Below are 115343 nucleotides of genomic sequence, written 5' to 3' on the forward strand. Positions count from 1 at the left end.
TTGAATCAATCTTCCAAAAACATTGATAAATACGATGTTTTTGGAAGATTTACTTTTTATAAAGTGGCAAAGTCGGGTTATAGCATATTAAAAATCAAATAAAGAATTCTCTTTATCTTTTTAAAATACTTTCATAAAATATTGTCTAGCGTAAACAGAGTTAGGTAGTCATATACTATATGCTAATATTTAAATCATATGTGATCTATATTACATTTCTCTATCTATACAAATCACTCTGTTCAATACTATGAAACCGTTTAAATCGTTCGTTTGATTTTGATCCGTGTTCCCACGTAGGGAACAACACAGATCGTAAAACGATAACAACATGTCATTCATATTTCAATCCACGTTCCCGCGTGGGGAACGACACTTTATCACTATACGGCAAACGATGGGGATACCGATATTTCAATCCACGTTCCCGCGTGGGGAACGACGTGTCATACCACCAGTAATAAACCCCTGACCTATGATTTCAATCCACGTTCCCGCGTGGGGAACGACTATGGTCGCATTTGGCGCATCCGCGGTGTTTATCATTTCAATCCACGTTCCCGCGTGGGGAACGACCCGAATTGTTTACAATTTCAAATTCGAGAAGTAAATTTCAATCCACGTTCCCGCGTGGGGAACGACTGGATACGACCTTGATTTATGCAAAGACGTGCAAAATTTCAATCCACGTTCCCGCGTGGGGAACGACGGCGTATGTTAACGGCCAGTGGCTGCCGTGGGTAACATTTCAATCCACGTTCCCGCGTGGGGAACGACCAGTTCCGAACAGACGAGAAGAATTACAAAGTGTTAATTTCAATCCACGTTCCCGCGTGGGGAACGACCTGTTGTAATTGATGCAGCCGCCATTTTCGTTTGATTTCAATCCACGTTCCCGCGTGGGGAACGACGTAGCAGGCGATGTAACCCTGGAATATGAAACGAAATTTCAATCCACGTTCCCGCGTGGGGAACGACATATAGATCTAAGGCTCTTTCCAGCTCTGGTGGATTTCAATCCACGTTCCCGCGTGGGGAACGACGGTTACGACTTTTTCCAGTTCGTCAATAGACGTGTAATTTCAATCCACGTTCCCGCGTGGGGAACGACTTTATGTGCTTGTGTGCCGTTGTGGGAGGATACATTTCAATCCACGTTCCCGCGTGGGGAACGACAGCACGGACTTGATCCTGAAATGATCTGTTCCATATTTCAATCCACGTTCCCGCGTGGGGAACGACGAAAGAGGGGATTGAATTAGCAAATATAAATACTGAATTTCAATCCACGTTCCCGCGTGGGGAACGACGATAATCCTAAGTGATAAGCAAAATGAATACATCAATTTCAATCCACGTTCCCGCGTGGGGAACGACAGACACGTACCTTAAAGATTACGGATTAACATACGAGATTTCAATCCACGTTCCCGCGTGGGGAACGACCTACGCATTGGCTTAAAGCGTTTATTGATGACGATATTTCAATCCACGTTCCCGCGTGGGGAACGACTACACCCTATTGATTAAAGGGTCATATTCCATCTATTTCAATCCACGTTCCCGCGTGGGGAACGACTGCATCAGATTTTCCGTTGATTTTCCGGTAGTATTTATTTCAATCCACGTTCCCGCGTGGGGAACGACCTAACTGTGGTGTCTGTCCGGTACTGTAACCCTATTTCAATCCACGTTCCCGCGTGGGGAACGACGGCAATGTCAAGATCAAGGTTTCCTTTCCAACCAATTTCAATCCACGTTCCCGCGTGGGGAACGACCCCGTCACGCCGATAGGTCAGCTGATAATTAAAAATTTCAATCCACGTTCCCGCGTGGGGAACGACTTGATTTCTTCTACAGTAGGCAAATATAACTTTATTTCAATCCACGTTCCCGCGTGGGGAACGACGCAGGAATGGGATCCGGGGCTAAACAGGCCTTTATTATTTCAATCCACGTTCCCGCGTGGGGAACGACGCAGGAATGGGATCCGGGGCTAAACAGGCCTTTATTATTTCAATCCACGTTCCCGCGTGGGGAACGACGGCGAATTTAATGCACTGCCGGTCTGCGGCATTTGATTTCAATCCACGTTCCCGCGTGGGGAACGACGCTACGGAGAGAAAAAAGAGATCCAGCTCAACATTTCAATCCACGTTCCCGCGTGGGGAACGACGCAGGCGTGGCGGATGACCTGAGCCAGCTGGTAGAATTTCAATCCACGTTCCCGCGTGGGGAACGACGGACGTGAGAGAGGAGGCGAGAAAAAACTTTAAAAATTTCAATCCACGTTCCCGCGTGGGGAACGACGACCAATAAATCTGATCGTAGATACATCGTGAGATTTCAATCCACGTTCCCGCGTGGGGAACGACATAAAGGATCCGCTTTTAAAGACGGAGAGTACAGAATTTCAATCCACGTTCCCGCGTGGGGAACGACACCACGAGGTAGAGCAGAGGGGGAAACTGTCGAATTTCAATCCACGTTCCCGCGTGGGGAACGACGATTGTTGAGCAGAAATTGGACAGGCAGATTGAGAATTTCAATCCACGTTCCCGCGTGGGGAACGACAAAATATCCTCCAGATCTTAAATGACATTCAATCAATTTCAATCCACGTTCCCGCGTGGGGAACGACCTCTTCAAGCCTTGCCTTTTCCTGCATTGCTGAGATTTCAATCCACGTTCCCGCGTGGGGAACGACTTCATTCTTCCCGAAAGCCATGCTTTTTCATTCGGATTTCAATCCACGTTCCCGCGTGGGGAACGACTCTGTCAATTTTGCAAAATACATCACGGACACCATATTTCAATCCACGTTCCCGCGTGGGGAACGACTGAGATGTACTACAACGACAGTGAGGGTAACATAGATTTCAATCCACGTTCCCGCGTGGGGAACGACTAATGTGCACAGCCACATCCATATGCTTAACCGATTTCAATCCACGTTCCCGCGTGGGGAACGACTTTTATAGGACATCAAATCCTTTATGCTACTCTAAATTTCAATCCACGTTCCCGCGTGGGGAACGACGTAATGGTTCATCCCTCGCTTTGCCTGCTCTCGATTTCAATCCACGTTCCCGCGTGGGGAACGACCGATTTTTAGAGAAAGGAAGTGAAATAGTGTACAATTTCAATCCACGTTCCCGCGTGGGGAACGACGCTGTGGTCTTTTGACGGAAAGAACAGCATCCGGATTTCAATCCACGTTCCCGCGTGGGGAACGACAGTAAAAATGGCGCCAATGACTTAAAGCCTTGGATTTCAATCCACGTTCCCGCGTGGGGAACGACTGGAACAGGATATTATTATCCTGGTGGAGGACCGATTTCAATCCACGTTCCCGCGTGGGGAACGACGGAGACTATACCTAACAGCCCTGGAGTAAAAAAATTTCAATCCACGTTCCCGCGTGGGGAACGACAGTTACGACAGGACAGCCTGACAATTCAGATCCAATTTCAATCCACGTTCCCGCGTGGGGAACGACCAGTTGTTCTTGGCGCCGGACTTGCGATAACAGCAGATTTCAATCCACGTTCCCGCGTGGGGAACGACCATATTCTCTTCCATCCTCACTCAAATAGGATCATTTCAATCCACGTTCCCGCGTGGGGAACGACGTTTCCAATCAGCAATCCGTTTGTTGCATCGTAAATTTCAATCCACGTTCCCGCGTGGGGAACGACAAAAATTCTAAAAAAAATGCACCTGTTGACACAGATTTCAATCCACGTTCCCGCGTGGGGAACGACTGGAAGTTGCATTGCTTGCGGTCAATTCGTCCATATTTCAATCCACGTTCCCGCGTGGGGAACGACTCAAATCTTGCACTATCACTACCACAATTTACTCATTTCAATCCACGTTCCCGCGTGGGGAACGACTTAAAAGAGGTTACGTCTGACACACTGGACGGTATTTCAATCCACGTTCCCGCGTGGGGAACGACAAAAATTCTAAAAAAAATGCACCTGTTGACACAGATTTCAATCCACGTTCCCGCGTGGGGAACGACCTAAGCCGATTCCGGTCAGCGTTAAAGCCACCATATTTCAATCCACGTTCCCGCGTGGGGAACGACGTAAGCGATACTTCTACATATCCGTCAGCCGGAATTTCAATCCACGTTCCCGCGTGGGGAACGACCCTAAAGTCGCATGGGAAGATTTCAAACTCATGCTCATTTCAATCCACGTTCCCGCGTGGGGAACGACGATAGATAAAGGGATATGGCGTATTTTTGGGTGATTTCAATCCACGTTCCCGCGTGGGGAACGACACGGCTGCTACTGTAGGGATCGCTGCTTTCGGTATTGATTTCAATCCACGTTCCCGCGTGGGGAACGACAAAAAATCCTTCATCTAACAGATAAGACGCGAGAATTTCAATCCACGTTCCCGCGTGGGGAACGACTCGATGACAGCGGGGACAGTCTGGGTCAGGAAATTATTTCAATCCACGTTCCCGCGTGGGGAACGACGTATTATCGGATTTCTTAATACTCATAGAAAAAATTTCAATCCACGTTCCCGCGTGGGGAACGACCACCGGATAATATTTTTCCATCCATCATTCTCAAATTTCAATCCACGTTCCCGCGTGGGGAACGACCGGCTGTACACGATCATGAGTATAGAGGGTGACGATATTTCAATCCACGTTCCCGCGTGGGGAACGACAGCAATTATTTCCAAAATATTCTCTTATATTTTAGGAATAATCACTAAAAACATTACATAGTAATTATCTTTTGTCTTTCTTTTTCTAAATTTCCTTTTAGCCCTTCTTTCATATTTGTGCACATTTTCAGGTGCGAACCTCCCAGTTAATTTATGTATGCTTGTTATTCGCACTTCAATTACAAGATCAAAGTTTGATCTACCGCCATCCCTTTATCTACGCCTAGATGTTCAACTTTCGTCTGATATTTGTTTCCTAAATAATAGAATCTCAGACTATCAACTTCTTCGTCTATGATTTCTGATAAACTTGCTTTTAACTTGATGCACTGTGCATTATCCAATATACATTCAAACACAGAATTCTGCACTCTTCTTCCATAATTAGTACATTGCTTAGCCACTTTTCTAAGTCTTTTTTGTCCTGCTGCAGTTTCTGTATTGACATCATAAGTTATTAAAACAAGCATCCTTCCACCTCACTTCCACAAGAAAACCGGATACCCATCTAAATCTCCTCTTAAATATCTTGCCAAAAGCATGGCCTGTACATAAGGAACCATTCCCCATTCAATTTTTTCTTTCAAATATGGATGTGTAATGATTTCTTTCTTCTTATTCTGCCATTCTGTTATTACCTTTTTCCTAAGATCATCATTCATCAGAACAGCGCCATTTTCCTTTTTTGAAAACCCTTTGCTGTTAACAATCTTCCTGTTGATTAAAGTAAGAACAAATCGATCTGCCAAAATTGCCCGAAGCTCTTCTATCAGATCTAACGATAAAGAAGCTCTTCCTGGGCGTTCCGTATGCAGATATCCGACATACGGGTCTAATCCCACGCTTTCCAAAGCCGAAGTGATACTATTTGTTAATAATGTATATATAAAGGACAACAGCGCATTTGTATTATCCAGTGGCGGCCTTTTATTTCTTCCATGAAAATAGAAGTCCTTTTTTTGTTGCAGGATAAGCTGATCAAATACACTAAAATAAATACTTGCCGCCTCTCCTTCATAACCTCTTAATTGTTCTTTTGATTGACAGTTCTGGACATTTTTTAATGACTCTTTTAAAAGTGCGGATGCTTTTTTTACATGATCTGTATCAATCTGTAGAGCATGATCTCTTACTGCTCTTTCTAATACCCATCTGGCATTATATATCTTTCCAAGGATACAATTTTTTGCAATTTCAAGACTGATTTGTTCGTTTTTTGCGCTGGCATATTGTTGCTCTCGCAAGATCACATTCCCTTTTACACGTCCAGAAACTCGTGCCAAAAATTTACCCTGCGGAGTGAGGTAACACAGGGAGATATTTTTCTCTGCACATGCTCCCATTAAAGCGGGACTTGTCCCACGGTATCCGAAAGAAATGATTCCTTCCAGGTTGTGAAGCGGTACTCTGCCTTTTTCTTCTTTATCCTCCAGAACAACTACGTTTTCTCCATCCAGAGACAGATAACTGTTTTCAGAAGTAACGTACAATGTATTCAGCAACTTTTTCATTGATCTTCCTCCTTCAAACTCTTTTCTATATACGCTTTTACAGAAACTGTTTTACCCAGTTTCGGAAGACAGATTTCTTTGAGAGAGCAGGCATTGCATGCTTTGCTGTATCGGACTTTTGGTGTGTATTGTCTCCTATAGTAATCGTGCATCTCCTGAAACATGCGAACCACTTCATCTCGCAAATCTTCTGTAATTGCCACTGTTTCACGCCTTCTCGTCTCCCCGTAAAAGATAGCTCCTTCTGGAATTTCCGTACAAAACATTTCTTCCAGACACATGGTTTGCGCCGCAAGCTGCAGTTTGTCTTCTTCTGATAATTTTGGTTTTCCTTTTTTGTACTCCACAGGATATACCGTATACACTCCTCGATGTCCATGCAGTCGTATCCCTTCTTCACTTTTGTGGAACTCTACCAAATCACATTCTCCACTGATTCCCAGCTTTCTCGATGCAACTGGAAGCGCTCTTGCAATGATCATATCCTTTCGTTTCTCTTTCAGGGAAGGATCATGCACTTTTTTATGCATCAATTCCCCTGTAACTGTATGTGCATTTTCCTCCCACTGCTGTTCAATATGAATTAAGGCCCATTGTCTTCTGCAAAACTTAAAATGCTGAATACCTGAAATCATCAGATAGTCATCTTCTGCATATTCCATCAAATCATCCTTTTCACTTCTACTGATTCCGGAATTGTATCATAATGTATATCTACAATGTAATCGTTGTATTTTCTCGGATACTCCACATCTTCTTTTTTCTTTACTTCTACTGCATCAAAAAGCTTATATGCCGGACAATCACCCAGTTCCTTACTATGTTTAAAAACAATCAGCTCACGTACAGACATTTTGCCTCTTGCAGCAGAATGATCAAGTTCAAACATATTTATAATAGCTTCCCACAACAGTTCCAGATCTTCTTCTGAAAATCCAGTTACTCTGCGGGCAAGATTGGCCGACACATATCCTTCTACCCGGTACAAACCATAAGGGACAATACTTTTTCTTCCCATTTCTGTACTTTTATTTTCTGCATCCTTCTCTGTCGTGATTGCAACTCTTGTAATCGTTACTTCCTGGCTGATAACCGGATCGATGCTTCTCGCAAATCCAAGCTGTACCGGTCCTCTTACCTGTCCACAATTTAATGAAGCCTTCACAAAAGTCGTCATGACAGCTCCAAAGGTACGGATATCATAGAAATTCTGGCACATATAATCTCTTAATTTTACATCTGCATCCGGATCACTTCTTTTTAATTTTTTCAAAGCTTCCGTTACCTTCTTTTCATCTGTCTCTTCAATTCCAAGGCTTTCGCATGCTTTTCGGTCACTTCTGTTTAAAGGTACATCTTCTTTGATATAAATCTGATATCCCGGCGCATCTTCTTTTACAGTCTCGACATAATTTCTGATCTTGCGCTTCAGGCATACATCAGTTACAAGGCCAAGACCGCTCTCCGGATCGATTCTTGGCATATTCCCTGCATCTGGGTCTCCATTTGGATTGCCATTTTCCACATCAAACAATACTACAAATTCATATCTGTTTTTGATTGTCTCTCCCATTTACTTATCCTCTCTTTTCTCGTATTTTTTTTGTACCTGATGGTAATATCCTAAAATAAATTTTCCCTGTTCTTCCAGTGAAAGCCTCCTTGGGAATTCTGTCATATTTCCCATAATTTCTGTCAGCAATTTCTCGTAATAGATTTTCGCGCTGCTTTTCTCACGTTCCAGTTTTTTCATATGGCTGTTTTTCAGTTTAATCAGAACCGGAAATACTGATGCCGGTGTGGCACATGCCGAATTAAAATATCTGTCCCGGATTGTGGACTTAATTCCCTGATTGGTATCCATCTGAATGGATTCCAGTACAGAAAACAAACGTCCAAGCTGATATGCCACTTCCTGGCTTTCTGCATTTAATCCCATATACTTCTCTCCTTCCTTCCAACAATAATTTAGTATTAAATATGCCTTAATAATTCCTGCTCTTCCCCATGTCACATTGCCCTGTTCGGCACGGATCCGAATCAGAACATCCGTATAAAGACTCGCCGGATACTTTGTCCCTGCTAAAATAGCCTGCAGCGTCATTGCTGCCATATTCGGCACCGGGGACTTGTCCTTTGATTTTTGATTCACTGTTTCAGCAAGCATATCCCGAATTCCCATATATCCATGAGTTACCCAGGATGGCTTTACCACATTCATTCTCTCATAATGCACGGCAAGATGACTTAAAATCGTTCCGAACGTATTCTCATAGAAAAATCTTACAGACAAACGCGCCGCATTAGGTGCCAGGGCCAAAATATAAAACTTCTGCTCCGGATTCAGCCGAATACCTCCCACATCTACCTGCTTGTTTTCTTTTAGATTTTTAAAAATGTCTCTGATTTCATTCTGATTCTCTGGCTTTTGATCCAGAAGATAGGCAAATGCATCCTGATACTGTTTTTTCCCGCTTTCTGCCCAGTACACAATCATAGAATCTCCAAGCTGAAAGCGACCTTCCCTCTGGCTCAGAAGATAATTCAATGCCGTCGTGTATGCGAACTCAGCATATCTCCCAACCGGGGCATTATAACTTTGTTCCTTACCATAAGATTCAAAAGCCGGCGCATTAAAGGAAACCAGCGCTGCTCCGCTGGACTGAGCTCCCGGCACTCCTTTGATCGTCTTGTGAATTCTGGAAATTCCTGATCTTTTTCCCGTCACAAGGCAGACACCTGTTTCGACATCCTTTGACAATTTCTCTCTTGACTGTTCCCAGGCCTCTGCAATCGCTGGATCATCCTGCGCATGCCGTATTGCTTCCATGCAGAAAATCAGATTCCCTCCATCTGTAATATCTTCCCATCTTTCCTGAACTTCGTTACAGTTTTTGGCTTCTTTGGGATCCCACGTTTCAAAAAATCTCCGTACTGCCTCAGCCATCTCTCCTTCTACGCCTTGAAGCAGGGACAGATGACGTTCTTTAGCTGCTTCGAAACAATCCTCTATTCTTTGATTCGTTCCTTCGGCGTCAATTCCCAAAAGATACTTGGAATTATCGCATAAAAAATTTGCTGAAATGCCGGATGACCGTGTGACCATCTCCGGTACTTTGATCATAATTGGTGCTAAAACGGTCTTTTTACCTCTCGGTTCCTCTTTCTTCAAAGTAAGGATTCCCGTAATTTTCCCTTCTTTCGACAAATTTATTGCATAGGAAACCTTTGCTTTGCACCATCCCTCCTGGTCTACCTTGCCCTGTTCCAGAAGGTCTTCGTAATAATTTACCAGTGCCTGCAAAATCATCGTACCACCTCGCAGTCTGTTAAGTCCAAAATACCACGTTTCATAACAGCTCTGAAAAACATAGGCTCAATATGATTAAGATCTGAATAATCCATATCGTAAAGCATAAAGCCCAGATCCTTCTCTTCTACAGTATCATAGGCAGTCCTGATTTCTTCGTCCCCGCACAGGCAGAAATGCGCCGGGAATTCCCTGCATCCAAAATATGGCATATGAAAGCACTCTCCTCTTTTCAAGCGTCTCATAATTATATCTTTGAATTTACCTGGATTATCGGATGCATTCGCCCGATCTGTCATTTCAAAATGGGCTTCAATCACATACTCTACATCCCGGAGAATCAGCGATGCTCTTTGAACTATATCTGCTTTACTGCTGATATACAGAGGCTTATCCGATCCATTATACGCCTGAAGAACACTGCTGGCTAAAATTTTACTCTTTACTTCATTACGACGTACGCTGGTAAATTGAATAGGATTAACCACATGGATCTTATCAATTACCCACCGCATTCCAGGATGCCAGTAGATTGCTTCCAGAATTCCTCTTGCTGCAGACGGTGTCATAACATCATAAGAGCAACGTTCTACTTTCATTTCGGGTCTCGAAAAAAGGGCATAGTCTCCCCAGACCTTCACTTTTACGCCTACCCCCATAGTCGGTCCTCCTTTCGTTTCATCTACAAAACCACTCCTTCCTCATAGCATGCCGCTATATAATCTCTTGGTTGATAATAAAAATCAGTATTATAATCTGAAATTTGTGCATCGATCCATGAATGATAGACTTCCCATAGTCCTTTCATCAGCTCTGAATCTTCATAGGCATCTTCAATCAATCTTTCGTACACTTCCCCGATATCCCAATAATCGGGGACAGTGTAATGACACATTTTCACGTTATCAAAATCGCCTCCTGTAATCCCTGCTTCCTCTATAAATTCATCCGCTGTTTTCTCGATCGGCTCACAGTGAAATACATCCGCATACTCGTAAATTCTTTTGATTCGCTCTTTTCCCAGATAATCTGTTACTTCTTCCCTTTTCCTCTTTACTGTCCTTCCGATAAATTCAATCAAACTGCATGTATAAAAAAGAGCATTATTATTTTTGCTTCCCATATACAACCTCACTTCCAATGAAATCTGTATCTTTATAGTCACTATAGCACTTCTAATCCAAAAAATCAACCGCAATTTATTTTATGTTGCGTAAATTTTATTGAAATCAATTTTAATTCTCCAACTTTTTTATAATGAAATTCTCACATATATTTGGTATACTATTTTCGTCAGGGAATTCCTGTGGATTGAAATAATAATATTTGCCGCAAGAAGCAAAGTAGCGGTGTAAAAGTCTGGAAATCTTCGGATTCCACTTTTACACCGCTGCCTCTTTTTCTCCATCATTTACATCCAGACTGCTGTCCCGGATTCTATCCCCAGATCCAGTCCCATGTCTTCCGTATATTGTTCCTCTGATACAAGCTCCACGAAATCATTAATATCTCCCGAAATTTCTCGAAGCATTCCTGCTCCTCGAAGTTTCTCTATATCATTGGCATACAACTGAACACAATATTGCCCTGCTCTTCGCATGGTTCTCTTTGTATATCCCTGGTTTTTGATCTGTTGAAGAATTTCTTTTGCTTCCGGCTCTCTACTGATAAAAATTGTCGTTGTATCTTCTTCGATCAGTTTAAATTTTTTAGCTGCTGTTGCGAACTGATAATTTTTATTTTGAAAGAGCCCAAGAATGTTCTTTTTATCAAGGTTCGTCCCCTCAAGATGATAAAGGGAATGAAAATACTGCTGAATTCCATCCAGGGACGAAATATCTTTTCCATCTGCAATCAGCACTTTTGATATATCTATCTGCCGCTGTTGTCCCGGAACATTTTCTTTTTGATCGAATTGAAAAATAGAGACAATGCTGTCTTCCACATCTCGTTTTCCTTCTCGATTGCATCGTCCTGCTGCCTGTATCATAGAGTCAACTCCTGACAGCTGCCTGTATACAGAGCGAAAATCAAGATCCACCCCTGCTTCCACAAGACTGGTAGAAATCAAAATACAGCGTTTCCCTTCTTTCAAACATTTTCTGATTGTTTCCAGTATCTGCCTCCTGTGCTTTGGATACATAGTTGTGGACAAATGGAAGACCCCATCTCCTTCCATTTTCTTATATAAACTCTGCGCCCTCTTTTTTGTATTTACAATGCATAGAGCCTGATATTCTCCCTTTAATTTTTCTATCAGCTCTTCTTCTCTTATCTTTCCAAGATTCTCAAAAGATGCTCTTTTAAAAAAGCGAAATTGCTCCTGTACTCTCGGACAGAGTTCTGTCATTTTTATATTCGTCCGAAGCAGGGATTGCAGAGCCGGCTGCGTGGCCGTACAGAGTACGATGCTTGATCGAAATTGATTTACCAGTTCTTCCATCACTGCAAGACAAGGCTTTAAGTAGTCTGTTGGCAGCATCTGCGCTTCATCAAAAATGATGACACTATTAGCGATGTTATGCAATTTCCGACACTTCGAAGATCTATTCGAAAATAAAGATTCAAAAAACTGTACATTAGTCGTAACAACAACCGGCTTGTCCCAGTTTTCTGCCGCAAGCTGCATCATCTTTAATTCCTCTGTACTCTCATAATCGACATTGTAGTGATTTTCCAATACATTCTGTTCCCCAAGAATTTTCCGAAACACTTCTGCATTTTGTTCGATAATGCTTGTATAAGGAATAACATAGATCACTCGATCCATCTTATTTTTCACAGCATGCTTTAATGCAAAAGCCAACGATGCAATCGTCTTTCCACCCCCTGTAGGTACAGTGAGTTGAAACACCCCTCTTTCCTTTTTTCCACAAGAAAGGCAATGTTTCAAAATCTCCGTTCTTCTGCCATTTACAGACTCTAATTCCTTATTCCCCATCCAGTCTGTAATATATGTTTCCAGCCTTTCTAAAAGGATCTCCATCTTTTCTCCAGAATCTCTCTGTACCTCGCCATTCGACATGAAACTTTCGGTATCAAGAAAATCTGCATCTACAAGGCAGGAATAAATCATTCGAAGCAGCATACTAATAGAAAAATCTGGATCTGACGTCTTTTGCGGATCAAAAGGAAGTTCACTCAATTCCGGAATTTCAATTTCACTTTTGTATGCATCGTAGATTTCGATTTTTTTCTTCTTTCTCCCCTCTAATGTAGGTGCCGATCCAGTGTCGGATGAACCCCCGCAGTCCGGCATTCCGGCATGATGTCCTGCAATGCAGTATCCCAGGAACGGATACCATCGACCTTCTTCAAAACAAGTTTTCATCCCAGCTGTAGAATGATCTACTTGTTTTCCAGTATTGTTTTTAATTTTGTCCTGGAACGCATCCGAATATTTTCCAATATCATGAAGCAAACCACAGGCATACCCCCACTCTCTCTTCCCGAAATGGTCTGCATAATCACCTGCAATTGTTGCGGTCTGCTCTAAATGTTCTTTGACAGTTTGCTTTCTTTCTCCATCAACATGTGCCAAATATTCCATAGGCCTCTCCTTACTCTGTCTTTGTATCAGCCAGATCATTTATGATCTCCCGATACCCCGGATATCCATACGCGCTTTCAGCGCTCTTCGCAGCATTAATGATTGCTTCGCTCATGACTTCCGCCGCGAGTGTTCCGACCAGATCCTGATCTGCCAGGATTTCCCCTGTGGATACCGCATAGATACTGTCTCCATCTGCTGTCGTATGAACCGGACGGATGGATCTTGCGTAACCGTCATGAGCCATTCCGGCAATCTTGCAGAGCGCAGACTTCTCAAACTTTGCGTTGGTGATAATTACTCCGATTGTAGTATTTCCTGTGAATTTATTCTCCACCACTTCTGTGCTGGCATACATTAACTCTTCTGTCACACGGAACGACCGATGATCTTCCGAGAGAAGCCCTGCCAGTTTCATTCCGGTTTTCCAGTCATAGATATCTCCAAGGGCATTCACTGCAACAATGGCACCGACCTGTAATGCTCCGATCTGGACAGCATAGCTTCCGATTCCGGACTTCATGCAGCAATCCATTCCTGCAAATTTGCCAACGGTTGCACCGCATCCTGCTCCGAAATTTCCATCCTGATAATTTCCCCGTTCTGCATTCAGGCACGCTTTATATCCCATCTCTGCATCCGGACGGACCAATGCGTCTCCCACGGTCAGATCAAACAGATCCGCCTGACAGACCAACGGTACTTTCGTAACACCGACATCAAATCCAATATCATGTTCTTCCAGATAGCGCATCACTCCATCAGCCGCGCCAAGGCCAAAAGCGCTGCCGCCTGCAAGGACGATACCGTGAATCGCGTTTGCTGACGCAAGCGGTTTCAGAAGCTCCGATTCTCTTGATGCCGGTCCTCCTCCCCGCACATCCAGTCCTGCACACATTCCCTGCCCGGACTCTGACAGAATGACCGTACATCCGGTTCCTGCTTCTTTGTTTTCCGTCTGTCCAATCCGGATTCCTTTGATATCTGTAATTGTTATTTCCTTTTTCATCATCTTCTCCTTTTACTGCGATTCCTGCTCCAGACCTGCCATAAACAGCTCGTAAAAATCGTCTTCACCCGCCAGCATCGGGGAATTTTCCCCTCCGCCGTTGGTACTTCGCTTCATTGCCGCATGGAATTCTTCTCCCGCACATATCAGATCCATCTCATAAATTTCATATCCCAGTTCCCGGCAGGTTCTACAGAACGCGCCAAAGGGATCTTTCTCCTGTCTCGTTGCGAGAAGCTGCCTCCGGACTTTAGGATCATGAAATGCCCGGTGCTGGAGTGCATCCAACAATTCAACACAACTTGCCATTTTATCTTTTCTCCGCCTTTATTTAGTACTGTCCCATCCAGCTTTCCAGATCAGACTGGTTTAAACGACCGTTCAGCAGTCTACCGTCTTCTACCTCGGCATCTGGAACTGCTTTTCGTATCGCTTCTGCTGCTTTTTTAATTCCGCTTCCGCCGGATGTTGCAAATGGAACGATCATTTTCCCTCCGAAATCATAGGTCTCCAGAAACGTATTGATAATGGTCGGTGCCGTATACCACCAGATCGGAAATCCGATAAAAATCACGTCATAATCAGAAACTTTCGCCTCCTTGTCCGCCAAAGCCGGACGGAAAGAAGAATCCTGCATTTCAATCGTGCTTCTGCTGTTCTTGTCTGTCCAGTCCAAATCTGCTCTTGTATACGGAACTTCCGGTCTGATTTCATAGAGATCGGCATTTCCTGCTTCTGCCAGTTTTCTCGCTACTGCTTCTGTGACTCCGCTTGCGCTGAAATAAGTTACTAACTTTTTACTCATACTGATTTCCTCCTTAATATATATCCTGTCATTCACTGGACACCGGCCCTTTGCTACAGAAAAGCTCCGGTCCGGCTGTCCGGATTGGTCTTTACATTTTCCGGTGTTCCGGCCGCTACAACCGTACCGCCGTCTTTGCCGCCTCCCGGTCCCATATCAATGATATAATCCGCACATCGGATCACATCCAGATCATGTTCAATAACTACGACAGTCGCCCCATGATCGATCAGGGTCTGAAATACATCCATCAAAGTATTTACATCCAGCGGGTGAAGCCCGATCGTCGGCTCATCGAAAATAAAAACCGAATCCGACTGGACTCTTCCCATCTCACTTGCCAGTTTCAGGCGCTGCGCCTCCCCTCCGGAAAGTCCGGGTGTTTCCTCTCCAAGCGTCAGATATCCAAGGCCCAGATCTTCCAGTATCTGAAGGCGCTGATGGACCAGCTTCAAATCTTTGCAGGCTGTGAGAGCAGTATGAACGTCCATCGCCATCAGTTCCGGCAACGAATAGGATTCTCTGCTCTTTGTCTGATAGTGGATGGTTTCCGCCTCTTTTGCATATCGTGTTCCCCGGCAGTCCGGACATGGGATATCTACATCCGGAAGGAACTGTACATCCAGGCTGATGACTCCGGTTCCATCGCAGACAGGGCAGCGCAGCTTTCCTGTATTGTAGGAAAAATCTCCCGCCTTATACCCTTTCTCCTTCGCGTCCAGAGTTTTTGCAAAAATCTTCCTGAGTTCGTCATGCACATTGGCATACGTTGCAACAGTGGAACGTACATTGATTCCGATCGGAGCCGCATCAATCAGCTTGACATGACTAATCCCTTCTGCCCGGATTTTCTTCACATGTTCCGGCAGCTTTCTCCCCTGAATATTGGCCGAAAGTGCGGGAACAAGACTTTCCAGTATCAATGTTGTTTTTCCGGATCCGGATACTCCGGTGACTACCGAGAGTTTTCCTTTTGGAATATCCACTTCCAATGGCTTGACTGTATGAATAGCATCCGTTGAAAGATGAATGAGTCCCTGATCAAACAGTTCTGTTTCCGAACATTTTTTGGATCTACGGATTCCAGAACGGCCGGATAAAAACGGACCAATCTGAGATTTTGGATGATTCATCAGTGTGTCCGGTGTTCCCTGCGCCAGAATTTCTCCGCCTTTTGCTCCCGCCTCCGGACCCATCTCGATCAACCAGTCAGCCTGCTTCAAAATCTGAGTATCGTGATCTACAAAAACTACGGAGTTACCGTCCTCAATCAAATCGTGCATGACACCAGTCAGCCCGGCAATATTTACCGGATGCAGACCGATGGATGGCTCATCCAGTACATACAGAACACCTGTCGTCCGGTTTCGAACCGCTCTTGCAAGCTGCATTCTCTGCCGTTCTCCTGTCGATAAAGTGGAAGAAGCCCGGTCCAGAGACAGGTACCCAAGCCCCAGATCCAGAAGACGTCTTGCGGAAGTCTGGAATGATTCACAGATGCTCACCGCCATCGGACGCATGGATTCAGGCAGCGAATCCGGCACCTGCTCTACCCATTTCACTGCTTCATTCAGTGTCATGGTACAGACTTCATCGAGAGAATATCCATTCAGTTTTGGCATTCTTGCCCTTTCCGAAAGTCTGGTTCCATGGCAGTCGGGACAGATATCTCTTTTTAGAAATTTTTCCACCCGCTTCATACCTTTTTCATCTTTTACCTTCGCGAGGGCATTTTCTACCGTATAAACAGCATTAAAATAAGTGAAATCCAGTTCACCGCCCTGATCGGAGCTCTTGGGCTTATAAAAAATATGCTTCTTCACTGCCGGGCCATGATAAACGATCTCCTTTTCTTCTTCGGTCAGCTCCCGAAACGGGAGATCTGTCCGGACGCCCATAGCACGGCAGACGTCTGTCATCAGTGACCACATCAGAGATTTCCAGGGCGCCACAGCACCTTCATCTATCGAAAGAGATTCATCCGGAATCAGCGTAGATTCATCTACTGTCCAGACCACACCTGTTCCGTCACATTTCGTGCATGCTCCCTGGCTGTTGAAAGCCAGTTCCTCCGCAGAAGGAGCATAAAACCTTGTATTGCAGACCGGACAGGTCAGTTCATGTCCTGCTGCGACTTCCAGCGTTGGCTCCAGATAATGCCCGTTGGGACAACAGTGTCTGGCCAGCCTGGAAAACATCAAACGCAGACTGTTCAGAAGCTCTGTTCCGGTTCCAAACGTGCTTCTGATTCCCGGGACTGACGGTCTTTGATGCAGCGCAAGAGCTGCAGGCACATACAGTACTTCATCCACCTGAGCCCTGGATGCCTGAGTCATCCTCCGTCTTGTATAGGTGGATAGTGCTTCCAGATATCTTCGGGAACCTTCCGCATAGAGAACCCCCAGCGCAAGGGAGGATTTCCCGGATCCGGAGACACCAGCAATTCCTACAATCTGATTCAACGGAACATTTACATCAATATTCTTTAAATTGTGCACTCTGGCCCCACGTATTTCTATATTCTGAATCATATACCGCTCCTTTCTGACATTTACGTTATCACCATTTTACTTTACCGTCAAGCGCATCAAAAAGGCTTTCTTTTCTTTCATCATCAAAAAAATTTCTGCCGGAACTGCTCTTGACAAATCCGGACATAGGATACTATTATAAAGAAACTCATGATACCAAGGAGGAAAAGAGCATGACAGAAAAAGAACTGATGCTGTCAGAACATTTATACATTGCAAAGGATATAGAACTGGCAAAGGACAATAAAAAAGCCCGGAAACTGACCAGGCTCATCAATGCATCAACAGAAGAAGATACTGATGAACGGCTGACGCTCTTCCGGGAGCTTTTTGGGAGTGTCGGCGATCATTTCTGGGTGGAGCCACCGTTTCACACGGATTATGGCTGCCATACCTACATTGGAGAAAACTTTTATGCAAATTATGACTGCATCATTATTGATGTGGCCGAGGTCCATATCGGGGACAATGTATTCTTCGGTCCAAGAGTCGGCATTTACACAGCCGGTCATCCGATTGATCCAGTCATCCGCAATAAGCAGCTGGAATACGGAAAAGAGATTCATATCGGAGACAATGTCTGGGTCGGCGGCAACACGGTGATCAATCCAGGCGTCACCATTGGAAACAACGTGGTAATCGGTTCCGGTTCCGTTGTAACAAAAGACATTCCTGACAATGTCGTCGCCGCAGGCGTTCCATGCCGGGTAATTCGGGAAATCACCGAGAAAGATACTGCCTATTGGAAGGAACAGGAAGCTTTTTACTACGAACATATTGACAAGAAGCAGAAAGAAAGGGACTGACAAACAGTCCCTTTCTCTTAGCAGTCCAATATGGCCTTGGCTATGGATCCATGGCCGTTTGCACTGGTATCAAGCATGCACACACCAGACCGGCTGATCGGTTATTTCAGTGCAGAATGATGCGGCAGATTACGGCCTGCATCTTCCGCAGGGATCGTATCCCATTTGGATCACATCTTCCCTGCTTCCGCTGTACTCCCTCGTATTAGAGGCTTTCATATCCCCGACACTTGCACAGTCCGGATCATGAAACTTCATTGTATTTGTATTGAGTATATAAGTTTCCTCTGCTGCCTGACCGTTTTCTGTCCCTGCCTCTGTCTGTGTATCCTCCGCTTCACGGCTTTCTCCCGTGACATAGTCTATCTCAATTCCCGGCTGTACATTATACACATAGACGTAGAAAGAAATGCCTGCCCCGTCATCCTCCACAGACTCTGCTTCCATCAGAACACCGGACGCCACCAGATTGTCATCTTCAAAAACCGGTGTCACTTCGTACAGAACATGGTTATCCGTCTCTTTGATATAATCTGCTACCATATTTTCAAACGGAAGCATTCCTTCCGTATTCATATATCTGGTACCGGTAATCAGATTCTCTTCGTTTGCATTCTCCGCGGTCAGCTGAAAACCAATCAGATGGCAGCGGTTATAAAGATACCCTCCGTCCACATCATCGTATTCCTTATTGATCCATCCCGACGGTTTGATCTCCGAAATACTTTCCCGGTCTTCTGTCGGCATCAATTCCTCTCCGATATTGGCCTTTGCTGTCCCGCACCGGCCAAGCTCATCCAGTTCACTGTATTCTTCGTAAGCTTCCGTCTGAAGTTCCGAATCTGAAAAATCCGGTTCATTGTCTGCCACAACAGTATAGGGCTCGCCGCTGTATTCCGGCAATTCTTCAACAAGCGCTTCCGCTTCTTCCCGGACGGCAGTATCGATCTGCTCTGTTTTGTTTTCCAGACCGCCGGCAGATTCCCCGTGGGAATTTTCTGAAATACTTCCACAGGATGAAACCGTCAAAAGAAATATCAGCCAGAAGACCGGAAGAAAAATCTGTTTTAGTCGCTTCATGACTTCTGCTCCGGACAGGAAAGAACTGCAATCTGTTTTTCCATATCAGGACAGACGATCAGCGTATTGGTATCGTATGTTACCACCGGGTCTTCCGCTTTTAAAAATCCATCCAGTGTCCCAATTACATCGTAACCGAATGTCTCACTTCTGTAGTGCATCGGAATGATGACTTTCGGATCCAACTCTTTTAAAAGTTCTCTGATTTCATCCGGCTCCATCGTATAAAAGCCTCCCACAGGTACCATTACTGCATCCAGACCTGTAAGTACTTCCATCTGCTCCGGGGATGGCATACATCCGATATCTCCCAGATGAGCGATCCGGATTCCTTCCGATTCCAGAACAGTCATGATGTTGAACCCTCTTTTCTCTCCGCGGCAGTCGTCATGGAAACTTTCCAGACGGATCATCTGAAACGGGCTGTCTTTCTTCTCTCTCCGGAGCTCCACCTTTTTCCTTGCATTGTGGTCACCATGTTCATGGCTTGCGATGACTTCATCTGCCTGCAATGTTTCCAGTGTCAGACCCGGTACATTGTTATCCTCGTATGGATCAAAAACAATTGCATATCCATCCTTTGTAATTCTGAAGCAGGAATGTCCAAACCACTCTACTTTTATTTCACGCATGCTTCTTTTCTCCCTTCTGTCATCTCCCGGAACATCTGATCCAGTTCCGGAAAGCTTTTCTTCATCCGGATCGGTCTGCCGTCATGATCCAGGAAACAGTGTCCGGAATGTCCGACAGCAACCTGCTCTCCCCGGCAGCTCATCTCGTAGGCGATCTTCATTTTCACACCATTATACTCTTCAATGTGTACCATAATTTCGACTACATCCTGAAATGTCGTTGTTTTCTTGAAATCACAGTCCACGTGAATAACAGGAGATACAATGCCTTCTTCCTCCATCCGGTCAAATCCCCATCCCGCCTGGTCAAGAAAATCCACTCTGGCTTCCTCCATCCAGCGGATATAATTGGAATGGTGCGTGATCCCCATCCGGTCAGTTTCATAATAATGAACTTTGTGTACATATGCATTCATAATAATCCCTCCTGTTTCTAAACAATTCCAGTCTTTTTATGCTTGTAATAATAATACCCGATAAAAAACACAGCGGTCAGGATCCAGGTCACCGGATAGCTGAAAATAATTGCCGAAATCGTCGGACTGATTTTCAGTGCAACCGCAAGCCAGACGATACGAAGCACACAGATTCCTCCCAGCGTAATGATAACCGGAACAATCACATCTCCGATTCCCCTGAGTGCTCCTGCAAGAATCTCAATAAAAACATAGACAATATACCATGGCGCAATCAAAACAAGCATGTCGCTTCCAATCTGAATGACATTGGCATCTGATGTAAACATACGGAACAGAAATCCTCTTGTAGCAATCAAAAACACGACCATCACGAAAGCTGTTACAAGTTCCATTCCAAGGCAGACTTTTACACTTTTTTTAATGCGGTCTGTCTTTCCTGCTCCATAGTTCTGACCGACAAATGTTGTAATGGAAATTCCAAACGCTGTATTAATCATCCAGAAAATAGCATCCAGCTTTCCATATGCCGACCACGCCGCCGTTGTATCTGTCCCGAAGGAATTCAGAGACGCCTGAATCGCGATATTGGTAATCGCAAACAGAATCGATTCTATTCCGGTCGGAATACCAAGTTTAATCTGTCCGATAAACGCGGTACGGTAAAAACGGATTTTGGAAAGCTTCAGCTGTAACATTCCCTCTGAGCGCATCAGCTTCAGTGTTACAAGCACAGCGCTGAATGCCTGTGCCAGCAAAGTTGCAAGGGCAACGCCAAATACACCTTCATGAAAAACGATCACAAAGACGAGGTCCAGAACAATATTTACAATACAGCAGGCAATCAGAATATAAAGCGGTGTTCTGGAATCCCCCACTGCCCGCAGAATACTGGAACCAATATTGTAAACAAAAGTAAAAACAAGTCCTGAAAAATAAACCCGGAGGTAGACAGTCGAGTCATGTACAATCTCGGACGGTGTATTCATCATGCTGAGCATGGACGGCGCCAGCACAATTCCCAGAATACTGAGTCCGATTCCCCCGACTATAGCGATAGCGTAGGCGTTATGGATTCCCTGCCGTACAAATTTTGCATCTCTGGCCCCATAATACTGGGCAATAATGACCGATGCTCCGGAAGAAAGCCCTGTAAAGAAACCGACGACAAGGTTAATCATCTGGGCTGAGGATCCTCCTACACTTGCAAGTGCCCTGGTCCCTACAAACTGTCCGACTACCACCGTATCGATGGTATTGTAAAGCTGCTGAAAAAAGGTTCCGATCATAATCGGAAAAAAGAATACTAAAAGCTGTTTCCAGATCACTCCCTCTGTGATCTGATTTTTCATCTGAACTGTGTTTTCCATTTCAATCCTCTCTTCCTTCCACACCATTTCATTCCACTAAAAAGGTCCGTACCCGATCTGATTGGCAATCACTACCAGAAGAAACGCTGCTGCCATCATAGACACGTAAATTTTCCAACAGAACTTCATCCAGGCGCCATATCCTACTTTACAAAGTGAAAGCTGCACAAGACTTCCTCCCGGCCAGAAGCTGTTGGTAATCCCGTCACCGTACTGGTAGGTCAATACAAGCACCTGTTGATTAATATGAAGAATCTTTCCAAGCGGCTGAAGAATCGGCATAACCATAACTGCTTTACCGCTTCCGGATACCACAAAAAAATTAAATAGCGTAACAAATACAAAGATGGTAAGCAGTGCAAAAAACGGGCCTTTGTTTTCCAGAAAAACAGACATCCCATGGACAATCGTATCCATAATGCATGCCTGATTCATCAGTACCATAACTGCCTGTGCAAGTCCTACCGCAAATGCAGCGCCAAACACACGGACAGCTCCCTGACAGAACAGGTCACATGCCTTACTTGGATTCATTCGGAAGATAATCACGAGCGCAACACCAAGTATAAGATAAACTGCCGCGACCTGAGGGAATGACCACCCAAACCGGGTACATCCGATCCCCTGAACAACAATGACAATTCCAAACGCAAGAAGTCCAAGAACTCTCGGAACAGTCATTTTCTCTTTGATTTCCTCTCTGTCTTTTCCGGACCGGCTAAGGTATTCTTCTTTTAAAATACTGGTGTTCGGATTCTTCTTGATCTTTCTGCAGTACCGGTAAAGACCGGTCAGACCGATCAGATAAAACACAAGAAGTCCCGCACACCGGTAGGCCATTCCGGAAAAAATCGGCAGCCCTACGATCTGCTGTGCGACTCCGGTCGTAAACATATTCATCAGACCGGCCGTAAATCCTACTGTACTTCCGACAATCGCAAGACCGGCTCCTACCATCCGGTCATATCCCAGAGCAAATCCGATTGTGATGGCAAGCGGATAAAACGGATATGCCGCCTCTCCATAACCCAGAACCCCGAAGATTACAAAAATTGTATAAAAAATGAAAACGACAGAAAACTCTTTTCCTTTAGTCTTTTGCAGAATCTTTTCGATGCCGGCCGCAAATGCGCCGCTCACTTCAAGAAAGTAAATCACCCCGGAACAGATAAAAAGTGTTCCCATAATCGACGCACCGTTTACAAATCCATTATAGACAGCCTCGAAATAGTTCATAAACGTAATCGGATTCTCATTTTCCACATATCGGAAAGTATCCGGATCAATGATGTTCATGCCGGAGAGTGTATCCTCAACTCTCTCGTAGCTTCCGCTTGGGATCATATAAGAAAGCGCTGTAATCATCAGCATAATAAAAAGTAAAATAATAAAGACATGAGGCATATGAAAGCCTCTTGATCCTTTTCTGGTCTGATTCATGTTTTACTCCTCGTTCCTTTTTTTCTTCAGCCATGACACGGCCGCATCCGCGTAGATGGCTGCCCCGATCGGTAAAACCTCCTCGTCAAGTACCATGTGTGCATTGTGAAGCGGGGCATTCCCCTCTTTTCCCGCCCCGATAAACACAAACATTCCCGGTACTTCTCTTGTGACATATCCAAAATCTTCTGTCCCGCTCATCGGCGGAATTTCCTCTACATTTTCTCTGCCTGCAGTCTCTTCTAGAAAAGGCAGCATTTCTTTTACAAATTTTCTGTCGCTGTATGTACACGGCGTCTGAAATACTGTCATTTCATAATCCCCGTTCCAGGCCCGTACATAATGGTCAATGACCTCCGGAATCCGTCTGCGTAGATGCTCCGATGCTCCTAAATCCAGAGTACGGACTCCAATATGGAGTTCTGCTGTATCAGGAATGATATTGACAGCTGTTCCTCCCTTTACGACTCCGCAGGTCAGAGTTGCCATGGCAGCCGGATCCACCTCTCTTGTCACAAGCAGGTTGACCGCCTGATATACCTGATTCAAAATCATCAACGGGTCCACGCAGATCTGAGGCTGGGAACTGTGTCCGCCTTTTCCTTTGATTTTTACAATAAAGGTATCAAGCGATGCAGAATTTACCCCTCTGCAGTAACCGACCCGCCCTGTTTCCTGAAGCGGCTGCACATGCAGTCCGAAAGCCGCATCAACATCCGGATTTCTCAAGGCGCCTCCCGCGACCATCATCTTTGCCCCCGCGCCTGTCTCTTCTCCCGGCTGAAATAAAAGCTTGACCGATCCGCAAAGTTCACTCTCCATTTCTTTCAAAATTCCTGCGGCCCCAAGAAGCATGGCTGCATGACTGTCATGTCCGCACATGTGTCCGTATCCATTCGTAGAACAATACGGAAGGCCCGTCTCCTCACGGATCGGAAGTGCGTCCATATCCGCCCTTAAAAGAATACACGGACTTCCCTGTCCGATCACTGCCGTAATTCCTACTGCTTTTTTCATCTCCGGAAATCCTGCTTCCATATAATCTGCAGTCATTTTTTCCGAAAGTTCTCCTCCACAGAAGTTCCATTTAATTCCCATCTCTGAGAGACGTTCACCGATATAGGAAACCGTCCCTGGAAGATCCATTCCGATTTCCGGATTCTGATGCAGGTATCTTCTGTCCCTGCAGATCTCTTCCCTCTTCTCTTGCGCACGCTTTCTAATCTGATTCATTCTTTCACTACTCCTTTTTTCTGGCGTTTCCCATCTCTCCCATACATCCATCTTTTATTCTACACGATCCGGGCAAAATGTAAAATGTTTTTTTCTTCCGAAGACCATACTCAGAACAGAAGATCTCATATTGTACTTTTCTTTGGTCCATGTTATAGTAAAACAAAAAAGGAGCATATACGGTATGAAAGTCATTATTTATGGTTCTGATATTTGCGGAGACTGCCTTGATACAAAAGCATACTTAAAAGAGCATGCAGATGACAGTATCCAGTACAATTATTTTGATATTACAAAGTCAACAGCAAATCTGAAACGGTTTCTGAAGCTTCGCGACACAATGGATCTTTTTGAAGAAGTCCGGAACGGACATACGATCGGGATTCCTCTCTTTCAGTTCGAAGATGGAACCTACACATTGGATCCTGAAGAGGCTTATAAGAAAATGGAGATCTGATTTTCTTTCGCTGCGATTGTAAAGACAAACAAAACAGACTGCCCCGCAGTCTGTTTTTTATCGTTACGAACAGGAAACGGAATCCTGCTCCCGTGTATATGCTTTTGCCCTCACATCCTGAATCACAAGGAGCACTGCCCCTGCCAGAAGAGGAATGCTCCCGAACCAGACACTGTGAATTCCATACTGCAGCCATATCAGATAACAAAACCCGACACCAATATGAAAACTAAGAAGCGTACCTCCAAAAACAAGAGCCTTTTCCGCTTTCTCTTTACGGACTTTCTCTTCTTTTCTGTATAGGAAATATTCTGTTATGGCAAAGACGGTCTGTTTTAGATTATTTGTAGAAAAAATCGTGGAGCTTGTATATCCTTTTGCTCCCTGAAACACACACCACTGAAAAGCCGTGACAAAAAAAACCGGATAAAGCGCCATCACCGGATCCATATTCTCCGGAAAATATCCAACTGCCAGAATTGCAGAAGCGTCCAGAAAAATTGCCAGATACTTCAGATTCCATTGTACTTTTTTTGCGAGAACCGCCGCAACGACCATTGCGCTCATGTATACCAACAGTGCCGCCACCCTGGTCAGCACCTCCTCCGGATTCCTTCCCAGAACACTGCACACCAGCTCAATCAAGTTTGCTGTCTGCGCAGATCCGAACACCTTCATCCTTGCAAGTATGGCATATGCACCTACAAATCCTCCGAATACCGCCATGATAAAATGTACCGGCAACTCAAACTCATTTGCTCTTTCCACAAAACCGCCCCCTGACTTCCACCTATTATAATCATCTTTTTTCTATTTGTAAAGCGTCCACCCTCCATTTAGAATAATTTTGGGGACGTGTACCGTTACACCGGAACACGTCCCCAAAAATGATGTATGCGATTCTTTTAGTCCTTATCCCTCATCAGCTATGAGTTTTGATGTAGAAGGCGAACATGTCTATAAACTCTGCATTTGTTGGAATTCTTGTTATTTTACAGCCCGCAATTTTGCTGAAGCCTTCCGGCCCGCTCTGCCTCCAGCATACTTCTATCGCTGTCCGGATATTCCGCTCTACACTCTGCGAAGTCACCTTCAGCCTGAATGCCACCTCCGGATAAATATTCTTCGTTACATTCAGCATGAAGTTGTCGTTTTCCAGTACGATCTTTGTTGCCTCGGCCAGCTGCTGATATCCCTGATATTTTGAAGTCAAACCCAAACTTCTCAATGTTTCGTAAATCAGCTGCATGTTTTCCTCCTTCCAACCTCCGCTACTATCATAACGACTTTCTTTGAAAATAACAGGAAAAACTACACTTATCGACAAAATGCTGCTGAAAAACGACAAAAAGCTACATTCCTTTTTCCATCGCTTCAATAGTCCGGTACCAAGAGGATATGGTCCGGTATGTACACCAATGGTGGCACCGATCTGAATATCTTCCCACTGTGCCACATGAAAACCGGCTTCTTCCAGTCTTTCCGCCAGCTGGTTTTTAAACTGCTCATACTCTTCCACCCACAGCCCGACTCCGGTCACAATATAATAATCCTCCGGATGAATGTCATGCTCTTCCATATATGTCTCCATTTTTTCGATGAGCTTTAAAATTGACTTCTTCCTCCCCCGGCAAAGCTCTGCCGGTCCGAGCTCTCCGTCATAAAACTGCAGAAGAGGCTTGATCTTCAGCACGCTTCCTGCGACAGAAGCAGCTTTTCCGATTCTTCCACCATGTTCCAGATATTTTAAATCATCTGTTGTAAAGAAAATATGACCGCTTTTACGAATTTCCCCCAGACATCTGACTGCCTCATCGAGGGATTCTCCCGCATTACGGATTTCCACAGCTGCTTTTACAAGCATTCCCTGTAATGCAGTTGCAAGGGCCGAATCCAGAATCTCAATTCTTGCCCCCTCATACTGCTCTTCCACTACCTGTTTCGCATTGACGGCGGCCTGCATGGAGCCGCTCAGCTTCTTGGAAAGGCAGATACATAGTACCGGCATTCCGTCTTTGACAAATGGGACAAATGCATCCACATAGTCCTGAACAGATGGCATGGATGTCTTTGGAAAGCAGTCCGGATTGTCTGCCATCTTCTGATAAAAATCCGGAATAGAGATCTGCTTTCCCTCCTGATAATAATTTTCTCCGTCAAAAGAAATATAAAATGATACTATCTGTACCTGTTCCGCCTGCAAATATGCCTCAGGCAGATCACAGGAACTGTCACTTACAATACCAAACTGCATGATCCATCCTCCCGTATCTCTTGCTTTTCCCCAGTTTTTCTGCTAAACTACTGGCATATTACTAAATGTTACAATTGTAACATTTGCTTTTAGGGAAAGCAAGATACTTTTACATTTTTGTTACAAATCAGGAGGTTTTGTTCATGAATTCATCCAGCCGGGTACGCAAAGGCCCTTCTTTTACAAAACGCTGCATCATGGATGCGCTTTTGCAGCTGATGCACACAAAGGATTATGACGACATCACCATTACCGATATTACTGAAAGAGCCGGTGTATCCCGGATGTCCTATTACCGCAATTATCATTCCAAAGATGAGATTCTGATGGACTATATGTTTCGCATCATTAAAGAATATGCTTTGTCGCTTGCCAATGATTTTCCAGAACTTCAGAACGGCTTTCAGACTTATGATCACATTCTCCACGGTCTGCGCTATCTTCAGAAATATGCAGACTATGCGCTTTGCCTGAAAAAATCAAACCGCTCCGAAATCATCCTGCACGGTCTGGACTTTTATATGCTGACCATTGCGGGTATGGCAGATTCGGATTCCCCGAGGAAATACGAGCTCTACTACTATTCCGGAGCGCTTTATAATATTTTTCTGCACTGGATTGAGGATGGTATGAAGGAGGATATCGAAGTTATTGCTTCACTGATTTACCGTCATATTCAGAAAAACCCGTTTCTCTCCTCAGCTAATCAAGATTCTTCAGGACATCCTTCAGATCAACCGAAATAATCCGGTCGACACAGTTGACCGGGATGCCGCGGTAAACATAGGCACCGGATTCAAACAGCATATAGAGCCGTCCATCCTGAATACAGATCTGTTCCATACGGTTGGGAAGCGAAAAGCTTTTAATCTCTTCTTTCTTCTTCAGACTGTATTTCTCTGATTCAATGACAGATCTTTCATAAATACGGAGTTTGGAATCTGAAAATCCGTAGGACTGGGAAAGGAACAGATAGTTTCCGAACACCTCCAGTCCCTGAACCTGAGAAAGAATATCCGCCCATTCCTGGTCAATTGCAACATTGCTGAACAGTTCCCTCTCCCTGTTCAGCTCCTCATATTCCTCCTTATTCTGTTCATTGATTTCAAAATCCACCGAATACCGATTGATGATGCTGTCCCCGGAAAGAGAAAAATATCCAGCATAAAGGCTCCCTCCCCGAAATGCCATGAAAGAATTTCTTGCAAGCCCCTCCAACGCATGGGTTTCCAAAAATGGAAGGGGCTTTTTTGTCTTGTCATACTGATAGTTTTCCAGAGCTTCCATTGTATACAAGCTTACCGCTGCCTCCCCGTTCAGCATATCTGAAACCCACAGCACCTGATTCAGGTTGTCATACGCAATGCCGCCGGCATGAGTCCTGTTTGGCATAATAATTTCTTTTACAAACCGCCCGGATTTTTTGTCAATCTGATACAGTACGGAATTGTGTTTTTTAGTATGGCAGTACGCGCTTACAAAAATAGAGTCTTCCGTCACATCCATTCCCTGCGGCGTCATGGAAGTGCAGATGTCTGACTGACCTGTTTTACTGTTTACCGTTCTGGTGGATTTCAGGCCAGGAATAATATAAGTACCAAAATTCTGTTCGAGAGAGAGGTGTTCCACCATCTCTTCTGTAAAGAAATCATCATATTGCATAAGAATTTCGGTCACTTCTGATAATGTATGAACGGCGGGAGCCGCATTGGTCCGATCCAGTACGGCAACCGGTTCATTCGCCTTGCGGTAAACACCAAAATAAAACACGACACAGCCAATCAGAAGAACAGCCGCTATCAGCAGGCTTTTCCAGGTGACTCCTTTCGCTTCTTGTGGTTTCATTCTTTTCACTTCTTTATTTTATCCACCATTCCAGAATCGTCTGAATCTGCTCATCCCAGTATTTCCACTGGTGGTCTCCGCTGGAACTTGTGGTTGTAACTTCATATCCGAGCCGCTTCATTTCTTCCCACATATCCAGATTGTTCTGATACAGGAAATCCTCCGTCCCGCACCAGGCAAACAGCCTTGGCTCCGGTTTCTGTTCTTCTTTCAGTTTCTTTGCCAGATATTTCAGATCATTTGACGATCCGGCAATCCTGTCCGGATTTCCAAAGATTCCTTCCCAGAAACCGGACGGTTTTCTCGCAATGTCCGCAGCCTCTTCTTTTACCCTTCTTGCTACATCCAGTACTCCGGACATAGATGCCGCTGCACCGAATGTCTCCGGTGCTCCAAGGCCAAGTTTCCACGCTCCGTATCCTCCCATGGAAAGTCCGGCTGCCAGCGTATCCTCCCTCTTTTCCGACAACTGTGGAAAAAATTCACGGCAGATTTTTGGAAGCTCCTGTGAAAAAAAAGTCCAGTAAGGAAGTCCGTATTTCGTATCTGTATAAAATCCAAGCCCTGCATCCGGCATAACTACCGCAATCCCGTATTCACTGACATATCGTTCAATGGACGTCCTCCGCTGCCAGGTTGTATGATCATCACTCATTCCATGGAGCAGATAGACTGTTTTGTATTTTCCAGCCTTTGCATTTCCTTTCATTCCAATCTGACTGGTCGTATTCTGCGGAAGGATCACATCCATATTCATACACTTTTCCAGAACTTCCGAGAAAAAATCCACATGTAATAATGCCATTTCCTTCTTCCTCCTTTTCCTCGCTTTTCTTACTTTTAATTATAGCTTAAAAACAAGAGCAGGGACACAGTAAAATACTGCATCCCTGAACTCTTCTCCTTCATCCTTAACAGGTTGCTCCGCCTTTCAAATGTTTCTGTGCAGCCAGATTTTCCTGCTTTCTTTCAAGAAGTTCATCAGAAAGAATCTGACTCTGTACGTTTTCAAATCCGAGACGTTCAATCGTATCGGCAAAACGCTCTCCGGTAATTCCCTGTTCACGGAAGAGAAGAATTGCCTTTTCTACAACATCCAGTACTTCTTCTTCACTTGTAAATACCCTTTCCAGAGCACGTCCGTGAGCCACTTTCTTACCCCATCTTCCTCCGATGTAAACTCTGTATCCTTCCGTCTCCGTATTCACTGCGCCAAATGGGCATTTCCCCACACAACGTCCGCAGTGATTACACTGACTTCCATCGATCCGGATCTTTCCATCTTCCATCCTTGCCACATGGATCGGGCAGTTGTTTTCCACCTGGCAGACTTTACAGCCGCGGCACCTGGAGAGATCCACAGCCGGAACTCTCTGCCCGATAATTCCAAGATCATTAAGATCCGGTTTCACACAGTTATTCGGACATCCGCCTACCGCAATCTTGAACTTGTGCGGAAGCTTCACCTGATTGTAGCCGTGATAAAACCGCTCATGGATCACTTCCGACAGATGGAAGGTATCAATCAGTCCATACTGGCAGGTCGTTCCTTTACAGGATACCACCGGACGTACCTTCGATCCGGTACCGCCCGTTTCCAGTCCTGCATCCGCCAGGAATTCCCGCAGCGGTTCGATATTCGCATATGGTACTTTCTGAATCTCAATGGTAAGCCGGGAGGTCATGGTGATTTCCCCGCTTCCGAACTTCTCTGCCGCCTCGGCAATTACACGGCTTTCCTCCGCGGTAATCTTTCCGTTTCGTGTGATGACGCGGGCGTTAAAGCAGTCCTCGGTCCGCTTATCCTGAAGAAATCCCAGAGCCTTTACTCTCGTAATATCTTCCGGGGAAACCTTGAATTTTACCCCTTCTACTTTGACATCATTAAAGTACTGGGCACCTTCAAGCACGACTGTGTTTGTATATCCATATGCCTTTAACCGGTTCTGAAGGAAATAGCTTCTTTTGCCTTTCAGGCAGACAAGCAGCAGCTTTTCGTCTTTGTCAAGCCCGTCAATCGGTCCGTTGACTGAGGAAAGATTCACATAAAATGCTCCTGCAATCTGCGGATTCGGGCAGACGTCTACCACCTTATAGCCTTTTGCTTTTCCTTCGGCATACTCCGCCGGAGTCATGCTGACCATTTCTCCGCTGATTTTGTTTTCCAGAATATACGCTGCCTGTACAAGCGGATGGATCGCCGTGGAAAACGGCGGCGCATAGGCCAGATCCAGATTCTCCAGATCTTCCAGCCGGGCATCCATCGCAATTGCCGTTGCGGCAATATCTGTCATCTTATCTGCTGCTCCGGCCCCAAGCACCTGGATTCCAAGAAGTTTGTGGGTTGTACGGTCTGCAATCATCTTTGTCGCAAAGGAATCTGCATCCGGATAATAATGGGCTTTATCATCTGTCACGGCAAGAACCGTTTCTACATCATACCCTGCTTCCTTTGCCTGCACCTCGGTAAGGCCGGTTCTTCCTACATTCATTCCCGGGAGCTTTACGACGCCTGTCCCAAGTACGCCCGGATAGTTCTTTTCTTTTCCGGCAAGAATCTGTGCCAGTGTTCTTCCTTCATAGTTTGCGGAAGATCCCATGGCTGACCACTGCGGTTTCCCGGTAATCCGGTTCTTTACGACAACGCAGTCTCCTGCCGCGTACACGTCCGGAAGGTTCGTCCTCATCTGTCCGTCCACTACAATGGTTCCTCTGTCCATCTTAATTCCGCTGTCCTTCAAAAATGCAGTATTCGGACGGATTCCGATTGAAACAACGACCATATCTGACTGAATCGTTCCCTGATCCGTCTGAATACCGGACGCCTTTTCCCCGCCAAGTACTGCTTTCAACGCAGTGCCTGTCTGAATCCGGATTCCCTTCTTCTGAAGATGGCGCTTCGCATAGGCCGCCATTTCCGGGTCAAGAACATTTGGCATGATCTGAGGCGCCATATCAATGACCGTCACTGCAATTCCTTTGGCATGGAGGTTTTCCGCAATTTCCAGTCCGATGAAACCGCCTCCTGCCACCACCGCACGTCTGACCTCATGCTCCTCCATATAGGACCTCATATTTTGGGCATCCTCCGGTGTCCGCATCTGAAATACCCCCGGAAGGCGGATTCCCGGCACATCCGGGACAATGGCAGACGCTCCGACAGCAAGAATCAGGTTGTCGTAGGTATACTCCTCTTCCGTGCCGTCATCCAGATTTTTTACATGTACGGATTTCCGTTCCGGATCAAGACCAACCGCCTCTCTCCCGGTCAGCACCTGCACACCTGTGAGACCTGCAAATTTTTCCGGTGTATTAACAATCAGCTCCTCTTCTGTTTCAATCAGTCCTCCTACATAATATGGAAGACCACAGCCTGCATAGGAGATCTCTCTGCTTTTTGTAAGCAGGGTCACCTCTGCGCTGCGGTCTTCTCTTTTCAGTTTTGCAGCAGCCTTAGTTCCGGCCGCGACACCTCCGATCACGAGTGTTTTCATTTCTTCTTTTCCAGTGTTACATCCATTATATACCCGAATCACACTCGTGACATATTATGATTTTTAATTATATTATAAGTATTTTTTATGATCTTCCTTCTATCAGACACTCAGCTTCTCATCTGCAATCCATCCGGTCAGGAAAAATGCCAGGACTGTCATGACAATATAGAAAATGTAGTCAAAGAGGCTGACTCCGCCCATCCCGCCAAGCGGTGCCATATCAATGAGGGAATCGAAAAGTACATAGATCCTCTCAATCCCGATGTTGATCAGGAAAAATACGATCACTGCAATCACTCCTCCAAATCTTGCATTCAGCAGCACCGTTCTTGTCAGAATGATTGCGAGAAAACCTACCATCATTACATTAATCCAGGAGATCAGAAGAAGCAGGCAGACTCCGAAAAAAGCCCCCCAGTCAACATTACTGTTTGTGACTTCCTTAAAGAGCCGTCCCAAAGATCTCAAAAGATCTCCCAGAGATCCTTCACTTGCCGCTGTCACAGTGACGGTTACCACTCCTGCAGCAAAAAATGCAAGAAAGACAAATACCATCTGAAGAATTCCTGCAATCAGTTTTGCTCCAAGAATCTCGTATGTGGAATGCGGTACCATCCAGAGCATATAACTCTGCTTTGTCTTCAGGTCCCTGTTTAAAATCACCAGATTTTCAATTCCTACGTAAAAGATGCCAAACATCCCTGCGAATGTGATAATTAAAATACTGACCGCAACTATGGTTTCATTTTTGATCAGACCGCCGATTAAAAAAAGTACAATAAAAGCCAGAAGGCAGGCCAAGATCAAAATTCTAGTCAGTCTTTGCTTTCTCCATTCATACTTAATCAGATTTCCCATTTTCCTTCCCCCTTTACATCAGTTCCCTGTACAGATCAGCCGCGCTTCTTCCGGAACGCATTCGTTCTTCTTCTACGTCACATTCATAAATCACACTGCCGTCTTTCATAAAGATGGCGTGGTCGATAAAGGACTCAATCTCCTCAATCAGATGTGTAGAAATGATCACTGCATTTTTCTCGCTGACTGTTGTCAGAATGACATCAATAATCTCTTCTCTTGCCTTCAGATCGATACCATTTAGCGGTTCATCCAGCATGTACAGCATCGCTTTTCTCGAAAGCGTTGCGATCACCTTCAGCTTTGCCATCATACCGGTGGAAATCTCCCGCATTTTCATTTCTTCCGAGAGACCTACTTTAGCAATCAGATCGTGAAACTTTTTCTGATCAAATTCTTCAAAAAAGTCGCTGTAGTATTTTCCTACCATGCCGATATTCATAAAATCGTAGTAAAACGGCTCTGTTGACATGTAGGCAACCTGATTCTTCGCCCGGTAATTCCATGGAGCCCCGTCAAAAACAACTTCCCCCTGTGTCGGCTTGATAAATCCTGTCATCATCTTCATCCAGGTTGTTTTCCCACTTCCATTCGGTCCAAGAAGCCCGTAAATTGATCCACTTCGTATCTTCAGCGAAACATCCTTTACCGCTTTCTTTCCCATAAATGCCTTGGTCAGTCTTCTGCTTTCTGCAATCATAACTCTTCCTCCTCATCAAATGCTTCTATCCGGGTAATGATTTCGTTTTTACTAAATCCAAGATCCAGCATTTCTTTTATAAATCCACTTAATAGTGCCTCTGCCATCTCTTTCCTTAACTCTTCCTGCATCTTTTCGTCCTCCGTAATGAAAGTTCCAAGTCCCCGCTTTGTATAACAATATCCTTCCGCTTCCATCTCTTTATAGATTCTTGCCGCCGTATTCGGATTCACCTTATAAAGAACGGCAAGCTCTCTGTTGGACGGAAGCTTTTCTCCGGGAAGCAGCTGTCTGCGGACGATCCGTTTTTTAATATCTCTGATAACCTGCATGTAGATCGGTGCTTCAACACGATATTCCATTTTTGTCCTCCTTTCTGTATCAGTGAACTAGTTAAATAGTACACTAGGATATTATGTTTGTCAATCTGCTTCGATCAATCTTTCGTTTTTCTTAATAATCTTCATAAATGCGCAAAAAAGCTCCGGTCTGAATGTCCTGTGTATCGGACAGTTCAATACCGAAGCTCTCTTTGTCTTAAAAGGCATACAGCCAGTTTGCCTTTTTATAGTAGATAAAAAATGCGACAGAACTCAAAGTCCATGTCAGCGGATAGATCCAGTAAACTACCGCAATGGACGGAATCAAAATCGACACGCCTGTCAGCACCGCCACACGGATCACGCACCAGAAAATCATCATGACAATCATAGGTATAACTGATTTGCCGGCTCCTCTCAGTACCGCCGCTATAGAGTGCGAATACGCCAGCAGGAAGTAGAACAGCGCAGATGTCCGTGCCCTCTCGGTTCCAAATACAATCACCTCCGGTGTCCGGTCAAACGCCGCGACAAAGACCGGTGCCGCAATAAAGATAATAATGCCAATGACCTCCGCCAGAATCATGGCACAGGCAATACCGAATCTTGCACCCTTTTTCGTGCGCTCATAATTCTTCGCTCCCAGATTCTGACTGACAAATGTGGTAAGCGCCATTGTGAAGCTGGTGATCGGCAGGAATCCGAACCCCTCGATTTTGGAGTATGCTCCGCATCCTGCCATGGCCATTTCGCCAAAGGAATTGATATTGGACTGTACTACAACATTTGCAATGGCGATGATGGAATTCTGAAATCCGGATGGAAGACCGAACTGAATCACCTGTTTAAAGATATCCCATTCAAACCGGATTTTCCGCAGGTTCAGACGGTATTCCGCTTTGGACCGCATCAACTGGATCATACAGAGTACAGCGCTGACCACCTGAGAAATATCGGTAGCAAAGGCAGCTCCGCCCACTCCCATATCAAATACCGTAATAAACACAATATCCAGAACTACATTAATTATGGATGACAGAATCAGATAATACAATGGATGTTTGCTGTCTCCCACTGCCTGCAGGATTCCTACGAACATATTGTACATGACAAATCCCGCGGATCCCATAAAGTAGACCCGGAAATATTCCGTTGACTCCGGCATGACATTAGCCGGCGTCTGCATCCAGACAAGAATCTGAGGGGCAAAGAATACTCCGACAATCGTCAGGACAATACTCGCCACGATTCCGAAAGCTACCGTTGTATGTACTGCCTTCTCCACGTTCTCCTGGTCTCTTGCCCCAAAATATCGCGCAATCACAACTCCTGCTCCAAGTGCGATTCCATTGAAAAATCCGATCATCAGATAGATCAGATTTCCTGACGAGCTGACCGCAGCCAGCGCATTGCTTCCAAGAAAATTACCGACTATCAGCGAATCCGCTGTATTATACATCTGTTGAAACAGATTGCCCAGAAAAATGGGCACTGCAAAAAAAGTAATCTTCTTCCAAATTGATCCCTCAGTCATTAGTGTGGCGGAATCACTCTCTCTCATACCATCATTCCCCTTTCTCTTTCCATATTCTTTCGTATGCCTGATACTTCTCTTCCATCTCAGCACGTCTTGCTTTCGGCATGTGAGGAATTGCCTCTTTCAGTTTTCCAAGCGTCTCTTTCAGGGCACCCCAGTCCTCTTTTGCCTTCAGCGCTTCTGCCTCCCATACAAGATAATACGCCTCTTCCTCCGGCCGTTTCTTCATACACGCAAGCAGGTCCAGCGCTTTATCGTATTCCGAGCTCTGGCAGAGTGCAATCGGAAGATAGATCTGCAGTGTCGGAATCATGCTTTCCCACCGTCTTTTGGCCCTGCTGTAGTAGCACAGGAAAAAAATAATCATCTCTCTGCTCTGCTGCCTTTCCACAAATTCTGACAGAATTCTTGCCGTGTGGATACTGTCTCTTCCGCAAAGCCACGCAAATCCCACTGCAATGACCAGTCCAAGGAACCAGATCTGCCAGTTCCCTCTAATATTCGCCGCCAGGCCTGCAATCAGTCCCACGGCCAGAAGTCCAATACACCATCTGAGCTCCCAGATCTGCATTTTTACCAGAAGAGTCTTCTGCACCTGCTCATCAATCCGGGGGGCTTCTGTAAGCTGAGTCTGATCGCGGCATTCAGGGAACAGCCCCATCAGTGTCTTTTTCATCTTTTCTTCCTGCAACCGTCTGCTTTTTCTGCTGAACAGGCTCTGCCAGATAAAAACCAGAGCCGCACACAGTACAATTCCGGCAGTCCTGAACTGAAAACCCAACGGCTGATACCGGAATACATAAAGGGCCGCCCCTGTGGAGACAAGTGCAGCACTCCCTTCCGCAAGAGCCATCTTCCAGGTTTTGTATTCTTTCTGTCCTTCTTCTCCAAAGCTTCTCACAAATGCAGTCAGGAAAAACAGTGCGGCACATCCTCCTGCAAAAGCGGAGTAAAGGCCTTCCCGTCTTGCCCCATACTGAAAAAACAGGATTCCTCCTTCAAATAAAAGCATTCCCGCAAGAAACAGCGAAAGAATGCAAAGTAATCTCCAAATTTTCTTCGTCATCTTGTCCTCCTATCCTGCTTCCTGCAAAGAATCTGTGATTTCTTTTTCAAATGTAAACTGTTCTCCATCCTCGGACCGGAACAATGCTTTGATCAGATTTCCCTGATCCGTATAATCTCCATCGTCCCCCTGCCCAACGACCATATAATAAACACCGTTTTCCAGATAGAACTGCTCCACCTGGTCAAATGGATTGTATCCCATCTTTTCGATAACCGCATCCGCCTGAGGAAGCGTGATTTCCTGCCAGGTCTGTCCCTGATCGACAGTCCAATAAAATACACTCTGCTCCTGTCCGGATGCATAATATCCTGTCTGAGCATCGACCCAGAACGCGGCACTTACATTGGTCATCATGCTCTCGCCAGTGGAAATCTGTCTCCATGTTTTCATATCGTCCGTCATCCAGATCCCATAATAATCCGTTCCGAGCGACCGGTCCATAGCAAAAACCGCTACACAGCCATCTCCGATTCTTGACAGGTACGTACCCGCTTTATATCCCAGATCTGTGATCCTGCTCTCCTGCCAGACTGCTCCCTGATCGGTACTGTAAATCATAACAGTCCCCTCACTGTCAAATCCGAGAAATGCGGTAAACTCCGGAGATATCAGATAACTTCCATCCTCCAGGTTTTCATCATACAGGCCGTTTGTCTCCCGGCAGACTCTTTCATAGCCATCCGGTACCTCTGCAAAGGTCCCTCCGCCGTCATAGGTAACATAAAGCACTCCGTCATCAATATAATAGGTCTCTTCTCTGTCTGTCCGCATCGCATAATGCTGGGTTTGAGGTGTCCGGATCTCCTCCTGAAATTCCGGAGACTGAATCTGATAATCCACCGGACGCATTTTTTCCGTAATCTTATAGATTCCGTTTTCCTCCTCCAGTCTTACTACCATCTGTCCCCGGTAAAGATATCTTGAATCAATACCGGACAGGGCGTGGTCCGCTCCCTGACCGCCCAGATACACCAGTTCCAGATTCTGAATAATTTCACTGTTCACAGCGGCCGGTACCATGGTGTAATCCAGCTGCACATAACCATTGCCGTCCAGCACTTCCACCTGATTCAGAACGGCATCGTAAATCCGGTATTCGTACGGCACATTCATTCCCTGAAGCGCATCTGTATAATCTGAAAACCACTCCCGGCATGCTTCATCCTCGGATTTTCCAACACCGGCAATTTCCGAACCAATAATCTCAGGTATCTCAAACTGATTCCAGCGAAATTGCGTCCAGGCTCCACAAAGGAGCACCGCTCCTGCAAGGCAGAGAATCCCCGCAGCCAATCGTTTCATCCTTCATCTCCTTTTTACTTTAAGTCACTGTCTTGGAACATTATATCACCTTTTGTTGTGTTATAAAAGCGGTCAATTTTATTCGATACAAAAAAGCCCTTGAAAATCCCGCAAAACGGGTATCTTCAAGGGCCTTAATACTTTTTAAAAATTACATACCAGCCTGAGCTGCTACTTCTGCTGCAAAGTCGTCAACTTTCTTTTCGATTCCTTCGCCTGTTTCAAAACGAACGAATTTCTTAACAGTAACTTCTGCGTTGTTCTCTTTTGCAACTTTTTCTACATATTTTCCAACTGTCAGGTCGCTGTCCTGAACGTATACCTGATCTAACAGACAGAACTCTTTGAGTTCTTTGTTGAGACGTCCGATGATCATCTTTTCGATAATGTTGTCCGGCTTGTTCGGATTTTCTTTCTTAGCCTGAGCAAGAAGGATTTCTTTTTCGTGATCCATGAATTCCTGAGAAACTTCATCACGGGATACATACTTCGGAGACATAGCTGCTACCTGCATTGCTACGTTCTTTAAGCATGCTTTGATTTCATCGTTTACAACGTTTGTATCAGCTTCTACAAGAACACCGATTCTTCCGCCGCCGTGAATGTATGCAACAACGCATCCTTCAGATGTGATTTTCTCAAATCTTCTGATGTTCAGTTTTTCTCCGATCACAGAGATCTTTTCTGTCAGAGCATCCTGAACTGTCTTGGACGGATCTGCATTCCATGCCTCAGCCATGAATGCGTCCATATCAGCTGCATCTGTATTCAGAGCCTGATTTACTACAGCATCAACAAATCCCTGGAACTCTGCGTTCTTTGCAACGAAGTCTGTTTCAGAGTTTACTTCTACGATTGCTGCTACCTTGTCATCTTTTACAGCTGCTTTAACAAGACCTTCTGCTGCAATTCTTCCAGCTTTCTTTTCAGCCTTTGCCTGACCATTTTTTCTTAAATATTCAACGGCTGCGTCCATATCGCCGTTTGTTTCACTAAGAGCTTTTTTACAGTCCATCATTCCTGCGCCTGTCATTTCTCTTAATTCTTTTACCATGCTTGCTGTAACTGCCATTTTGCTTTCCTCCTGAATCTTAGTCGAAATGGATTATTCTTCTACAGTTTCTTCTGCCTCTTCAACTGCCTCTGTATCTTCGCCTTCGAATACTTCTTCGCCAGTTGCTCCCTGATTTGCTTCTACAACAGCGTCTGCCATCTTGGAAACGATCAGTTTAACTGCTCTGATTGCATCGTCATTTCCCGGGATTACATAATCCAGTTCTTCCGGATCACAGTTTGTATCAGCGATACCGATCAGCGGAATTCCAAGTGTATGTGCTTCCTGAACACAGATTCTTTCTTTCTTAGGATCTACTACGAAAATAGCGTCAGGCAGTCTCTTCATGTTCTTGATACCGCCAAGGTTTTTCTCAAGTTTTTCCCATTCTTTCTTTAATGCGATAACTTCCTTCTTCGGAAGCACGTCAAATGTTCCGTCTTCAGCCATTGCTTCGATCTCTTTTAAACGCTCGATTCTGCTCTGGATTGTCTTGAAGTTTGTCAGCATACCGCCAAGCCATCTTTCGTTTACATAGAACATTCCGCAACGCTCTGCTTCTGTTTTGATAGCATCCTGAGCCTGTTTCTTTGTTCCTACGAAAAGAATTGTTCCGCCTTCTGCTGCAATATCGGATACTGCCTGATAAGCCTCATCTACTTTTCCAACGGATTTCTGTAAGTCGATGATGTAGATTCCGTTTCTCTCTGTGTAGATGTACTCAGCCATCTTAGGGTTCCATCTTCTTGTCTGATGTCCAAAGTGAACACCGGCTTCCAAAAGTTGTTTCATTGAAATAACGCTCATGTTTCTTCCTCCATATTTGTGGTTTTTTACTTCCGCATGTTTCTGCCTTCCGGAACCGCGCTTTTGCCGGCACCGCCGAAAGTAACCGCATGCGTGTTTTTTTGCAACATTCGTAGTATAACATAGAAAAAACGGCCATGCAAGCCGTTTTTTCATGAATTCTTATATTTTACGTTGATTTTACCAGTATCTTCTGTACCATGGGCTTCCGTAAACGCTCTGAACCTTTACGACATCTCCCGGCTGCGGTGCGTGAATCATCTGTCCGCCTCCGATATAGATACCAACATGTCCAACATAGCATACGACATCTCCCGGCTGCGGGCTGGATACCGCCTTTCCGCCTGCTCCAAGAGCAGAAGATGTTCTCTTTACGCTGATGCCAGCCACACTGTGGCAGTATTTTACGAGTCCGGAACAGTCAAGTCCTGATCCCGGTGTGTTGCCGCCCCATACATACGGTGTACCAAGACAGCTTCTTGCAGCGCTTACAATCACACTTGCAGCACTTGCATTGCTTGTGCTGGATCCGCCTGAACTGCTGGAACTGGATCCGGAACCTGTACTCGGTTTTGATGTGCTGCTTCCGCTGTTAGATGTTCCACTATTAGAACTTCCACTGCTGGAACTTCCGCTGTTAGAACTTCCACTGCTGGATGTCGTATTCCCCGAGGATGAGCCAGAGGATGTATTGCTGTTCTGGTTTCCCGATGAACCTGACTGGCTGGAAGTCGTATTGGAACTGGAAGAGCTTTCCGCCGCTGCTGCAGCCGCTTCCTCCTGCGCCTTTCTCCGGGCTTCCTCTTCCGCCTTTCTTCTTGCCTCTTCTTCTGCTGCTGCCTGCGCAATCGCTGCCTGAAGCTCCTGATCAAGATTTTCTACTTCTGCCTGTTTCTCAGCCAGTGTCTGACTTAATTGTTCTTTCTGGCTTTCGAAAGATGTCTGCATCTCTTCCAGATTTGCAAGATCTTCTTCCAGGGTCTTTTTCAGGTTTTCAATCTTTTTTGTTGTTTCTACATATTCCTGAAGCTTTTCTCTGTCGTAATTATGTACGGTTTCAATATAGTCTGCCTGATTCAGAAAGTCTGCAATGCTGTTTGATGTAAACAGATCTTCCAGAGCTTTCGTATCGCCCTGTTCATACATATATTTAATCCGGACTTTCATCGACTCATACTGCTGCTGCTGTTTTTCCTCAGCTGCGGCGAGATCTTCTTTCGCCTTCTGGATTTCCTCTCCTTTGCTGACCAGCTTTTCTTCTGTCTCAGAAATCTTGGAAACCATCGTCTGAAGCTGTGCCTGTACAGACTCGACTTCTTTTTCTTTCTGTTCCTTTTCAGCTTTGATTTCATCGGTATTCGGTGCCGCATAAACCGGAGTTGCAAGCATTGAGCTAGCCATCAATGCTATCACCAGTCTCTTCCCAAATTTGTTCATTCTCTTCTCTCCTGTCTAAAACTGCATGTCCGAACTCTTTCGGTCCTTCTTTTTTCACTACAAGGTCTAGTATATCTTATTCTTCTATTCTTTGCAATGTTTTTTAATAATTTTGTAACATTTTTTATGACTATTCCTTCATACAGCCTGAAATCAATGAAATACGTCCAATTCGTACGCTTGAAATCTATGGCTGGCCATGCCCGCTTTTTTTTGTGTTCTCCATATTTCGAATCTGTACAAAGAACACAGACGCCGCAAATGCACAGACAACAGTAATAATTCCCATCCTCAGCGGTGTCTGGAATATCCATTCATACGCATTCGTTTCCGTCAGAAGCACTGAGCCAAGATTTGCTGCACAGTGCAGCAAAACCGGTGCTTTGATACTTTCGTAAGTCTCATAGGCATATGACAAAAGCAGTCCGAATACAAACGCATACAGAAACTGTACAATATTTCCATGCACAACGGCAAAAATCAGCGCGGAAAACAAAATGGCTTTTCTGGCATCTACCATGTCCCGGATTCTTCTGAAAATAACTCCTCTGTACAGGCACTCTTCAAGAACCGGTACAATCACTCCGAGTCCAATCACTTCGATGATCACCGGTGAAGCGTAAAGTCCTGCTGACGTTGTCTGATAAGAAACGCTGATGCTGCTGATATTGCTCAGAATCAGGATATTGTTCAGCGCAACTCCGGCTGTCACTCCAAGCAGAACTGCATACAGATAGGTCCATGCCGGTGTTTTGCCGGAATCCGGATCCGGTACCGTAAACAACCTTCGGTATTTCTCATCCTTTCTCATCATGTAGATATAAATTGGAAGCGCCAGCACTGCCGCCGCCGACGTAATTTCCGTCGAATGGCTCAGCGCAAATGTCAGTGTTTCTTCCATAAATGTCTGAAACGCTGTCTGGCTTTCATAGGCATGCAGCAGATCCTGTGCACGCGCAGCCAGATAAGCCGCGACAACAACAATATCCACAAGGAAATTGATCCCCCAGTAAATCAAAATCGGAATAATGATTCTCGCAAACGGATTTCCCGGCTGTCTGTTTGGCTGATTATTGAACATTGATTATCTCCTCAAAATATGCTTTGATTTCCTCTTCGTCACCTGTAAGAGAGCCCTGGATCATGCCCGGCTTTCCGCCGCCCCGTCCATGAAATCTCTCGTTCAGCTTTTTGCCCATATCACGGATATCCCTTTTCTGGCTTCCGATTACATACTGGTACTGCTCGCCCCGTTTCAGGAAAACAGCGCACACAGCAACACTTCGTTCCAGAACGTGATTCATCAGTTCCCGGATGCCGGTCTGATCCAGATCCGTCTCAAACAGGCACTGGCTGTATGTTCCTTCCGGAACCTGCTGTGCCTTCAGGGCAGTCATTTTTCTCTGCAGTTCAATGATCTGATGCTTCTGGTTTTCATTTTCATCCTTCAGTCTCCTGACTGCCTCCGGAAGTTCATCTTCTTTTGCAGAAAGCATCGCCGAAATCTCTTTCATATCTTTTTCGCGTTTTTCATGATCTGCCAGAGCTCTGTCCCCACTTACCATTGTCACGCGGACTCCACCCTTATAATTCATCATGGCGATCACTTTGATCTGTCCGATTTCTCCGGTAGAGCCGACATGGGTAGCGCAGCAGGCACACCGGTCATACCCCGGGATCCAGACAATGCGCACCTGACCGTCGATTTCAATCTTGCTTCGGTACTCCATTCCTTCCAGTTCTTCTTCAGACGGATAGAGAATCTGAACCGGGATATTCTGGTAAACAGCCCGGTTGGCCTCCTGTTCAATCTCTTCCATCTGCTCTTTTGTGACCGGTCCGTTAAAGTCCATGGTGCACAGATCATCTCCGAGATGAAATCCTACATTCTGATATCCGAACCGTTTATGTACCAGCCCGGACAAAATGTGCTCTGCTGTATGCTGCTGCATTCTGGAAAACCGGATCTTCCAGTCTATCTCTCCGTCGATCGTGCTTCCTGCTTCCAGCGGCTCTTCCGTATAATGGATGACTTCCCCGTCTTTCTCCTGTGTATCCGTCACCCGGATCCCGGAAAGCCATCCGATATCTCCATACTGCCCTCCGCCTTCCGGAAAGAAGGCGGTACGGTCCAGAATTACTTCATATCCATCCCTGCCGGATGCTTCCTGGCAGGAGAGAACCGTTGCAGTAAAGGTTTTTGTATAGACATCCTGATTATACAGTCGTTCTGTCATAGTCCTACATCCTTTCCGGCGCTTCAAATCCAAGCAGATCGATGGAGGTCTCCAGAATCGTCCTTACCAGATCAAGCAGTGCGATATATCCCTGCTTCTTTTCTTCATCCTCTTCGCCAAGGATTCTGTTATCATGGTAGAAACGGTTGAAGCTGTTTGCCAGATCGTAAATGTAACCGCAGATCTTATGAGGAGCAAGCTCTTCATATGCCTGATCCAGGACTGCGGTAAATTTCGCTGCTTCCAGCATCAGCGCCCGCTCAGAATCAGAGTGCGGTGCTTTCACGGAACATGTATCCAGATTTCCTCCGTTTTCGGCGTATTTATTCAGGATGGATTTGATCCGGACAATGGTGTACAGAATGTACGGTCCTGTATTTCCTTCAAAAGAAGAAAATTTATCCAGATCAAAGACATAGTCTTTGGATGCCTGGTTGGAAAGGTCTCCGTATTTTAATGCTGCCAGTCCGACCATCTGAGCTGTCTTTTCAGCCTCCTCCGGAGCAACTGTCCGGTTTTCCGCAATCTTCTGGGACATCTCTTCGTTGATTTCACGAATCAGATCGGAAAGACGCATGACACCGCCTGCTCTTGTCTTAAACGGCTTTCCGTCTTTTCCATTCATTGTTCCAAAACCGATGAAAGTCAGCTTGGTATCCTCCGGAACAATTCCCGTTTTCTTTGCGCAGCGGAACACCTGTACAAAGTGAAGTTCCTGACGCTTGTCTACCACATAGATTACTTCATCCGGCTGATAGAGTTCTTCTCTTTCCACAAGTGTGGCAAGATCTGTCGTATCATAGAGGGCTGCTCCGTCTGACTTCAGAATCATGCACGGCGGAATCTCCTTTGTATCGGTTTCTTCCTTGACATATACCACGAGAGCCCCCTGATCCAGATGGGCGAATCCTTTTTCTTTAAGCATTTCCACCATATCCGGAATATACGGCTGTGCATCTGCCTCCCCTTTCCAGAGATCAAATGTTACATTCAGGTTTTCATAATTCTTTTTCAGATCGGCAATCGATACATTCATGATGTGCTTCCAGAGTGCACGGTATCCTCTTCTTCCGTTCTGAAGCTCAAATGTCGCTTTCAGAGCTTCTTCTTTATAGTCCTCGTGCTCCTTTGCATAGGCACTCGCATATGGATAGATTTCTTCCAGGTCATTGATTGTAAACGGTGCTTCTTCCGGGTATTCACCGGTGAACTGCTCGTCAAAATACGGAAGATCCGGATTCCGTTTCTGAAGCTCTGTAATGACAAGTCCCATCTGGTATCCCCAGTCTCCAAGATGAACATCTCCGATAACCTCATGTCCCTTAAACCGCAGAATCCGCTTTAAACTTTCCCCAATTACTGCTGAACGAAGATGTCCCACATGAAGCGGCTTTGCCACGTTTGCGCCTCCAAAATCCATAATGATGCGTTTCTTCTGAGCCGCATGCTCTACCCCAAGCTGCCCGGACTTTCTCATCTCTTCTGCATAGGAAGAAAGAAACTCTTTTTTTACTTTCATATTGATAAATCCCGGATTTACCGCCTGTACATCCTCCAGTGCTTCACTCTCTTGAAGGTGAGTCAGTACATCCCCTGCAATCATAATTGGAGCTTTGTGGTAGGTTTTGGCTGCTGCCATCGCTCCATTGCACTGATATTCACATAAATCCGGACGATTAGATAAGGTCACTTTCGCAAAGCTTCCGTCATATCCTGCTTTTTCAAATGCTGCTTTCATTTCCTCTTCCAGAAAATCTACCAGTTTTTTCATCTCATTCGTCCTTCTTTCTTTATTTCTCTGATTTTTATATAAAATTACGTTCCTTATATTCTAACATAGGAAAGAATCTCCAACAACCATATTTTTGAGCTCTTGCGCTTTTTTCTCTTTTAGTATATAATAACAGAAATCATTATTGTTTTGAGAGGAAATCACTATGACAAAAGAAAAAAGACAGACTCCGCTTCTCGGCTCCCATGTCGGGATGAGCGGAAAAGATATGCTGCTTGGTTCAGCCAAAGAAGCGGCCTCCTATCAGGCTGATACCTTTATGTTTTATACCGGCGCGCCTCAGAATACAAGACGGAAAGACATCAGCGAGCTTCGTATCCCGGAAGCGTGGGATTTTATGAACTCCCATCACATTTCTGATATTGTCGTTCACGCACCTTATATTATCAATCTTGGGAATTCTGTGAAACCGGAGACCTTTCAGCTTGCGGTCGAGTTTCTCGCTCTGGAAATCGAGCGAACTTCCGCCTGCAGAAGCCACACACTCATTTTACATCCTGGTGCCCATGTCGGCGCCGGTGTGGATGCCGGGATTGATCAGGTCATCAAAGGGCTTAATGAAGTACTGACAAAAGATACCCCTTGTCAGATCGCGCTGGAAACGATGGCAGGCAAAGGCTCAGAGCTTGGCCGCTCCTTTGAAGAGCTGGCCCGGATTTATAGCGGCGTCACCTATAATGAAAAGCTTCGTGTCTGCTTTGACACCTGCCACACACATGACAGCGGATATGACATCCGGAATGATTTTGACGGTGTCATCGAAACCTTTGACCGGATTCTCGGAAAAGACCAGATTGCTGTCTTCCATATCAATGACAGCAAAAATCCGCGGGGCGCACAAAAAGACCGCCATGCCAATATCGGTCAGGGCGAAATCGGATTTGAGGCTCTTGCTTCCATCGTACACCATCCGGATTTCATGGAAGTACCAAAGATTCTGGAAACACCTTATATCCCTTCCGTCGAAAATCCAAAGAAAACGCTCCCGCCTTACCGCCGCGAAATTGAGATGCTCCGAAACCGCAAGTTTTCTGAAGAACCTGCGTAACATTTCCCGGACAACAACAAAAAAAACCTGTCGGAAAATCCGACAGGTTTTTACACACCTAGGCGGATTCGAACCGCCGCACCCGCCTCCGGAGGGCGGTGCTCTATCCCCTGAGCTATAGGTGTATTTCTGCGTCATGTGAACGCATTGATTATAATACCACATCTTTTACAGATTGTAAAGAGAAAAAATTCGACGAAATTCCGGATATTTTTCAGTTTTTCATTGAAATTTTTCTTTCCATTCAGTATGATATATGTTAAATAAAAAATCTTGTAAGGAAGGAATTATCATGCAGCTTCTTAAAGAACGTATCTTAAAAGACGGGGTTGTCAAGCCGGGAAATGTCCTGAAGGTCGACAGCTTCCTGAATCATCAGATGGACATTGACTTAATAAATGAAATCGGAAAGGAATTCCGCAGACGGTTCCCTTCTGAAAAGATTACAAAAATATTGACAATCGAAGCTTCCGGAATCGGGATCGCCTGTATCGCGGCACAGTATTTCCATGTTCCGGTTGTTTTTGCGAAAAAGGCACAGAGCATCAATATCGACGGAGAAGTTTACCATTCCAAGGTAGAGTCTTTCACACACAAACGTACTTACGATGTGATTCTCTCCAAGAAGTTCCTCGGACCGGACGATCATGTCCTGATCATCGACGATTTTCTGGCAAACGGATGCGCCCTTCTCGGGCTGATCTCCATCGTCAAGGATGCACAGGCTACCATTGAAGGTGCCGGAATCGTTATTGAGAAAGGCTTCCAGCAGGGCGGCGACAAGATCCGTGATCTTGGTATCCATCTGGAATCTCTTGCGATCATTTCATCCATGACCGACACTTCTCTCACATTTAAAGAAGATTAGATAAGGCAAAGCAGAAACCAGCGAGGACTGTGCCATCCCGGCACAGTCCTCGTTTTTTCTTTCTATCTGTTTTTTCCCGTTTCCATCAGGACTTTCACATGTCCTCCGCATACGAGCCCTTCATCGGCCGCATCCCGGTTATTCAGGTCAGACTCTTCGATTCTCCAGTCCTCTCCCTGTTTCATCATTTCCTGCGATGCGCGGACGATATCTGCCTCCAGCTTTCCTCCGCCGATGGTTCCAAAACAGTTCCCGGATTCCGACACAATAAAATGCGTTCCTTCTTTTCTTGGGGCGGAACCTCTTCTTTCCAGAATCGTGGAAAGTACAAAGCGTTCTCCCTCCTGCATGTTCTCGAGGGCATGACGAAATACTTCGTAACCGGTCTTCATGGAGCATCCGGCCTTGCTCCTCTCCTGAAGAATCTCTGCCATGACAGACACCGCAATCTCTTCCGGCGTCTGCGCGCCGATTTTCAGACCGATCGGTGCATGCAGCCTCTTAGTCCATTCCCGGTCAATTCCGGCTTTTTCCAGTTCTTCCCGCATCATGGCGGCCCTCGTTCTGCTTCCCATCATCCCGGTATAGTAGGATTCTTTTTTGGCAATCTCCATCAGACATTTCTGATCATAGGCATGCCCTCTTGTCATGACAACATAGGCGGTATTTTTTTCATCGTTCAGACTTCGCACCGCTTCATCAAATGGAAGGCAGATCACCTCATGGGCACCGCTCTTTTTGGCAAGCTCCGCGAAATATTCCCGGTCCTCCAGAACAATAGTCCGGATTCCGGCAAAGACAGAAAGCTTCGCCAGTGCATGTCCGACGTACCCTGCTCCGCAGATTACAATCCGGTCTTCTTTTTCTGCATTCTCCAGAAACAAAAATCCGCCGTCTTCATCCCAATCCATGGCAGTCCCCGAGAGGGACGCCTTTTGATACAATTTCCGGATCCGCTCCTTCCATTTCTCCGGAATCAGTTCCGTCTTTTCTTTCTTCAGTTCTTCCTGGTTCTTCAAAATCCATGTCCGGACTTTTCCACCTTTCTCTGCCAGACGGACGATCATCCCTCCGTCTTTCTCATAAAGGCTCTTGATCCGTTCTAAAAACTCTCTGTCTGTCATCATTTCGCTCCCATATATAAACAGGCATCTCCTGTTGTCTCATCCATCGAAAAACCTCACGGTATTCTTTGAAGAGGGCTTCTCCCATCCCCGGTTCCAGCCCGCTTAGGACCGCCCTTTTTATCTGTCTGCAATTCTGGAAAATTCCATCTTTGTCAAGCCATAGTCTGCAAAGGTCCTTCATCTCTACCAGATCCTCCGGTCTTTTTCCAAGCCTTTCCGCACAGATTTCCGACCGGTGTGCCACTTCCAGAAAGGACTTTCCCAGCGCTTTCTGATTAAGAATCCCTATCACCGCATCACAAAAGTCCGGCACCACAGGCTCCCGGTCATTTGGAATTTTGATCCATTTGCCCTTTGCCCCGTCTGCTTCCACACACAGACGGACTCCCTGATCCACCAGAGTCTTTAGGGCATTTAAGGGTATGGATCCGATCTTTCCATCCGGAAGTTCCCGTCCGATGGTCACCGGCCTCATCCCGTGTAATCTAATCCATTCTTTGACTTCCTCTGCGGAGAGGTCATCACGCCACAGAAGAAATCCTTCCTGCGGCTTCCACATCTTTGTTGTTGTCACAGCCGCTGCCGGCAGACCTTCTTCCCGCATTTCCCGCACACAGGTATAGACGGCCGTCGTCTTTCCGCCGGCACCCGTAAATGCGATGCATCTTTTGTTTTCCAGACCTAATTCTCCAAGCATGTTTTCTCCCATTCGTCCAGCGCACGGCAGACACTTCCCCCGATGGCAAGCGCTTTATCCGAAATCACAAAGCATCTCTCATTGCCGTCTGTTCTTGGATCGATATCCATGATTTTTAACCCTTTTGTGACCGGGTATCCTTCCTTGATTGCACCGCGCAGGTATCCGGTGAGCGTCGCACGGACATCCATTTCCCCGATCACTGCCAGAACTTCTCCCTCTTCAACGAGATCGCCCACCTGTTTCAGATACCGAATCGCACCGCTGCAAGGTGCATGGATCACCCGCTCTTTGGCATATCCCGCAATCATACCTGGCACTCCGGTATTTGGAATGGCTGTTCCGCTTCGGTAGATTTTCCCAAGAGTCTCTCCTCTCATGGTTTCAATGACCAGGTCCGTATCCACTCCTGCTGTAAATCCCGGCCCAAGTCCGATCGTCAGCGGTGCCATATCGATGGTGGTCCCCAGATTCTTTTTCGCAAGAATCCCGTCCACCAGAGCAATCGGATGGAGCCAGGACAGGCAGCTGCATTCCGGGTCAATCAAAACCGGAACTTCCCCGCATTCCCAGGCCTCTTCTGTCTCCTCCCGGGACAGCACTTTCCTTGCCGTCATTCCTTCCACGGTGCAGCTTCCTTCATACACCGCTTCACAGAAGGCAACCTGCCGTCTGATACATGCGGGACATCCGGTTTCCAGTACGAGCACCCGGTATCCTTTTTGGGCAAGCAGATAAGCAGTTCCTGTCGCCAGATCCCCTCCGCCCCGCACAACTACGGTCTTCTTCTCATCCATATCCCAGACTTCCTCTTTTTTTGCCTCCAGACGGTACAGATCGTCCAGATGTCGTTTCAAAACTTTCTTCCCGCCTTCATCACCGGAAAGGTTCAAAAGTTCCGGAAAATACCGTTCCTGAAACACGCAGGGATTTTTCGGGCCATTCCAGTCGATACAGCCGATTCCCTTCCGGCTTCTTTGAAAACCTTCCAGCATCGCTTCCAGTGTTTCTCTCTTTAGAAACGGCTGGTCACAGACGCAAAAGCATACCGCGTCGCCGCTCTGCCACTCAGGCTGATGCCGGATCGTTTCCAGGGCAAGGGCGATGGAAGAAGAAATCCCCCTCTCCGGATGTTTGTTGACTACACAGATTTCCGGAATATCGAGTCTCTTTTCTTTTTCACCTGAAACAACAAGAACTGTACTTCCTTTCCAGGAAGCGTGAATCTTTCTCGTCTTATCAAGCAGGAGGAAGAGAATTTCTCTTCCTCCGATCTGCTCCATCAGTTTATCTTCTTTTCCGTAACGAAGGCTTCTTCCTGCCGCAAGAAGCGCAAAGTGTATTTTCATCATGATGAATGTTTCATTCCCATATATACTTTCTCCGCCGTAATCGGAAGCTCCCGGATATGAACGCCTGTTGCATTGGCAACTGCGGCTGCCAGTGCCGGAGAAGGAGTGTTGATTACAATCTCTCCGATGGATTTTGCTCCAAACGGTCCGGTCGGCTCATAGCTGCTTTCAAATTCCACGCGGATTTCTCCGGTATCCTGTCTCGTCGGAATCTTGTACTGCATAAAGGAATTGCTGAAATTCTGTCCTTTTGGATTATATACAACATCCTCATAAAGGGCCATTCCGATTCCCTGTACCAGTCCGCCTTCTGTCTGTACCCTTGCAAGACTCGGATTGACAACAGTACCACAGTCTACTACGGCAACGTAATCAATCGGTGTCACTTTTCCAGTTTCCAGATCCACTTCCACTTCTGCCATACCAACCATGAACGGCGGTGGAGACGTTGGTGAGTAATGAGCCTCTGAAGCCATCAGCGCTTCTTCGTTTGCGCACATGATACGGTTTCCGATTTCTTTTAAGGTGATCTCTTTTCCGTCCTTCGGACACCATACACGCTTACCGTCAAACTCTACCTCTTCCTTTTCGCAGCCCAGATATTCGGCTCCTTTCAGGCAGATCTTCTCTTTGAGTTTCTCACAGGTCTTGATCACTGCCATTCCGGTCACATAAGTCGTACTGGACGCGTAAGATCCGGTATCGTACGGAGAAGAATCCGTATCCACGCCGGATACAATAATATCTTCCATCTCACAGTCCATACAGTCGGCCGCCATCTGTGCCAGAATGGTATCACATCCTGTTCCCATGTCAGAAGCTCCGACCATCAGGCTGTAGAATCCGTCGTCATTGACTTTCATTGCAACGGAAGCGGTATCCACGTTGGAAATTCCGGATCCCTGCATTGCCATGGCAACGCCGACTCCTCTCACCTTTCCATTACCCATATCTCTTGCCGGATATTTTTCATCCCAGCCGATCATCTCTTTTGCTCTTGCCATACAGCGGTCCAGCGCACAGCTCTGTGCAGTCTCGCCATAGTACGCAGGCATAACCTGTCCTTCTTTTACCATATTGAGCTCACGGAGTTTCACCGGATCCATATGCATCTGTTCCGCCAGCTCGTTGACCGCGGATTCTACCGCAAAAATTCCCTGTGTGGCTCCATATCCACGGTATGCGCCCGCTGACATGACATTCGTATAAACGACATCATACCGGAACCGGAACGCATCTGTTTTTCCATAAAGAGGAATGGATTTGTGTCCGGAAAGTCCAACCGTTGTCGGCCCGTGCTCTCCGAATGCTCCCGTATTGGATAGGGTATAGACGTCAATCGCCCGGATAATTCCGGCCTCATCGGCTCCTACCCGCACATGCACTTCCATCTCATGACGTGGGGATGATGCGATCTGTGATTCTTCTCTTGTGTAAATGATCTTTGACGGACGTCCTGTCTTCCATGTAACAAATGCCGGATATACTTCGGACACAACGGTCTGTTTTGCTCCAAAACCGCCTCCGATTCTCGGTTTGATCACACGGATCTTTGATTTCGGTATTCCAAGGGCATTGGAAAGAATTCTTCTTGCATGGAAGGTAACCTGGGTGGATGACACCACATTCAGCCTTCCATAGACATCCATGTAGCAGTAAGTGCGGAATGTTTCCATCATCGCCTGCTGGTTTGCCTGGGTATGGTAGGTCTGCTCTACCACATACTTACATTCTGAAAGGACCTGATCTACATCCCCGGCTTCATCCTTACCGCTGGCGCACAGATTTCTCTGATTGTCTGCTCCGACATTGCAGAGACTTCTCCAGTTTTCCTCCGGATGTACCAGGATATCATTATCTTTTGCCTTTCTGAAGTCCAGAAGCGGAGTCAGTACTTCATACTCCACCTTGATCATCTTCATGGCTCTGTCTACTGCTTCTTTTGTCTCTCCCGCAACGATCGCCACCGCGTCCCCTACGAAACGGACTCTCTGATCGAGGATCAGACGGTCATACGGACTTGGCTCCGGATAGGTCTGTCCAGCCATTGTAAACCGCTCATTCGGGCAGTCCTCATAGGTAAATACTGCCACCATACCCGGCACTTTCATCGCTCTGGCAGAGTCAATGTTCTTAATCAGCGCATGGGCATGCGGACTTCTCAGTACTTTCACGACGAGACAGTCCTTCGGTGCCAGATCATCTGTATAGACCGGCTTTCCTGTCACCAGCGCTTTGGCGTCGATCTTTGGTATCGCCTGATTTACTTTCTTCATGGATCTACCCCCTGCTTTCTCTCAGATATTTTTCCACAGCGCGCAGCTGTCCTGCATATCCTGTGCAGCGGCACAGGTTTCCGGCCAGATATTCCCGGATTTCTTCCGCGTCCGGACAATGTCCGGATACACAGAGCTCTCTTTCCATGGCAAGGACATTCATGATAAATCCAGGAGAACAGTATCCGCACTGCTCTGCCCCTTCTGCCGCCAGATATGCTCCGAACCGGGCCGCTTCTTCCTGAAGCCCCTCCAGTGTCGTAATCTTTCTTCCTGAAATTCCTGCTGCCAGAATCGAGCAGGAAAGCCGTGGTGTTCCGTCAACCCAGACGGTGCACAGTCCACAGTTGGTTGTCTCGCATCCGCACTTTACACTGTAGCATCCAAGATCTCTTAATACATCCAGAAGCACTGCACCTGCTTCAATCTCTGTATGGACTGGTTTCCCATTTAATTCAAACTGTACTTCCATCTACACATTCCCCTCTTCCAACGCTTTTTTCGCCCGGCCGGCAAGGACTCGTCCCAGATGCTTCCGGTACTCTCCGCTTCCACGCATATTGCTTCCATAGGTGAAGGTATCAGCCGCCTGTTCCATCTCGTCTATTGTAGTCTCTGTCACATCCGCCTTCATCGGTCTTGCGCCGATGGAAAGCAGGACTGTTCCGTCTTTTTCAGATGCCGCACAGGTCAGCACCGGGAAATCAGTCTGACTTCTTCTCTCCGAGAGATAAACTGCCTTTCTGCCGTCCTTGGCCACAATCAGTTCTTCCAGAATATCTCTGTCACGATCCATTCTGATAAATTCAGAAAGAGGAACGATTCCTTTTTTATAAAGCTTTACTTTCGTATCCAGTACAAGAAATGCCGTCAGAATATCTGAAAATCCATATCTTCCGAAAATGCTTCCCCCTACTGTCGCCCCGTTCCTAAACTGCACTCCGACAATATGTCTGGTACACTCTTTAAAAAAGTCTCCAAATGTCTCTTTCAGCCCACTGTGTGTCTCGAGCTGATGAAGAGTACTCATACAGCCGATGTGAAATTCTGTTTCGGTCTCTGTGATCTGATCAAGCCCAAGCCCGGACAGATCAATGACTGTATTAACATTTCCTCTGCCCATTCGGATCCACATCATCCCTCCAATGATCCGGTTGGCCCGTTTCTGATTCAGCTCATATGCCTCCTCGAGTGTGCCGGGCTTTACATAGTTTTTCACTGTTATCAAAATGTCTCTCCTCCCGTTTCTCTGAAATTATCCATAGTTCTTTTTATTTTAGCATAACCTTTCTTTAATATCTACATGCAAAGCCGCTTTTTCCTGTAATTATAATAATACACCGTGTCCGAAAGGTATTCTTCCCCCGAAACCTCGGAACGGTTGATGCTGTAGACCGCATCTTTTAATTCACAGATACCCGGACTTTTACTCTCCGGCACAAGAAGAACTTCATGAATACTGCTTGGAAGAATATAAAAATTTTCCTTCCACTCCTCCCCGATCATTTCCAGAAGCCCCGGGTACAGAATTGCGGCCGCACCATGGCTTCTCTGCATATTGGTAAGGACATACATATAGCCGGCAAAGCAGCTTTCTCCACGGCAGTCCGGAATCAGTTCCATGACTACATTCTGAATATCCTGAAGCTCTGCCGGGAGAAGGCGGGGCGTATTTTGTCCGGCCGCCTGCCTGATCTCTTCCCGGGTGATCCCCCACATTTTCAGATGTTCATTTGTAATCATCATGGAAATGGCACTGTACTTTTCTACCGAAAACAATACGCAGAACACAATATCCAGATCCAGATAGGAAAGATGCGGAACCTCTTTTAGCAGTTGCCTGTTTCTCTCCCCATTAATCAGCCTGTATACAATCTTGTCCTTCATCCGCTCATAGTTGTCCAGATACTCCGCTTCCATCAATGGTTCCGGGACCTTCTGGCTCTGACTGTACCACTCCAGAAGACCTTCCGTTACTCCTTTCATTTCCATGCCTCTGAGATACCGTTCATAGTAATCTTCCATATAGACAATAGGCGAGATCCCCTCTTCACATTTCCGGAATAAAAAACCCTGACGCACTTCGCCGTTATTCTTCGTTGTCCGGTAATCTTCTACATGGACATCCGCCGGCAGCTCCTCTATTAGTCTTTCTTTTACATTTGATAAAAATAACTGATACTCCATCTAAGCTCCTTTCGGGCCCGCTGAAGTCTGAATTGATCTGATTCTGATCTGATAAAAATGAGTTTATGAATTGAGTGTTTATTTGGTATTGAATCTATTATACGTGCTTAAAATGCAGAATGCAACTGTTTTTTACACTGAGGTTTCCTGTTAATTTAAGAAAAAGAGTCCCGCACAATGCGGGACTCTTGATTATCTGTAAACTTTTCCTATACACGTGATAAATATTCCCCTGTACGTGTATCGATCTTAAGCACATCGCCTTCGTTTACGAACAGCGGTACCATAACGGTAGCTCCTGTCTCTACTGTAGCCGGCTTTGTAGCACCTGTTGCAGTGTCACCTTTTACACCCGGCTCAGTTTCTGTTACTGCAAGTTCTGCAAATAACGGCGGTTCTACCGCGAATACTTCTCCCTGATAGGAACAGATCTTCACTTCTTCATTCTCTTTTACAAATTTCAGAGCATCTCCGATGGTCTCCTCATTCAGTGCGATCTGGTCATAAGTCTCGCCGTCCATGAAGTGGTAGAGATCACCATCTGAGTACAGATACTGCATGGTTTTTCTCTCAATGTGAGCTTTCGGGAATTTTTCAGTTGGTCTGAAAGTCTTTTCAACCACACCACCACTTATAACATTTTTTAATTTGGTTCTGACAAACGCTGCTCCTTTTCCTGGTTTTACATGCTGGAATTCCAGAATCTGGTATACGTTTCCGTCAATTTCGACGGTTAAACCGTTTCTAAATTCGCCTGCTGAAATCATCTTTAAATCCTCCTTAAACGAATACGAACGTATTCTTTTCTAATTCTAAACTTTCATTAAGTCTTATTTTATATGATTCCTGTCCTTTTTTCAACTGAAAGTTACGAAAAATACCGTCATCTTACAAATTTCTCTCGTTTTCCGGTATCAGACATGCAGTTTTTCAATAATTTCACGTACCTCTTCCACCTGCATCTGCCCCGGCGCGGATGCTTTTTCATAGGCTGCAAATGTCACAGCCGAACCGTAAAGCTCCCCGCAGAGCCGGCTGATCATTCCTCTTTGCCCCATGGACATTGTAATCACCGGAGTATCCGGATGGAATTTTTTCATAGTCCATGTCGCGTTCAACAGTTCGATAACATCCTGCTCTTCCTTCGGCATAACTGCAATTTTTGCCAGATCAGCACCTGCTTCCTGCATGGCGCACAGTCTTCGGACAATTTCTTCTTCCTGTGGAGTTTTCTCAAAATCGTGGTTGGAAAGCACCGTCCTGACCCCATGTGCTTCTGCCTCCCGGATCAGGCTCTTTACAGTCTCTTCCGTCTTGAAAAACTCGACATCCACCAGGTCAATCAGGCCGGACCGGATCATTGTTCTATTCAGTTCCCGGTAGCGCTCTTCAGAAACCGCCGCACTACCTCCCTCTTCCCTTGTCCGGAATGTAAAAAGCAACGGCATATCCCCCAGAACACTCCGCAGTTTTTCCGCTGTCTGAAGAATATGGCTTTTATTATTCCAGTCCGGATCTGTATCGATGCGCCATTCCGCCAGATCTGCACGGCTTTTCTTTATACCCTCCGCTGTCCGGAGCACAGCCTCCTCGTCACCCATCATCGGAACACATACTTTCGGCTTTCCCCCGCCAATTACAAGATTTCTGATTTTGACCGTTTTCATCGCATTCTCCATTTCTTTTACCAGAGTCTTTCAAAATCCAGCCTTGTAAAAGACTGCGTACCGCATGTATCTTCCCGTATGTAAATCAGATCCAGTCCGTTCTTCTGGAAATTTCCGACAACAAGGTCCATCTGTTTCTGGTCCTCTTCCAAAAGGATAATCGAACTGTAATGCCCTCCGCTTTCCCGGATCTTTCCGATTACCTTGTCCATGGAGCAATGCCTGTCGAACGGTACGACTACCAGTTCCGGTTCTCCATGAATCTCATCCAGACACTGAATCTCTGTAATCTCATACCTGTATTTTAACTGCTTTTTTATAAACTCCAGTATACTCATCATTCTGCCCTCTTTTGTAAATTCTCTTTCCATTATACCCCCCCCCTGAAAAATTTTCGTCAAGTCTTTTCAGAAGGGAAAGTTTTCAGATAAGCTGGCCCGGGCAGGTCAATTTTACACGTGTTTCTTCTTTTCTTTTATATAAAAATGAAGTACGATTTTTTCCAGATAACGTTTCAACACGATCTGGATTTCTTCCTTTGGATGAATCGGACGCACGAGAATATTTCGAATTCCAGTCCTTTTCGCTCCCCATACATCTGTAAACAGCTGGTCTCCTACAAACAAGGTGGTCTCACGGTTTGTTCCCATCAGACTCATGGCTTTCCGGTAGTTTTTCACCGCCGGCTTATGGGCGTTGCAGATATAATGGACACCGATCTCTTCGTTGAACATCTTTACCCGAGGCTCCTGATTGTTCGAGAGCAGACAGCAGGAATATCCCATGCTCTTCAGCTCATGGAACAGCTTTTTGGACCTCTCGTCCGCAGGCGCCCCGTGGGGAACGAGCGTATTATCGATATCAAAAATAATTCCCCTGTATCCTTCTTTATACAGTTTTTCAAAAGGAATGACATAGGTAGATGCCATATATTCATCCGGAAAAAACCGTTCTAACATTCTCTCTCCTCCATACTGTGGATCAGCGCTTCCACTTCCCCGCGTTCCGGCATGGAACGGATCGCCCCTTTTCTCGTTGTAATAATAGCCGCTGCCGCGTTGGCAAATGTCAGCATTTCTTTCAGATCACTTTCGGTAAGCTCTTCAAGTCCATGATCTACAAGATAATTCAGTGCACTTCCGCAGAAAGTATCTCCTGCTCCGGTTGTCTCGATCGTATCACAGGAAAATCCCGGGCATTCCACCCTCATCCCCCGATAATAAGCCCGGCTTCCATCGGCTCCCATGGTCAGAAGCACAAGCGGAATGTGGTACTCCTCTGTCAGCTGACGCACGCCCTCATCATAATCTTCTTTACCGGTAATAAACTGAATCTCATTATCCGAAATTTTCAGAATGTCGCAGAATCCAAGGCCGTACCGGATCTGCTCCTTTGCATTTTCCATGCTGTCCCAGAGAGGCGGTCTTAAATTCGGATCAAAGGAGATCAGCATTCCTGCCTCCTTCGCCGCTTTCAGAGCCTTTTTTGTCGCCTTGCGTACTCCTTCGTGTGTCATGGAAAGAGTCCCGAAATGGAACACTTTTCCTTTCTTCAAAAATTCGGTATCCACTTCATCTTCCGTCAGCATCATATCCGCTCCCGGATTCCGGTAAAAGGAAAAATCTCTGTCTCCGTTTTCCAGTGTGTGAACCAGCGCCAGCGTTGTATGCACTTCGGAATCCATATACAGATGCTCCGTATTGATGCCGGCCTGTTCCAGTGTCTCTTTCAGCCGTAAACCAAACTGGTCCTTTCCTACTTTTCCGATAAAAGCTGTTCTTTTTCCAAGCTTGTTCAGCATGGCAAGCACATTGCACGGCGCGCCTCCCGGACATGCCTCAAACATCTGGTTCCCCTGGCTGCTCATTCCGTTCATTGTAAAATCAATTAACAGTTCACCCAGCGCGATTACATCAAATTCTTTTTCCATAAATCAAGCTACCTCCATCCACTTCTTTTGTTCCCTTTTCGCTTTTTCTATCATAACCAGTTTACTGCATTTTTTCAAGCATTTTCCCGACATCGCCGCAAAACTCATCCCATTTTTCAGGATAGTCTACAAAATACTTCGGACATATCTTTCCGGTAATATCATAGTGGCGGATCAGATCATTTTCTGTAAGTCCGAACTTCAGACAGAGCCATGCAGAAAGTTCTACCATGGAGTCATATGTCGCCTGATTAAATGCTCCCGTTTCATCCGGATGACAGCACTCGATGGAAACGGTATCTCCGTTTCTGCTGTTGGACGCATACGCCACCTCCCAGGTCGGGATGCACTGGACGATCTCACCTTCCAGCCCTACAATAAAATGGCTGCTTGCCTGTGTCAGATGTGTGTCTTTGAGACCCTCAAAATAATCCCGGTTCTGCTGCGCCGTAGCTCCCGGATTGGCAGTATAATGAATGACAATATTCCGGATTCTCGATGTTCCGGTCTCCGGTCTGGAATACGGATTCGGTGTCAGAAGCTCCACCTCCATATCCGGACGATAGGCATCCACAGCCTCTCCTTCCAGCTCTCTGTATCCATTAAAAATCGGTCCTGCCCCGGTAAGTTTCATTCCCCCCAGCACAACCGCCAGGAGGATTAAAATCATAAGACCTGCCTTCAGCAGTCTGTCCGACCCTCTGCTTTTTCTTTTTCTTCTTTGTCTTCTCTTTCGCACGATACTATTCCCCTTTTCTTTTTCCCTCTTTCTATTATAAACAAAAAGGTTCCGGCGTTTTTAAAAATTTTGATTCGAATTTCTTAAGCTTTTCTTATCTTGTTCTCATACCGAAAAAAAGCAAAGGATTCCTCTCGAGGAACTCTCGCGCCGGGCACAGTCGCTTTAGCGACAAACTTCTGCTTTGCGCGCGCGATCCCGCAGAGCGTTTTTGTTTAGCAGGGAACGAAGTTTCCTGTTAAATCAAAAAACCTCCCGCTTCCCATAAAAAGGAAGTCAGGAGGTCTGTTATTTAATTTATCGCATGCCTTTACTCATCAACACTGTAGTTCGGTGCTTCTTTTGTAATATGGATATCATGCGGATGGCTTTCTTTCAAGGAAGCAGCTGTAATCTTAACAAATCTTCCGTTTTCTTTCAGCTCTTCCACTGTCTTTGTTCCACAATATCCCATACCGGAACGAAGTCCGCCCATAAGCTGGAATACCGTATCCTCCACGGTACCTTTATATGCAACACGTCCTTCCACACCTTCCGGTACCAGTTTCTTGGCATCCGTCTGGAAATAACGGTCCTTGCTTCCGTTTTCCATCGCAGCGATCGAGCCCATTCCACGGTAAACCTTGTATTTTCTTCCCTGGAACAGTTCAAATGTTCCAGGACTCTCGTCACATCCTGCAAAGATACTTCCCATCATACATACATTGGCTCCGGCAGCAATCGCTTTCGTCATATCTCCGGAGTACTTGATACCGCCGTCTGCGATAATCGGGATACCGTACTCTTTTGCCGCTTCATAGCAGTTCATGACTGCTGTCACCTGAGGAACACCGATTCCTGCAACGACACGTGTCGTACAGATGGATCCAGGTCCGATTCCGACTTTGACAGCGTCTGCTCCGGCCTCGATCAGCGCTTTTGTCGCTTCCGCTGTTGCAACGTTTCCTGCAATTACCTGCAGATCCGGGAATTTCTCCTTGATCATGCGTACACAGCGGAGCACGTTTGCCGAGTGTCCGTGCGCGGAGTCGAGAACGATCACGTCAACTTTTGCATTGACCAGTGCCTCTACTCTCTCCAGACAGTTGGCTGTGATGCCGACTGCTGCACCGCAGAGAAGACGTCCCTGCTCGTCCTTTGCGGAAAGCGGATATTTGATCTGCTTTTCGATATCCTTTATTGTAATCAGTCCTTTGAGATTAAAATCCTTATCTACAATCGGGAGTTTTTCCTTTCTGGCTTTGGCAAGGATATTCTTTGCCTCCTCCAGAGTGATGCCCTCCTGAGCCGTGATCAGTCCTTCTGAAGTCATGGACTCTTTGATCTTCTTTGAAAAATCTGTCTCAAATTTCAGATCCCGGTTCGTGATAATACCAACCAGTTTTCCGTTTTCTGTGATCGGCACACCGGAAATTCTGAATTTTGCCATCAGATTGTTGGCGTCTTCCAGTGTGTGCTCCGGCGACAGATAAAATGGATCTGTAATAACACCGTTCTCAGAACGTTTTACCTTGTCCACCTCTTCAGCCTGAGCCTCAATCGACATATTCTTATGGATGATTCCGATACCACCCTGGCGTGCCATAGCAATGGCCATACGATGTTCCGTTACCGTATCCATCCCGGCACTCATCATCGGAATATTTAACTGAATCTTCTTTGTCAAGTGTGTAGACAGATCGACCTGATTCGGAATAACCTCCGAATAAGCCGGTACCAGTAATACATCATCAAACGTAATACCTTCTCCAATAATCTTACCCATGACTTCTTTTCCTCTCTTTCTCTGACTGTTTTTGTATTAAATGATATAATACCGAAAAAAATATCTGCTGTCAACTCTTTCTTTTTCTCTATAAAATGACTTTTCTTGGTGCCAGCATCCTCATTCCGTCAAGAATAACCTGCTCCGGTTCAAAAATCACTTTTGTCTGATGTCCGTCTTTGGTAATCACCATTACATAACATCTCGCATTCGGCATATGGGAGCTGAAGTCGAGTACCTTGCCGGTTCTGTACTGGTTGAGCTCTCCTGCTCCAAGCGGCGCAAGCAGATCCATGTCATTGACATTCATGGAAAATACTCTTTTTCTCTTCTGTTTTCCCATGATCTTGTCGATATCCAGATCTCCGTTCACATACAAATACTCATATTCCAGATCCAGTCTCCGGAACATAAAGTAGTCCAGTACAATCATCAGCACCGGAAGAATCAGCAAAAACGGCAACAACAAAACAAAGAAAAAGGAAAGGGCCGTACAAAACACCAGCAGAATCTTAATGATAATGTCTTTCCCTTCCGGTTTCTTTTTGACTAATTGTTCTGTGTAATAATCGCTCATACACGTTTCCTCCATCTGTTTATTCCTAATCAGTATATCATTTCTGATACAAAAAGAAAACTCCTCTTGCGAGGAGTTTTCGAATTTTTTATATTTACATCATACCCATGCCCGGATTTCCTGCTGCTGCCGGTGTTTCTTCTTTGATGTTGGCAACGACAGACTCTGTTGTCAGAAGTGTGGAGGCAACACTCGTCGCATTCTGAAGGGCACTTCTTGTAACCTTTGCAGGGTCAAGAATTCCTTCTGCAACCATGTCTACATACTCTTCTTTGTATGCGTCAAATCCAATGCCCGGCTCTGATTCTTTCACTTTGTTGATAATTACGGAACCTTCCAGTCCGGCGTTTGCCGCAATTCTGTAAAGAGGAGCTTCCAGTGCTTTCATGATAATCTGAGCACCGGTTTTTTCATCCCCTTCCATTTCGGAAACAAGTTTTTCCAGAGCTTTTGTCGCATGTACATATGCAGATCCGCCTCCGGCGATAATTCCTTCTTCTACAGCTGCTCTTGTTGCAGCAAGAGCATCTTCCATACGAAGTTTTGCTTCTTTCATCTCTGTCTCTGTAGCTGCTCCAACCCGGATGACTGCTACACCGCCTGCAAGTTTTGCAAGTCTTTCCTGAAGTTTCTCTTTATCGAAATCAGATGTTGTCTCTTCAATCTGAGCCTTGATCTGCGCGATCCGTGCTTCAATTTCAGATTTCTCTCCCATACCGTCAACGATAGTTGTATTTTCTTTCTGAACTTTTACAGATTTTGCACGGCCAAGCTGATCCAGAGTTGTCTCTTTCAGATCCAGTCCCAGTTCTTCAGAGATTACTTCTCCGCCTGTCAAAATTGCGATATCGCGAAGCATTTCTTTTCTTCTGTCGCCGTATCCCGGAGCTTTCACAGCAACAACATTGAAAGTACCACGCAGTTTGTTTACGATCAGAGTCGTCAGTGCTTCTCCTTCTACATCTTCTGCAATGATAAGAAGTCTTGCCCCCGCCTGAACAACCTGTTCCAGAAGAGGAAGCAGCTCCTGAATATTGGAGATCTTCTTATCTGTAATCAGGATATACGGATCTTCCAGATTTGCTTCCATCTTATCCATGTCCGTTGCCATGTATGCGGAAATATATCCACGGTCAAACTGCATACCTTCTACCAGGTCAAGCTCTGTCTTCATTGTCTTGGATTCTTCGATTGTGATAACACCATCGTTGGAAACTTTTTCCATTGCGTCAGCAACCATGTTTCCTACTTCATCATCACTGGAAGATACAGCGGCAACTCTTGCGATCTGAGCCTTGTCTTTTACTTTGCTGCTCATTTTTGCGATCTCTTCCACTGCGAGGTCAGTTGCCTTTTTCATACCTTTTCTAAGAACAATCGGATTTGCGCCTGCTGCAAGGTTTCTCATACCTTCATGAACCATTGCCTGGGCAAGTACGGTTGCGGTTGTTGTACCATCTCCAGCTACATCGTTTGTCTTGGACGCAACTTCACGAATCAGCTGAGCTCCCATATTTTCAAATGCGTCTTCCAGCTCGATCTCTTTTGCGATTGTCACACCATCGTTTGTGATCAGCGGTGCGCCGAATGATTTGTCAAGTACGACGTTTCTTCCTTTTGGTCCAAGTGTAACTCTGACTGTGTCAGCAAGTTTATTTACGCCTGCTTCAAGCGCTTTTCTGGCTTCTGCTCCATATTTGATTTCCTTAGCCATTTCAAATCCCTCCATAATCTGTTTATTTTAAATATTATTATCTGTCACTCTGAATTTAAGCTTCGATCACTGCGAGGATATCGCTCTGTCTTACGATGATATATTCTACATCGTCAAGCTCTACTTCTGTACCTGCATATTTTGAATAAATGACTTTATCTCCAACAGAAACTTTCATTTCCACTTCTTTCCCATCGACCAGTCCTCCCGGTCCTACCGCGATGACTTCTGCCTGCTGCGGCTTTTCTTTATTCTGTCCCGGAAGCACGATCCCGGATTTGGTTGTTTCTTCTGCTTCCATCTGTTTTAATACAACTCTGTCACTTAATGGTACTAATTTCATGATTGTTCCTCCTTCATTGCCTATCAGTTTATCAGCACTCATTGAACTAGAGTGCTAAAACACTCTAGTAATAAAATAGCACTCTCTATTTTATTTGTCAACATCCATTCTCATTCTTTATAATTCGTTTATAATTCTGTCCGTTTAAACTTTATAAAACCCGTTCTGAATCCGGAATACAACCTGATCCTTCTCCTGGCTGCGGAAACGTTTCCGAATGACTCCTTCGCATCCGAACCGGCCTTCTTTCACTTCAAAAATACATTCATATACAGCATCCAGGGAAAACTCGTCCACATCGCCCCGGCTTGTGTAAAGCGTCATCTCTTCTTGCTGCGGATCATAGTTTTTTATGCGTGTCATATATTTTTTCCGGTTATATTTCTCATCTTTCAAAAATACCTTTTTCATTTGTAAAACAGCAGCTCCGTCCTCGTACATTTTTATTTCTCCTTTCCTAAAAGGGAGCCTCAGAATACTGACGCTCCCTTCTATTTGCATATCCTACTGTTCAATGCCTTTCTATTTTTGCTTTTCTTTTTTTATCTTTTCCAGCTCCGTGAATACGTAGTCGTTCACCACCTTAATATAGGTTCCTTTCATTCCGGAGGATCTGGACTCAATCACGCCTGCGCTTTCGAATTTACGAAGCGCATTTACAATGACAGATCTTGTGATTCCTACTCTGTCCGCGATCTTGCTTGCGACAAGAATTCCCTCCATACCGTCAAGCTCGTCAAAAATATGGATAATCGCTTCCAGCTCTGAAAACGAAAGCGTGCTGATCGCCGACTGAACAATATGTTCTTTTCTCGTCTCCTCTGCATTCTCTTCATTGACAGAACGGAGCATCTCAAGTCCGACTACTGTTGTACCATACTCGCTGAGAATAATATCGTCAATTTCATATTCTTCATCCTGTTTATAAATAAACAGAGTTCCAAGCCGTTCTCCCGCGATCTCAATCGGAGATACAATCGCCTGGTAGCCTTTCGCTGTTTCGGCATCGAATCCCAGTGTCTGGAGGTTGACATTTTCCTTCGTTGATAGAACGCTCAACAGACGTTCGTTCAGCATGGAATCAATATGTCCGCCAACTTCTCCATTAATCAGTTCTGTCAGCGGGCGGATCTCCTCTTTTTTACTGATTCCCAGAACTTTCCCTTTCCTACTTACCACAAGGATATTTGAATTCAGAATTTCCGTAAGCACTTCACATATATCATTGAAAACAACTTTACTGGAATTATTATTGTGAAGCAATTTGTTTATTTTCCTCGTCTTATCCAATAATTGTACACTCATAATTTTCCTCCATTCAAATTCATGACGTTGTTCCATGTAATTGTACGAACAAATTATAGAATATGCGGCTCATATTTTAATATTATCATACAATTTCCATGTTATCAATAAATTTCGGAAATTATTTTTTTTCTTTTTTTTCAACATACCCGCAGGAGGTATCAGAGCATACAAGTTTGTTCCCTTTTTCTACCATATAACTGCCGCATTTCGGGCATTTCCTGTCAGACGGCTTCTGCCAGGACATAAAATCGCATTCCGGATTATTTTCGCATCCGTAGTAGCGTCTTCCTTTTTTGGTCTTCCGGATTACCACATCCTTTCCGCATTTCGGGCAGGATACACCCGCCTTTTCCAGATACGGCTTCGTATTGCGGCATTCCGGAAATCCCGGACATGCCAGGAATTTCCCGTGAGGTCCGTATTTGATGACCATATTCCGTCCGCATTCTTCACAGATAACATCGGTCACCTCATCTTCGATTTTGACTTCCTCAAGCTCTTTTTCCGCTATTTCCACTGCTTCCTCCAGATCCGGATAGAAATTGCTGATTACCGATTTCCACTGCACTTTGCCTTCGGCAACCCGGTCCAGAAGTCCTTCCATATTGGCTGTAAAATTCACATCCACAATACTTGGGAAAGATTTCAGCATCATATTGTTGACTACTTCGCCCAGCTCGGTCAGATAAAGATTTTTATTTTCCTTTGCAACGTAACGTCTTGCAATAATCGTGGAAATTGTCGGAGCATACGTACTAGGCCGTCCGATTCCCAGTTCCTCCAGTGCCTTTACAAGAGACGCCTCTGTGTAGTGTGCCGGCGGCTGCGTAAAGTGCTGCTTCTTTTCAAAATCCTCTTTTGTCAGGACGGACTGTTCATCCAGTCCTTTGAGCAGGACATTGTTCTCTGCCTTTTCTTCATCCGGCTGTACATAAACGGAACGGAATCCGTCAAATGCGATTTTGGATGCTGCAACGGTAAACCGGTAATTGCCCGCGTCAATCTTGACGGAAGTCGTCTCAAATCTCGCCGGCTGCATCTGGCTCGCCGCAAAGCGTTTCCAGATCAGCTGATACAGGCGGAACTGGTCTCTCGAAAGAGACTCTTTGAGAGAAGCCGGTGTTCTGGAAATATCCGTAGGACGGATTGCCTCGTGGGCGTCCTGAATATTTTTTCCCCCGTCCTTTTTCTTTTCTGTGTCCGCTACATATTCTGCACCGTAAACAGAGGAGATATATTCTCTCGCAAGACGCTCCGCTTCCTCGGAAACACGGGTGGAATCCGTACGGAGATAGGTAATGATACCAACCGTTCCCTGACCCTTGATATCAATTCCTTCATATAGCTGCTGGGCAATCCGCATTGTCTTCTGTGTCGCAAAATTCAGTACCTTGGATGCTTCCTGCTGCAGGGTACTGGTAGTAAACGGAAGCGGAGACTTCTGGGTGCGCTCTCCTTTTCTGACCTCTGCAACATGAAAATCGGCATTCTCAAGTTCTTTTTCTATCTTCTGTTCTTCTTCGGCAGAACGAATCACTATTTTTTCTGTTTTCGTCCCATAGAATTTGGCACGCAGAGGCTTTTTCTCTCCCTGTACCTTTAAAACCGCGTCCAGCGTCCAGTACTCTTCCGGTATAAACGCATCAATCTCCGCCTCTCTATCCGCAATAATCCGAAGCGCCACAGACTGTACCCGGCCTGCACTTAAGCCGCGTTTTACCTTCTTCCAGAGCAAAGGGCTGATTCTATATCCTACAATCCTGTCAAGCGCCCTTCTCGCCTGCTGTGCGTCAACCAGATTCATATCGATTTCCCGGGCGTTCTTGATGGACTCCTTGACTGCGTTCTTTGTGATCTCGTTAAAACTGATACGGTAAACCTTTTTCCCTTCCAGTTTCAGCGCCTTGGTCAGATGCCATGAAATTGCTTCTCCTTCACGGTCAGGGTCAGTCGCAAGATAAATCTTGTCCGCCTTTTTGACCTCTTTGCGAAGCTGCGCAAGGATCTCTCCTTTTCCGCGAATAGTAATATACTTTGGTTCAAAATCGTGCTCTACATCAATACCGAGCTGGCTTTTCGGCAGATCGCGCACATGTCCCTGGGATGCCATCACCACATAATTGCTTCCCAGAAATTTTTTGATCGTTTTTACTTTCGCAGGTGACTCCACAATCACCAGATAACGTGCCATAATACCTATTCCTCCATCCAACTTCAAATCTTACTTCAATCGGATATAATCATTTTTTGAGACTTCCTGGATCCATCCATTCATCTCCAGATTCAACAGCGCTTCCATGATTTCACCTCTCGGAAGCGATAACTGATCCTCGATTTCCTGTATATTTTTAGGCTCCAAACTCAGAACACTATACAACAATTTTTCAGGACTTTCAAGCATTATTTCATTTTCGTTTAAATTTTTAACCGGATTTTTACAGAATTCTATGAGTGATTTCTGCAATTTATACGGCAAATCACAAAGGAATTCCTCCGGTGAAACCAAAATACCAGCGCCCTGCCGGATCAGCTGGTGGCACCCCCGGCTCAAGTCACTGGTCACAGGCCCCGGAAGGGCATATACGTCTTTTCCCTGTTCCAGCGCAAAGTCAGCCGTGATTAAAGAGCCGCTCCTTTTTCTTGCCTCCATTACAAGAACCACATCGGCAAGCCCGCTGATGATCCTGTTCCTTGGAGGAAAATTACGGGCAAGCGGCGGTGTTCCAGGCGGATATTCCGAGAGGATCCTTCCGTCTTCCCAAAGTCTCTGATAAAGCCTTTGATTGTCTTTCGGGTAACAGACATCCACTCCGGAACCAAGCACTGCACAATGCCCTTTCCCTTCCAGCAGCGCTCCTTCCAGTCCTGCAGCATCGATTCCTCTTGCCATGCCGCTGATGATGTTCATTCCGGCTTTTGCCAGTTCTCTCCCATACTCATATGTCATCTGCCTGCCGTATGCGCTTGCCTCTCTTGCTCCTACAATTGCCGCAGTCACACCCTCAAAGGCAAAACATTCCTTCCCGGCTCCGAACAGTACATAGGGTGGCTGCGCGATCCGGGAAAGCTTTTCCGGATAGGCACTGTCTGTCCAGTATGTAAGCTTGATCCCCTTTTTCCTGGCCTTTTCCCAGACTCTTTTCCGTTCATCCAGAACTGCCTCCTTCTGATGCTCTTTGAGAGCTGCTTTCTCCTTTTCCGTTAAAAACCAGCATGATTTCCGTCCTGTTTCTTCTATATAATAGACTGCTTTCGCACAGCCGAATGTCTCCTGCAGGAGTCTTTTTTTGGAAGATGAAATTCCCTGGATACATGCCAGCCAGAATACAAACTCCTCTTCTTTACTCATCTTTTCTGATTCCCCCATATTGTCTGGTCTACCATCCGGTAACTGATTGCTTCCGCAAGATGATTCGTACGGATCTGTCCGCTTCCTTCCAGATCCGCAATGGTCCGCGCTACTTTCAGTGTCTTGTAGTAGGTGCGGGCTGTCAGATTCAGGCGTTCAAACGCGCGTTCAATCATCTGCTTCTCTTTTTCTTCTAAACAGCAGAATTCCTCGATTTCCTTCCGTCCCATTCTGCTGTTTGTCAACATCTCCCTTTCCCGATACCTTTTCTTCTGGATTTTCCTGGCCCGAAGCACTCTTTCCCGGATTGTTCCGGAAGATTCTTCCTGCTTTTCGCATGTCAGCTCCCCGTAGGAAATTTTCGGCGTCTCGATACAAATATCCATCCTGTCCAAAAACGGCTGACTGACCTTGCCAAGATACCGGTGAATCTCGCCGGGTGTACAGCGGCAGCGCTCCAGATCCGGATAGTTTCCGCACGGACACGGGTTCATAGCTGCAGCAACCAGTACATCCGCCGGAAAGATGTAAGTGCCTTTTTTTCTTGTTATCCGTACCTGCTTTGTCTCCAGAGGCTCTCTCAGCGCATCCAGCACCGTTCTCTGATACTCGGAAAGCTCATCCAGAAAAAGAATTCCCCCATGGGCAAGGCTTAATTCTCCCGGTGTCGGATATCTGCCGCCTCCAAGAAGTGCTGCTTTTGTTACCGTATGGTGGACTTCCCGGTACGGCGGCCGGATAAGCAGCGGCTGCGCTTCATCTAAAAGTCCTGCTGCACTGTAGATCGTCGTTACCTCCATCCCGGTCCTGGCGTCCAGATCCGGCAAAATGGTCTGAAGCCGCTGTGCCGCCATGGTTTTTCCCGAACCCGGCGGGCCAAGATATAAAATGTTATGACCTCCTGCGGCAGCCACTTCCGAAGCTCGTTTCAGACCACTTTGACCCTTTATATCCGCAAAGTCAAGCTCACTTTTGTCTCTGTCACGCACTTTTGCCGCCTGCTGCTTTCTGACCGGCCGTTCCCCTGTTTCAAGAAAATTCCATACTTCGGAAAGCGTGGCGGCTCCAACCACCTCGATTCCCGAAACCAGCTTCCCTTCTGTCTCATTTTCCCACGGTACGACACAGATCTCGTATCCATTTTCTCTGGCATAAGAAACAATCGGCAGGATACCTCTTACCTTCCGTATTCTGGCATCCAGGCTCAGTTCGCCAATGAAAAGGACCCTCTTTTCACACCGGTCCATAATACTCCCCGCCGACAAAGCAAGGGCCACCGCAATCGGAAGATCAAATGAGGCACCTGTCTTTCGAATGTCTGCCGGCGACAGGTTGACCACCATCCTCTGGGGCTGCAGACGCGCCCTTGTATGGCGGATCGCTGTCCGGACACGTTCTCCAGCCTCTTTTACTTCGGACGAAAGATACCCTACCATGTGAAAAACCGGAAGGCCGCTCCCTGTATCAGCCTCCACGCAGACTTCTCTCACCGTCAGTCCATCCATCACTGCTGATTTTACCATTGCAAATCCCATATTTCTTTTTCTGATTTTCCCGTTGAAATACCCAGGTGAATCCCTGTTTCTGCCGGAACCGGCATGTGAATTTTCAGATCTTTGCTTTCATGGTAGTCCCTTCGTCCCTAAATGTCAATTCTTATTTTGGAAAAGCACAAAAAATCCTACATTCTCATAAACTGATAGCAAACATGTTAAGAGGTGCGTATTCCCTTGAAATCATTTCCACAGCCCCTCACTGCCGACGAAGAACAGTATTATATGCAGAAGTATACAGAGGGAGATCTGGAAGCAAAATACATCCTGATTGAACATAATCTGCGCCTTGTAGCACATGTGGTCAAAAAATACCAGCATCTTTCCGAAGATACCGAGGACCTGATCTCCATCGGAACCATCGGACTGATCAAAGCTGTCATGACATTCAATCCGGACAAAGGCGTACGTCTTGCCACCTATGCCGCCCGCTGTATTGAAAATGAACTTTTGATGCTGATGCGCTCCCGGAAAAAAGTATCCGGGGAGGTTTCCCTCTACGAACCCATCGGAACTGACAAGGAGGGAAACGAAATCCGTCTTTTTGACATTATGGAATCCGAGGCACGGGAAGTGGATGAGCAGATCACACTCCAGGATGATATTGGAAAACTATATCAAAAAGTAGAATCCGAACTTTCTCAAAGAGAACGTCTGGTGCTGAAACTTCGTTACGGTCTCTACAACGAGGAAATCCTGACACAGCGTGAAATCGCGAAAAGGCTTGGCATCTCCAGATCCTACGTCTCCCGGATTGAGAAGAGCGCTATCGAAAAACTCCGTCTCTTCTTTGAGGATTAAAAAAACACGGCGTTTTCTGCCGTGTTTTACATACTATGTCTTCTTTATTCTTCTTTTTTCCTCAGAAGGTCGTATCTGGATGCTTCCCTGTCAAGCTTCACCCACAAAAGCTGTCTGGCGTGCGGGGCAGATTCCTGACTTTGCATTTCGCTGTCATAGATTGCAAGGACTTTCGTCTTCACATCGCTTCCATCCGGCTTCATGATCCCAATCTCCTCACCTACAGAGAATTTATTTTTCTGTTCCAGCCGGATGAGACCGTCCTTTATCTCGTCTACAATACCAAGATACGTATAATTTTTCAGATAGGTATTGTTATCGTAAATCTGCGCCTCTTCATTCGGCTTTCCGAAGAAGAAGCCTGTTGTAAATTTGCGGTAGGTACAGTTTGCGATCTGCTCTTTGTACCAGTCCATATGTTCCTCGTAAAGCTCCGGGCTCTCCTGATAGTCATCGATCGCTTTCCGGTAGGTCCGTGCCACAGTGGCTACATAGAGAGCCGTCTTCATTCTTCCCTCGATTTTGAAACTGTCGATCCCGGCTTCCATCAATTCCGGAATGTGCTCAATCATGCACAGATCCTTGGAATTAAAAATGTAGGTTCCACGTTCATTTTCATAAACCGGCATGTATTCGCCCGGTCTTGTCTCTTCCATGATGGAATATTTCCATCTGCACGGATGGGTGCATGCCCCCTGATTCGCGTCCCGGCCGGTAAAATAATTGCTCAGAAGGCAGCGGCCGGAATAGGAAATACACATTGCCCCGTGAATAAATGTTTCGATCTCAAGGTCATCCGGAATGTGCTCACGGATCTCCCGGATTTCATCCAAAGACAACTCTCTTGCCGTCACAACCCTCTCCGCTCCCTGGTGATGCCAGAAGAGGTAGGTACCATAGTTTGTATTGTTCGCCTGTGTACTGATATGGCGCGGAATCTCAGGACAGACCTCCTTTGCGATCTCAAACACTCCCGGATCTGCAATGATCAGTGCATCCGGTCCAATTTCCTTTAATTCCTGAAAATATGCCCGTACGCCCTCAAGGTCTGCATTGTGCGCAAGAATATTGGCTGTCACATAGACTTTCACCTGATGTTCATGCGCAAAGGCAATTCCTTCTTTCATGTCTTCCATGGAAAAATTTTTCGCTTTCGCACGAAGGCCAAAGGCCTCTCCACCGATATATACGGCATCTGCCCCGAAAATCACTGCGGTTTTCAGCACTTCCAGGCTGCTCGCCGGCACTAATAATTCCGGATGACGCATTTTTGTTCACTCCTTCTTTACACTGACAGACGCCCCGTCCCCGATTGGCACGACAGCTGTCTCCAGTCTTTCGTCATGTTTTAAAAGATAGAGATACTCTCTCATTCTACTGTGGATCGTCCGGTCACGCCGCTCCACAGCAAACCGGGATTCCATAATTCCGCCGTCCTGAAGGACATTGTCCGAGATCAGCATCCCGTCCTTGTTTAAAAGCCGCATCACTTCCGGAAAATAGGCAATATACTGTGCCTTCGCTGCGTCGACAAAGATCATGTCATACGGTTCTTCCAGTGTCTTTAAGATCTCCATCGCATCCCCTTTCAGAAGATGAATCTGCTCTTCTTTTCCGGCTCTTTTGATATTTTCTTCAGCTTTCTGAATCCGCTTTTCATAATTTTCGATCGTATCGATTCTGCATCCGTTTCCAGCATACTCGCTCATGAGCAGTGCCGAAAACCCGACCGCGGCACCGATCTCCAGAATCCGTTCTGGCCTTTTCAAAAGCAGAAGCACTTTTAAAAAGCTCTGCATTTCCTTTCTGATAATCGGAACCCGCTCTTTAAGTGCTTCCTGCTCAATCATTTCCAGTATTTCGCTGTTTCGTGTTTCCAGTGAACGGATGTAATCTACGATCCTCTCATCCACTATCATCCGTTTTGTCCCTTTCCCGCCTATACATTGACGTCCATAATGATCGGAAGAATCATCGGTCTTCTCTTTGTTCTCTTCCAGATAAACTCATTCATGGTATCACGGATTACAAGTTTGATTTTGCTCCAGTCTGCGTTACGGCTGCTTAAGCATCCCTCCAGAGCGACACCAAGCACCTCTTTCGCCTCTTCCATCAGCCCTTCGGATTCCCGTACATAGACAAATCCGCGGGACACAATATCCGGTCCGGCCAGCAGCTGGTTTGTTCCTTTTGCAAGGGTCAGAACAACGATCAGGATTCCGTCCTCTGCCAGATGCTGGCGGTCTCTTAACACAATATTTCCCACATCGCCGACGCCAAGTCCATCGACAAGGATCGCTCCCGTCTGCACATGGTCAGCAATCTTTGCACCCTTGTCATCCAGCTCCAGCACGTCTCCGGCATGGAGAATGAAAATGTTTTCCTTCGGAATTCCAAGCTGCTCCGCAATCCCTGCATTTGCTTTCATATGGCGGTACTCTCCATGTACCGGAATCGCATATTTCGGCTTCACAAGAGAATAGATCAGTTTCAGTTCTTCCTGGCAGGCATGTCCGGATACATGGGCATCCTGGAAGATCACATTTGCCCCTTTTGCAGAGAGCTCATTGATCACTCTCGATACAGACTTCTCATTTCCCGGGATCGGGTTGGAACTGAAAATAACCGTATCTCCCGGCATAATGGTCACTTTTTTATGAATATCCGCTGCCATGCGGGAAAGTGCCGCCATGGACTCTCCCTGGCTTCCTGTCGTAATCAGAACCGTCTTCTCCGGAGGATAGTTTTTCAGCTTGTCAATCTCGATCAGTGTATTCTTTGGAATGTCCAGATATCCCAGTTCCGCGGCGGTAGAGATGATATTGACCATGCTCCGTCCTTCCACGACAACTTTTCTGCCATATTTGTAAGCAGAGTTGATAATCTGCTGCACACGGTCCACGTTCGATGCAAACGTCGCGATAATAATTCTCGTATTAGTGTGCTCCGCAAAAATATGGTCAAATGTCCGTCCGACCGTACGTTCAGACTGGGTAAATCCCGGCCGCTCCGCATTGGTGCTGTCCGACATCAGCGCCAGTACGCCTTTCTTTCCAATCTCGGCAAAGCGCTGCAGATCAATCGCGTCACCGAATACCGGCGTGTAATCCACCTTAAAGTCTCCCGTATGAACAACAATCCCCGCCGGTGAGTAAATGGCAAGCGCAGACGCATCCTGAATGCTGTGGTTTGTTTTGATAAATTCAATTCGGAATTTCCCGAGATTAATAGACTGGCCGTGGCGTACGACTTTCCGCTTCGTACTCCTCATCAGATTGTGTTCTTTTAACTTGTTTTCGATAATGCCCATCGTAAGTTTTGTCGTGTAAATTGGAAGATTAAGTTCTTTCAATACATACGGCAGCGCTCCGATATGGTCTTCATGTCCGTGGGTAATCACAAACCCTTTCACTTTTGAAATATTATCTCTTAAATAGGTGACATCCGGTATCACAAGATCAATTCCCAGCATGTCGTCCTCCGGGAATGCAAGACCGCAGTCTACCACAATAATACTGTCTTCATATTCGAAGGCAGTAATGTTCATTCCGATCTGCTCCAGTCCGCCTATCGGAATGATACGCAATTTTGAATTGTTCGTTTTTTTCAAATCTACACCTCCATGATTTTATTTTCCGTCCATTCATTCTCTGACTGGTAATAAGATCCGCAAAAAGCTACAGTTCGATCCCCACATCTTCCAGAAGTTCTTCAAACACTTTCGATACTGCCTGAAGTTCCACTTCGTCTTCTACGATCTCATACAGGGAGTCCTCCCCTTCGCTATTGCTTTTATCTTTTAAAATCAGACATTCCGCATCTCCCTCTTCTTTATCCGTCACAAGAATATAGGAAATTCCCCTGATTTTTGTCTGTTCCAAAACATAGAATGCTGCCGGCTGATCCGAACCTTCCGGCATAAACATAATTTTCTCCATTCTAAACTCCTCTCATACCAACGGAATCCAGATATCCCTGCAGTATGAAAACTGCTGCAATTTTATCTATATAGAGTTTCCTGTTTTCCCGGCGCACGCCGCTTTCCATCAGTACTTTCTCAGCAGAGACTGTCGTGAGCCTCTCATCCCATAATTCCACCTCAAGCCCGGTCCGTCTCTCAAGCATTTCCTTAAACGCGAGTGTCTTCTCGGCACGCTCTCCGATATCATTATTCATGTGTTTCGGGAATCCAAGCACAATTTTTTCCACCTTAAAATCTCCGGCAAGTGTCTCGATCCTCGCCAGTGTCTTTCTCAGCTTGTTCTCCTGCGTCCTAGTAATTGTTTCGACCCCCTGGGCAGTCAGACCTAAAGGATCGCTCACAGCGACTCCTACGGTCTTCGCGCCAAAGTCCAATCCCATTACTCTCATCGTTACTCCCAGCCATTGTGCTCAATATATGCTTTGAGCATCTCTTCGACCAGTTCATCTCGTTCCATCTTCATGACAAGACTTCTTGCACCGTTATGGCTTGTGATATAAGTCGGGTCTCCGGACATGATATAACCAACCATCTGGTTGACCGGATTGTATCCTTTCTCACGCAAAGCCTTATAAACGATCTCAAGAATATCCTTTGCCTGAATCTGCGGGCCCTGGCCCACCTGGAAAAACTGTGTGTTTGATAAATCTTTCATCGTTGCGACCTCCAATACTACTACTCTATTCTAATATAATCCCATCTAAAATTCAATCCATAATTTGAGAATGATTCTCAATGGTCATTTCCAGAATCTGATTTTCCCTCGTATTATCAGCCTTTACCGCAACTTTTACATATTCTTTTGTAAGGCCCGTCCGGTAAAGGACCCCGTCTTTTTCAAAGGTTTCCTCCAGAAGGACTTCTACCTGCTTTCCGATCATCTGATCTTCAAACTCTTTCTTTTTCTTTTTACAGAGATCAAGCAGGATCTGGCTTCTTTCCGCCTTTTTCTGTTCCGGCACCTGGTCCGGCATGGACGCCGCCTTTGTACCGTTTCTTCTGGAGTACTTAAACACATGAGTCTCATAAAATCCGACTTTTTCAATAAACGCCCTGGTCGTCTCGAACTCCTCCTGCGTCTCTCCCGGGAAGCCTACAATAACATCCGTTGTAATCGCCGGATGCTCAAAATACGTTCTTAAAATACCGCATTTTTCATAGTATTCTCTGCTCGTATAGTGTCTGTTCATTCTCTTTAGCGTTGCATCGCAGCCGCTCTGCATGGACAGATGGAAATGCGGGCAGACCTTTGGAAGCTTTGCAAGTTCTTTTGCGAATTTTTCTGTAATAATTCTCGGCTCGATCGAGCTTAAGCGTATTCTCCTGATTCCTTCTACTTTATGGATCTGCTGAATCAGGTAGAGAAGATCTTTTTTTTCTCCCTCCATAGTCACCCAGGAATCCAGATCCATCTTCGGATTCACAAAATCCACCCCGTAGGAACTTGCATGAATTCCGGTCAGAACTACTTCCTGATAGCCGGCATCCGCAAGCCGTTCCACTTCTTTTACGATTTCCTCCGGTTGTCTGCTGCGGATCCTGCCCCGCACATACGGGATAATACAGTACGTGCAGAACTGGTTGCATCCGTCCTGAATCTTGATGTAGGCTCTCGTATGGTCTCCGGCTGAATCCACGTAGAGTTCTTCAAACTCGCCGGTATGATTGATATCAATCACCGCCTTTATATCCTCATGCTGTTCATGTGCATGGAGAAGGCTGATCAGATTCTTTTTCTGATTGTTCCCGATCAGAATGTCGATTCCCTCAATCGCCTGTCCCGCTTCTTCCTGTGCCTGGACGTAGCATCCTGCCGCCACTATCACCGCCTCCGGATTCAGCTTTCTTGCACGGTGGAGCATCTGTCTGGATTTTCTGTCAGCAATATTTGTCACTGTGCAGGTATTGATTACATAAACATCCGCCTTCTCATGAAAAGGGACAATCTCATATCCATCTTCTTCAAGAAGTTTCTGCATGGCCTCTGTCTCATATCCGTTTACTTTGCATCCGAGATTATGAAGTGCCGCTTTTTTCATTTTTTCCTCAGTCCTTTTCTAAAATTTTATAAAATATGACGAAATTTCTTCCATTTCTTTGGCAAGTTGTTTCTTGACTTTTTAATTGTACTATCATAAGATATTGATATAAACAAAGAGAGAGGAGTGTGTTTCCAATGAAAACAGTAAAGATTTCATTAAACTCGATTGACAAAGTAAAATCATTTGTAAACGACATTACAAAATTTGATTACGATTTCGATTTAGTATCCGGCAGATACGTAATCGACGCAAAGTCCATTATGGGTATCTTCAGCCTGGATTTATCTAAACCGATTGATTTAAACATTCACGCTGATGCTGGCGTTGATGAAGTTTTAGAAGTTTTAAAACCTTATCTTGTTTAGATGAAATCGAATCCCCCACGTTGAGCGCGGGGGATTTTTTTATTCCATAAGAGAGTCAAAAGGACCCTCATTCACTCTGGAAACTTTTCCAATTCTCCTATGCTTCCACATCGATGACTTCTGTTGTGTCAAGCGCTTCCTGTACGAGACGGTCAATATCTTCCGACAGCCTTGTCTCAGACCGCTTGATCACATCCAATTTCGGCCTGGTCACCGGATGCTTTGCGACAAAGATCGTACAGCAGTCTTCGTACGGAAGAATCGAAGTCTCATAAGTATCAATCTTTTCTGAAATCTCTACGATTTCCTGCTTGTCAAATCCGATCAATGGGCGGTATACCGGAAGGGTACATACTTCATTTGTCACAAGAAGACTTTGCATCGTCTGACTTGCAACCTGTCCGATACTTTCCCCTGTGATCAGTCCCAGACAGCCATTTTCCTTTGCAATCGTCTCGGCAATCCGCATCATATATCTTCTCATAATGATCGTCAGCTCATCATGAGGACATTTATCATAGATGTAAAGCTGAATATCTGTAAAGTTGACAACATGGAGCCGGATCGGTCCGGTGTAAGCCGCCACCTTCTTTGCAAGATCCACTACCTTCTGTTTTGCCCGCTCGCTTGTGTACGGAGGTGCATGGAAATAAACCGCCTCAAGACCGACGCCTCTTTTTGCTACCATATAACCTGCAACCGGGCTGTCAATTCCTCCCGAGAGGAGCAGCATGGCACTGCCGTTTGTTCCGATCGGCATTCCGCCAGGCCCCGGTATGATGTGGGAATAAATATAAACCTCTTCCCGTACCTCCACGTTCAGGAGCACATCCGGATTGTGAACGTCCACCCGCATCTCCGGAAACGCATCCAGGATCGCTTCTCCCAGATCACAGTTCATCTCCATGGAGTTGACCGGGTAGGTCTTCTTTGCGCGCCTCGACTCCACTTTAAATGTCAGATTTTTGTCCGGATATGCTTCGTCCATGTATGCCACTACATCTTTTTTCAATTCTTCAAACTCTTTGACCTCTGTCCGGACAACCGGGCAGATGCCGACAATCCCGAATACCTTTTTCAGGCTCTCAACGGTCTCATCAAAGTCATAATATCCGTCGCAGTCCACATAAATGCGCCCCTGACATTTATGCACACGGAATGTTCCTTCTGTGTTGCGAAGAGCAAAGCGGATCTGACGCACCAGTGCGTCTTCAAACATGTAACGGTTCTTCCCTTTGATCGCAATCTCTCCGTATTTTATCAAAAACGTCTGAAATGTCATTTCTTTCTCCTTTATCTCCGTCTGTATCTTCTGAGCATCGGTATACAATTATATAATGTTTTCAGCGTATAGTCAATTTCTTCTTCTGTTGTAAATTCCGAAAGACTGAACCGCAGTGTCGCATCCAGATATTCACGCTCCACACCGATTCCCTTTAACACCCCGCTGATACCAGGATGATTTGAAGAACAGGCCGAGCCTGACGATACATAGATTCCTTTTTCTTCCAGTGTATGAAGCAGTACTTCACTCCGGATTCCGGCAATTCCGACACTGACAATATGCGGAGCGCTTGTTTCATCCGGCAGTCCGTGTACAGACACATGGTCCACCTGCCTGATTCCTTCTATGAAACGCTCTTTCAGTTTCCGCATCCGCGCCGTCTTTTCTTCCAGATCCGAATAAACCATTTTTGCAGCCAGAGCAAATCCCGCGATTCCCGGCACATTTTCCGTTCCGGACCGGATATTTTTCTGCTGTTCCCCTCCGAACACAATCGGACGGATTTTCACCTTGTCGCTGATATAAAGCGCTCCCATTCCTTTCGGTCCGTGAATCTTGTGGCTGCTGACTGTCAGGAGGTCGATTCCTTCTCTTTTTGGAAAAATTCTGTACTTTCCAAATCCCTGTACGGCATCCGAGTGGAAAATAATCTCCCTGTTGTATGCCTTCACAATGCCGGCCGCCTCCTTGACCGGCTGAACAGATCCGACCTCATTGTTTACATACATGATGGAAACAAGAATCGTCTCCTTGCAGAGTGCTTCCCGGAGCGCGGAGAGCTTCACTCTGCCGTACTGGTCCACCGGCAGGTAGGTGACCCGGAATCCTTCCTCGTCTTCCAGATACCGCATCGTATTTAAAATGGCCGGGTGTTCAATCGCCGTTGTAATCAGGTGGTTACCGCGTCTTTTGTATGCCCGTGCCGTCCCGATCAGCGCAAGATTATCGCTTTCTGTCCCTCCAGAAGTGAAGAAAATCTCCTTTTCCTGGACTTTCAGGATTTTCGCGAAAGTCTCCCTCGCGCTGCGGACATACTGCTCTGCTTCCATCCCTTTCCGGTGCAGGGATGACGGGTTTCCATAGTCCTCACACATCACCTTCCGGACCAGATCGCCGACCGCGTCAAATGCTTTTGTTGTTGCCGAATTGTCCAAATATACTTCCATCAGATCTTACCTTTCCGCCTTTTTTATTACCATATGATTTCTTCCGGATCTTGACACCGGTTTTATTCTTCCATCAGATACGAGAGAACAGAAAGTACAAATAGTCCCGCCGTCTCGGTACGCAGAATCCGTTTTCCAAGTGTAACCGGAGCCGCTCCGGCTTCCGCTACGGCTTTTTCTACTTCTTCCACCTCAAATCCGCCTTCCGGCCCGATAAAGATCCCTACAGATTCTCCCTTTTTCAGTGACTGAAACTGTTTTCTCGTCTCTTCCATTCCTTCGGCAAGTTCATACGGTATGAGTACATGATCCAGTACCCTGCCAAAAGCAAGTGCATCCGAAAAGCTCATCACATCGTGAACCTCAGGTATCACTCCGCGTCCCGCCTGTTTTGCGGCGCTCTCGGCGATTGCCTGCCAGCGGTCTGTCTTCTTTTTTGCTTTCTTCGCATCAAGCTTTACAACCGCCCTGCGGGTAGCCATCGGAACAATCTCGGATACACCAAGCTCCACAGCCTTCTGCACAATCCAGTCCATCTTGTCGCTTTTTGGCAGCCCCTGAAACAGGACAGTCCGGCAGGCCGGCTCCGTATCTGTCTGATAAACCTCCAGAATCCCGGCCTGAACGGTATCCGCAGTCATTTCCCGGATCTCACACAAATATTTTTTATTATTGCCGTCGCTGATTTCAAGCTGTTCGCCCTTCTTCATGCGCAGCACATTCCGGATATGGTTCACATCGCTTCCGGTAATCGTAATCTCTTCTTCCTCCACCTGTTCCGGTGTCACAAAAAAATGCTGCATGCTGATTACTCTCCCGCCTTTTCCAGCGGTTTTCTCGCTGTGACGCAGACCCATTCTCCCTGACAGGTTACATCAAGAAGTTCCAGTCCCGCATCACTTACCGCCTGCTTTACAACTTCTTCCTTGTCATCAATAATGCCGCTTGTAATATAAATTCCGCCCGGTTTCAGCTGGTTTACAATCACCGGAGTCAGGGCGACAAGGACATCCGCAAGAATATTTGCCGCAACAATATCGTATTTTTCATATCCGACACGGTCCTGAATTTCTTTATCATCGATGATATTTCCGATCATGACCTCATAGCGATCTTTTGACACCCCGTTTTCTTTCATGTTTTCGTGAGTGGCATCAATCGCGCACGGATCCAGATCCGTTCCCACTGAATAGGCCGCACCGAATTTCAGTGCCAGCATGCCAAGAATCCCGCTTCCGCATCCTACATCCAGAATCCGGGTCGTATCCGTCACATATTTCTTAATCTGGCGGATGCACAACTGTGTCGTTTCATGCATACCCGTTCCAAATGCAGTTCCCGGATCAATGTGAATGATCATCTTTCTTTCATCTTCCGGCTTTACCTCTTCCCAGGATGGAATAATCAGGATATCATCCACGTAAAACTGATGGAAATACTGTTTCCAGTTATTGACCCAGTCCACATCCTCGGTCTGGGATTCCTCGATCGTGCAAGGTCCCAGATCCATGAATTCTCTCATTTCGTCCAGTTCATTTCTGACTTTCTCAAGAACTGCTTCTTTGTCCTCGCTCTCTTCCAGATAAAAACTTAAATACGCCACGCCGTCATCCAGTGCGGTCTCCGGCAGAATGTCGACAAACATCTGCTCCTTTTCTTTCTGTGTAAGCGGAACCTTATCCTCGATCTCCACGCCCTCGATTCCGAGGTCCGTAAGAATACTGCTGACAACATCCTCCGCCTGAGTTGTCGTCTGTAGTCTGAATTTATTCCATTTCATTTGATTTTTGTCTCCTTTTTTGCTCTTGCGTTTTCCATCCTGCGTTTCAGTTTCAGCCAGGCAAGAAGCAGAATGGCCGCATGATCAGATGCCACATGGCCGCGGTCCCGGATGACAGTCTCTTCTTTTCGGATCAATTCTCCGGTTTCCCGAAGACAGACCAAAGGTTTCAACAGAAGCTTCCGTTCCGGATTAGAAAGCTCCATCGCATAGAAGCTCCCTTCTTCTGTCTCTTTTTCGCTGACATCAATTGTAAACCAGGCCGCATCCTTTGCATCATCGCCTGCCTGTGCTTTCACATCTTCCAGCCGGACAAGAGCCATAAATGCAGTAGTGATCACTCTCGCTCTCGGATCTCTTCTGACATCTCCGAAGGCCCGGATCTGCTCTGTCTCGACTCCTTCAATATGTGTCTCTTCATAAAGTTCTCGTTTTGCGGATTCTTCCAGATCTTCATAAAGATCTATAAACCCGCCAGGCAGTGCCCAGTCTCCGATACTCGGATGATTCTTTCTCCGGATCAGGAGGACTTTCAGGTCCTCTGCCCGATCCGGTTCTGTTCCGGAATACCCGAATACTGCCATGTCCACCGTACAGCATGGATTTTTGTATTTGTAAGGATCATACTTTTCCAGAAACGCTTCCAGGGATTCTCCCTTTTCGTTTCTGCTTCCATCCCCGCGAAATGCTTCGATGTCATCGAAAAAAGCCGGCATCTTTTCACCTACTTTCGTTTATTTACATCCTTCTCCTACCATGATATCAATGATCTCGACATTAGTCTCCCTCATGCCTTCTTTGCCAAGACGTCCGATATTTCTGATCGTTTCATCAACGCCTTTCGTCACGATACCATCGCCTGCATAGAACTGCTGTCCGCATTTATACATGTTATATCCAAGAATTCCCGCCTCCACTGAAGATGCGATCTTGGCTGCGCAGGATGCCTTTGCCCCGTCGCAGACAATTCCGGATACGATCGCAAGCGCATTGACTACCGTATGTGCAATCTCTTCATATCCGCCTCCGTGCAGATAAGCGATTCCGGCTCCTGCCGCCGCACCTGCGCAGACTGCCCCACAGTATGCGGACAATCTTCCGATTCCGGTCTTCTGATGGATTGCCACAAGGTTTGACAACGTCAGTGCCCGGTACAGCTTTTCCTCCCCGGAATTCAGTTCTTTAGCATATTCAATCACCGGAAGAGAGCAGGTCATTCCCTGATTGCCGCTTCCTGAATTAATGATTACCGGAAGTTCACATCCGTTCATTCTCGCGTCAGATCCTGCTGCTGCCATAGCTTTTGCCCGGACACGAATATTGTCCCCTTCCATTTCGAGAAGAACACTTCCGATATTTGCACCATAGTTTCCTTTTAATCCCTCTTGTGCAATCGCCGTATTATACCGGATCTGGCGTCCGATCACTTCTCTGACATCTTCGATGTCCACGGTTTCTGCAAAATCCAGAATATCTTTCATATTCAAAAGAGAACGGTCCGTCAGTCCCTCTTCTTTCTCGCCTTCTACCTTTTCCTCAAAAAGTACCTGTCCGTCTTTTTCAATCAGTACGATGTTTGTATGATAGTTCGCGATCCGTACTGTCGCGCTGGATTCCCCTTTTGTCTCTGTTACAATGATGTCAAAAGTGATGCCGTTATCCACGTATTCTACGGAAATATCCGTGTTCTTAAGGAAGTCTTTCATCTCCTCAATCTGTTCTTGTGATACTTCTGCGATGACTTCCAGTTCTTTTTCCGGTTTTCCTGCAATGATTCCGGCTGCCGCTGCCGCCGGTATTCCTTTAAGATGATCCGTATTCGGTACAATTACCGATTTTACATTTTTAATAATACTTCCGCTTGCGCCGATCTTCACTTTGTCCGGTTTTACTCCAAGAACTTCTCTTGCCTTAGCCGCTGCATAGGCCAGTGCGATCGGCTCCGTACATCCCATAGCCGGTACCAGCTCTTCCTTTAAAATCTGCACATACGCTCCATACTTTACATTCTCTTTTTTCATCGTCTCATCCTCTCTTTTCTTATGTTTTATGCTTTCCCCAGCAGGTAGTCAATAAACTGCTGTGCTGTTCTTCCTGATCTGCCGCCGTGGGTCATCTCCCATTGATTTGCCTGCAGCAGAAGTTCGTTTTCCTCCATCTGAATGCCGTTCCGTTTTGCAAGTTCGAGAACGATATTCTGGAACTCTTTTTTATCCGGACCGACAAAAAAGATCGATACCCCAAATCTCGCCACAAGGGACAGCTTCTCCTGTACCGTATCCGATGTGTGAAGATCATCATCTCTTCTGTCATTTTTATCGCTCCACTGTTCCCGTACCAGATGTCTTCTGTTGGATGTGGCATAGATCAGAACGTTATCCGGCTTACGCTCCAGACCGCCTTCAATCACCGCTTTCAGATATTTATATTCAATCTCAAATTCTTCGAAAGAAAGATCATCCATGTAAATGATAAACTTGTAATTCCTGTTTTTGATCTGGGCAATGATATCATTGAGATCCTGGAACTGGTGCTTGTACACTTCGATCATACGCAGTCCTTCTTCATAGTACTGATTCAGAATTGCCTTGATGGAAGTGGACTTTCCGGTTCCCGCGTCCCCAAACAGCAGGCAGTTATTCGCCTTTCTTCCCCGTACAAAAGCCTCTGTATTTTCAATCAGCTTCTTCTTTGGGATCTCATATCCTACCAGATCATCCAGTCTGACATGGGCAATCTTGGTAATCGGAACAATCCTGGCACCCTCTTCAGTATGTTCGACCCGAAAAGCCTTGTGAAGCCCGAATTTCCCTACCCCGAACTCCTTGTAAAACTGGGTCATGACTGTTTTAAATTCTTCCGGAGAAGAAGTCCCTGCAAGGTGGACAGCCAACGTGCAGATCCGGTCTCTTACCCTACGGTTGTAGACATGTCCTTCCTGCCTCGTTCCCTGATAGTCAAATAAAATCCTGTGAGCTTTCGTGCCTAGTTTCTCACCGAGCCCCTTTACATCATAGTCAAACAGCTCCTTCATAATCGCGAAATCATGCAGCGCCACGTCATTGACACTTCCCTCAATCGCTCCCCGGATCTCGCAGGCTGTGCTGTAGGCATTTTCGTCGTTAACGAGCAGAAATGTCAGATAGGTATGCCACAGATTTCCCTCCAGACCATGCTGTTCCGAAAGCTCAAGGATCTTATTGACACATTCAAAGAACAGATTTTTCAGATCCTCCGGATTATAATAATCACTTCCCGCATGCTCCATCAGAAAAGTCATATCCTGGAGAATCCGACCATATTCCATATTTCTGTAAATCATCAGTTCGTTTGTATGCATCTTCTCTTCCTTCTTTTCTGTTTTCTAGTAGTTCCCCAGTATTTTCATGCTCTTCGTCTCTTCACGCAGTCCCCGGATCGCGTTTTTCACGCCTCCGTCTGCCAGATTCCCCTCAAAGTCCACGAAAAAGCGGTATTCCCAAGGCCTGTCCTCGATCGGCCGTGATTCGATCTTTGTCATATTGAGATCGTTGTAGATAAAGTGGGACAGTATCTGATAAAGCGAGCCGCTCTCGTGCGGAAGTTCAAAACAGATACTGATCTTGTCCGCATGCTCCAGAAAAATCTTCTGGTTGGTCACAATAATAAAGCGGGTGGAATTATGACGGTTGTCGTTGACCTGCTCCCGCAGAATTTCCAGTCCGTATAAAGAAGCCGCGTAGGCACTGCAGATTGCCGCATGGTGCACATCCTGCTCCTCCACAATCTTGCGTGCCGCAACCGCAGTATTCGGTACGCTGATCTTCTCCATTGCAGGATGGTCATACAGATATTTCTCACACTGCATCAGCCCCTGCGGATGGGAATAGACTCTTGTGATCTCATCCTCTTTGCTCCCCTTCAGTCCCGCAAGTACATGGCTGACCGGAAGCACGGTCTCTCCCACGATATAATTTTCATATTCTACAAGCAGATCGTATACCTCATTCACTGCGCCTGCTGAAGAATTCTCAATCGGGAGCACGGCAAAATCCGCTGCTCCATCCTCGATGGCGTCCATCGCATCTTTCCAGGTACGTACATGATAACTGTTGACTTCATCTCCGAAATACTGCTTCAGCGCCGCCTCACTGTAGGCTCCCTCCACTCCCTGGAATACAATCCGTGAATTCTTTACATCCAGCTCTTTTACTTCTATAAACGGAAGTCTCCCCGTTGTCCCGCAGGCGGAAAGTTTCTGATATTGAAGTTTCCTGCTGACCGACATCAGAAGGGTAAACAGCTCCTGTACTCCTTTCTTGTTGTACGCATGCTCCACCCGGGATGCTGCTTTTAGCAGCTTCTCCTGCTCCCTTGCCCGGTCATAGACTTTTCTTCCATTTTCAATCTTATAGTCTGCAACTAAAGAACAGACTTCCATCCGTTTTTCAAATAAAGCGATGATCTGCTCATCAAGACAATCCAGCTCACCGCGCAGTTCCTCTAACGATGCCATCTGCTTCCTCCTTCGCTCAAACTCTTCCATATTATAATACATTTCTTCTGAAAAATCTACGTTCATATTTGAATTGGCTGTTGAAAACAAGATCAATTTATTATATATTATTAGGAGAGCTAGGTAGCAAGAGGAGGATGTTATATGAGACACTTAATGAGTCCGCTGGACTTTTCCGTGGAAGAACTGGACAAGCTTTTAGATCTTGCCAATGATATTGAAAATAATCCAGCGAAATATGCACATGCCTGTGCAGGAAAAAAATTAGCAACATTGTTTTATGAGCCAAGTACCCGTACCCGTTTAAGTCATGAAGCTGCCATGTTAAACCTGGGCGGAAGTGTTCTTGGCTTTTCTTCTGCCGATTCGAGTTCCGCTGCAAAGGGGGAAAGTGTATCGGACACGATTCGGACTGTGGCATGCTATGCTGACATCGTTGCGATGCGTCATCCAAAGGAAGGCGCTCCGATGGTAGCCGCTGCCCATTCTTCTATTCCGATTATCAATGCCGGTGACGGGGGACACCAGCATCCGACCCAGACGCTGACGGACCTTCTGACGATCCGTTCTTTAAAAGGGCGTCTTAACAACCTGACAATCGGTCTTTGCGGAGATCTGAAGTTCGGGCGTACTGTTCATTCTCTGATTCAGGCACTTGTCCGTTATGACAATCTGAACTTTGTACTGATCTCCCCTGAGGAGCTGCGTCTTCCAACCTACATCCGCCACGATGTACTGAGACGCAACAATGTTCCATACAAAGAGGTTGTCCGTATGGAAGAAGCACTTCCGGATCTGGACATCCTTTACATGACCCGTGTTCAGAAAGAACGTTTCTTCAACGAGGAAGACTATGTCCGTATGAAAGACTTCTACATTCTGGACAAGAAAAAGATGGAACTTGCCAGCAAGGATATGCTTGTGCTCCACCCGCTCCCGAGAGTAAATGAGATCTCCGTGGAAGTGGATGACGATCCACGCGCCGTTTATTTCAAGCAGGCCAAATACGGTGTTTATGTACGAATGGCACTGATTCTTACTCTTCTCGACATCCATGTCGACTGATCTGCAAATCTGGAAAGGAGCTAATTATGGTTAAAAATACATTGAATATCGGAAGAATCTCCGAAGGCTTTGTACTGGATCATATCCAGGCAGGAAAAAGTATGGATATTTACAAATATCTGCGTCTCGACAAGCTGGACTGCTGTGTCGCGATTATCAAGAACGCAAAAAGCAACAAGATGGGGAAAAAGGACATCATCAAGATTGAGTGTCCGCTGGAGATGATCGATCTGGACATCCTTGGTTTCATCGATCACAATATTACGGTAAACATCATTGAGAATGAAAAAATTGTAGATAAAATGTCTCTGAAGCTTCCGAAAAAAATCACCAATGTGATCCGCTGCAAAAACCCGAGATGCATCACTTCCATCGAGCAGGAGCTGGATCATGTGTTTATTCTGACGGATCCGGAACGTGAAGAATACCGCTGCAAATACTGCGAGGAAAAGTATCATAGAAAATAAACTGCCGGGAGGGCTGATGCCCTCCCGGTTCTTTTTATCCATATTTTAGGTGTGCGTGTTAAAATGCCACGTTTTGTTGCATATCTTGACTTTCTTTTTTCCTCCCTTTTTATATAAAGGTTATGTAAGCTTCCGGCCAACCAAGGAGGAAACAAAGATGACAACATCAAATGTGGAAGAAAAATTAAGTATCTTTCTGAAAAGCATCGGAATTTCAGGGAGATACAAAGGCTTTTACTATCTGAAGGAGGCCGTCTTTCCTGTACTGGAAGACGAGCATTGTCTGTGTAACATCCAAAAGGAAATCTACCGGCCGATTGCCGAAATGTATCACGTCTCTGTCCCAAGTATCGCAAGGGCGATCCGCACTGTCTGCCAGATAGCGGCCGCCAACGAAGCGCAGCTCCGGGCCTTCTTTCCCGGATTTCTTTCTCACGGTACTCTTTACCCAAAAGAACTGATTGAAATGGCAGCTGATTATCTGCGCTATCAATAAAAACTGCTGTGGCATAAACGGAATCTATCATTCTGCCGGAAAGCTTATAAAAAGGGTGCGGTTTAAGCACCGCACCCTTTTTTGCTTTCTGTATAAACGGCAGGCAAGACGATAAGCCGGGTTATGTCTTGAACAGTCATCTATCTAGCTCCTGCGTCGCCGCAGGAGTCCATCAACCCACCTAAAACACGACGGGCCGCCGTATCGTTTTCATTCGGTCTTTCTTCGGATGGGGTTTACATGTGCCTCTTCTGTTACCAGAAAAGCGGTAGTCTCTTACACTGCCTTTCCACCCTTACCGCATAAGCGGCGGTTTATTTCTGTTGCACTATCCTTGGAGTCGCCTCCACCGGACGTTATCCGGCATCCTGCCCTGTGAAGCCCGGACTTTCCTCGTCTGCACCCTTTCGGGATTCGCAGCCGCGACTGTTTATCTTACCTGCACCTGTAATACAATATCACACTTGGCCTTCACTTGCAAGCCCTTCATCAACGATCCGATCCTCACCGTCCGCTGCCGTTGTCGCAAGTTCGTCACATCGTTCATTCTGCGGGTGGCCGTCATGCCCTTTTACCCAGATCAATGTCATCTTGTGCGGCTTTGCCGCCTCCAAAAGCCTTTTCCAGAGATCGATGTTTTTGACCGGCTCATTTTTCCCGCGCTTCCAGCCCTTCCGGATCCAGTTGTCAATCCAGTGCTGGTTAAACGCATCCACTACATATTTGGAATCCGAATAGATTTCCACTTCGCAGGGCCTGTTCAGCGCTTCCAGTCCGGCAATGACTGCCATCAGCTCCATCCGGTTGTTAGTTGTCTTTTCATACCCCTGGGAAAGCTCCCGTATATGGGTCTGTCCTTTCGGATCGGTATAGGAGAGAATCGTTCCATATCCTCCCGGTCCGTCCGGATTTCCTCTTGCCGCACCGTCCGTATAGATTTTTACAAGCATTGTTATTCTCCCTTCCGTTCCTTGATCTCCACAGTCTGTCCTTCCTCCCATACGCGGTGAATCCGGTTCCGGTAGCCCGAGGAAATTTCCGAAGTCAGCAGACGGTCTGTCAGCCCATAATCCTTCCACATGTGCATCGGGAAGACATGCTCTGCCCTCACATTTCTCATGAAATAATCAATGCCGGAAAATGCCGCTCCGCCCTGTCTTGGATCCAGAACGACAAACGCCAGATCGATCTTCTTTCGTGCAAGCTTTTTGATTTCCTTCTGGTAATTTTTACGCATACTGCGGTTATAGTCAATACTCTCGCCTTCCCAGTGCCACCAGTTCAGATCACCTGCATGATAAATTCTCTTGTCACGGAAGGCAACGAGAAAAGCAACGCCTTCATCCGTAGAACGAAGCGTCTCTATTTTCAGCGTTCCGATCTTTATTTTTTTATCCGGAGGCAGAAAAATCCGGTTGGGAGCAGGATCCGCCTCCACGTCATCCGACAGAATGTACTGGATCTTCGGATGCTCTTTCTCCCACTCAAAAATTACCGGATTGAAGTGGTCGCTGTGGCGGTGGCTCACAAAAACATACATCTGTTTATCGGCCTCTGTCTCAGGCAGCTTCCCCTTATAGTAATCAAAAACATACATTGCACGTTCATCTTCTACTGTAAATCCACTGTGATACAGATAAGTGACTTTCATTTGGGTCTTTTCTCTCCTTTCAGCATGTCCTGTATCTTTTTTCGTATCTGTTTTACCTTTCTGTGGTCGCTTCCGTCCCCTGCAATTCCGATTACAATCTCCTCATCCCGCAGTACAGACGGGAAGAAGAAATCACACACGGAAGCGTCCGATGCGTTATTCACCAGAATCCCTTTTCCCCTGCATATCTGAACAATCTCTGCGTTTGTTTCGTTTTCATCCGTCGCCGCAAACACAAGAAACTCCCGACCGGTCAGCACATCCTTTTCAAACCGCCTGCTCTCGTACCGGACCTTTCCGTCCAGAATCCATCCTCTGAGAGGCTCTTTCAGCTCATCCTCTCTTTCCGGAGCGCACATCCGGATGCTGCAGCCAAAAGGAAGAAGGATGCCGGCTCTCCGGACCGCGATATTCCCGGCGCCGACAATCAGGATCTCTCTGCCGCACAGACTCAAAAAGAGCGGAAACCGCGGATATTTTTCCCTGCTCATTTGATCCTGATCCCGATCCCTGCCATGACGCGGTAGACCTCCCCGGCCTCTTTTGCCAGCCGGCATCCGGCACGTCCTGCAGCCTCTCTCCATGCCCGCTCCTCCCGGTCCGTCGGAACAATACCGTTTCCGATTTCATCCATCAGAACAACTGCATCCGGATGACTCTCAATAAACTGCCCGGTGTACGCTGCTGGATCCCTGTTCTCCCGGATGCACTGTAAAATCTGTTCTTCAAAATGTACGATGATCTCCCGGTCCGGGTACTGTGCTCTGGCATACTCTGTCTTTCCCTGAAAGCTTCCGCCCGTAATCATTATCATATCCGCTCTCCTTCTTTCTCTAACAGATCAAGTATACCACAAAGAGGCCTGTACGTTCATCAAGTTTTTCAACTTTTTGCGTACAGGCCCATTTATCCGGTTTAGATAATGATACAGACAATCCCTCCATTGCTGTCGTTTACAATTTTCTGCATCGTATCCTGAAGTTTTCCCTGACATTCGTCATTGATCATCGTAATCTTATGCCGCATTCCGTCCATCACAAGTTCCTCGATTGTTTTTCCAAAAATGTTGGTTTCCCAGACTCCTCCTTCCTGCTCTTTCGCATCTTTGATGTACCGCAGGATATCCTGAGCCTGCTGCTCGTTGCCCACAATCGGCGCGATCTCCGTTTCAATATTGGCCCGTATCATGTGAATCGACGGTGCCTCCGAATGGATCTTCACCCCGTACTTGCTGCCCTGCTTGATGATCTCCGGATCTGTAAGGGAAATCTCCTCTTTCTTCGGACTCACCACTCCATACCCCTTTGCCCTGACACTGTCCATAGCATCTTTGACATTGGCATACTCCTCCTGAAGGGCGGACATTTCCTTCATGGCCCTAAGGAGTTCGTACTCATTCTGTATCTTCATGTTTGTCATCTCACTGAGCATTTCATAATAGTATTTCTCGTAAACACGGATTTCCATCCGGATACATCCGGTATCCATCGCAATATGATCCACACGGACACTTTCGATATATGTATCATCCGGCTGTTCGATTCCTCCGATAAAATCCCGGATTTCCGTCTTTTCCTCCATCAAGTCTCTGATATAGGATACCATTTCTTCCTTGATTCTATGGCTTCGCGGCAGCATTTCCACCCATTTTGGTATATAAAATTCCATCTCGGAAACCGGGAATTCAAACAGGATCTCCTCCATCATCCGATGGATATCCTCCTCTTTCAGCTGCTCACAATTGACCGGCATCGCCGCCACCTGATAGGACTCCTGGATCTCTTTTACGGTCTCTGACGCTTCCTTCCCGTAAGGCCTTGCTGAATTTACCAGAACGAGAAAGGGTTTCCCGATATCTTTCAGTTCCCGGATGGTCTTTCCTTCCGGGTCCCGGTACGCTTCTCTTGGGATCTCTCCGATCGTTCCATCCGTTGTCACTACAATTCCGATAGTGGCATGATCATGAATCACCTTCCTTGTTCCGATTCCGGCTGCTTTTGTAAACGGAATCTCATAGTCAAACCACGGTGTTTTAACTTTGCGTTCCTCCCCGTCTTCGATATGCCCTTTTGCCCCTTCTGTCATATATCCGACACAGTCGATCAGCCGGACCCGGACCCGGACATCATCTGAAAGTGTAATCTCCGCCGCCTCTTTTGGAATAAATTTAGGTTCTGTTGTCATAATGGTTTTTCCGGAAGAGGACTGTGGCAGTTCATCCATTGTCCTCGCCCGCTGATTTTCATCATTCATATGCGGGAGAACCAGAAGATCCATAAACCGTTTGATAAACGTGGACTTTCCGGTCCTTACCGGACCTACAACCCCGAAATAGATTTCCCCGTTTGTTCTGACCTGCATATCATGATAAAGCTGAAAATTCTCCATGAAAATACCCCCTTGCAATGCTGATACCAATGTATGCCTGCAAGGAGGTATTTAGACCTGTTTTATTTTGTATCTGTATCTTCTTCTCCCCAAGGAAGGGCACTGTGTTCTTCTTTCCGGTCACGAAGCATCAGCTCTTTGACCGCCTCGGCCGGACTCTTTCCTTCAAAGAGCACCTGATTGACCTGTTCTACAATCGGCATGGAAATCTGGTACTGCCCGGCAAGCTGCTTTGCCGCTTTTGCAGAGTAGACGCCTTCAACTACCATTTTGACCTCATCCATGGCTTCCTGCATCGTCCTTCCCTGTCCTATCAGATATCCTGCCTTCCGGTTCCGGCTGTGGACACTTGCACAGGTCACAATCAGATCACCGATTCCTGTCAGCCCGGTAAAGGTTTCGATCTTTCCGCCCATCTTTACTCCCAGACGTGCAATCTCAGCAATCCCCCTTGTGATCAGAGCGGCTTTTGTATTGTCGCCGTATCCAAGGCCATCCGCAATACCGGCGGCAAGAGCAATGACATTTTTCAAAGATCCTCCCAGTTCGATGCCTTTGATATCCGGACTTGTATACACACGGAACACTTCGCTCATAAATGCTTTCTGAAGGTACTCTGCCGTCTCTCTTGTTTTTGCACCGACTACACATGTGGTAGGCAGACCCTTTCCCACTTCTTCCGCATGGCTTGGTCCCGAAAGAACCGCCACATCCGCCTGAGGCACTTCTTCCTCAATCTGCTCGCTCAATGTCATCAACGTCTTTTCCTCGATCCCCTTTGCCACATTGACAAGGATCTGTCCCTCTTTCACATAAGGACACATCCTCTGAGCCGTCGATCTCGTAAATGGTGACGGAACGGCAAGCACTACAAAGTCCTTTCCTTCAATGCCTTCCCGGATCTCATTTGTGAAACGGATACCGTCCTGAAGCTTCACCCCCGGAAGTTTTGACTTATGTTCCCGCTCTCTGTCAAGCATCTCCACCTCTTTCGCGTCGATAGACCAGACAGTCACCTCATGTCCATTGTTTGTCAGAAGCCATGAAATCGCCGTTCCCCAGCTGCCGGCTCCCATAATTCCAACTTTTGCCATACTGTGCCTCCTATTTTTTCTTTCCGATGCTGATTTTATTTTCTGTGCCGCTTAACAGTCTCTGAATATTCGCTCTGTGCTTCCAGATTGCAAGAACTGCAAGAAATGCTGCCACCACATACATCTCATGGAGATATGGCGCAGCCATCCCGTAGCTTCCTGTCTGTCCGCGGAATACGACACCTGCAAAGAAAATCAGAACGACCGCAATCGAACCAACGGAAACATATTTTGTTACTGCTACTATTGTAACAAATACCACGATCGCAATCAAGCAGATCCAGACATTCGTAAGGGCGGCCAGAAGTCCTGCCATGGCCGCAATTCCTTTTCCTCCTTTGAATTTCAGATAGAACGGGAAATTATGTCCAAGCACTGCTCCCATTCCGGCATAAATAGAAAGAAGTGGAAGAATGTCTCCATGTGTTTCTCCAAAAATCAGCCGTACTGCCAGAACGGCAAAAATACACTTAAAGGAATCCCCCAAAAACGTACACGCTCCCGCTTTGACCCCGAGTGTTCTCAGCGCATTTGTAGAACCGGCATTTCCGCTCCCCATTTTCCGGATATCCACATGCTGCAGTCTCCCGTAAATATATCCTGTCTGGAAAAGCCCGAAAACATACCCGATCAAAATACACACGATCCGTTCCATGACCTTACTTCTCCTTTTCCTTTCTTTCTCTGATAAAGAATTTCAGTGAAGTTCCCCGGAAACCGAATGCCTCCCTGATCTTGTTCTCCAGATATCTTGTATAAGAAAAATGCATCAGTTCCTTATCGTTGACAAAAATCACAAAAGTAGGCGGTTTGACAGATACCTGTGTAATATAGTAAAGTTTCAGGCGTTTTCCTTTATCAGAAGGCGGCTGCTGCATGGCAACTGCCTCTGTCATGATCTCATTCAGCACGCCTGTCGCAATCCGCAGGGACTGATTTTCAATCACCATATCAATCATATCAAAGAGCTTCTGAATCCTCTGCCCTGTCTTTGCCGAAATATACATGATCTCCGCATACGGCATATAGGACAGTACATTCCTGATCTTTCCTTCATATTCACGCATGGTCCGGTCGTTTTTCTCGATCGCGTCCCATTTATTGACTACAATAATGATTCCCTTGCCGCGCTCATGCGCGATTCCGGCGATTTTGGCATCCTGCTCGGTTACACCTTCCACTGCGTCAATCACCATCAAAACAACATCTGCTCTTTCTACCGCGGTTACGGTCCGGATAATACTGTACCGTTCCAGCTCTTCCTTGATCTTGCTCTTTCTGCGAAGACCTGCTGTATCAATGAATACATACTCTTTTCCGTTATGAACAATCTCCGTATCAATAGCATCCCGTGTTGTCCCTGCAATATCCGATACAATGACACGGTTCTCCCCGAGAAGTTTATTGATGATGGAGGATTTTCCGACATTTGGTTTTCCGACAATGGCAACCCGCGGTCTTTCGTCCTCCTCCTCTTCTTTGTCTTTTTCCGGGAAATACGCGACAACTGCGTCCAGAAGGTCTCCGATTCCAAGCCTGGAGGATGCAGATACCGGATTCGGGTCTCCGATTCCAAGATTATAAAATTCGTAGACGTCCGGCATAAATTTGTCAAAATTATCTACCTTGTTCACTGCAAGAATCACAGGCTTTTTCGCGCGGCGCAGCATATCTGCAACCTTGGAGTCTGCATCTACAAGCCCCTGTCTCACATCTGTAATAAAAATAATCACATCTGCCGTATCTATCGCAATCTGCGCCTGCTCCCGCATCTGTGAAAGGATAATATCCGAGCTGTCCGGCTCGATTCCTCCTGTATCAATCAATGTAAAGTCTCTGTCCAGCCAGGATACATCCGCATAAATACGGTCTCTTGTCACTCCCGGTGTGTCTTTGACAATCGAGATCATCTCCCCGGCCAGAACATTAAATAACGTAGACTTCCCGACATTCGGGCGTCCTACGATCGCAACTACTGGTTTACTCATCGTACCTCTCCTTTAAAACTGCATCGATAAAATCCTGTCCGCTTGATTTTACAATATCTATCTTCACTTGTAAAGTTTCTTCTAACTCCGAAACTGTCACATCGTCCAGGAAAACATCCTCTCCGCTTCTTAGCATATTGCACGGAAGCAGAAGCCTGTCCCCAAGTTCCTGCCCTTTCAGCTGTTTGATCAGATCCTGTCCGGTAATCAGGCCGGACACGGTAATGCTTTCTCCAAAAAACTCATTGCGGATCTTATATAGATGAACATCCAGATTCGGACATTTTTCTTTCATCCGCCTGATGAACTCATTCAGATAATCATAGGCAAGCGCTCCGGTTGCAATCGACAGGGACATCTTCCGGTCTGTCGGACGGATTTTCTGAAAGCCTTCTTCAAATTCATTCTGAAGAAGCCGGATCATGCCGACCCCGTTTTCCAGCTGCAGATATCCGTCGTACCTGCTCTCCTCCGGCATTTCGTATCCTGCCAGGATGTACCATTCATCTCCGGCATGGATGAAATGATATCCGTATTCCTGATATACTTTTTCCTGCCACCGGTGGATCGTATCCAGCACTTTTCTTGCATCTTCTCTCGTAAACGGCTCCAGCGGGTAAAGTCCGTCGCGGTACTTGCTCAGCCCTACCGGCACGACCGATACACTCTGCAGCTTCGGAAGATATGCTGTCAGATCCTGTATCGTCCGCTCCAGTTCCTGACCGTCATTTAATCCCTTACAGAGTACAATCTGTCCATTCATCGTAATTCCCGCCTCATAAAGGCGGTCCACCTTCTTCAATGCTTCTCCCGCAAACCGGTTATGAAGCATTTTACATCGAAGTTCAGGATTTGTCGTATGGAAGGAAATATTGATCGGCTCCAGATGATAACGGGTGATCCGGTCAATATCATGGTCGCTCATATTTGTCAGCGTCACATAATTTCCCTGCAGAAAAGACAGTCTTGAATCGTCATCTTTGAAATACAGTGTTTCACGCATCCCCTTTGGCATCTGATCAATAAAACAGAAAACGCACTTGTTTCTGCAGGACCGGTACTCATCCATCAGACCCTGCTCAAAGGTCAGACCCAGATCCTCCTCATATTCTTTTTCTATCTCAAGTTCCCACTGCTCGCCGTCCGGCTTCTCAATCAGAACGAGAAGATTCTCATCATTGACATAGTAATGGTAATCAAAAACATCCTCGATTTCCTGACCGTTTATCAAAAGAAGCCTGTCCCCCGGTTCGATGCCCATCTCCCATGCAATACTTCCCTCTTCTACAGCCGAAACCAGATGTTCATGTCTTTTCCGCTGTTTTTCCATATCTCGTCTCCTTTTCCTCTTCATTTTCTGCCTTTTTCATAATACTAAATTCCTTCCCAAAATGCAATTTTTTCTATTCCTTTCTTGCCATACCTATAAAAAAATGTTATAAATGGATTGAGATTACGGCTGATGCCGCGTCTTAATTCCATGTTTTCTTACATAGGAGGGTTTATGACAAATATAAAAATGTTAGAGCAGGTGCTTCCGACAGCTCCGCTTAAAATCGCCGCGCTCAAGAGCTGCGAAACTCTTGGGAAGAATGTCAACGACCATATTGTCGGATTTCGCAAGGAATCCCTTAAAAAATATGTAGATTCCGCACTTTTCGCATCCTATAAATGCGAAAATTATCTCATAGAGCACAGCTGCCCGCGTTTCGGTTCTGGTGAGGCAAAAGGCGTTCTGGGCGAATCGGTCCGCGGAAAAGATCTTTTTGTCATGGTCGATGTCTGCAACTACAGTCTGACCTATACAGTGAACGGTCATCTGAACCACATGTCGCCGGACGATCATTATCAGGATCTGAAACGTATCATATCCGCAGCAAACGGCAAAGCTCACAGATTAAATGTCATCATGCCGTTTCTTTACGAAAGCCGCCAGCACAAACGTACCAAACGCGAATCTCTGGACTGTGCCCAGGCACTGGAGGAACTGGTTGACATGGGAGTATCCAACATCATCACTTTTGATGCCCATGACCCGCGTGTGCAGAACGCGATTCCTCTGAAAGGCTTTGACAACTTCAATCCGCCTTATCAGTTTATCAAAGCGCTTCTGAAAGCGGAGCCTGACCTGAAGATTGACAAGGATCATCTCATGATCATCAGCCCGGACGAGGGTGCGATGCATCGTGCAGTGTATTTTTCCAATGTTCTTGGCGTGGATATGGGAATGTTCTATAAAAGAAGAGATTACTCCACAATCGTAAATGGAAAAAATCCGATCGTTGCCCACGAATTTCTCGGTGATGATGTAAAGGGAAAGACCGCCATCATCGTAGATGACATGATCTCTTCCGGAGAAAGTATGCTGGATGTTGCAAGACAGATCAAAGACCGGGGCGCATCCCGGGTATTTGTCTGCACTACATTCGGACTCTTTACCGACGGGCTTGAGAAATTTGACGACTATTACCGGACAGGCTATATAGATCGTCTGATTACAACGAATCTGACCTATCTGCCGCCGGAGATCTATGAACGTCCATACTTCATCGAAGCAGACATGAGCAAATTCCTGGCAATCATCATCGATTCCATGAATCATGATATCGCCATCAGTTCTGTGCTGAATCCGACAGACAAGATTCATGCACTGATCGCAGGCCGGAATGCTTAGGGTTCCGGAACCGAAAGACAAAATTCTTAAAAACACAGCAGGAAAGAGACTTCTTCCCTGCTGTATTTTTATACCATACGTTCATCTTCAAAAAATGACAAATCCGACGGATAAATGATGCTCTCTCCGATTTCTTTCAGAAGGATAAGCCTCAGACTGTTTTTAAAGTTTTTCTTATCCCGCTTCACGGCTTCTTTCAGTTCTGAGAGGCGCACGCCGCAGGAAACCGGAAGTCCGTAGCTTTCCAGAATCTTTCGGATCTCCCCGGCCGTTCCTTCCCGGGTCAGTCCCAGTTCTTCCGAGATCCGTGTGATCTGATACATGCCGATCGCAACCGCTTCCCCATGACTTTCTCTTTCATATGCGAACCTCTGCTCCACTGCATGTGCCAACGTATGACCGAAATTAAGCAGCATCCTCTCTCCGGTATCAAACTGGTCTTCCTCCACCACCTGACGTTTGATATCCACACATCTTGTAATTACTTCCGTCAGATAATCCGCAAGTCCGTCAAAACTTCCGGCCCGCCTGAGCAGCGCAAAAAGCTCTGCATCCTTGATGCAGCCATACTTGATGACTTCTCCCATTCCGTCATGGATGTAACGCTCCGGAAGTGTTTTCAGCACATCCGGATCAATCAGGACTTTCTTTGGCTGATAGAATGCCCCTACAAGATTTTTGCCTTCTTTCAGGTCAACTGCTACTTTTCCTCCGACAGAGGAATCCACCTGAGCCAGCAGGGAAGTCGGAATCTGTACGAATGGAATTCCCCTCAGATACGTTGCCGCCGCAAATCCGGCCAGGTCTCCGACAACACCTCCTCCGAGGGCAACGATCAGGTCGCTTCTGGAAATTCCCGCCTCTAACAGTTGTGCATACACTCCCGGAAGGACATCAATACTTTTGGACGCCTCCCCATGTGGAAGAATGACTGCACTGCACTCCCAGTATTCTTTCAGCTGTTCCAGAAGGCTCTCTCCGTAAAATGCGTAAACACTGTCGTCAGAGATCACCGCGATTTTCTTCCCCTGATAAATCTCCCGGATTTCTTTGGCCGCTCTTTTTAATAGTCCTCTTTCAATCAAAATACGGTAACTGTCTTTTCCCAGATTAACATTCAATTCCATTTCTTCCGCCTGCCTTCTTCTACCAAGTTTTTTCTACAATCGGTGCAATCTTTCGAAGCTGTTTTAAAAGTTCCGCATACTTCTCCGGCTTTAAGGACTGACCTCCGTCGCACAGCGCGCAGTCCGGATTATTATGTACTTCAATCATCAGCCCGTCTGTGCCTGCTGCTACCGCCGCCTTTGCCATCGTATCTACCAGCCACCATTTGCCCCCGGCATGGCTCGGATCCACAACAACCGGGAGATGGGTCATCTTCTTCAGTACCGGAATCGCCTGAAGATCCAGTGTGTTTCTTGTATAAGTCTCAAAAGTCCGGACGCCCCGTTCACAGAGAATGACATTTTCATTTCCGGACGCCATAATATATTCCGCAGACATAATCCATTCCTCATAGGTAGCATTTAATCCGCGTTTCAAAAGGATCGGACGTCTGGTCTTCCCGAGCTGTTTCAGTAGGTCAAAATTCTGCATGTTTCTCGCCCCGATCTGAATCAGATCCACCTTCTCATCGAAAATATCAAGGTATTCTGCGGACATCAGCTCTGTCACAATCGGAAGGCCCGTTACTTCCTTCGCCTTACAGAGCATCTCCAGTCCTTCCAGTCCAAGTCCCTGGAAGGAATACGGGCTTGTACGCGGCTTGAATGCCCCGCCTCTTAACAAATTGGCTCCGGCGGCCTTGACTGCCTCTGCCACTTCAATTACCTGTTCCTCACTCTCCACTGAGCACGGGCCGGCAATCATCGCCATGTTTCCGCCTCCCACCTGGACACCGGATACATCCACAATGGTGTCCTCCGGGTGGAATGCACGGTTTGCAAGTTTATAAGGCTCCTGCACGTGCATGACTTTATCTACACTTTTATCCACCTCAAACAGGCGCGGATCAATTCTGACGGTATCACCGATACATCCGATAATCGTCATCTCTTCTCCCCGGACGACATGAGCCTCCAGACCTTTTGCCTCTACCATTTTTATTACCCGGTTCAAATTTTCTTCTGTTGTTCTTGGTTTCAGTACAATAATCATATGCTTCTCCTCCTGCTTTCTCACACTTTTCCTGACTTTGAAAATCACCTTGCAAAGGAAGTGTCCTGATTCTATAGGGAGTCCAAAGATCTTTTCTATAGAATAAAAAAAGTCCTCTGATTTACTCAGAGGACGATACTGTCATCGTGGTTCCACCTCACTTTACAGCCATCTCACGATGACTGCCTCATCAGGTACGCTGTCTCCAGATATACCCTTGCAGATAACGGCTGCTGCCGGAAATGCCTACTAGTCTGTACATTCAGCACTCTACTCCAAGAGGAATTCAGTAACACTTTCTGTATCCCATTCCACCACGCGGGACTCTCTGTAACATTCCATGATACTTACTACTTCTTTTCTTCGTATTTTCAAAGCAGATCTATGAAGTTGTTTCCATATTACTTCACATATGCAGGTTTGTCAATACTTATTTTCCTGCCTCCGAAGAATCCTTCTTCACCGTCAGAGTACCGTCCTTCACCTCGATCCGGACTTTTCCTTTCCATTCACTCTCAAGGGAACTTTCCAGTTCTCCGGAAAGTCTGATCCGGATCGGAAATTCTCCAGCCTCACTGCCGTCCGCATCGCATTCTACCTCGTAATCACCGCCTTCGTTCAGATCATCCAGCAGATCCTGAACACGGTATCCCGCCTCTTTGCTCAGCCATGCTTCCTTTTCTTTCGTTCCCGTTCCGTCTGCGAACTCTGCTCCGGCTGATAATTCCGGCAGATTTTCTCCCTGGTAAATTGTTTCAGACCGTGCAGTCAGTACAATCAGCGTTTCTTCGTTCCGGTTGAACTGCGGCATAACTTTCACCAAAAGGAAAATCAGCAGACAAAAAACGACACCGGCTGCAAAAGCGGCCGGTACGTTCCATTTATTTCGTATTCTTTTTGTATGAAACAGATTTTTTTTCGTCTTTTTTCCAACAGAAAGAATGTTTCTCTTCATTCGTATCTGACCTCGATTCCTATGTTATCCGTTACGATTATAGCGCACTTCTTTCCCGGATACAATGAAAGAGTTCTTAAATAAGAATGAAATTTCCCTTATATTTTCTTTCTTTTACAGAATGATACGCACTTTCAGGACATTCTCGATTTTGGAAAGTTCTTCCGCAATTCCGGAAGAATCCGTATCTTCAATATCGATCATCGTATAAGCAAAGCGTCCGCGACTTTTGTTCGTCAAATCCGCGATGTTGATTCCTCTCTTTGCAAGAAGAGCCGTAAACTGGCCGATCATGTTCGGCACATTGTGATGAAGTACGGTAATTCTTGGATTTTTCCCTTTCTTTCCCATATCGCAGTTCGGAAAGTTTACGGAATTCATGATATTTCCGTTTTCCAGATACTCCCGGATCTCCCGGACAGCCATTCTGGCGCAGTTGTCCTCAGACTCTTCCGTGGAAGCACCCAGATGGGGAATAACGATGACATGATCTCTTCCTGCCAGCCCCGCTGTCGGAAAGTCTGTGACATATTTCCGTATGTGCCCGGTTTCCAGTGCCTCGATCAGATCTTCTTCCTTAACAAGAAGGTCTCTTGCAAAGTTCAGGAGAATTACACCGTCTTTCATCTGCCCTGCAGCCTCCCGGTCAATCATTCCTTTCGTGTCATCCAGTGCCGGGACATGAAGCGTAATATAATCACATTCCTGATAAATCGTCTCCAGATTTTTCACATGATGAATGTGGCGCGACAGATTCCATGCGGAATCCACCGACATATACGGATCGTATCCATATACTTCCATACCAAGATGAAGCGCCGCATTCGCCACCAGCACGCCAATGGCTCCAAGACCGATCACTCCAAGTTTCTTGCCTTCAATCTCCTGTCCGGCAAACATCTTTTTCTGCTTCTCCGCTGTCTTTGCGATATTCTCTTCTCCGGCATGGGCCTTCACCCACTCGATGCCTCCGATGATATCGCGGGACGCCAGAAGCATCCCCGCAATCACCAGTTCTTTTACGCCGTTTGCATTTGCTCCAGGCGTATTAAATACAACAATTCCTTTTTCCGCGCAGTCTTCCAGCGGAATATTATTCACTCCGGCTCCCGCCCTTGCGATTGCCTTTAGCTTCTCCGGAAATACCGTTTCGTGCAGAGATGCGCTTCTCAGGAGAACCGCGTCTGCCCCGGCCATCTCTTCTGTTCTCTGGTAGTCTTCCGAAAAGAGGGAAAGCCCTGCTTCCGAAATGGCGTTCAAACATTGATACTGATACATTACCGATTCTCCTTTTCAAATTTTTCCATAAATGATACAAGTGCCTCCACGCCTTCATATGGCATGGCATTATAGAGGCTGGCCCGCATGCCTCCAACGCTCCGGTGTCCTTTCAGATTGACCAGACCATGTTCTGCAGCCGCTGCCGTAAATCTGGCATCCAGATCTTTGTCGCCTGTCACAAATGGAACATTCATCAAAGAACGGTCTTTCTTCGCTGCTGTGCCGGAAAACAGGCGGCTGTCATCCAGATATTCGTACAAAAGTGCCGCCTTTTTCTGGTTCTTCTTCTGAATTCCCGGAAGTCCTCCCTGATCCAGAAGCCACCGGAACACTTTCCCGCAGATATAAATTCCGTATGCAGGCGGCGTATTGTAAAGAGAACCTGCCTTGGCGTGGACATGGTACTGCATCATGGTCGGAGTTCCCGGAAGCACCTCTTCCCGGATCAGATCCTTCCGTATAATCACAATCGTCACACCCGCCGGTCCGATATTCTTCTGCACACCGCCGTACATGATGCCGTACTTTGTAATGTCCACAGGCTCAGACAGAAAGCAGGAGGAAACATCCGCTACAAGAGGGATGCCCTTCGTATCCGGAAGGGTATGAAACTTCGTTCCGTAGATCGTATTGTTCTCACAGATGTACACATAATCCGCATCCCCGGAAGCAGACAGCTCACTCAGATCCGGGATGCAGGAAAAATTCTGCTCCTCAGAGGAGGCTGCTGCTTTTGCCTCTCCGTACTTCTGCGCTTCCTTCCAGGCTTTCTTTGCCCACTGCCCGGTCAGAATATAGTCTGCCTTTTTGTGTTTCATGAGATTCATCGGAATCATTGCAAACTGCAGCGATGCCCCTCCCTGCAGAAACAGTACCTCATAGTCTTCCGGTATGTTTAAAAGTGTCCGGATGTCCTTCTCGGCATCCTGTATGATCGTTTCAAACGCCGCAGACCGGTGGCTCATCTCCATAACGGACATTCCGGTCCCCCTGTAATCCAGCATCTCCTTTGCGGCTTCCTGTAATACTTCCTCCGGCAGAACAGCCGGTCCCGCCGAAAAATTATATACTCTGCTCATACGATTCCTCCCTGTTTCCCGGCCAAACATTCCCCTTCGCCCGGCAGGTCGATTTTTAATTCTGTTTTGCTTTTTCTTTCAGATCTCCCTCATCAAATACCTGATCGATCGCTTCTCCCGGAGCAACCATCGGCCATACCTTCTCATCGCAGTCTATCTGACAGTCAATCAGAACCGGTCCGTCTGCGTTTCTTGCCTCCTCAAAGATCCGGACAAATTCTTCCCTTGTTGTGGCGCGGTATGCTTTCGCTCCCATCGCCTCGGCAAGTTTGACAAAGTCCACATTGTCATTGAGTATTGTAGCGGAATACCGTTTCCCATAGAACAGATCCTGCCACTGTCTGACCATTCCGAGTACATGATTATTCAGAATCACTTCGATAATCGGAATCTGATAGCGTGCTGCTGTTGCAATCTCATTCATATTCATCCGGAAGCAGCCATCTCCCGCGATGTTGACCACACATTTGTCCGGTCTCGCACATTTTGCACCGATGGACGCCCCAAGTCCGTATCCCATCGTTCCGAGACCGCCGGATGTCAGAAGTGTTCTCGGCTTTGGATATTTATAATACTGTGCGGCCCACATCTGATTCTGTCCGACCTCTGTTACAATAACAGCATCTCCTTTCGTCTGCCGGTAAATTTCCTCTACGACAAACGGTCCGCTTAACACGTCCGGATGATAGGTCATCGGATATTTTGCCTTGTATGCTTCGATCGTCTGAATCCATTCACTGTGATTCTGCTGCTCCAGCATCTGATTCAGCTTTGAAAGTACCACCTTGACATCCCCGGTAATTCCATGTGTGATAACTACATTCTTATTCATTTCTGCCGGATCGATGTCAATCTGCAGAATTTTCGCCTTTGACGCAAATTTCTCCGCATTTCCCGTGACACGGTCACTGAATCGTGCCCCCACTACAACAAGAAGGTCGCACTCACTGACTCCGTGATTCGATGTTTTTGTTCCATGCATGCCAAGCATTCCTGTGTAATATGGATCTGTTCCAGGAAACGCACCTTTTCCCATCAGAGTGTCCGCAACCGGCGCATCCACCTTTTTGACAAACTCAAACAGTTCTTCGTCCGCATCGGAGAGCACTGCGCCTCCACCCACGAAAATATATGGCTTTTTCGAGTTCTGGATCATCTCTACTGCTGTCTGAAGATCTTCTTCATTGACCTCTTCGTTTCTCTTTTGAGGTGTAATTTTTTTCGGCTCATATTCGGCAAGATTGGACGTTACATCCTTTGGAATGTCAATCAGTACGGGACCCGGACGGCCCTTACGTGCAATCCGGAACGCTTTCCGGATCGTATCAGCCAGTTTATTGACATCTTTTACAATATAATTATGTTTCGTAATCGGCATGGTGACTCCCGCAATATCGATTTCCTGGAAACTGTCCTTTCCAAGAAGGGATACGCCAACGTTGCAGGTGATTGCCACAACAGGAATAGAATCCATATAGGCAGTCGCAATACCTGTTACAAGATTTGTCGCCCCCGGTCCGCTTGTGGCCAGACATACACCGACTTTTCCCGTTGCCCTGGCATAACCGTCCGCCGCATGCGCCGCCCCCTGCTCATGAGAAGTCAGGATGTGACGGATCTCGTTCTGGTGCTTATACAGCGCATCATATACATTCAGAATCGCACCGCCCGGATATCCGAATACGGTATCCACACCCTGCTCTTTTAAACATTCTATTACAATTTCTGCTCCTGTAAGCTTCATTGCTCTTCTTCCTTTCGTCTAGTTTTTCGGTATCTCCAGGATCGCTCCTCTGTTTCCGCTTGTTACCATGGCTGCATACCGTGCCAGATAACCGGTCTTGACCTCCGGCTCTTTCGGCTGCCATGCCTTGCGTCTTTTTTCCAGCTCCTCTTCCGGAACATCCAGTTCCAGTTTCAGCCCCGGAATGTCAATCTTAATGATATCTCCCTCTTCTACAAGTGCAATCGGTCCGCCTACTGCCGCCTCCGGTGATACGTGTCCGATGGATGCACCTCTGGATGCCCCTGAGAATCGTCCGTCTGTAATCAGGGCAACGCTGGATCCAAGTCCCATTCCCGCGATTGCGGATGTCGGATTGAGCATCTCCGGCATTCCCGGTCCGCCTTTTGGTCCGACATAGCGGATAACCACTACATCACCCGGATGAATCTCTCCGCCTTTGATTGCCTTGATTGCATCATCTTCGCAGTCAAAGACTCTGGCAGGTCCCTCATGAACCATCATTTCTTCTACTACCGCCGAACGTTTTACCACGCTTCCGTCCGGAGCAAGATTCCCTTTCAGAACGGCAAGGCCTCCCGTCTCACTATATGGGTGATCTACCGGTCTTATGACTTCCGGATTTTTATTGATACATCCTGCGATATTTTCTTTCACTGTTTTTCCGGTCACCGTCATGCAGTCTGTATAGAGAAGCCCTTTTTTGTCCAGCTCATTCATGACTGCGTAAACGCCGCCCGCCTCGTTAAGGTCCTCAATATATGTCGGTCCTGCCGGTGCCAGATGACAGAGGTTTGGTGTCTTCTCGCTGATTCCGTTTGCAAAATCAATCTCAAAATCCATTCCAACCTCATGGGCGATTGCCGGAAGGTGAAGCATACTGTTTGTAGAACATCCAAGGGCCATGTCCACTGTCAGGGCATTTAAAATGGCTTCCCTGGTCATAATGTCACGAGGACAGATATTTTTTCTCCAGAGCTCCATCACCTGCATACCCGCATGTTTTGCAAGACGGATTCTCTCGGAGTAAACTGCCGGGATGGTACCGTTGCCCTTTAAGCCCATTCCAAGCACCTCTGTCAGACAGTTCATACTGTTGGCCGTGTACATTCCGGAACAGGAACCGCATGTCGGGCAGACTTTACATTCAAACTCATCCAGCTCTTCTTCTGTAATCGTTCCGGCCGCATAAGCTCCAACCGCCTCAAACATGCTGGAAAGACTTCTCTTCTCTCCTTTCACATGTCCGGCAAGCATCGGGCCGCCGCTGACAAAAATAGTCGGAATATTGATCCGGGCCGCAGCCATCAGAAGACCCGGCACATTTTTATCACAGTTTGGAACCATGACAAGGGCATCAAACTGATGAGCCAGAGCCATCGCTTCCGTAGAGTCTGCAATCAGATCTCTCGTCACAAGAGAATACTTCATTCCGATATGTCCCATGGCGATCCCGTCACAGACTGCAATCGCCGGAAATACGATCGGGGTCCCTCCAGCCATGGCAACTCCCATTTTGACTGCTTCCACAATCTTATCGAGATTCATATGTCCCGGCACGATCTCATTATAAGAGCTTACAATTCCTACAAGCGGACGTTCCATCTCTTCTTTTGTCAGTCCCAGCGCATTCATCAGAGAACGATGCGGCGCCTGCTGGCTTCCTTTTGTTACAGTATCACTTCTCATCTTTCTTCCTCCTGTCCTTACTCTGTTTCTATAGTCATTATGCCTGAATTCTTTCACAGATCAGATCTCCCATTTCCTTTGTGCCGACCTGTGTACATCCTGCAGACATGATATCTCCTGTCCGGTATCCGTCTTTCAAAACCTGATCCACTGCCCTCTCTACCGCGTCCGCTTCCTTATCAAGATCAAAGGAGAAACGAAGCATCATTGCTGCGGAAAGGATTGTGGCAATCGGGTTTGCGATTCCCTTTCCTGCAATGTCCGGCGCGGATCCTCCGCTCGGCTCATACAGGCCGAATTTGCTGTCATTAAGGCTTGCGCTTGCCAGCATTCCGATAGATCCAGTCACCATGCTGGCTTCATCGGATAAAATATCTCCAAACATATTCTCTGTCAGAATCACATCAAACTGCTTTGGATTTTTTACGATCTGCATCGCACAGTTATCAACAAGCATATGTTCCAGCGTCACGTCCGGATACTCTGCCGCCACCTCTTCTGTCACCTTTCTCCACAGTCTGGAGGAATCCAGAACATTTGCCTTATCCACACTTGTCACCTTGCGGGAACGTTTCTCGGCAATGTCAAATGCGCGCTTTGCAATCCTGCGGATTTCATTTTCATTATAGGAAAGTGTGTCCACCGCGGTCATGACACCGTCTTTTTCTTCTGTCTTTCTTTCACCAAAATACAGTCCGCCCGTCAACTCCCGCATAATCATAAAGTCAAATCCGCCTTCGGTGAGCTCCGGTTTCAGAGGACATGCTCCTTCCAGTTCTTCATAGAGGACTGCCGGTCTTAAGTTCGCGAACAGGCCCAGTTCCTTACGAATACGAAGAAGTCCCGCCTCCGGCCTCTTGGAAGGCTCAAGCTGATACCATGGAGATGTCTTTGCATCGCCTCCAATGGACCCCATCAGTACAGCGTCACATGCTTTTGCTTTCTCCACCGTCTCATCAGTGAGCGGCACCCCGTGCACATCGATGGAAGCGCCTCCTAAAAGCAGTTCCGTATAGTCACAGGTATGTCTGAATGTTTCTCCTACTTTATCAAGAACTTTTACGGCCTCTGTAACAATCTCCGGGCCGATTCCGTCTCCTTTTATAATTCCAATATGTAGTTGCATTGCTATCCCTCCCAGAAAATCTGTTACAGAATATCATATAATATTTTTGTTTCTGTTTCAACCCTTTACCGCGCAAAAGTGCCTTTTCCACCCGTTTTCTCCATGAAAACCACCTGCCTGAGGCTTTTTTCAACAACAAAAAACAGATCCCTCTAAAACGGAATCTGCTTTTCTTTTCACTGACTTATCATTATTTTGTTTCACCTGCACCAGGCTTTTCTACCTGCATGATAGCAGCCTTCTGCATCGGAATACGACAGTTTTTATTATTTCCGAACTCTACGATCACATCTTCTTCTGTGATATCGATCACTACTCCGTAAAATCCACTTGTCGTCAGAACAGTATCTCCAACTTCCATATCAGCGATCATCGCCGCTACCCTCTTCTGCTCTTTCTTCTGCGGTCTCATCAGAATGAACCAGAGTCCGCCAAGAACAACTACATAAAAAAGGATCAAAAACAGCGGGTTTGAGAAAATGCCTCCGCTTGACTCTGTAAGTAACGTGTATTCCATCATTCTTTCCTCCTAATTTCTAGCTAAACACTATTGCTATCATACACAATTTTTCCCGTTTCATCAAGTACTTTTGGGAATTTTATCAGGTTTTATCCTTTCTGTCCCTGCGCCATTCCCTCAAGTTTCTGCTTTTTATATTCTTTGTAGCGGCCTTCTTCGATTGCGGCACGGATTTCTTCCATCATTGTATTGTAAAAATACAGGTTGTGAAGTACGCAGAACCGCATGCCGAGCATCTCCTTTGCTTTCAGAAGGTGACGGATATAGGCTCTGGAATATTTCCGGCATACCGGGCATCCGCAGCCTTCTTCAATCGGGCGGTCATCCAGTTCATATTTGGCATTGAAAAGGTTCAGTTTGCCATGATTCGTGTACACATGGCCGTGCCGGCCGTTTCGTGTCGGATAAACGCAGTCAAAAAAGTCAACGCCCCGGTCCACTGCCTCCAGAATATTTGCAGGGGTACCGACTCCCATCAGATACGTTGGTTTTTCAAGCGGCAGATAAGGAACAACGGCATCCAGAATCCGGTACATCTCCTCATGAGATTCTCCTACCGCAAGTCCTCCGATGGCATATCCCGGAAGATCAAGCTCTGCGATTTCCTGCGCATGTGCAATCCGGACATCCTCCAGAATTCCGCCCTGATTGATTCCGAACAGCAGCTGATGCGGATTGATCGTATCCGGAAGACTGTTCAGCCGCTCCATCTCGGCCTTACATCTGCGAAGCCACCGTGATGTTCTCGCGACAGAACGCTCAATATAATCCCGGTCTTTTGTACTGGCCGGGCATTCGTCAAACGCCATAGCAATGGTGGATGCCAGATTGGACTGGATCTGCATACTCTCCTCCGGTCCCATAAAAATCTTCTTCCCGTCAATGTGAGAATGGAAATGTACTCCTTCCTCCTTGATCTTCCTGAGGCCCGCAAGGGAAAACACCTGAAATCCGCCGGAATCCGTCAGAATCGGCTTGTCCCATACCATAAACTTATGCAGCCCTCCAAGTTTTTTTACTACCTCATCGCCCGGTCTTACGTGGAGATGATAGGTATTGGAAAGCTCCACCTGGGTTTTGATCTCTCTTAAGTCATCGGTGGACACTGCTCCTTTAATGGCGGCAGCCGTCCCCACATTCATAAACACCGGTGTTTCAACAACACCGTGTACCGTTGTAAAACGGCCCCTTTTTGCGAGGCCGTCTCTTTTTAACAATTCATACATGTTTTCTTTGCTCCGTTCTGAAATCTGGTTTAGAAATGACAGATGATCGGTGTCGTCTCATTGATCAGATCATAAAGCTTTGCCGCATCATCGTATTTCATATTGATACATCCGTGGGAACCATGGTTCAAGTACCAGTCCCCTCCGAATCGTGTCTGCCAGGACGCATCATGGAATCCGATGTCTCCATTGAAAGGCATCCAGAATGCCACCGGAGATTCATAGGAATACTCTCCGTTTGCAAGCAGTTCTCCACGAAGTACTGCATTCTTGGTCTTGTAAGTCAGGTCATAGCTTCCCTGCGGTGTGTCATCTTCTCCATTCGGAGTTCCACTGACAATATCACAGTTCATGATCACTTCTCCGTTCTGGAAAAACCAGAATTTCTGTGTCGTCAGATCCACTTCCGCGTAAGTGTCTCCGTAGTCATTGTCGTCTCCGTGATCCGCTCCTCTTCTGGACCATTTCGGCTCCCTTGAAACTTCTTCACCGCTCTGAATATTCGCAACCAGAGCCGCATACTCGTCTTCCTGATTTAAATACCAGCCAAAGTCACCTCCGGATACCTGCACTGTATCTCCGCGGCCCGTCACAAATGTCCGCGTCGTTCCAACTGTATTATACTTTGTGGCAAGCTGCGCAATATAGGCATTCACCTGATCGGTATTGAATGTCACCTGCATATTCTCATCAACCGTCAGCCACTGGGAAATAAGCGTCTTATCTACTACTTCTGTCTTTGGTGACAGATCATATGTAATCTTGCTCTGGAGATACTTATTCATGGTATCAACCGCAGCCTGCACTTCCGGAGAATCTTTCGTGTAAGCCGGTGTGATATAGCATCCTTCCGTCTCCAGATTCATTTCCTGATTAAAGCCGCTTACGGACTCTTTTACCTTCTGAAGAAGCGTCTCCTGATTCACCTGGTTTCCGACTACTTCCTCCTGGATGACAAACTGGTTTCCGTCATATACCGGATGTGCATTTTCTGAGGCAGTCTGGCCTGCGGAAGTCACGCACTTCAGCATGGAAACAAACCCTGCCAGCTTTTCTTCATTATATTCGATTCCGACTTCCGTTGTGACATCGGATTTTGTCCACAGTGCCGTCGGCCAGAGAAATGGATTCTGCTCCTCCTTGACTTTCTCAAGAGCACCGCTCTCCTGATAGGAGATGTCAATATCTTTTCCGGAGATCGTCTCCGTTCCTCCGTCTTTTTCATTTAATGTCAACGTGTATCCGGCAACCTGCTCTGCCATATAATCCTCCGCATCATGAACGCTTCTGAGTGAAAAGCTGTTACCGTTGATCGTTGTTCCCGGATAGAAATGGCTCTGAAAAAAGATCACTCCGCCAAAATAGGCAACCGCTACAATTCCGACAATGCTGCCGCAGGTAATCGCGATCCGTTTCTTTGCCGCCTTGGATATCCGGCGTTTCTCTTTCTTTTTCCTTGGTCCCCGTCTATGTTTGATTCTCGTCTTTCTTGCTATTTCATTTTCACTGTCCATTGTATGATCCTGATCCGAAATCCGGAGTTCTTCTTCCGGAATATTTTCGTTTTTCTTCATTCAATATCTACCCCTTACTATTTTACCTTATACATCGCTATTATAATATGTCTATGTGGAAAAGTACAGTGAAAATTTGTTGAATCTTGTCGTATATCCTACTTACTTTTCGGCGTTTTCCCTCAAATTTCGATTGCAGTTTTTTCAGTGCTTCTATATAATAGATAGAAGTTTATTCAGATTATTTTGTATATTTGGAGGTATCATTATGGCAGGATCATCTTTTGGAACTCTTTTTCAGATTACAACATGGGGAGAATCCCACGGAGCCGGCATCGGTGTCGTAGTAGACGGCTGCCCGGCAGGGCTTGCACTCTCCCCTTCCGATATTCAGGCCTTTTTAAACCGCAGAAAACCGGGACAGAATGCTTACTCTACCATGCGCAAGGAAGCAGACGAAGTGGAAATCCTCTCCGGCGTGTTTGAGGGAAAGACAACCGGTACACCAATCTCCCTTCTCGTGCGGAATCAGGACCAGCGCTCCCATGACTATTCTCAGATCAAAGACTGTTACCGGCCCGGTCATGCGGATTATACCTTCGATGCAAAATACGGATTCCGGGATTACCGGGGCGGCGGACGTTCCTCGGGACGAGAAACGATCGGACGTGTTGCTGCCGGCGCCATTGCTTCTCTCCTTCTGAAAAATCTCGGCATCCAGGTTCAGGCATATACGAAAGCGATCGGTCCATACACCATCCCTGCTGATGAGTACGACTTTTCCGTTCTGAAAAGCAGTCCGCTTTGTATGCCTCATCTGGGATACTCTCAAAAAGCGGAAGAATATCTGCGTACCTGTATGGAAAACCAGGATTCCGCAGGAGGCATTATCGAATGTCAGATCGCGGGACTTCCTGCCGGCATCGGCGAACCGGTTTTTGACAAGCTGGACGCCCTCCTTGCCCACGCAGTTCTTTCCATCGGAGCTGTCAAAGGATTTGAAATCGGAGATGGCTTTGAAGCCGCCCGTTCAAACGGTTCCACAAACAATGACGCTTTCTGCCTGAAAGACGGACAGATCACCAAGAAGACAAATCATTCCGGCGGAACACTTGGAGGGATGAGTGACGGAAGCACTGTCATTTTCCGTGCGGCCATCAAGCCGACTCCTTCCATCTCCTCTCTGCAGCAGACGGTCAACTCCTCTATGGAAGAGGTTGACATCTCTGTCAAAGGAAGACATGATCCGATCATTGTTCCGCGGGCCGTTGTCGTTGTAGAATCCATGGCAGCGCTTACCACCGTGGATCTGCTGCTTCGGAACATGAGCGCCTCCATGGATCATCTTCTCCGGATTTACCGGTAATCTTACGCTCAAACGAGAGAAAGGAAGTCCTTTATGAAAAGAGAACTGACCTATATCATACAAGAAACGGACGGTACGGCTGCGCCGCTTACCGTCCAAAGCTTTCTGAAAAGCAGGGGATATTCTCATGCTGTCATCGTCTCCCTCAAAAAAACTCCGGAGGGAATTCTAAAAAACGGTGTCTGGGCACGGGCACACGATCCACTCCTGCCGGGCGACTGCCTTCAGGTGCGGATTGTCGAAGACAGTTCCTCCGATCATATTGTTCCGCGTCCGCTTCCGTTTCCGGTTGTATACGAGGATGAAGATCTTCTTGTCGTGAACAAACCGGCTGACATGCCGATTCATCCGTCTCAGGGAAATTACGAGAATACTCTCGCCAATGCTGCCGCCTGGTATTTCAAAGAAAAAGGGGAATCATTTGTGTACCGCTGCATCAACCGTCTGGACCGGGACACAACCGGACTTCTCATCCTTGCCAGGCATGCCTACAGCGCTGCCCTTCTTTCCCGGATGGTCTCTGCCCGCCAGATTAAGCGGGAGTATCTTGCAGTTGTCAGAGGCACTCCGGATGTTTCCGGAATCATCGATGCTCCAATCGGACGTAAAGAAGGATCTACCATCGAACGCCGGGTGGACTTTGAACACGGTGAACCGGCCCGTACCCATTATGAACTCCTTTACTCCGAGGGCGGATATTCCCTCGTCCGGCTCCGCCTTGACACAGGGCGTACCCATCAGATCCGTGTCCACATGAAGTATCTTGGGCATCCTCTGCCCGGCGACTTTCTTTACTGTCCGGATTACACAAAAATAAAACGGCAGGCGCTTCACTCCTGCCGTCTCTCTTTTCTCCATCCTGTTACGGGGCATCCTCTTTCCCTTACCGCCCCGCTGCCGGATGATATGCGTTCTTTCTTCCCGTCTGTTTCTCTGAATACTCTTTAAAGATCATAGCATCCGCCTCCGATAAACTCCCGCAACAGGGAGTTTGCCGGAATCCTCTCTGTTCCGATCCCGAGAAAATAGTCCAGAAACTTCAAAAGCCGCTTGGCTTCATGGAATTCTTCCATTTCCGGTGTAATCTGAAATAACAGTGGTTCCACATACTGTTTTAATACCGCAAGTTCGTAAATCAGGGCCGAGTTAAACATGATGTCCGCTTCCTCCTGGAACGGGAAAATATTTCGCTCTTCCCCCCTTCTGACCGAATACCACATGGCAATTGTTCTTGCCGCGGAAGTGCCCCGGGTCCTTGCATCACGGACAATCCGGCGGATCAGACGTCCGTCCGTAGTCGGGATCCTGTTGTGTTCGTCTACATTCAGCTGTGTCAGCGCACTGATATAAATCTTAAACTTCCGCTCATTCGGAAGAGCTTTGGTAAGCTCTGGATTCAGGCAGTGAATTCCCTCAATCACAAGAATATCCCTGCTCTCCATTTTCAGCTTTTTCCCTTCGTATTTCCTCTGTCCCGTGATAAAATCAAAGGTCGGAATTTCCACCTCTTCGCCATGAAGCAGACGTCTCAGATCTTCATTAAACTGATCTACGTCAATCGCTTCCAGGCACTCAAAGTCATAATTCCCTTTCTCGTCCTTTGGAGTGTGCTCCCGGTTGACAAAATAGTTGTCGACCGCAAGAGGATGAGGACGCAGGCCGTTTACCCTGAGCTGGACGGACAACCTGTGCGAAAAGGTCGTCTTTCCCGAAGAAGAAGGTCCTGCCACAAGCACAAACTTCACATCACCTCTTTTTGCGATCTGTTCCGCAATTTCAGCAATCTTCTTTTCCTGCTGTGCTTCCTGCACCAGTACCATGTTCTGAGCTCCCTCCCGCACAATTTCGCGGTTCAGATCGCCAACGGTTTCAATATCCTGGAGATCACCCCATTTCATGGATTCTTTCTGTACCTGAAACAACTTTTCCCGCACCTGTAAAGGCGGAACCCGTTCCGGATCCGACATTTTCGGCATCTGGATCACAAATCCTTCATCATACGGATAGAGTTCAAAATATTTCAGATATCCTGTGGACGGCACCATGTAGCCGTAGTTATAGTCCTCGAAAGCTCCCATCCTGTACAGGTTGACTCTGGAACTTCTCCGGTATTTGAACAATTCTTCTTTATCATACATACCATATTGATGAAACAGCTCAATCGCTTCATCCGTATGGAGATTCCGTTTTTCTATCGGAATATCAGCCTCTACGATCTTTCGCATCGTATCTTTAACACGGTTTAGAAATACCTCATCCAGACAGATATCCCCGTCAATCGTACAGTAATACCCCTGGTCCACCGAGTAATGAATCCGCACTTTTTGAATCTTATCATGTCCGGCTGTATCATAGACCGCCTTTACAAGCATCAGGCTCATACTTCTTTTGTAGGTCTTATACCCGATGTCCTCTCCGGTCGTGACAAGCCTGACCCTGCAATCTTTCCGGAGCGTTTTATACAGTTCTTTCAGTTTTCCGTCCTGAATCACAAGAACAACATCATTTTTGTACTCTTTCTGTCTGTCTTTTGCAATCTCAAGAAAAGTGGTTCCTTCCGGATACTGCTTTGTTTCTCCATTTTCAAATGTAACCGTATACTGTAGTACATCGTGCAAACTAACACCTTCTTTCCAGCCTTTATAAAATCACGGAATACGGCAAATGCTTCGGCATGGTAATCACTTCGATTCTGCCTTCCGTTTTATCCTCCAGATACTGTTTCATATCCTCCATAAACAGATATTCCAGTCCGTAGTGACCCGCATCAAGCACTGCCATCCCCTGGGCATCGGCATCAATTCCGGTATGGTGACCGATATCTCCGCTCAGAAATACATCTGCACCTTTCAAAAGCGCTTCCTGCACTACACTTTCACCCGATCCCGGACAG

General features: G+C 46.4%; 107 protein-coding genes, 1 tRNA gene, 1 other RNA gene, 1 CRISPR repeat array and 1 other annotated feature (1 of these 111 running past the window's edge). Of the genes, 13 read left to right on the forward strand and 96 right to left on the reverse strand.

Annotated elements, in window-relative coordinates:
- The first annotated feature begins 276 nt into the window (after nucleotides 1–276).
- Nucleotides 277–4692: a CRISPR direct-repeat array (repeat unit 32 nt; unit sequence ATTTCAATCCACGTTCCCGCGTGGGGAACGAC).
- Nucleotides 4693–4871: 179 nt separating this feature from the next.
- The 12 genes from cas2 to FGQ85_RS00985 all read right to left on the reverse strand — a co-directional run bounded on the left by cas2 (nucleotide 4872) and on the right by FGQ85_RS00985 (nucleotide 17408).
- Nucleotides 4872–5162 carry a CRISPR-associated endonuclease Cas2 gene (gene cas2, locus FGQ85_RS00930; protein ID WP_087168559.1) on the reverse strand — a complete coding sequence of 97 codons (291 nt, stop codon included), beginning with the start codon at nucleotides 5160–5162 and terminating at the stop codon, nucleotides 4872–4874.
- A 9-nt stretch (nucleotides 5163–5171) separates the two neighbouring features.
- Nucleotides 5172–6203, reverse strand: coding sequence for a type I-C CRISPR-associated endonuclease Cas1c (gene cas1c, locus FGQ85_RS00935; protein WP_087168560.1), 1032 nt, complete (start codon nucleotides 6201–6203; stop codon nucleotides 5172–5174).
- Nucleotides 6200–6865, reverse strand: coding sequence for a CRISPR-associated protein Cas4 (gene cas4, locus FGQ85_RS00940; RefSeq protein WP_087168561.1), 666 nt, complete (start codon nucleotides 6863–6865; stop codon nucleotides 6200–6202). Before cas4 ends, cas1c begins: the two co-directional genes overlap by 4 nt.
- Nucleotides 6865–7776, reverse strand: coding sequence for a type I-C CRISPR-associated protein Cas7/Csd2 (gene cas7c / locus FGQ85_RS00945; RefSeq protein ID WP_087168562.1), 912 nt, complete (start codon nucleotides 7774–7776; stop codon nucleotides 6865–6867). The genes cas4 and cas7c overlap by 1 nt, the downstream gene beginning before the upstream one ends.
- The gene (gene cas8c, locus FGQ85_RS00950; protein ID WP_087168563.1) at nucleotides 7777–9513 is read right to left on the reverse strand and encodes a type I-C CRISPR-associated protein Cas8c/Csd1; all 1737 of its coding nucleotides are present in this window, start codon (nucleotides 9511–9513) and stop codon (nucleotides 7777–7779) included. It lies immediately after the preceding gene.
- The gene (gene cas5c, locus FGQ85_RS00955; RefSeq protein ID WP_087168564.1) at nucleotides 9510–10172 is read right to left on the reverse strand and encodes a type I-C CRISPR-associated protein Cas5c; all 663 of its coding nucleotides are present in this window, start codon (nucleotides 10170–10172) and stop codon (nucleotides 9510–9512) included. The genes cas8c and cas5c overlap by 4 nt, the downstream gene beginning before the upstream one ends.
- A 23-nt stretch (nucleotides 10173–10195) precedes the next feature.
- A complete protein-coding gene (locus FGQ85_RS00960; RefSeq protein WP_087168565.1) occupies nucleotides 10196–10636 on the reverse strand; it encodes a hypothetical protein in 441 nt (146 codons plus the stop codon).
- A gap of 288 nt (nucleotides 10637–10924) precedes the next feature.
- Nucleotides 10925–13063 (reverse strand): CRISPR-associated helicase Cas3', encoded by a 2139-nt coding sequence (cas3, locus tag FGQ85_RS00965; protein ID WP_138372428.1) that lies wholly within the window; start codon nucleotides 13061–13063, stop codon nucleotides 10925–10927.
- A 10-nt stretch (nucleotides 13064–13073) separates the two neighbouring features.
- Nucleotides 13074–14072 carry a P1 family peptidase gene (locus FGQ85_RS00970; protein ID WP_138372429.1) on the reverse strand — a complete coding sequence of 333 codons (999 nt, stop codon included), beginning with the start codon at nucleotides 14070–14072 and terminating at the stop codon, nucleotides 13074–13076.
- Between the two features lie 12 nt (nucleotides 14073–14084).
- On the reverse strand, nucleotides 14085–14381 hold the full coding sequence (locus FGQ85_RS00975; protein ID WP_087168568.1) for a hypothetical protein: 297 nt from the start codon (nucleotides 14379–14381) through the stop codon (nucleotides 14085–14087).
- 22 nt (nucleotides 14382–14403) lie between these two features.
- On the reverse strand, nucleotides 14404–14877 hold the full coding sequence (locus tag FGQ85_RS00980) for a flavodoxin (RefSeq protein ID WP_087255124.1): 474 nt from the start codon (nucleotides 14875–14877) through the stop codon (nucleotides 14404–14406).
- Nucleotides 14878–14930: 53 nt separating this feature from the next.
- Nucleotides 14931–17408: an excinuclease ABC subunit UvrA gene (locus FGQ85_RS00985; RefSeq protein WP_138372430.1), complete on the reverse strand. Its 2478-nt coding sequence runs from the start codon at nucleotides 17406–17408 to the stop codon at nucleotides 14931–14933.
- Between the two features lie 173 nt (nucleotides 17409–17581).
- Between FGQ85_RS00985 and FGQ85_RS00990 the strand changes: the two genes are divergently transcribed.
- A complete protein-coding gene (locus FGQ85_RS00990; RefSeq protein WP_087168571.1) occupies nucleotides 17582–18214 on the forward strand; it encodes a sugar O-acetyltransferase in 633 nt (210 codons plus the stop codon).
- A gap of 129 nt (nucleotides 18215–18343) precedes the next feature.
- Here the strand turns inward: FGQ85_RS00990 and FGQ85_RS00995 are convergent, their stop codons facing one another.
- Genes FGQ85_RS00995 through FGQ85_RS01020 form a run of 6 tightly spaced genes read right to left on the reverse strand, consistent with a single transcriptional unit; the run spans nucleotide 18344 to nucleotide 24385 of the window.
- Nucleotides 18344–19294, reverse strand: a complete 951-nt coding sequence (locus FGQ85_RS00995) for a DNA/RNA non-specific endonuclease (RefSeq protein WP_087168572.1) — start codon at nucleotides 19292–19294, stop codon at nucleotides 18344–18346.
- The gene (locus tag FGQ85_RS01000; protein ID WP_087168573.1) at nucleotides 19291–19926 is read right to left on the reverse strand and encodes an MBL fold metallo-hydrolase; all 636 of its coding nucleotides are present in this window, start codon (nucleotides 19924–19926) and stop codon (nucleotides 19291–19293) included. Before FGQ85_RS01000 ends, FGQ85_RS00995 begins: the two co-directional genes overlap by 4 nt.
- Nucleotides 19914–20342 carry a thioesterase family protein gene (locus FGQ85_RS01005; protein WP_087168574.1) on the reverse strand — a complete coding sequence of 143 codons (429 nt, stop codon included), beginning with the start codon at nucleotides 20340–20342 and terminating at the stop codon, nucleotides 19914–19916. The genes FGQ85_RS01000 and FGQ85_RS01005 overlap by 13 nt, the downstream gene beginning before the upstream one ends.
- Nucleotides 20343–20359: 17 nt before the next feature.
- Complete coding sequence (locus FGQ85_RS01010) at nucleotides 20360–21712, reverse strand: MATE family efflux transporter (protein ID WP_087168575.1); 1353 nt, start codon at nucleotides 21710–21712, stop codon at nucleotides 20360–20362.
- Between the two features lie 36 nt (nucleotides 21713–21748).
- Entirely contained in the window at nucleotides 21749–23152 is a 1404-nt protein-coding gene (locus tag FGQ85_RS01015; protein WP_087168576.1) for a TIGR00366 family protein, read from the reverse strand.
- 3 nt (nucleotides 23153–23155) lie between these two features.
- On the reverse strand, nucleotides 23156–24385 hold the full coding sequence (locus FGQ85_RS01020; protein WP_138372431.1) for a M20 family metallopeptidase: 1230 nt from the start codon (nucleotides 24383–24385) through the stop codon (nucleotides 23156–23158).
- Between the two features lie 184 nt (nucleotides 24386–24569).
- Here FGQ85_RS01020 and FGQ85_RS01025 point away from each other — a divergent pair, with 184 nt between their 5' ends.
- On the forward strand, nucleotides 24570–24842 hold the full coding sequence (locus FGQ85_RS01025) for a hypothetical protein (RefSeq protein WP_087168578.1): 273 nt from the start codon (nucleotides 24570–24572) through the stop codon (nucleotides 24840–24842).
- Nucleotides 24843–24905: 63 nt separating this feature from the next.
- Here FGQ85_RS01025 and FGQ85_RS01030 read toward each other — a convergent pair whose 3' ends face one another.
- Both FGQ85_RS01030 and FGQ85_RS01035 read right to left on the reverse strand, forming a co-directional pair.
- Nucleotides 24906–25610 carry a YoaK family protein gene (locus FGQ85_RS01030; protein WP_118635912.1) on the reverse strand — a complete coding sequence of 235 codons (705 nt, stop codon included), beginning with the start codon at nucleotides 25608–25610 and terminating at the stop codon, nucleotides 24906–24908.
- A 154-nt stretch (nucleotides 25611–25764) separates the two neighbouring features.
- Nucleotides 25765–27096 (reverse strand): DegV family protein, encoded by a 1332-nt coding sequence (locus tag FGQ85_RS01035; protein WP_138372432.1) that lies wholly within the window; start codon nucleotides 27094–27096, stop codon nucleotides 25765–25767.
- A gap of 143 nt (nucleotides 27097–27239) precedes the next feature.
- On the opposite strand from FGQ85_RS01035, the gene FGQ85_RS01040 reads away from it, so the two are divergent.
- Nucleotides 27240–27842 (forward strand): TetR/AcrR family transcriptional regulator, encoded by a 603-nt coding sequence (locus tag FGQ85_RS01040; RefSeq protein WP_087168581.1) that lies wholly within the window; start codon nucleotides 27240–27242, stop codon nucleotides 27840–27842.
- On the opposite strand, the gene FGQ85_RS01045 is transcribed toward FGQ85_RS01040, so the two are convergent.
- From FGQ85_RS01045 to argS, 15 genes are all read right to left on the reverse strand, one after another.
- Nucleotides 27799–28941: a hypothetical protein gene (locus FGQ85_RS01045; protein ID WP_087168582.1), complete on the reverse strand. Its 1143-nt coding sequence runs from the start codon at nucleotides 28939–28941 to the stop codon at nucleotides 27799–27801. The genes FGQ85_RS01040 and FGQ85_RS01045 overlap by 44 nt on opposite strands.
- Before the next feature lie 13 nt (nucleotides 28942–28954).
- Nucleotides 28955–29746: an alpha/beta hydrolase family protein gene (locus tag FGQ85_RS01050; RefSeq protein ID WP_087168583.1), complete on the reverse strand. Its 792-nt coding sequence runs from the start codon at nucleotides 29744–29746 to the stop codon at nucleotides 28955–28957.
- A gap of 106 nt (nucleotides 29747–29852) precedes the next feature.
- Nucleotides 29853–32435: an FAD-dependent oxidoreductase gene (locus tag FGQ85_RS01055; protein ID WP_118635917.1), complete on the reverse strand. Its 2583-nt coding sequence runs from the start codon at nucleotides 32433–32435 to the stop codon at nucleotides 29853–29855.
- Nucleotides 32436–32537: 102 nt separating this feature from the next.
- A complete protein-coding gene (locus FGQ85_RS01060) occupies nucleotides 32538–33296 on the reverse strand; it encodes a hypothetical protein (protein WP_087168585.1) in 759 nt (252 codons plus the stop codon).
- A gap of 13 nt (nucleotides 33297–33309) precedes the next feature.
- A complete protein-coding gene (locus FGQ85_RS01065) occupies nucleotides 33310–33996 on the reverse strand; it encodes an ABC transporter ATP-binding protein (RefSeq protein ID WP_087168586.1) in 687 nt (228 codons plus the stop codon).
- Nucleotides 33993–34358: a GntR family transcriptional regulator gene (locus tag FGQ85_RS01070; RefSeq protein WP_087168587.1), complete on the reverse strand. Its 366-nt coding sequence runs from the start codon at nucleotides 34356–34358 to the stop codon at nucleotides 33993–33995. The genes FGQ85_RS01065 and FGQ85_RS01070 overlap by 4 nt, the downstream gene beginning before the upstream one ends.
- A 175-nt stretch (nucleotides 34359–34533) precedes the next feature.
- Entirely contained in the window at nucleotides 34534–35877 is a 1344-nt protein-coding gene (locus FGQ85_RS01075) for an MATE family efflux transporter (RefSeq protein ID WP_138372433.1), read from the reverse strand.
- A gap of 4 nt (nucleotides 35878–35881) precedes the next feature.
- Nucleotides 35882–36919: a hypothetical protein gene (locus FGQ85_RS01080; protein WP_087168589.1), complete on the reverse strand. Its 1038-nt coding sequence runs from the start codon at nucleotides 36917–36919 to the stop codon at nucleotides 35882–35884.
- 9 nt (nucleotides 36920–36928) lie between these two features.
- Nucleotides 36929–38224 (reverse strand): hypothetical protein, encoded by a 1296-nt coding sequence (locus FGQ85_RS01085; RefSeq protein WP_087168590.1) that lies wholly within the window; start codon nucleotides 38222–38224, stop codon nucleotides 36929–36931.
- A 151-nt stretch (nucleotides 38225–38375) separates the two neighbouring features.
- Complete coding sequence (tsf, locus tag FGQ85_RS01090; protein ID WP_087255165.1) at nucleotides 38376–39296, reverse strand: translation elongation factor Ts; 921 nt, start codon at nucleotides 39294–39296, stop codon at nucleotides 38376–38378.
- A 33-nt stretch (nucleotides 39297–39329) separates the two neighbouring features.
- Nucleotides 39330–40085 (reverse strand): 30S ribosomal protein S2, encoded by a 756-nt coding sequence (gene rpsB, locus FGQ85_RS01095; RefSeq protein ID WP_087169689.1) that lies wholly within the window; start codon nucleotides 40083–40085, stop codon nucleotides 39330–39332.
- Nucleotides 40086–40265: 180 nt separating this feature from the next.
- Nucleotides 40266–41522 carry a C40 family peptidase gene (locus FGQ85_RS01100; protein WP_087255168.1) on the reverse strand — a complete coding sequence of 419 codons (1257 nt, stop codon included), beginning with the start codon at nucleotides 41520–41522 and terminating at the stop codon, nucleotides 40266–40268.
- Between the two features lie 187 nt (nucleotides 41523–41709).
- Entirely contained in the window at nucleotides 41710–42603 is an 894-nt protein-coding gene (locus FGQ85_RS01105; RefSeq protein ID WP_138372434.1) for a CPBP family intramembrane glutamic endopeptidase, read from the reverse strand.
- Nucleotides 42593–43759, reverse strand: coding sequence for a DHHA1 domain-containing protein (locus tag FGQ85_RS01110; RefSeq protein WP_138372435.1), 1167 nt, complete (start codon nucleotides 43757–43759; stop codon nucleotides 42593–42595). Before FGQ85_RS01110 ends, FGQ85_RS01105 begins: the two co-directional genes overlap by 11 nt.
- 4 nt (nucleotides 43760–43763) lie before the next feature.
- The gene (gene argS / locus FGQ85_RS01115; protein ID WP_138372436.1) at nucleotides 43764–45530 is read right to left on the reverse strand and encodes an arginine--tRNA ligase; all 1767 of its coding nucleotides are present in this window, start codon (nucleotides 45528–45530) and stop codon (nucleotides 43764–43766) included.
- Nucleotides 45531–45696: 166 nt separating this feature from the next.
- Here argS and FGQ85_RS01120 point away from each other — a divergent pair, with 166 nt between their 5' ends.
- The gene (locus tag FGQ85_RS01120) at nucleotides 45697–46599 is read left to right on the forward strand and encodes a deoxyribonuclease IV (protein ID WP_138372437.1); all 903 of its coding nucleotides are present in this window, start codon (nucleotides 45697–45699) and stop codon (nucleotides 46597–46599) included.
- A 53-nt stretch (nucleotides 46600–46652) separates the two neighbouring features.
- On the opposite strand, the gene FGQ85_RS01125 is transcribed toward FGQ85_RS01120, so the two are convergent.
- Nucleotides 46653–46724, reverse strand: a tRNA-Arg gene (locus FGQ85_RS01125).
- A 167-nt stretch (nucleotides 46725–46891) separates the two neighbouring features.
- On the opposite strand from FGQ85_RS01125, the gene FGQ85_RS01130 reads away from it, so the two are divergent.
- Complete coding sequence (locus FGQ85_RS01130) at nucleotides 46892–47467, forward strand: xanthine phosphoribosyltransferase (protein ID WP_087169687.1); 576 nt, start codon at nucleotides 46892–46894, stop codon at nucleotides 47465–47467.
- A gap of 62 nt (nucleotides 47468–47529) precedes the next feature.
- Here FGQ85_RS01130 and FGQ85_RS01135 read toward each other — a convergent pair whose 3' ends face one another.
- The 22 genes from FGQ85_RS01135 to FGQ85_RS01240 form a co-directional block, all read right to left on the reverse strand.
- Complete coding sequence (locus FGQ85_RS01135) at nucleotides 47530–48594, reverse strand: XdhC/CoxI family protein (protein ID WP_087168183.1); 1065 nt, start codon at nucleotides 48592–48594, stop codon at nucleotides 47530–47532.
- Nucleotides 48548–49291, reverse strand: a complete 744-nt coding sequence (gene yqeC / locus FGQ85_RS01140; protein ID WP_171027852.1) for a selenium cofactor biosynthesis protein YqeC — start codon at nucleotides 49289–49291, stop codon at nucleotides 48548–48550. The genes FGQ85_RS01135 and yqeC overlap by 47 nt, the downstream gene beginning before the upstream one ends.
- A complete protein-coding gene (yqeB, locus tag FGQ85_RS19065) occupies nucleotides 49276–50643 on the reverse strand; it encodes a selenium-dependent molybdenum cofactor biosynthesis protein YqeB (protein WP_138372439.1) in 1368 nt (455 codons plus the stop codon). Before yqeB ends, yqeC begins: the two co-directional genes overlap by 16 nt.
- On the reverse strand, nucleotides 50640–52919 hold the full coding sequence (locus FGQ85_RS01150; protein WP_138372440.1) for a molybdopterin cofactor-binding domain-containing protein: 2280 nt from the start codon (nucleotides 52917–52919) through the stop codon (nucleotides 50640–50642). Before FGQ85_RS01150 ends, yqeB begins: the two co-directional genes overlap by 4 nt.
- A gap of 4 nt (nucleotides 52920–52923) precedes the next feature.
- A complete protein-coding gene (locus FGQ85_RS01155; RefSeq protein WP_087168187.1) occupies nucleotides 52924–53391 on the reverse strand; it encodes a 2Fe-2S iron-sulfur cluster-binding protein in 468 nt (155 codons plus the stop codon).
- Nucleotides 53392–54138: an FAD binding domain-containing protein gene (locus FGQ85_RS01160; protein ID WP_347563031.1), complete on the reverse strand. Its 747-nt coding sequence runs from the start codon at nucleotides 54136–54138 to the stop codon at nucleotides 53392–53394.
- Nucleotides 54139–54218: 80 nt separating this feature from the next.
- Nucleotides 54219–55106, reverse strand: coding sequence for a DUF5688 family protein (locus FGQ85_RS01165; protein ID WP_087168189.1), 888 nt, complete (start codon nucleotides 55104–55106; stop codon nucleotides 54219–54221).
- A 209-nt stretch (nucleotides 55107–55315) separates the two neighbouring features.
- Nucleotides 55316–55873 carry an elongation factor P gene (gene efp, locus FGQ85_RS01170; RefSeq protein ID WP_087168190.1) on the reverse strand — a complete coding sequence of 186 codons (558 nt, stop codon included), beginning with the start codon at nucleotides 55871–55873 and terminating at the stop codon, nucleotides 55316–55318.
- 147 nt (nucleotides 55874–56020) lie between these two features.
- Nucleotides 56021–56773 (reverse strand): type I 3-dehydroquinate dehydratase, encoded by a 753-nt coding sequence (gene aroD, locus FGQ85_RS01175; protein WP_138372442.1) that lies wholly within the window; start codon nucleotides 56771–56773, stop codon nucleotides 56021–56023.
- Nucleotides 56774–56790: 17 nt separating this feature from the next.
- Nucleotides 56791–57144, reverse strand: coding sequence for a hypothetical protein (locus FGQ85_RS01180; RefSeq protein ID WP_087252762.1), 354 nt, complete (start codon nucleotides 57142–57144; stop codon nucleotides 56791–56793).
- An 81-nt stretch (nucleotides 57145–57225) separates the two neighbouring features.
- On the reverse strand, nucleotides 57226–57732 hold the full coding sequence (locus tag FGQ85_RS01185) for a YqeG family HAD IIIA-type phosphatase (RefSeq protein WP_087168193.1): 507 nt from the start codon (nucleotides 57730–57732) through the stop codon (nucleotides 57226–57228).
- Nucleotides 57726–58703, reverse strand: coding sequence for a PfkB family carbohydrate kinase (locus tag FGQ85_RS01190; RefSeq protein ID WP_087168194.1), 978 nt, complete (start codon nucleotides 58701–58703; stop codon nucleotides 57726–57728). Before FGQ85_RS01190 ends, FGQ85_RS01185 begins: the two co-directional genes overlap by 7 nt.
- 61 nt (nucleotides 58704–58764) lie before the next feature.
- Nucleotides 58765–59373, reverse strand: coding sequence for a peptidoglycan recognition family protein (locus tag FGQ85_RS01195; RefSeq protein WP_087168283.1), 609 nt, complete (start codon nucleotides 59371–59373; stop codon nucleotides 58765–58767).
- 379 nt (nucleotides 59374–59752) lie between these two features.
- Nucleotides 59753–61207, reverse strand: coding sequence for an IMP dehydrogenase (gene guaB / locus FGQ85_RS01200; protein ID WP_118635934.1), 1455 nt, complete (start codon nucleotides 61205–61207; stop codon nucleotides 59753–59755).
- A gap of 88 nt (nucleotides 61208–61295) precedes the next feature.
- Nucleotides 61296–61784 carry a DUF6106 family protein gene (locus tag FGQ85_RS01205; protein ID WP_138372443.1) on the reverse strand — a complete coding sequence of 163 codons (489 nt, stop codon included), beginning with the start codon at nucleotides 61782–61784 and terminating at the stop codon, nucleotides 61296–61298.
- A gap of 94 nt (nucleotides 61785–61878) precedes the next feature.
- Nucleotides 61879–63498 carry a chaperonin GroEL gene (groL, locus tag FGQ85_RS01210; RefSeq protein ID WP_087168197.1) on the reverse strand — a complete coding sequence of 540 codons (1620 nt, stop codon included), beginning with the start codon at nucleotides 63496–63498 and terminating at the stop codon, nucleotides 61879–61881.
- Nucleotides 63499–63553: 55 nt separating this feature from the next.
- Complete coding sequence (locus FGQ85_RS01215; RefSeq protein WP_087168198.1) at nucleotides 63554–63841, reverse strand: co-chaperone GroES; 288 nt, start codon at nucleotides 63839–63841, stop codon at nucleotides 63554–63556.
- 144 nt (nucleotides 63842–63985) lie between these two features.
- The gene (locus tag FGQ85_RS01220; RefSeq protein WP_087168199.1) at nucleotides 63986–64282 is read right to left on the reverse strand and encodes a hypothetical protein; all 297 of its coding nucleotides are present in this window, start codon (nucleotides 64280–64282) and stop codon (nucleotides 63986–63988) included.
- Between the two features lie 81 nt (nucleotides 64283–64363).
- Nucleotides 64364–65146, reverse strand: a complete 783-nt coding sequence (gene codY, locus FGQ85_RS01225) for a GTP-sensing pleiotropic transcriptional regulator CodY (RefSeq protein WP_087168200.1) — start codon at nucleotides 65144–65146, stop codon at nucleotides 64364–64366.
- Between the two features lie 121 nt (nucleotides 65147–65267).
- Nucleotides 65268–67340, reverse strand: a complete 2073-nt coding sequence (gene topA, locus FGQ85_RS01230) for a type I DNA topoisomerase (RefSeq protein ID WP_087252764.1) — start codon at nucleotides 67338–67340, stop codon at nucleotides 65268–65270.
- Between the two features lie 30 nt (nucleotides 67341–67370).
- Nucleotides 67371–68498, reverse strand: coding sequence for a DNA-processing protein DprA (gene dprA, locus FGQ85_RS01235; protein ID WP_243128460.1), 1128 nt, complete (start codon nucleotides 68496–68498; stop codon nucleotides 67371–67373).
- A complete protein-coding gene (locus FGQ85_RS01240; RefSeq protein WP_087168203.1) occupies nucleotides 68495–70033 on the reverse strand; it encodes a YifB family Mg chelatase-like AAA ATPase in 1539 nt (512 codons plus the stop codon). Before FGQ85_RS01240 ends, dprA begins: the two co-directional genes overlap by 4 nt.
- A 195-nt stretch (nucleotides 70034–70228) precedes the next feature.
- Here FGQ85_RS01240 and sigK point away from each other — a divergent pair, with 195 nt between their 5' ends.
- The gene (sigK, locus tag FGQ85_RS01245) at nucleotides 70229–70852 is read left to right on the forward strand and encodes an RNA polymerase sporulation sigma factor SigK (RefSeq protein ID WP_087168204.1); all 624 of its coding nucleotides are present in this window, start codon (nucleotides 70229–70231) and stop codon (nucleotides 70850–70852) included.
- Nucleotides 70853–70896: 44 nt separating this feature from the next.
- Here sigK and FGQ85_RS01250 read toward each other — a convergent pair whose 3' ends face one another.
- The 7 genes from FGQ85_RS01250 to mtaB all read right to left on the reverse strand — a co-directional run bounded on the left by FGQ85_RS01250 (nucleotide 70897) and on the right by mtaB (nucleotide 76873).
- Nucleotides 70897–72120 (reverse strand): U32 family peptidase, encoded by a 1224-nt coding sequence (locus tag FGQ85_RS01250; RefSeq protein ID WP_138372445.1) that lies wholly within the window; start codon nucleotides 72118–72120, stop codon nucleotides 70897–70899.
- 6 nt (nucleotides 72121–72126) lie between these two features.
- Nucleotides 72127–72771: an O-methyltransferase gene (locus tag FGQ85_RS01255; protein ID WP_087168206.1), complete on the reverse strand. Its 645-nt coding sequence runs from the start codon at nucleotides 72769–72771 to the stop codon at nucleotides 72127–72129.
- 20 nt (nucleotides 72772–72791) lie between these two features.
- On the reverse strand, nucleotides 72792–74462 hold the full coding sequence (locus FGQ85_RS01260; RefSeq protein ID WP_087252767.1) for a ribonuclease J: 1671 nt from the start codon (nucleotides 74460–74462) through the stop codon (nucleotides 72792–72794).
- A gap of 67 nt (nucleotides 74463–74529) precedes the next feature.
- A complete protein-coding gene (locus FGQ85_RS01265; RefSeq protein WP_087168208.1) occupies nucleotides 74530–74790 on the reverse strand; it encodes a DUF1292 domain-containing protein in 261 nt (86 codons plus the stop codon).
- A 1-nt stretch (nucleotide 74791) separates the two neighbouring features.
- Nucleotides 74792–75223, reverse strand: coding sequence for a Holliday junction resolvase RuvX (gene ruvX / locus FGQ85_RS01270; protein ID WP_087168209.1), 432 nt, complete (start codon nucleotides 75221–75223; stop codon nucleotides 74792–74794).
- A gap of 2 nt (nucleotides 75224–75225) precedes the next feature.
- Entirely contained in the window at nucleotides 75226–75489 is a 264-nt protein-coding gene (locus FGQ85_RS01275; RefSeq protein WP_087168210.1) for an IreB family regulatory phosphoprotein, read from the reverse strand.
- 52 nt (nucleotides 75490–75541) lie between these two features.
- The gene (mtaB, locus tag FGQ85_RS01280; RefSeq protein WP_087168211.1) at nucleotides 75542–76873 is read right to left on the reverse strand and encodes a tRNA (N(6)-L-threonylcarbamoyladenosine(37)-C(2))-methylthiotransferase MtaB; all 1332 of its coding nucleotides are present in this window, start codon (nucleotides 76871–76873) and stop codon (nucleotides 75542–75544) included.
- 137 nt (nucleotides 76874–77010) lie between these two features.
- Here mtaB and FGQ85_RS01285 point away from each other — a divergent pair, with 137 nt between their 5' ends.
- Nucleotides 77011–77241: an HPr family phosphocarrier protein gene (locus FGQ85_RS01285; RefSeq protein ID WP_087168212.1), complete on the forward strand. Its 231-nt coding sequence runs from the start codon at nucleotides 77011–77013 to the stop codon at nucleotides 77239–77241.
- A gap of 97 nt (nucleotides 77242–77338) precedes the next feature.
- Here the strand turns inward: FGQ85_RS01285 and thiI are convergent, their stop codons facing one another.
- The 8 genes from thiI to pheA all read right to left on the reverse strand — a co-directional run bounded on the left by thiI (nucleotide 77339) and on the right by pheA (nucleotide 85967).
- Nucleotides 77339–78523, reverse strand: a complete 1185-nt coding sequence (gene thiI, locus FGQ85_RS01290) for a tRNA uracil 4-sulfurtransferase ThiI (protein ID WP_138372446.1) — start codon at nucleotides 78521–78523, stop codon at nucleotides 77339–77341.
- Between the two features lie 11 nt (nucleotides 78524–78534).
- A complete protein-coding gene (locus FGQ85_RS01295; RefSeq protein ID WP_138372447.1) occupies nucleotides 78535–79692 on the reverse strand; it encodes a cysteine desulfurase family protein in 1158 nt (385 codons plus the stop codon).
- A 62-nt stretch (nucleotides 79693–79754) separates the two neighbouring features.
- Complete coding sequence (locus FGQ85_RS01300) at nucleotides 79755–80495, reverse strand: 16S rRNA (uracil(1498)-N(3))-methyltransferase (protein ID WP_138372448.1); 741 nt, start codon at nucleotides 80493–80495, stop codon at nucleotides 79755–79757.
- Nucleotides 80496–80500: 5 nt separating this feature from the next.
- The gene (gene prmA / locus FGQ85_RS01305) at nucleotides 80501–81472 is read right to left on the reverse strand and encodes a 50S ribosomal protein L11 methyltransferase (RefSeq protein ID WP_138372449.1); all 972 of its coding nucleotides are present in this window, start codon (nucleotides 81470–81472) and stop codon (nucleotides 80501–80503) included.
- Complete coding sequence (locus FGQ85_RS01310; protein WP_087252771.1) at nucleotides 81469–82188, reverse strand: NUDIX hydrolase; 720 nt, start codon at nucleotides 82186–82188, stop codon at nucleotides 81469–81471. Before FGQ85_RS01310 ends, prmA begins: the two co-directional genes overlap by 4 nt.
- Nucleotides 82189–82206: 18 nt before the next feature.
- Complete coding sequence (locus FGQ85_RS01315) at nucleotides 82207–83493, reverse strand: L-serine ammonia-lyase, iron-sulfur-dependent, subunit alpha (protein WP_087252772.1); 1287 nt, start codon at nucleotides 83491–83493, stop codon at nucleotides 82207–82209.
- Nucleotides 83494–83519: 26 nt separating this feature from the next.
- The gene (locus tag FGQ85_RS01320; protein WP_087168219.1) at nucleotides 83520–84812 is read right to left on the reverse strand and encodes an ATP-binding protein; all 1293 of its coding nucleotides are present in this window, start codon (nucleotides 84810–84812) and stop codon (nucleotides 83520–83522) included.
- Between the two features lie 24 nt (nucleotides 84813–84836).
- The gene (pheA, locus tag FGQ85_RS01325; RefSeq protein WP_087168220.1) at nucleotides 84837–85967 is read right to left on the reverse strand and encodes a prephenate dehydratase; all 1131 of its coding nucleotides are present in this window, start codon (nucleotides 85965–85967) and stop codon (nucleotides 84837–84839) included.
- Between the two features lie 144 nt (nucleotides 85968–86111).
- On the opposite strand from pheA, the gene pyrB reads away from it, so the two are divergent.
- The 3 genes from pyrB (at nucleotide 86112) to FGQ85_RS01340 (ending at nucleotide 87995) form a co-directional block, all read left to right on the forward strand.
- Complete coding sequence (gene pyrB / locus FGQ85_RS01330) at nucleotides 86112–87032, forward strand: aspartate carbamoyltransferase (RefSeq protein ID WP_087168221.1); 921 nt, start codon at nucleotides 86112–86114, stop codon at nucleotides 87030–87032.
- Nucleotides 87033–87058: 26 nt separating this feature from the next.
- The gene (locus tag FGQ85_RS01335; RefSeq protein ID WP_087168222.1) at nucleotides 87059–87499 is read left to right on the forward strand and encodes an aspartate carbamoyltransferase regulatory subunit; all 441 of its coding nucleotides are present in this window, start codon (nucleotides 87059–87061) and stop codon (nucleotides 87497–87499) included.
- Nucleotides 87500–87656: 157 nt separating this feature from the next.
- The gene (locus FGQ85_RS01340) at nucleotides 87657–87995 is read left to right on the forward strand and encodes a sporulation initiation factor Spo0A C-terminal domain-containing protein (RefSeq protein ID WP_138372450.1); all 339 of its coding nucleotides are present in this window, start codon (nucleotides 87657–87659) and stop codon (nucleotides 87993–87995) included.
- Nucleotides 87996–88091: 96 nt separating this feature from the next.
- Here the strand turns inward: FGQ85_RS01340 and rnpB are convergent.
- From rnpB to FGQ85_RS01390, 10 genes are all read right to left on the reverse strand, one after another.
- Nucleotides 88092–88437: RNase P RNA component class A (gene rnpB, locus FGQ85_RS01345), an RNA gene on the reverse strand.
- A 16-nt stretch (nucleotides 88438–88453) separates the two neighbouring features.
- Nucleotides 88454–88945, reverse strand: coding sequence for a ribonuclease HI (gene rnhA / locus FGQ85_RS01350; RefSeq protein ID WP_087168224.1), 492 nt, complete (start codon nucleotides 88943–88945; stop codon nucleotides 88454–88456).
- Between the two features lie 2 nt (nucleotides 88946–88947).
- On the reverse strand, nucleotides 88948–89646 hold the full coding sequence (locus tag FGQ85_RS01355; protein WP_087168225.1) for an MBL fold metallo-hydrolase: 699 nt from the start codon (nucleotides 89644–89646) through the stop codon (nucleotides 88948–88950).
- Nucleotides 89643–90137: a bifunctional precorrin-2 dehydrogenase/sirohydrochlorin ferrochelatase gene (locus FGQ85_RS01360; RefSeq protein ID WP_171027853.1), complete on the reverse strand. Its 495-nt coding sequence runs from the start codon at nucleotides 90135–90137 to the stop codon at nucleotides 89643–89645. Before FGQ85_RS01360 ends, FGQ85_RS01355 begins: the two co-directional genes overlap by 4 nt.
- A complete protein-coding gene (locus FGQ85_RS01365; protein ID WP_138372452.1) occupies nucleotides 90134–90460 on the reverse strand; it encodes a bifunctional adenosylcobinamide kinase/adenosylcobinamide-phosphate guanylyltransferase in 327 nt (108 codons plus the stop codon). The genes FGQ85_RS01360 and FGQ85_RS01365 overlap by 4 nt, the downstream gene beginning before the upstream one ends.
- Before the next feature lie 101 nt (nucleotides 90461–90561).
- Nucleotides 90562–92034 (reverse strand): stage IV sporulation protein A, encoded by a 1473-nt coding sequence (spoIVA, locus tag FGQ85_RS01370; RefSeq protein WP_087252778.1) that lies wholly within the window; start codon nucleotides 92032–92034, stop codon nucleotides 90562–90564.
- A gap of 62 nt (nucleotides 92035–92096) precedes the next feature.
- Complete coding sequence (locus tag FGQ85_RS01375) at nucleotides 92097–93128, reverse strand: NAD(P)H-dependent glycerol-3-phosphate dehydrogenase (protein WP_087252779.1); 1032 nt, start codon at nucleotides 93126–93128, stop codon at nucleotides 92097–92099.
- A gap of 10 nt (nucleotides 93129–93138) precedes the next feature.
- Nucleotides 93139–93783: a glycerol-3-phosphate 1-O-acyltransferase PlsY gene (gene plsY, locus FGQ85_RS01380; RefSeq protein ID WP_087168230.1), complete on the reverse strand. Its 645-nt coding sequence runs from the start codon at nucleotides 93781–93783 to the stop codon at nucleotides 93139–93141.
- Between the two features lie 4 nt (nucleotides 93784–93787).
- The gene (gene der / locus FGQ85_RS01385; RefSeq protein ID WP_087168231.1) at nucleotides 93788–95116 is read right to left on the reverse strand and encodes a ribosome biogenesis GTPase Der; all 1329 of its coding nucleotides are present in this window, start codon (nucleotides 95114–95116) and stop codon (nucleotides 93788–93790) included.
- Entirely contained in the window at nucleotides 95109–96446 is a 1338-nt protein-coding gene (locus FGQ85_RS01390) for a DUF512 domain-containing protein (protein ID WP_138372453.1), read from the reverse strand. The genes der and FGQ85_RS01390 overlap by 8 nt, the downstream gene beginning before the upstream one ends.
- 174 nt (nucleotides 96447–96620) lie before the next feature.
- Between FGQ85_RS01390 and FGQ85_RS01395 the strand changes: the two genes are divergently transcribed.
- Complete coding sequence (locus FGQ85_RS01395) at nucleotides 96621–97790, forward strand: ribose-phosphate pyrophosphokinase (protein ID WP_138372454.1); 1170 nt, start codon at nucleotides 96621–96623, stop codon at nucleotides 97788–97790.
- A 68-nt stretch (nucleotides 97791–97858) separates the two neighbouring features.
- On the opposite strand, the gene aroB is transcribed toward FGQ85_RS01395, so the two are convergent.
- The 11 genes from aroB to FGQ85_RS01450 all read right to left on the reverse strand — a co-directional run bounded on the left by aroB (nucleotide 97859) and on the right by FGQ85_RS01450 (nucleotide 111144).
- Nucleotides 97859–98917 (reverse strand): 3-dehydroquinate synthase, encoded by a 1059-nt coding sequence (gene aroB / locus FGQ85_RS01400; protein ID WP_138372455.1) that lies wholly within the window; start codon nucleotides 98915–98917, stop codon nucleotides 97859–97861.
- Between the two features lie 19 nt (nucleotides 98918–98936).
- Entirely contained in the window at nucleotides 98937–99950 is a 1014-nt protein-coding gene (gene aroF, locus FGQ85_RS01405; protein ID WP_138372456.1) for a 3-deoxy-7-phosphoheptulonate synthase, read from the reverse strand.
- Between the two features lie 125 nt (nucleotides 99951–100075).
- Nucleotides 100076–100323, reverse strand: a binding site (T-box leader).
- Between the two features lie 57 nt (nucleotides 100324–100380).
- Entirely contained in the window at nucleotides 100381–100905 is a 525-nt protein-coding gene (locus tag FGQ85_RS01410) for a hypothetical protein (protein ID WP_087168236.1), read from the reverse strand.
- A 114-nt stretch (nucleotides 100906–101019) separates the two neighbouring features.
- Nucleotides 101020–102183 (reverse strand): phosphoglycerate dehydrogenase, encoded by a 1164-nt coding sequence (locus FGQ85_RS01415; RefSeq protein WP_087168237.1) that lies wholly within the window; start codon nucleotides 102181–102183, stop codon nucleotides 101020–101022.
- Entirely contained in the window at nucleotides 102183–103265 is a 1083-nt protein-coding gene (gene serC, locus FGQ85_RS01420) for a 3-phosphoserine/phosphohydroxythreonine transaminase (RefSeq protein WP_138372457.1), read from the reverse strand. The genes FGQ85_RS01415 and serC overlap by 1 nt, the downstream gene beginning before the upstream one ends.
- A gap of 55 nt (nucleotides 103266–103320) precedes the next feature.
- Nucleotides 103321–105009 carry a biosynthetic-type acetolactate synthase large subunit gene (gene ilvB, locus FGQ85_RS01425; RefSeq protein WP_138372458.1) on the reverse strand — a complete coding sequence of 563 codons (1689 nt, stop codon included), beginning with the start codon at nucleotides 105007–105009 and terminating at the stop codon, nucleotides 103321–103323.
- An 18-nt stretch (nucleotides 105010–105027) separates the two neighbouring features.
- Nucleotides 105028–106698, reverse strand: coding sequence for a dihydroxy-acid dehydratase (gene ilvD / locus FGQ85_RS01430; protein WP_138372459.1), 1671 nt, complete (start codon nucleotides 106696–106698; stop codon nucleotides 105028–105030).
- Between the two features lie 37 nt (nucleotides 106699–106735).
- On the reverse strand, nucleotides 106736–107824 hold the full coding sequence (leuB, locus tag FGQ85_RS01435; protein WP_138372460.1) for a 3-isopropylmalate dehydrogenase: 1089 nt from the start codon (nucleotides 107822–107824) through the stop codon (nucleotides 106736–106738).
- 190 nt (nucleotides 107825–108014) lie between these two features.
- A complete protein-coding gene (gene yajC, locus FGQ85_RS01440; RefSeq protein ID WP_087168242.1) occupies nucleotides 108015–108341 on the reverse strand; it encodes a preprotein translocase subunit YajC in 327 nt (108 codons plus the stop codon).
- Nucleotides 108342–108433: 92 nt separating this feature from the next.
- Complete coding sequence (tgt, locus tag FGQ85_RS01445; RefSeq protein ID WP_087168243.1) at nucleotides 108434–109570, reverse strand: tRNA guanosine(34) transglycosylase Tgt; 1137 nt, start codon at nucleotides 109568–109570, stop codon at nucleotides 108434–108436.
- Between the two features lie 29 nt (nucleotides 109571–109599).
- Nucleotides 109600–111144, reverse strand: a complete 1545-nt coding sequence (locus tag FGQ85_RS01450; RefSeq protein WP_087168244.1) for a peptidoglycan binding domain-containing protein — start codon at nucleotides 111142–111144, stop codon at nucleotides 109600–109602.
- Between the two features lie 208 nt (nucleotides 111145–111352).
- Here FGQ85_RS01450 and aroC point away from each other — a divergent pair, with 208 nt between their 5' ends.
- Nucleotides 111353–112450 (forward strand): chorismate synthase, encoded by a 1098-nt coding sequence (gene aroC, locus FGQ85_RS01455; protein ID WP_087168245.1) that lies wholly within the window; start codon nucleotides 111353–111355, stop codon nucleotides 112448–112450.
- A 33-nt stretch (nucleotides 112451–112483) separates the two neighbouring features.
- On the forward strand, nucleotides 112484–113398 hold the full coding sequence (locus FGQ85_RS01460; protein WP_138372461.1) for an RluA family pseudouridine synthase: 915 nt from the start codon (nucleotides 112484–112486) through the stop codon (nucleotides 113396–113398).
- On the opposite strand, the gene FGQ85_RS01465 is transcribed toward FGQ85_RS01460, so the two are convergent.
- Nucleotides 113395–115068 (reverse strand): nucleoside kinase, encoded by a 1674-nt coding sequence (locus tag FGQ85_RS01465; protein ID WP_138372462.1) that lies wholly within the window; start codon nucleotides 115066–115068, stop codon nucleotides 113395–113397. The two genes, FGQ85_RS01460 and FGQ85_RS01465, sit on opposite strands and share 4 nt — an antisense overlap.
- A 22-nt stretch (nucleotides 115069–115090) precedes the next feature.
- Nucleotides 115091–115343: the 3' end of a Nif3-like dinuclear metal center hexameric protein gene (locus FGQ85_RS01470; RefSeq protein ID WP_087168248.1), read on the reverse strand. It continues 533 nt past the right edge of the window; the window shows 253 of its 786 coding nt (coding positions 534–786); its start codon lies off the right edge, out of view — the gene reads right to left on this strand; it ends in the stop codon at nucleotides 115091–115093.

Origin of the sequence: Pseudoflavonifractor sp. BSD2780061688st1 E11, assembly GCF_005844125.1 — a bacterium.
GTDB lineage: Bacteria > Bacillota > Clostridia > Lachnospirales > Lachnospiraceae > Sellimonas > Sellimonas catena.

Bases quoted from the DNA above. Each gene is read 5' to 3' on its own strand.
- FGQ85_RS01100 (WP_087255168.1), bottom strand. From the start codon at position 41,522: ATGAACAAATTTGGGAAGAGACTGGTGATAGCATTGATGGCTAGCTCA.
- FGQ85_RS01355 (WP_087168225.1), bottom strand. From the start codon at position 89,646: ATGAAAGTCACTTATCTGTATCACAGTGGATTTACAGTAGAAGATGAA.
- serC (WP_138372457.1), bottom strand. From the start codon at position 103,265: ATGAGCAGAGTATATAATTTTTCGGCGGGACCGGCTGTTCTGCCGGAG.
- topA (WP_087252764.1), bottom strand. From the start codon at position 67,340: ATGGCACGTTATCTGGTGATTGTGGAGTCACCTGCGAAAGTAAAAACG.
- FGQ85_RS01045 (WP_087168582.1), bottom strand. From the start codon at position 28,941: ATGAAACCACAAGAAGCGAAAGGAGTCACCTGGAAAAGCCTGCTGATA.
- FGQ85_RS01020 (WP_138372431.1), bottom strand. From the start codon at position 24,385: ATGAATCAGATTAGAAAGCGTGCGCAAGAGAAGAGGGAAGAGATCTGC.
- FGQ85_RS00985 (WP_138372430.1), bottom strand. From the start codon at position 17,408: ATGATTCAGAATATAGAAATACGTGGGGCCAGAGTGCACAATTTAAAG.
- FGQ85_RS01000 (WP_087168573.1), bottom strand. From the start codon at position 19,926: ATGCGTGAAATAAAAGTAGAGTGGTTTGGACATTCCTGCTTCAGAATT.
- FGQ85_RS01070 (WP_087168587.1), bottom strand. From the start codon at position 34,358: ATGGAATATCGTGTTGAAGCACCGATCTACATGCAGGTTATCAGAGAT.
- FGQ85_RS01055 (WP_118635917.1), bottom strand. From the start codon at position 32,435: ATGAAAACACTCGTGATCGGAGGTGTCGCGGCCGGAACTAAGGCTGCT.
- FGQ85_RS01165 (WP_087168189.1), bottom strand. From the start codon at position 55,106: ATGGAGTATCAGTTATTTTTATCAAATGTAAAAGAAAGACTAATAGAG.
- FGQ85_RS01365 (WP_138372452.1), bottom strand. From the start codon at position 90,460: ATGATAATGATTACGGGCGGAAGCTTTCAGGGAAAGACAGAGTATGCC.
- leuB (WP_138372460.1), bottom strand. From the start codon at position 107,824: ATGCAACTACATATTGGAATTATAAAAGGAGACGGAATCGGCCCGGAG.
- spoIVA (WP_087252778.1), bottom strand. From the start codon at position 92,034: ATGGAGAATTTTCAGCTTTATCATGATATGCAGGTCAGAACAAACGGG.
- mtaB (WP_087168211.1), bottom strand. From the start codon at position 76,873: ATGAAAAAAGCGGCACTTCATAATCTCGGATGCAAAGTAAACGGATAT.
- FGQ85_RS01130 (WP_087169687.1), top strand. From the start codon at position 46,892: ATGCAGCTTCTTAAAGAACGTATCTTAAAAGACGGGGTTGTCAAGCCG.
- FGQ85_RS01450 (WP_087168244.1), bottom strand. From the start codon at position 111,144: ATGAAGAAAAACGAAAATATTCCGGAAGAAGAACTCCGGATTTCGGAT.
- tgt (WP_087168243.1), bottom strand. From the start codon at position 109,570: ATGTATGAATTGTTAAAAAGAGACGGCCTCGCAAAAAGGGGCCGTTTT.
- pyrB (WP_087168221.1), top strand. From the start codon at position 86,112: ATGAGACACTTAATGAGTCCGCTGGACTTTTCCGTGGAAGAACTGGAC.
- FGQ85_RS01185 (WP_087168193.1), bottom strand. From the start codon at position 57,732: ATGTTAGAACGGTTTTTTCCGGATGAATATATGGCATCTACCTATGTC.
- aroC (WP_087168245.1), top strand. From the start codon at position 111,353: ATGGCAGGATCATCTTTTGGAACTCTTTTTCAGATTACAACATGGGGA.
- FGQ85_RS01315 (WP_087252772.1), bottom strand. From the start codon at position 83,493: ATGAAAAAAGAGAATGTAAAGTATGGAGCGTATGTGCAGATTTTAAAG.
- FGQ85_RS01010 (WP_087168575.1), bottom strand. From the start codon at position 21,712: ATGGAAAACACAGTTCAGATGAAAAATCAGATCACAGAGGGAGTGATC.
- tsf (WP_087255165.1), bottom strand. From the start codon at position 39,296: ATGGCAGTTACAGCAAGCATGGTAAAAGAATTAAGAGAAATGACAGGC.
- FGQ85_RS01005 (WP_087168574.1), bottom strand. From the start codon at position 20,342: ATGAATGCATATGTACACAAAGTTCATTATTATGAAACTGACCGGATG.
- FGQ85_RS01015 (WP_087168576.1), bottom strand. From the start codon at position 23,152: ATGAATCAGACCAGAAAAGGATCAAGAGGCTTTCATATGCCTCATGTC.
- FGQ85_RS01255 (WP_087168206.1), bottom strand. From the start codon at position 72,771: ATGATAGTGGATGAGAGGATCGTAGATTACATCCGTTCACTGGAAACA.
- FGQ85_RS01155 (WP_087168187.1), bottom strand. From the start codon at position 53,391: ATGGAAGTACAGTTTGAATTAAATGGGAAACCAGTCCATACAGAGATT.
- FGQ85_RS01195 (WP_087168283.1), bottom strand. From the start codon at position 59,373: ATGATTTTAATCCTCCTGGCGGTTGTGCTGGGGGGAATGAAACTTACC.
- cas8c (WP_087168563.1), bottom strand. From the start codon at position 9,513: ATGATTTTGCAGGCACTGGTAAATTATTACGAAGACCTTCTGGAACAG.
- cas5c (WP_087168564.1), bottom strand. From the start codon at position 10,172: ATGGGGGTAGGCGTAAAAGTGAAGGTCTGGGGAGACTATGCCCTTTTT.
- ilvB (WP_138372458.1), bottom strand. From the start codon at position 105,009: ATGAAGCTTACAGGAGCAGAAATTGTAATAGAATGTTTAAAAGAGCAG.
- FGQ85_RS01220 (WP_087168199.1), bottom strand. From the start codon at position 64,282: ATGTACGAGGACGGAGCTGCTGTTTTACAAATGAAAAAGGTATTTTTG.
- FGQ85_RS01390 (WP_138372453.1), bottom strand. From the start codon at position 96,446: ATGGAAAAACAGCGGAAAAGACATGAACATCTGGTTTCGGCTGTAGAA.
- FGQ85_RS01240 (WP_087168203.1), bottom strand. From the start codon at position 70,033: ATGGGATTTGCAATGGTAAAATCAGCAGTGATGGATGGACTGACGGTG.
- FGQ85_RS01215 (WP_087168198.1), bottom strand. From the start codon at position 63,841: ATGAAATTAGTACCATTAAGTGACAGAGTTGTATTAAAACAGATGGAA.
- rnhA (WP_087168224.1), bottom strand. From the start codon at position 88,945: ATGCTTGTAAAAATCTATACGGACGGTGCGGCAAGAGGAAATCCGGAC.
- FGQ85_RS01360 (WP_171027853.1), bottom strand. From the start codon at position 90,137: ATGAGCAGGGAAAAATATCCGCGGTTTCCGCTCTTTTTGAGTCTGTGC.
- FGQ85_RS01410 (WP_087168236.1), bottom strand. From the start codon at position 100,905: ATGAAGAGAAACATTCTTTCTGTTGGAAAAAAGACGAAAAAAAATCTG.
- aroD (WP_138372442.1), bottom strand. From the start codon at position 56,773: ATGAAAACGGTCAAAATCAGAAATCTTGTAATTGGCGGGGGAAAGCCG.
- FGQ85_RS01065 (WP_087168586.1), bottom strand. From the start codon at position 33,996: ATGATTGCAGAAAGCAGAAGACTGACCAAGGCATTTATGGGAAAGAAA.
- FGQ85_RS01250 (WP_138372445.1), bottom strand. From the start codon at position 72,120: ATGCGTCATCCGGAATTATTAGTGCCGGCGAGCAGCCTGGAAGTGCTG.
- FGQ85_RS01110 (WP_138372435.1), bottom strand. From the start codon at position 43,759: ATGACAGAACGACTGTATAATCAGGATGTCTATACAAAAACCTTTACT.
- FGQ85_RS01050 (WP_087168583.1), bottom strand. From the start codon at position 29,746: ATGGCATTATTACATGTGGATTTTTTCTCGGAAGTTCTGGAAAAGTGT.
- FGQ85_RS01025 (WP_087168578.1), top strand. From the start codon at position 24,570: ATGAAAGTCATTATTTATGGTTCTGATATTTGCGGAGACTGCCTTGAT.
- guaB (WP_118635934.1), bottom strand. From the start codon at position 61,207: ATGGGTAAGATTATTGGAGAAGGTATTACGTTTGATGATGTATTACTG.
- FGQ85_RS01310 (WP_087252771.1), bottom strand. From the start codon at position 82,188: ATGCCGGCTTTTTTCGATGACATCGAAGCATTTCGCGGGGATGGAAGC.
- cas3 (WP_138372428.1), bottom strand. From the start codon at position 13,063: ATGGAATATTTGGCACATGTTGATGGAGAAAGAAAGCAAACTGTCAAA.
- cas2 (WP_087168559.1), bottom strand. From the start codon at position 5,162: ATGCTTGTTTTAATAACTTATGATGTCAATACAGAAACTGCAGCAGGA.
- FGQ85_RS01120 (WP_138372437.1), top strand. From the start codon at position 45,697: ATGACAAAAGAAAAAAGACAGACTCCGCTTCTCGGCTCCCATGTCGGG.
- der (WP_087168231.1), bottom strand. From the start codon at position 95,116: ATGAGTAAACCAGTAGTTGCGATCGTAGGACGCCCGAATGTCGGGAAG.
- FGQ85_RS01190 (WP_087168194.1), bottom strand. From the start codon at position 58,703: ATGGAAAAAGAATTTGATGTAATCGCGCTGGGTGAACTGTTAATTGAT.
- cas1c (WP_087168560.1), bottom strand. From the start codon at position 6,203: ATGAAAAAGTTGCTGAATACATTGTACGTTACTTCTGAAAACAGTTAT.
- FGQ85_RS01080 (WP_087168589.1), bottom strand. From the start codon at position 36,919: ATGACGAAGAAAATTTGGAGATTACTTTGCATTCTTTCGCTGTTTCTT.
- FGQ85_RS01150 (WP_138372440.1), bottom strand. From the start codon at position 52,919: ATGAAGAAAGTAAATCAGGCGATACCAAAGATCGACGCCAAAGCGCTG.
- efp (WP_087168190.1), bottom strand. From the start codon at position 55,873: ATGATTTCAGCAGGCGAATTTAGAAACGGTTTAACCGTCGAAATTGAC.
- FGQ85_RS00995 (WP_087168572.1), bottom strand. From the start codon at position 19,294: ATGAAGCGACTAAAACAGATTTTTCTTCCGGTCTTCTGGCTGATATTT.
- FGQ85_RS01035 (WP_138372432.1), bottom strand. From the start codon at position 27,096: ATGCAGTTTGGTATTGTAAGTGACAGTTCCTGTGATCTGCCTGAGGCA.
- FGQ85_RS01275 (WP_087168210.1), bottom strand. From the start codon at position 75,489: ATGAAAGATTTATCAAACACACAGTTTTTCCAGGTGGGCCAGGGCCCG.
- codY (WP_087168200.1), bottom strand. From the start codon at position 65,146: ATGAGTGTACAATTATTGGATAAGACGAGGAAAATAAACAAATTGCTT.
- FGQ85_RS00990 (WP_087168571.1), top strand. From the start codon at position 17,582: ATGACAGAAAAAGAACTGATGCTGTCAGAACATTTATACATTGCAAAG.
- FGQ85_RS00970 (WP_138372429.1), bottom strand. From the start codon at position 14,072: ATGAAAAAGGAAATAACAATTACAGATATCAAAGGAATCCGGATTGGA.
- aroF (WP_138372456.1), bottom strand. From the start codon at position 99,950: ATGATTATTGTACTGAAACCAAGAACAACAGAAGAAAATTTGAACCGG.
- cas7c (WP_087168562.1), bottom strand. From the start codon at position 7,776: ATGGGAGAGACAATCAAAAACAGATATGAATTTGTAGTATTGTTTGAT.
- groL (WP_087168197.1), bottom strand. From the start codon at position 63,498: ATGGCTAAGGAAATCAAATATGGAGCAGAAGCCAGAAAAGCGCTTGAA.
- FGQ85_RS01340 (WP_138372450.1), top strand. From the start codon at position 87,657: ATGACAACATCAAATGTGGAAGAAAAATTAAGTATCTTTCTGAAAAGC.
- FGQ85_RS01085 (WP_087168590.1), bottom strand. From the start codon at position 38,224: ATGAAACGATTGGCTGCGGGGATTCTCTGCCTTGCAGGAGCGGTGCTC.
- FGQ85_RS01135 (WP_087168183.1), bottom strand. From the start codon at position 48,594: ATGATGACAGACAGAGAGTTTTTAGAACGGATCAAGAGCCTTTATGAG.
- rpsB (WP_087169689.1), bottom strand. From the start codon at position 40,085: ATGAGCGTTATTTCAATGAAACAACTTTTGGAAGCCGGTGTTCACTTT.
- yqeC (WP_171027852.1), bottom strand. From the start codon at position 49,291: ATGCTTGGAGAATTAGGTCTGGAAAACAAAAGATGCATCGCATTTACG.
- FGQ85_RS00960 (WP_087168565.1), bottom strand. From the start codon at position 10,636: ATGGGAAGCAAAAATAATAATGCTCTTTTTTATACATGCAGTTTGATT.
- FGQ85_RS01105 (WP_138372434.1), bottom strand. From the start codon at position 42,603: ATGTTCAATAATCAGCCAAACAGACAGCCGGGAAATCCGTTTGCGAGA.
- FGQ85_RS01060 (WP_087168585.1), bottom strand. From the start codon at position 33,296: ATGGGAAATCTGATTAAGTATGAATGGAGAAAGCAAAGACTGACTAGA.
- FGQ85_RS01395 (WP_138372454.1), top strand. From the start codon at position 96,621: ATGACAAATATAAAAATGTTAGAGCAGGTGCTTCCGACAGCTCCGCTT.
- prmA (WP_138372449.1), bottom strand. From the start codon at position 81,472: ATGAAATGGAATAAATTCAGACTACAGACGACAACTCAGGCGGAGGAT.
- FGQ85_RS01460 (WP_138372461.1), top strand. From the start codon at position 112,484: ATGAAAAGAGAACTGACCTATATCATACAAGAAACGGACGGTACGGCT.
- thiI (WP_138372446.1), bottom strand. From the start codon at position 78,523: ATGACATTTCAGACGTTTTTGATAAAATACGGAGAGATTGCGATCAAA.
- FGQ85_RS01415 (WP_087168237.1), bottom strand. From the start codon at position 102,183: ATGTATCAGTATCAATGTTTGAACGCCATTTCGGAAGCAGGGCTTTCC.
- yajC (WP_087168242.1), bottom strand. From the start codon at position 108,341: ATGGAATACACGTTACTTACAGAGTCAAGCGGAGGCATTTTCTCAAAC.
- pheA (WP_087168220.1), bottom strand. From the start codon at position 85,967: ATGGCATCGTTAGAGGAACTGCGCGGTGAGCTGGATTGTCTTGATGAG.
- FGQ85_RS01335 (WP_087168222.1), top strand. From the start codon at position 87,059: ATGGTTAAAAATACATTGAATATCGGAAGAATCTCCGAAGGCTTTGTA.
- FGQ85_RS01265 (WP_087168208.1), bottom strand. From the start codon at position 74,790: ATGGAGAAAATTATGTTTATGCCGGAAGGTTCGGATCAGCCGGCAGCA.
- FGQ85_RS01285 (WP_087168212.1), top strand. From the start codon at position 77,011: ATGAAAACAGTAAAGATTTCATTAAACTCGATTGACAAAGTAAAATCA.
- ruvX (WP_087168209.1), bottom strand. From the start codon at position 75,223: ATGAGAGTAATGGGATTGGACTTTGGCGCGAAGACCGTAGGAGTCGCT.
- FGQ85_RS01075 (WP_138372433.1), bottom strand. From the start codon at position 35,877: ATGAGAGAGAGTGATTCCGCCACACTAATGACTGAGGGATCAATTTGG.
- FGQ85_RS01180 (WP_087252762.1), bottom strand. From the start codon at position 57,144: ATGGAAAGAGAATTTACAAAAGAGGGCAGAATGATGAGTATACTGGAG.
- FGQ85_RS01300 (WP_138372448.1), bottom strand. From the start codon at position 80,495: ATGCAGCATTTTTTTGTGACACCGGAACAGGTGGAGGAAGAAGAGATT.
- yqeB (WP_138372439.1), bottom strand. From the start codon at position 50,643: ATGATGAAAATACACTTTGCGCTTCTTGCGGCAGGAAGAAGCCTTCGT.
- FGQ85_RS00980 (WP_087255124.1), bottom strand. From the start codon at position 14,877: ATGAGTAAAAAGTTAGTAACTTATTTCAGCGCAAGCGGAGTCACAGAA.
- FGQ85_RS01320 (WP_087168219.1), bottom strand. From the start codon at position 84,812: ATGCATACAAACGAACTGATGATTTACAGAAATATGGAATATGGTCGG.
- FGQ85_RS01040 (WP_087168581.1), top strand. From the start codon at position 27,240: ATGAATTCATCCAGCCGGGTACGCAAAGGCCCTTCTTTTACAAAACGC.
- FGQ85_RS01375 (WP_087252779.1), bottom strand. From the start codon at position 93,128: ATGGCAAAAGTTGGAATTATGGGAGCCGGCAGCTGGGGAACGGCGATT.
- FGQ85_RS01205 (WP_138372443.1), bottom strand. From the start codon at position 61,784: ATGAGCGATTATTACACAGAACAATTAGTCAAAAAGAAACCGGAAGGG.
- argS (WP_138372436.1), bottom strand. From the start codon at position 45,530: ATGAAAAAACTGGTAGATTTTCTGGAAGAGGAAATGAAAGCAGCATTT.
- cas4 (WP_087168561.1), bottom strand. From the start codon at position 6,865: ATGGAATATGCAGAAGATGACTATCTGATGATTTCAGGTATTCAGCAT.
- plsY (WP_087168230.1), bottom strand. From the start codon at position 93,783: ATGGAACGGATCGTGTGTATTTTGATCGGGTATGTTTTCGGGCTTTTC.
- FGQ85_RS00975 (WP_087168568.1), bottom strand. From the start codon at position 14,381: ATGGCAAGTTGTGTTGAATTGTTGGATGCACTCCAGCACCGGGCATTT.
- aroB (WP_138372455.1), bottom strand. From the start codon at position 98,917: ATGGAATTGAATGTTAATCTGGGAAAAGACAGTTACCGTATTTTGATT.
- ilvD (WP_138372459.1), bottom strand. From the start codon at position 106,698: ATGAGAAGTGATACTGTAACAAAAGGAAGCCAGCAGGCGCCGCATCGT.
- FGQ85_RS01295 (WP_138372447.1), bottom strand. From the start codon at position 79,692: ATGGAAGTATATTTGGACAATTCGGCAACAACAAAAGCATTTGACGCG.
- dprA (WP_243128460.1), bottom strand. From the start codon at position 68,498: ATGAGTAAAGAAGAGGAGTTTGTATTCTGGCTGGCATGTATCCAGGGA.